General features: G+C 65.1%; 86 protein-coding genes, 1 tRNA gene, 1 rRNA gene and 1 pseudogene (1 of these 89 running past the window's edge). 54 read left to right on the top strand and 35 right to left on the bottom strand.

Translation table 11 applies throughout. From position 1 onward, the window contains the following. The 3 genes in view from U1H82_RS13580 to U1H82_RS13570 are tightly spaced (each overlapping or abutting the next) and all read left to right on the top strand, a layout consistent with a single transcriptional unit that may run on beyond the window. A protein-coding gene (locus tag U1H82_RS13580; protein ID WP_322965489.1) for a Z1 domain-containing protein crosses the window boundary here: on the top strand, positions 1–1,505 show its 3' portion. Its footprint begins 1,168 nt before the window's first position; 1,505 of the gene's 2,673 nt are visible here — the last part of the coding sequence; its start codon lies beyond the left edge, outside the window; its stop codon occupies positions 1,503–1,505. Continuing rightward, the gene (locus tag U1H82_RS13575) at positions 1,495–2,457 is read left to right on the top strand and encodes a PD-(D/E)XK motif protein (protein ID WP_322965641.1); all 963 of its coding nucleotides are present in this window, start codon (positions 1,495–1,497) and stop codon (positions 2,455–2,457) included. The genes U1H82_RS13580 and U1H82_RS13575 overlap by 11 nt, the downstream gene beginning before the upstream one ends. Next, complete coding sequence (locus tag U1H82_RS13570; RefSeq protein WP_322965488.1) at positions 2,454–4,526, top strand: AIPR family protein; 2,073 nt, start codon at positions 2,454–2,456, stop codon at positions 4,524–4,526. The genes U1H82_RS13575 and U1H82_RS13570 overlap by 4 nt, the downstream gene beginning before the upstream one ends. Before the next feature lie 22 nt (positions 4,527–4,548). Here the strand turns inward: U1H82_RS13570 and U1H82_RS13565 are convergent, their stop codons facing one another. Further along, on the bottom strand, positions 4,549–4,989 hold the full coding sequence (locus U1H82_RS13565) for a very short patch repair endonuclease (protein ID WP_322965487.1): 441 nt from the start codon (positions 4,987–4,989) through the stop codon (positions 4,549–4,551). 65 nt (positions 4,990–5,054) lie between these two features. Here U1H82_RS13565 and U1H82_RS13560 point away from each other — a divergent pair, with 65 nt between their 5' ends. Beyond that, on the top strand, positions 5,055–6,677 hold the full coding sequence (locus U1H82_RS13560; protein ID WP_322965486.1) for a DNA cytosine methyltransferase: 1,623 nt from the start codon (positions 5,055–5,057) through the stop codon (positions 6,675–6,677). Positions 6,678–7,176: 499 nt separating this feature from the next. Here the strand turns inward: U1H82_RS13560 and U1H82_RS13555 are convergent, their stop codons facing one another. Both U1H82_RS13555 and U1H82_RS13550 read right to left on the bottom strand, forming a co-directional pair. After that, complete coding sequence (locus tag U1H82_RS13555; RefSeq protein WP_322965485.1) at positions 7,177–7,755, bottom strand: hypothetical protein; 579 nt, start codon at positions 7,753–7,755, stop codon at positions 7,177–7,179. A 23-nt stretch (positions 7,756–7,778) separates the two neighbouring features. Beyond that, positions 7,779–9,851 carry a S8 family serine peptidase gene (locus U1H82_RS13550; protein WP_322965484.1) on the bottom strand — a complete coding sequence of 691 codons (2,073 nt, stop codon included), beginning with the start codon at positions 9,849–9,851 and terminating at the stop codon, positions 7,779–7,781. A gap of 1,401 nt (positions 9,852–11,252) precedes the next feature. Here U1H82_RS13550 and U1H82_RS13545 point away from each other — a divergent pair. From U1H82_RS13545 to U1H82_RS13510, 8 genes are all read left to right on the top strand, one after another. Further along, positions 11,253–11,771 (top strand): hypothetical protein, encoded by a 519-nt coding sequence (locus tag U1H82_RS13545; protein WP_322965483.1) that lies wholly within the window; start codon positions 11,253–11,255, stop codon positions 11,769–11,771. Between the two features lie 164 nt (positions 11,772–11,935). Then, positions 11,936–12,751, top strand: a complete 816-nt coding sequence (locus tag U1H82_RS13540; RefSeq protein ID WP_322965482.1) for a ribonuclease H-like domain-containing protein — start codon at positions 11,936–11,938, stop codon at positions 12,749–12,751. 84 nt (positions 12,752–12,835) lie between these two features. After that, complete coding sequence (locus tag U1H82_RS13535) at positions 12,836–13,450, top strand: hypothetical protein (protein WP_322965481.1); 615 nt, start codon at positions 12,836–12,838, stop codon at positions 13,448–13,450. Beyond that, complete coding sequence (locus tag U1H82_RS13530) at positions 13,450–14,385, top strand: AAA family ATPase (protein WP_322965640.1); 936 nt, start codon at positions 13,450–13,452, stop codon at positions 14,383–14,385. Before U1H82_RS13535 ends, U1H82_RS13530 begins: the two co-directional genes overlap by 1 nt. A gap of 90 nt (positions 14,386–14,475) precedes the next feature. Beyond that, a complete protein-coding gene (locus U1H82_RS13525; protein ID WP_322965480.1) occupies positions 14,476–15,012 on the top strand; it encodes a hypothetical protein in 537 nt (178 codons plus the stop codon). Positions 15,013–15,069: 57 nt separating this feature from the next. Next, the gene (locus U1H82_RS13520) at positions 15,070–15,948 is read left to right on the top strand and encodes a hypothetical protein (protein WP_322965479.1); all 879 of its coding nucleotides are present in this window, start codon (positions 15,070–15,072) and stop codon (positions 15,946–15,948) included. A gap of 142 nt (positions 15,949–16,090) precedes the next feature. Beyond that, a complete protein-coding gene (locus U1H82_RS13515) occupies positions 16,091–16,711 on the top strand; it encodes a hypothetical protein (RefSeq protein ID WP_322965478.1) in 621 nt (206 codons plus the stop codon). A 129-nt stretch (positions 16,712–16,840) separates the two neighbouring features. Next, the gene (locus U1H82_RS13510; RefSeq protein ID WP_322965477.1) at positions 16,841–17,308 is read left to right on the top strand and encodes a hypothetical protein; all 468 of its coding nucleotides are present in this window, start codon (positions 16,841–16,843) and stop codon (positions 17,306–17,308) included. Positions 17,309–17,359: 51 nt separating this feature from the next. Here the strand turns inward: U1H82_RS13510 and U1H82_RS13505 are convergent, their stop codons facing one another. Both U1H82_RS13505 and U1H82_RS13500 read right to left on the bottom strand, forming a co-directional pair. Further along, positions 17,360–18,166, bottom strand: a complete 807-nt coding sequence (locus U1H82_RS13505) for a coiled-coil domain-containing protein (RefSeq protein WP_322965476.1) — start codon at positions 18,164–18,166, stop codon at positions 17,360–17,362. A 166-nt stretch (positions 18,167–18,332) separates the two neighbouring features. Beyond that, positions 18,333–18,629: a hypothetical protein gene (locus U1H82_RS13500; protein ID WP_322965475.1), complete on the bottom strand. Its 297-nt coding sequence runs from the start codon at positions 18,627–18,629 to the stop codon at positions 18,333–18,335. Between the two features lie 155 nt (positions 18,630–18,784). Between U1H82_RS13500 and U1H82_RS13495 the strand changes: the two genes are divergently transcribed. From U1H82_RS13495 to arsH, 4 genes are read left to right on the top strand one after another with little or no spacing between them, the layout of a single operon-like run. After that, the gene (locus U1H82_RS13495; RefSeq protein WP_322965473.1) at positions 18,785–19,117 is read left to right on the top strand and encodes an ArsR/SmtB family transcription factor; all 333 of its coding nucleotides are present in this window, start codon (positions 18,785–18,787) and stop codon (positions 19,115–19,117) included. A gap of 11 nt (positions 19,118–19,128) precedes the next feature. Then, positions 19,129–19,557 carry an arsenate reductase (glutaredoxin) gene (gene arsC, locus U1H82_RS13490; protein WP_322965472.1) on the top strand — a complete coding sequence of 143 codons (429 nt, stop codon included), beginning with the start codon at positions 19,129–19,131 and terminating at the stop codon, positions 19,555–19,557. After that, positions 19,557–20,843: an arsenic transporter gene (locus tag U1H82_RS13485; protein ID WP_322965471.1), complete on the top strand. Its 1,287-nt coding sequence runs from the start codon at positions 19,557–19,559 to the stop codon at positions 20,841–20,843. The genes arsC and U1H82_RS13485 overlap by 1 nt, the downstream gene beginning before the upstream one ends. Then, a complete protein-coding gene (gene arsH / locus U1H82_RS13480) occupies positions 20,843–21,589 on the top strand; it encodes an arsenical resistance protein ArsH (RefSeq protein WP_322965470.1) in 747 nt (248 codons plus the stop codon). Before U1H82_RS13485 ends, arsH begins: the two co-directional genes overlap by 1 nt. A 37-nt stretch (positions 21,590–21,626) precedes the next feature. On the opposite strand, the gene U1H82_RS13475 is transcribed toward arsH, so the two are convergent. Further along, positions 21,627–22,496 (bottom strand): MBL fold metallo-hydrolase, encoded by an 870-nt coding sequence (locus U1H82_RS13475; RefSeq protein WP_322965469.1) that lies wholly within the window; start codon positions 22,494–22,496, stop codon positions 21,627–21,629. Between the two features lie 68 nt (positions 22,497–22,564). Here U1H82_RS13475 and U1H82_RS13470 point away from each other — a divergent pair, with 68 nt between their 5' ends. The 7 genes from U1H82_RS13470 to U1H82_RS13440 all read left to right on the top strand — a co-directional run bounded on the left by U1H82_RS13470 (position 22,565) and on the right by U1H82_RS13440 (position 29,150). Beyond that, positions 22,565–22,882 (top strand): ArsR/SmtB family transcription factor, encoded by a 318-nt coding sequence (locus tag U1H82_RS13470; protein ID WP_322965468.1) that lies wholly within the window; start codon positions 22,565–22,567, stop codon positions 22,880–22,882. Between the two features lie 4 nt (positions 22,883–22,886). Beyond that, positions 22,887–23,402, top strand: coding sequence for a rhodanese-like domain-containing protein (locus U1H82_RS13465; RefSeq protein ID WP_322965467.1), 516 nt, complete (start codon positions 22,887–22,889; stop codon positions 23,400–23,402). A 7-nt stretch (positions 23,403–23,409) separates the two neighbouring features. Continuing rightward, positions 23,410–24,186: a sulfite exporter TauE/SafE family protein gene (locus tag U1H82_RS13460; protein ID WP_322965466.1), complete on the top strand. Its 777-nt coding sequence runs from the start codon at positions 23,410–23,412 to the stop codon at positions 24,184–24,186. Between the two features lie 391 nt (positions 24,187–24,577). Then, positions 24,578–25,072, top strand: a complete 495-nt coding sequence (locus tag U1H82_RS13455) for a Csu type fimbrial protein (protein WP_322965465.1) — start codon at positions 24,578–24,580, stop codon at positions 25,070–25,072. Between the two features lie 64 nt (positions 25,073–25,136). Then, positions 25,137–25,826: a fimbrial biogenesis chaperone gene (locus U1H82_RS13450; protein WP_322965464.1), complete on the top strand. Its 690-nt coding sequence runs from the start codon at positions 25,137–25,139 to the stop codon at positions 25,824–25,826. Next, positions 25,804–28,203, top strand: coding sequence for a fimbria/pilus outer membrane usher protein (locus tag U1H82_RS13445; protein ID WP_322965463.1), 2,400 nt, complete (start codon positions 25,804–25,806; stop codon positions 28,201–28,203). Before U1H82_RS13450 ends, U1H82_RS13445 begins: the two co-directional genes overlap by 23 nt. Further along, positions 28,200–29,150, top strand: a complete 951-nt coding sequence (locus tag U1H82_RS13440; RefSeq protein WP_322965462.1) for a Csu type fimbrial protein — start codon at positions 28,200–28,202, stop codon at positions 29,148–29,150. The genes U1H82_RS13445 and U1H82_RS13440 overlap by 4 nt, the downstream gene beginning before the upstream one ends. A gap of 9 nt (positions 29,151–29,159) precedes the next feature. On the opposite strand, the gene U1H82_RS13435 is transcribed toward U1H82_RS13440, so the two are convergent. The 4 genes from U1H82_RS13435 to U1H82_RS13420 form a co-directional block, all read right to left on the bottom strand. Next, positions 29,160–30,278, bottom strand: coding sequence for an esterase-like activity of phytase family protein (locus U1H82_RS13435; protein WP_322965461.1), 1,119 nt, complete (start codon positions 30,276–30,278; stop codon positions 29,160–29,162). A gap of 74 nt (positions 30,279–30,352) precedes the next feature. Beyond that, complete coding sequence (locus U1H82_RS13430) at positions 30,353–32,890, bottom strand: TonB-dependent receptor (RefSeq protein WP_322965460.1); 2,538 nt, start codon at positions 32,888–32,890, stop codon at positions 30,353–30,355. Between the two features lie 115 nt (positions 32,891–33,005). Next, positions 33,006–33,992: an NAD-dependent epimerase/dehydratase family protein gene (locus U1H82_RS13425; RefSeq protein ID WP_322965458.1), complete on the bottom strand. Its 987-nt coding sequence runs from the start codon at positions 33,990–33,992 to the stop codon at positions 33,006–33,008. 114 nt (positions 33,993–34,106) lie between these two features. Beyond that, on the bottom strand, positions 34,107–34,877 hold the full coding sequence (locus U1H82_RS13420) for a competence/damage-inducible protein A (protein WP_322965457.1): 771 nt from the start codon (positions 34,875–34,877) through the stop codon (positions 34,107–34,109). A 50-nt stretch (positions 34,878–34,927) separates the two neighbouring features. Between U1H82_RS13420 and map the strand changes: the two genes are divergently transcribed. Beyond that, positions 34,928–35,755, top strand: coding sequence for a type I methionyl aminopeptidase (gene map, locus U1H82_RS13415; protein ID WP_322965456.1), 828 nt, complete (start codon positions 34,928–34,930; stop codon positions 35,753–35,755). A 4-nt stretch (positions 35,756–35,759) separates the two neighbouring features. Continuing rightward, positions 35,760–37,274: an ABC1 kinase family protein gene (locus tag U1H82_RS13410; RefSeq protein WP_322965455.1), complete on the top strand. Its 1,515-nt coding sequence runs from the start codon at positions 35,760–35,762 to the stop codon at positions 37,272–37,274. Here U1H82_RS13410 and U1H82_RS13405 read toward each other — a convergent pair. Next, positions 37,271–38,212, bottom strand: coding sequence for a hypothetical protein (locus U1H82_RS13405; RefSeq protein ID WP_322965454.1), 942 nt, complete (start codon positions 38,210–38,212; stop codon positions 37,271–37,273). The two genes, U1H82_RS13410 and U1H82_RS13405, sit on opposite strands and share 4 nt — an antisense overlap. A 99-nt stretch (positions 38,213–38,311) precedes the next feature. Between U1H82_RS13405 and purL the strand changes: the two genes are divergently transcribed. Next, positions 38,312–40,537 (top strand): phosphoribosylformylglycinamidine synthase subunit PurL, encoded by a 2,226-nt coding sequence (purL, locus tag U1H82_RS13400; protein ID WP_322965453.1) that lies wholly within the window; start codon positions 38,312–38,314, stop codon positions 40,535–40,537. Between the two features lie 10 nt (positions 40,538–40,547). On the opposite strand, the gene nhaA is transcribed toward purL, so the two are convergent. Further along, the gene (gene nhaA, locus U1H82_RS13395; RefSeq protein ID WP_322965452.1) at positions 40,548–41,954 is read right to left on the bottom strand and encodes a Na+/H+ antiporter NhaA; all 1,407 of its coding nucleotides are present in this window, start codon (positions 41,952–41,954) and stop codon (positions 40,548–40,550) included. Between the two features lie 83 nt (positions 41,955–42,037). Between nhaA and U1H82_RS13390 the strand changes: the two genes are divergently transcribed. Together U1H82_RS13390 and U1H82_RS13385 are read left to right on the top strand one after the other, a co-directional pair. Beyond that, positions 42,038–43,285 carry a DUF418 domain-containing protein gene (locus tag U1H82_RS13390; RefSeq protein ID WP_322965451.1) on the top strand — a complete coding sequence of 416 codons (1,248 nt, stop codon included), beginning with the start codon at positions 42,038–42,040 and terminating at the stop codon, positions 43,283–43,285. An 82-nt stretch (positions 43,286–43,367) separates the two neighbouring features. Next, positions 43,368–43,538, top strand: a complete 171-nt coding sequence (locus tag U1H82_RS13385) for a (2Fe-2S)-binding protein (protein WP_322965450.1) — start codon at positions 43,368–43,370, stop codon at positions 43,536–43,538. Between the two features lie 31 nt (positions 43,539–43,569). On the opposite strand, the gene U1H82_RS13380 is transcribed toward U1H82_RS13385, so the two are convergent. Next, complete coding sequence (locus U1H82_RS13380; protein WP_322965449.1) at positions 43,570–44,604, bottom strand: substrate-binding domain-containing protein; 1,035 nt, start codon at positions 44,602–44,604, stop codon at positions 43,570–43,572. Positions 44,605–44,717: 113 nt separating this feature from the next. Here U1H82_RS13380 and U1H82_RS13375 point away from each other — a divergent pair, with 113 nt between their 5' ends. The 6 genes from U1H82_RS13375 (at position 44,718) to U1H82_RS13350 (ending at position 55,437) form a co-directional block, all read left to right on the top strand. Then, positions 44,718–46,775, top strand: coding sequence for a glycoside hydrolase family 31 protein (locus tag U1H82_RS13375; RefSeq protein ID WP_322965448.1), 2,058 nt, complete (start codon positions 44,718–44,720; stop codon positions 46,773–46,775). Positions 46,776–46,832: 57 nt separating this feature from the next. Beyond that, positions 46,833–48,215, top strand: coding sequence for an MFS transporter (locus U1H82_RS13370; protein ID WP_322965447.1), 1,383 nt, complete (start codon positions 46,833–46,835; stop codon positions 48,213–48,215). Between the two features lie 23 nt (positions 48,216–48,238). After that, a complete protein-coding gene (locus tag U1H82_RS13365) occupies positions 48,239–50,866 on the top strand; it encodes a cellulosome protein (protein ID WP_322965446.1) in 2,628 nt (875 codons plus the stop codon). Positions 50,867–50,946: 80 nt separating this feature from the next. Then, on the top strand, positions 50,947–53,679 hold the full coding sequence (locus U1H82_RS13360) for a TonB-dependent receptor (protein WP_322965445.1): 2,733 nt from the start codon (positions 50,947–50,949) through the stop codon (positions 53,677–53,679). A gap of 62 nt (positions 53,680–53,741) precedes the next feature. Beyond that, positions 53,742–55,127, top strand: coding sequence for a glycoside hydrolase family 43 protein (locus tag U1H82_RS13355; RefSeq protein WP_322965444.1), 1,386 nt, complete (start codon positions 53,742–53,744; stop codon positions 55,125–55,127). A gap of 64 nt (positions 55,128–55,191) precedes the next feature. Then, positions 55,192–55,437 carry a hypothetical protein gene (locus tag U1H82_RS13350; protein WP_322965443.1) on the top strand — a complete coding sequence of 82 codons (246 nt, stop codon included), beginning with the start codon at positions 55,192–55,194 and terminating at the stop codon, positions 55,435–55,437. Between the two features lie 3 nt (positions 55,438–55,440). Here U1H82_RS13350 and U1H82_RS13345 read toward each other — a convergent pair whose 3' ends face one another. Beyond that, entirely contained in the window at positions 55,441–56,511 is a 1,071-nt protein-coding gene (locus U1H82_RS13345) for a PepSY-associated TM helix domain-containing protein (RefSeq protein ID WP_322965442.1), read from the bottom strand. Positions 56,512–56,513: 2 nt separating this feature from the next. Beyond that, positions 56,514–58,688, bottom strand: coding sequence for a TonB-dependent receptor (locus U1H82_RS13340; RefSeq protein WP_322965441.1), 2,175 nt, complete (start codon positions 58,686–58,688; stop codon positions 56,514–56,516). 147 nt (positions 58,689–58,835) lie between these two features. Between U1H82_RS13340 and U1H82_RS13335 the strand changes: the two genes are divergently transcribed. Continuing rightward, entirely contained in the window at positions 58,836–59,678 is an 843-nt protein-coding gene (locus tag U1H82_RS13335; RefSeq protein ID WP_322965440.1) for a type 1 glutamine amidotransferase, read from the top strand. Positions 59,679–59,699: 21 nt separating this feature from the next. Here U1H82_RS13335 and U1H82_RS13330 read toward each other — a convergent pair whose 3' ends face one another. From U1H82_RS13330 to manD, 3 genes are all read right to left on the bottom strand, one after another. Beyond that, a complete protein-coding gene (locus U1H82_RS13330) occupies positions 59,700–61,124 on the bottom strand; it encodes a L,D-transpeptidase family protein (RefSeq protein ID WP_322965439.1) in 1,425 nt (474 codons plus the stop codon). Positions 61,125–61,223: 99 nt separating this feature from the next. Beyond that, positions 61,224–62,573 carry an MFS transporter gene (locus U1H82_RS13325; protein WP_322965438.1) on the bottom strand — a complete coding sequence of 450 codons (1,350 nt, stop codon included), beginning with the start codon at positions 62,571–62,573 and terminating at the stop codon, positions 61,224–61,226. Position 62,574: 1 nt separating this feature from the next. Continuing rightward, positions 62,575–63,786 (bottom strand): D-mannonate dehydratase ManD, encoded by a 1,212-nt coding sequence (manD, locus tag U1H82_RS13320; RefSeq protein WP_322965437.1) that lies wholly within the window; start codon positions 63,784–63,786, stop codon positions 62,575–62,577. Positions 63,787–63,988: 202 nt separating this feature from the next. On the opposite strand from manD, the gene U1H82_RS13315 reads away from it, so the two are divergent. From U1H82_RS13315 to U1H82_RS13305, 3 genes are all read left to right on the top strand, one after another. Continuing rightward, complete coding sequence (locus tag U1H82_RS13315) at positions 63,989–66,082, top strand: alpha-glucuronidase family glycosyl hydrolase (RefSeq protein WP_322965436.1); 2,094 nt, start codon at positions 63,989–63,991, stop codon at positions 66,080–66,082. A 498-nt stretch (positions 66,083–66,580) separates the two neighbouring features. Continuing rightward, a complete protein-coding gene (locus tag U1H82_RS13310) occupies positions 66,581–69,727 on the top strand; it encodes a TonB-dependent receptor (protein WP_322965435.1) in 3,147 nt (1,048 codons plus the stop codon). A 133-nt stretch (positions 69,728–69,860) separates the two neighbouring features. Further along, positions 69,861–72,542 carry a GAF domain-containing hybrid sensor histidine kinase/response regulator gene (locus U1H82_RS13305; RefSeq protein WP_322965434.1) on the top strand — a complete coding sequence of 894 codons (2,682 nt, stop codon included), beginning with the start codon at positions 69,861–69,863 and terminating at the stop codon, positions 72,540–72,542. Positions 72,543–72,604: 62 nt separating this feature from the next. Here U1H82_RS13305 and U1H82_RS13300 read toward each other — a convergent pair whose 3' ends face one another. Both U1H82_RS13300 and U1H82_RS13295 read right to left on the bottom strand, forming a co-directional pair. Further along, on the bottom strand, positions 72,605–73,192 hold the full coding sequence (locus U1H82_RS13300) for a DUF2076 domain-containing protein (RefSeq protein ID WP_322965433.1): 588 nt from the start codon (positions 73,190–73,192) through the stop codon (positions 72,605–72,607). A 245-nt stretch (positions 73,193–73,437) separates the two neighbouring features. Next, a complete protein-coding gene (locus U1H82_RS13295; RefSeq protein ID WP_322965432.1) occupies positions 73,438–74,055 on the bottom strand; it encodes a Dps family protein in 618 nt (205 codons plus the stop codon). 145 nt (positions 74,056–74,200) lie between these two features. Here U1H82_RS13295 and U1H82_RS13290 point away from each other — a divergent pair, with 145 nt between their 5' ends. Then, the gene (locus U1H82_RS13290) at positions 74,201–75,553 is read left to right on the top strand and encodes an alpha/beta hydrolase (protein WP_322965431.1); all 1,353 of its coding nucleotides are present in this window, start codon (positions 74,201–74,203) and stop codon (positions 75,551–75,553) included. Beyond that, entirely contained in the window at positions 75,550–77,091 is a 1,542-nt protein-coding gene (locus U1H82_RS13285; protein WP_322965430.1) for a GMC family oxidoreductase, read from the top strand. Before U1H82_RS13290 ends, U1H82_RS13285 begins: the two co-directional genes overlap by 4 nt. A 48-nt stretch (positions 77,092–77,139) precedes the next feature. Here U1H82_RS13285 and U1H82_RS13280 read toward each other — a convergent pair whose 3' ends face one another. The 10 genes from U1H82_RS13280 to rhmD all read right to left on the bottom strand — a co-directional run bounded on the left by U1H82_RS13280 (position 77,140) and on the right by rhmD (position 87,705). Continuing rightward, positions 77,140–78,012, bottom strand: a complete 873-nt coding sequence (locus tag U1H82_RS13280) for a formylglycine-generating enzyme family protein (protein WP_322965429.1) — start codon at positions 78,010–78,012, stop codon at positions 77,140–77,142. Continuing rightward, positions 78,009–79,775, bottom strand: a complete 1,767-nt coding sequence (locus tag U1H82_RS13275; RefSeq protein WP_322965428.1) for an arylsulfatase — start codon at positions 79,773–79,775, stop codon at positions 78,009–78,011. The genes U1H82_RS13280 and U1H82_RS13275 overlap by 4 nt, the downstream gene beginning before the upstream one ends. A 160-nt stretch (positions 79,776–79,935) precedes the next feature. Further along, entirely contained in the window at positions 79,936–80,355 is a 420-nt protein-coding gene (locus U1H82_RS13270; protein ID WP_322965427.1) for a hypothetical protein, read from the bottom strand. Between the two features lie 47 nt (positions 80,356–80,402). Continuing rightward, positions 80,403–82,214: a rhamnogalacturonan lyase gene (locus tag U1H82_RS13265; RefSeq protein WP_322965426.1), complete on the bottom strand. Its 1,812-nt coding sequence runs from the start codon at positions 82,212–82,214 to the stop codon at positions 80,403–80,405. Positions 82,215–82,351: 137 nt separating this feature from the next. Next, positions 82,352–83,107, bottom strand: a complete 756-nt coding sequence (gene kduD, locus U1H82_RS13260) for a 2-dehydro-3-deoxy-D-gluconate 5-dehydrogenase KduD (protein WP_322965425.1) — start codon at positions 83,105–83,107, stop codon at positions 82,352–82,354. Between the two features lie 5 nt (positions 83,108–83,112). Beyond that, positions 83,113–83,955 carry a 5-dehydro-4-deoxy-D-glucuronate isomerase gene (gene kduI, locus U1H82_RS13255; protein WP_322965424.1) on the bottom strand — a complete coding sequence of 281 codons (843 nt, stop codon included), beginning with the start codon at positions 83,953–83,955 and terminating at the stop codon, positions 83,113–83,115. Between the two features lie 39 nt (positions 83,956–83,994). Continuing rightward, positions 83,995–84,897 (bottom strand): amidohydrolase family protein, encoded by a 903-nt coding sequence (locus U1H82_RS13250; RefSeq protein WP_322965423.1) that lies wholly within the window; start codon positions 84,895–84,897, stop codon positions 83,995–83,997. Then, entirely contained in the window at positions 84,897–85,646 is a 750-nt protein-coding gene (locus U1H82_RS13245) for an SDR family NAD(P)-dependent oxidoreductase (protein WP_322965422.1), read from the bottom strand. The genes U1H82_RS13250 and U1H82_RS13245 overlap by 1 nt, the downstream gene beginning before the upstream one ends. Continuing rightward, positions 85,643–86,506, bottom strand: a complete 864-nt coding sequence (locus tag U1H82_RS13240) for a 2,4-didehydro-3-deoxy-L-rhamnonate hydrolase (protein WP_322965421.1) — start codon at positions 86,504–86,506, stop codon at positions 85,643–85,645. Before U1H82_RS13240 ends, U1H82_RS13245 begins: the two co-directional genes overlap by 4 nt. An 11-nt stretch (positions 86,507–86,517) precedes the next feature. Beyond that, on the bottom strand, positions 86,518–87,705 hold the full coding sequence (gene rhmD / locus U1H82_RS13235; protein ID WP_322965420.1) for an L-rhamnonate dehydratase: 1,188 nt from the start codon (positions 87,703–87,705) through the stop codon (positions 86,518–86,520). A gap of 175 nt (positions 87,706–87,880) precedes the next feature. Between rhmD and lra1 the strand changes: the two genes are divergently transcribed. The 11 genes from lra1 to U1H82_RS13180 all read left to right on the top strand — a co-directional run bounded on the left by lra1 (position 87,881) and on the right by U1H82_RS13180 (position 101,335). Next, positions 87,881–88,645 carry an L-rhamnose 1-dehydrogenase Lra1 gene (gene lra1 / locus U1H82_RS13230; protein ID WP_322965639.1) on the top strand — a complete coding sequence of 255 codons (765 nt, stop codon included), beginning with the start codon at positions 87,881–87,883 and terminating at the stop codon, positions 88,643–88,645. Then, complete coding sequence (locus U1H82_RS13225; protein ID WP_322965419.1) at positions 88,642–89,955, top strand: oligogalacturonate lyase family protein; 1,314 nt, start codon at positions 88,642–88,644, stop codon at positions 89,953–89,955. The genes lra1 and U1H82_RS13225 overlap by 4 nt, the downstream gene beginning before the upstream one ends. A gap of 2 nt (positions 89,956–89,957) precedes the next feature. Then, on the top strand, positions 89,958–91,433 hold the full coding sequence (locus tag U1H82_RS13220) for a rhamnogalacturonidase (RefSeq protein WP_322965418.1): 1,476 nt from the start codon (positions 89,958–89,960) through the stop codon (positions 91,431–91,433). A 112-nt stretch (positions 91,434–91,545) separates the two neighbouring features. Next, positions 91,546–92,349 (top strand): IclR family transcriptional regulator, encoded by an 804-nt coding sequence (locus U1H82_RS13215; RefSeq protein WP_322965417.1) that lies wholly within the window; start codon positions 91,546–91,548, stop codon positions 92,347–92,349. A 107-nt stretch (positions 92,350–92,456) separates the two neighbouring features. Further along, positions 92,457–93,269 (top strand): rhamnogalacturonan acetylesterase, encoded by an 813-nt coding sequence (locus tag U1H82_RS13210; RefSeq protein WP_322965416.1) that lies wholly within the window; start codon positions 92,457–92,459, stop codon positions 93,267–93,269. Continuing rightward, a complete protein-coding gene (locus U1H82_RS13205) occupies positions 93,257–94,474 on the top strand; it encodes a rhamnogalacturonan acetylesterase (RefSeq protein WP_322965415.1) in 1,218 nt (405 codons plus the stop codon). The genes U1H82_RS13210 and U1H82_RS13205 overlap by 13 nt, the downstream gene beginning before the upstream one ends. Further along, entirely contained in the window at positions 94,474–95,445 is a 972-nt protein-coding gene (locus tag U1H82_RS13200) for an alpha/beta hydrolase (RefSeq protein ID WP_322965414.1), read from the top strand. Before U1H82_RS13205 ends, U1H82_RS13200 begins: the two co-directional genes overlap by 1 nt. Beyond that, entirely contained in the window at positions 95,442–95,759 is a 318-nt protein-coding gene (rhaM, locus tag U1H82_RS13195; protein WP_322965413.1) for an L-rhamnose mutarotase, read from the top strand. The genes U1H82_RS13200 and rhaM overlap by 4 nt, the downstream gene beginning before the upstream one ends. Beyond that, positions 95,756–98,701: a beta-galactosidase gene (locus U1H82_RS13190; protein WP_322965412.1), complete on the top strand. Its 2,946-nt coding sequence runs from the start codon at positions 95,756–95,758 to the stop codon at positions 98,699–98,701. Before rhaM ends, U1H82_RS13190 begins: the two co-directional genes overlap by 4 nt. Before the next feature lie 19 nt (positions 98,702–98,720). Beyond that, on the top strand, positions 98,721–99,833 hold the full coding sequence (bglB, locus tag U1H82_RS13185) for a beta-galactosidase BglB (RefSeq protein ID WP_322965411.1): 1,113 nt from the start codon (positions 98,721–98,723) through the stop codon (positions 99,831–99,833). After that, positions 99,833–101,335 (top strand): MFS transporter, encoded by a 1,503-nt coding sequence (locus U1H82_RS13180; RefSeq protein ID WP_322965410.1) that lies wholly within the window; start codon positions 99,833–99,835, stop codon positions 101,333–101,335. The genes bglB and U1H82_RS13180 overlap by 1 nt, the downstream gene beginning before the upstream one ends. Positions 101,336–101,353: 18 nt before the next feature. On the opposite strand, the gene U1H82_RS13175 is transcribed toward U1H82_RS13180, so the two are convergent. Then, on the bottom strand, positions 101,354–103,285 hold the full coding sequence (locus U1H82_RS13175) for a rhamnogalacturonan lyase (RefSeq protein ID WP_322965409.1): 1,932 nt from the start codon (positions 103,283–103,285) through the stop codon (positions 101,354–101,356). 203 nt (positions 103,286–103,488) lie between these two features. Between U1H82_RS13175 and U1H82_RS13170 the strand changes: the two genes are divergently transcribed. After that, complete coding sequence (locus U1H82_RS13170) at positions 103,489–106,641, top strand: TonB-dependent receptor (RefSeq protein ID WP_322965408.1); 3,153 nt, start codon at positions 103,489–103,491, stop codon at positions 106,639–106,641. 18 nt (positions 106,642–106,659) lie between these two features. On the opposite strand, the gene U1H82_RS13165 is transcribed toward U1H82_RS13170, so the two are convergent. Both U1H82_RS13165 and U1H82_RS13160 read right to left on the bottom strand, forming a co-directional pair. Then, positions 106,660–107,331: a DUF6250 domain-containing protein gene (locus tag U1H82_RS13165; protein ID WP_322965638.1), complete on the bottom strand. Its 672-nt coding sequence runs from the start codon at positions 107,329–107,331 to the stop codon at positions 106,660–106,662. A gap of 23 nt (positions 107,332–107,354) precedes the next feature. Then, complete coding sequence (locus U1H82_RS13160; RefSeq protein WP_322965407.1) at positions 107,355–110,090, bottom strand: exo-rhamnogalacturonan lyase family protein; 2,736 nt, start codon at positions 110,088–110,090, stop codon at positions 107,355–107,357. Between the two features lie 566 nt (positions 110,091–110,656). Between U1H82_RS13160 and U1H82_RS13155 the strand changes: the two genes are divergently transcribed. After that, complete coding sequence (locus tag U1H82_RS13155) at positions 110,657–114,328, top strand: TonB-dependent receptor (RefSeq protein ID WP_322965405.1); 3,672 nt, start codon at positions 110,657–110,659, stop codon at positions 114,326–114,328. 141 nt (positions 114,329–114,469) lie between these two features. Beyond that, positions 114,470–114,877: pseudogene (locus tag U1H82_RS13150) on the top strand (integrase core domain-containing protein); the annotation flags it as partial. Positions 114,878–115,076: 199 nt separating this feature from the next. Here U1H82_RS13150 and U1H82_RS13145 read toward each other — a convergent pair. After that, positions 115,077–115,153 (bottom strand) — tRNA-Met (locus tag U1H82_RS13145). Positions 115,154–115,212: 59 nt separating this feature from the next. Continuing rightward, a 5S ribosomal RNA gene (gene rrf, locus U1H82_RS13140) occupies positions 115,213–115,327 on the bottom strand. Positions 115,328–115,343 lie beyond the last annotated feature (16 nt).

Here is a 115,343-nt window from a genome sequence, read left to right as displayed (position 1 = left end):
TCTTCTGCCTGACGCGGGCAATCCGCATCCTGCGCGGCCAAGGCTGCAAGCACTGCTCGATGATGGTGAACGTCAGCCGCTTCAACGCCGTCCAGGACGCGGTGCACGGCCTGCTCTACGGATACCTGACGCAGGTCCGCGAGGCGATTACTGTGCACGCGGGCCTCGCCGGGGGTGGCGACGATCCGGTGATGCGCGACCTCCGTGACACCTTCGGGGAGGAGTTCGGTGGGCTCGACGTCGATTGGGACGACATGCTTCCGGTCCTGCTTGAGGCGGTGTCGAGCATCCAGACGCGGGTGGTGAACATGCGTGGCGGCGTCCTCGACTACTCCGCGCATCGCGAGCACGGCCTGCACGTGATCGCGGTCGGCGGACTGGCGCTCTCGCGCGGCCTGACGCTCGAGGGGCTGACGGTCTCGTACATCCTGCGCAACACCGCGGCGAGCGACACGCTCATGCAGATGGCGCGCTGGTTCGGCTACCGACCCGGCTACGAGGAGATCTGCCGGCTCTACCTGCCCAGGGTGTCGCTCGACCACTACGAGGACGTGGACGACGCGACCGAGGAGCTCCGCCTCGAGGTCAAGCGGATGGAGCGGCTGCGGATGACGCCGGCCGACTTCGGCCTCAAGGTGCGCCAGAGCCAGCTCGCGATCCGGGTCACGGCCGCGAACAAGATGCGCACCGCCACCGCCATGACGATCGCGCAGGACTACGGCGCTCGGCACGTCGAGGGACACGCGCTCATCAACAGTGCCGAGGTCAACGCCCGGAACGAGAGGGCGGCGGCGGCGCTGATCTCCACGCTCGGACCGCCAGAGGAGGTGACCGGAGGCCTGCTCTGGCGTGGGGTGCCCGCCGGTCCCGTGATGGATATGCTGCGGGCCTACGAGTGCTCGCCGGTGCAGACCGACCTTAGCCGGATTAGCGACACCTCGCTACTGGTCGACTACCTGTCCGATCGCGTCCGCGACGAGCTGGCGGTCTGGGACGTGGCGATCCCGCAGCTTCGAAACGGACCGGCCACCGAGGTGGCGGGTATCTCGGTCAGGCTGCGGCAGCGCGGCGCTGGCCAAGTCAGGGACGGCACCTACAGGGTGAACGGTCAGAAGAGCCGCGTTGCCGACAAGCCGGACGTGACCCTCGGCATGTCGGACGAGGAGAAGGCGTTCGTGCCCGGCATCGTCGCGACGGGCGAGATGGGTGTCGAACGCGCCAACTGCGCGGCGCGCTCCAAGCCGCTTCTGCTCCTGCACATGTTTAACGCCAGCCTGCCGACGCCTGGTCCGGGCGAGGAGTCCGATTCAGACGCCGGGCTTGAGATCGGGTCGCCGGTCGTCACGCTATCCGTGGCGCTCCCCGGTTCGAGCCGTCCCGCGCGCACGCGCGTCTATCAAGTCAACGCCGTATACCGCCGGCAGCTCGATCTATTTGCCGCCGAGGAGGAGGACGAGGAGGACGACGACGGAGAGCTGATCAACGGTGACGACGATGCTCAATGAGTGGGAGATGATCGCGCCGCCGCGCGACGCGACCGTGCTCAACGTGCTTCGGGCCGATCCGGCGCACCCGCTGGACTTCAGGATCGGGCGGGACGCTCGCGGGCGATTCGTCTTCCAGCTGGACGCATTGCGTGTGCCGCCGAAGGCGGGTTCGGTGGAGTCGCCCGCCGGCATGGACGTCGCGGTCGACGACGCCGGCGACGGCGTCGTCCGGTTAACGCTGCTGCTGCACGACGCAGAGGACTTCGCGATCTTCCGCGTCCTGTGCGGCGACCTACTTGAGGTGACGCGCCCGCTCGGCGCCGACGATGCCGGGCGTGCGATGGGCATGCTGCTCGGCCGGCTGGGCCACTGGCAGCAGGTGCTCGCGCGCCGGCGCTCGGGCCGGCTGTCCCGCCAAGAGGAGATGGGCCTGCTCGGCGAGCTGCTGTTCCTCCGCGACGTCCTCCCGCCCCGCATCGGCATGGCCGCGGGCGTCGCGTCGTGGCGAGGCCCTTACGGCGAAGAGCAGGACTTCGCGGTCGCCGGGTCGATCATCGAGGTGAAGACGCAGGGCGCCAGTTCCGACGCCCGCATAATGGTGTCTTCCGAGGACCAGCTGGACACCTCGCAGTGTCCCGTGCTGCTGTGTCGGCAGTGCATCATGGCCGCCGCCGGTGACGCAGGGGACAGCCTCGACGACGTCGTGGCCGGGCTGCTGGCCGCGACAGCTCAGGCGCCCGCTGCCAACGCTCGGCTCCGGGGCGGCCTTGACGCCGCCGGCTGGGCTGAGGGCGTCGGCTACGATGCGCGCTGGTCGCTCGTCGAGCGCTCTTGGTATCACGTGGGCGACGGATTTCCGCGGATCGTTCGGAGCGACCTGCTGCCGGGCGTGTCGCGCGTCCGCTACCAAGTCGCCGTGGCAGACTGCCTGCCGTTCCGGATCGACGAGGCCGAGGCGTTCGGATCGTGAGCGAGCTCGAGGACGCCTATGCGCACTTCCGCGACGAGCTGCTGCTCGAGGCCGACGCCTCCGGCGACCTGCAGGCGGACGCCTTTTTCAACCTCTACGCCGCCGTCGCGTCTGAGGTGGGCGAGGTCATCGACCTCGAACACACCCCGGCGAGGCGGGAGGGCGGTAGGAACCCGTGGCAGGTCGACGGCTTCGCGATCGATGTGGACCGCGGTACGCTCTACGTCGCGGTCTGCGACTTCCGGTCCGATCCCGCGCTGCAGACGCTGAACGCGGCGCAGATCGACGTCCTGCTGAAGCGGGTCCGCAACTTCGTCGATCAGGCGTCGGACCCGTCCTTCATCAACGAGCTCGAGGACACGGCGCCCGCCTTCCGCGTCGCGTATCCTATCTACAGCCAGCCGGCGGCCATCCGCCGCGTGCGCGTCGTGGTCTTCTCGAATGCCAGGATGTCGACCAAACGCCCTCCGCAGGCCGCCGAGGAGATCATGGGGCGGCCGGTCACCTACAGCGTCTTCGATTTCGGACGGTATGCCGAGGCGGTGTCGGCCCGCTCTGCGCCACAGCCGATAGAGGTCGTCTTCGAGGAGATCGGGGCCGAGCCGGTGCCCTGCCTGCTCGCGTCGGCCGGGGAAGACTACACCTCCTATCTGGTGGCGCTGCCGGGACCGCTGCTGGCCGACATCTACGGTCTCTACGGCGCCCGCCTGCTCGAGCAGAACGTCCGCACCTTCCTGCAGGCAAAGACCAAGGTGAACCGCGGCATCATCGACACGCTGCGCGAGAACCCGGGGATGTTCTTCGCCTACAACAACGGCCTGACCGCGACGGCCTCAGACGTCTCCACCGTCCGCCGGCCGGATGGGCAGCTCGCGATCGCCAGCGTGCGCGACCTGCAGATCGTGAACGGCGGGCAGACGACAGCGTCCATCCTCTACGCCAAGGACAGGTCCCGCGCCGACCTCGCCGGGGTCCACGTCCAGATGAAGCTGTCGGTCGTCGACCCTGCGCAGGTCGAGGAGCTGGTGCCCCGCATCTCCCGCTACGCGAACACGCAGAACCGGATCAGCGAGGCCGACTTCTTCTCCAGCCACCCGTTCCACCTCGCGATGGAGCAGATCTCCCGCCGGATCGGCGCGCCGCCGAAGCCCGGCGCTCTGTCCGGGTCGAAGTGGTTCTACGAGCGCGCGCGCGGACAGTATCGCGATGCGACCGCCTACGTGACGCCGGCCCAGAAGCGGAAGCACGAGCTGGAGTTCCCCCGCGCGCAGCTCATCGACAAGACCGACCTCGCCAAGTTCGAGACCACCTTCGAGCCGCGCCCGGACATCGTGTCGCGCGGCGCGCAGAAGTGCTTCATGCACTTCGCCGCGCGCACAGCTGAGCGGTGGCGGACCGCGCAGGCTGGCTTCAACGAGGTCTGGTACCGCAACGCCTGCTCGAAGGCGCTGGTGTTCCGCTGGACGGATCGGTCGATCGGCTCCTCCGAGTGGTATGCCGAGAACCGCGGTTACAAGTCGCAGACTGTCGCCTACACGCTTTCGTGGCTCGTCGACCGCGCGCTGCGTGCCGGCTGGGCCGGGCTTAACCTGCATTCGGTGTGGACGTCTCAGGACGTCCCGGAGGAGCTGGCGCGCACCATCGAGACGCTCGCGCCGCAAGTGGCCCGGGCGATCCGTGACGCTCCGACCAACACCCGCAACGTCGGCGAATACTGCAAGTCGGAGCTGTGCTGGGAACGCGTCGCCAAGATGGAGTTCGACATCCCGGAACTGCCGGACCACCTGCTGCTGGGTAGGGATGAGGCGCGCGAGGAGAGCAAGGCTGCGGCGGCGGTCCGGCGCATCGACTACGATGTCGGTTTCGACACGCTCTTGGTCCAGCTGGCGGGCAAGGCGGAGCTGATCCGCTCGATCGCGGCGAAGCGACAACTGCTCACGCCTAGGTCGAATGGCGCGCTGCAGAAGATCGCGCGGTCGCAGTTCGCAATCTCGCCGTCGGAACGCAAGGCGCTCCAGGATCTGTTCGCCCGCCTAGACGAGGCTGGTGTGCCGGTGTCCGGGCTTTGACCCGTTGGTCGGCCGACCCGGCTCAGCCGATCTCGAGCTCCTCGCCGTCGCCGCGTATCCAGTCCGCCAGCCTCTCCGCCGTGTCCGCAGCCTCGCCCCGAGCGAGGGCGCACTCCCATACCGTGGCCGTGCGCCAGCCTAGCGCGCGCAGCGCGGCGTGGTTGCGCGCGTCGCGCTCGACGTTGCTGGCGAACTTCGCGGTCCAGAACTCCGGCCGCGTCGCAGGGCTGGTCGCAAATTTACATCCGAGATGCCGGTGCCAAAAGCACCCATGGACCTGCACGACCGCCCGCCATCTGGGCAGCACTATGTCCGGCCTTCCCGGGAGCTCCTTCGCGTGCACGCGGAAGCGCAGTCCCGCGCGGTGCAGCGCGCGCCGGAGCGCAAGCTCGGGCGCGGTGTCCCTGCCCCTGATCCCGGCCATCATCCTGGATCGGGTGGCAGTGTCAACGACGTCGGCCATGCAAAGGCGCTTTCCTTGGCGACCCAGCCTGGTATTGGGTCTGTTATGAACTATGAATCGGACAGATGACGGGGCTTTTCAAGGTCCTCGACGTCTTCGCGGGCCCCGGCGGCCTCGCGGAGGGCTTCGCCGCGGTCAGGCGGGACGGCCGGCGCATCTTCGACGTCGCGCTGTCCGTCGAGAAGGATCCGGCTGCCTTCCGCACGCTGAGGCTTCGCAGCTTCGTCCGCCAGTTCGATAGGCGACCCGACGACTATTACGAACTTCTCGCTGGCCGCATCGACGTAGCCGAGCTAGCCCGTCGCCATCCGCGCGAGTGGGAAGCGGCGTGCGCCGAGACTCTGCATCTCGAACTCGCCTCCGTGGGTGCCGATGAGGTGATCGACCCGCTAGTGGACGACCTGCGCGCACGCGCCGACGATCATCTGGTCATGATCGGCGGACCGCCGTGCCAAGCCTATTCGCTGGCCGGCCGCGCCCGGAACAAGGGCATCGCGGACTACGTCGCGGGCGAGGACCACCGGCACTTCCTTTACCGCGAATACATTCGGCTGCTCGGCCGCCTGCGACCCGCCGCATTCGTCATGGAGAACGTGAAGGGGTTCCTATCGTCGAGCGTCGAGGGCGAGCGCATCTTCGAGCAGGTGCTCGCGGACCTCACGGGCGGCGAGGTCGACTACGTCGTGGTTCCGCTAGCGCCCGGCGACCGCCGTGGCGGCTCGCGCTTCGTCGTCCACGCGGAACGCTTCGGCATCCCCCAGCGAAGGCACCGGGTGATCCTCGTGGGATTCCGGCGGGATCTGGTGGAAGACGACGACGAACTCGCACGCGCGGTGTCCGCCGCGCTGGAGCCGGTCGATCCGCCGACCGTACGCCAGGCGATCGGCGCCATGCCCCGCCTCCGGAGCGGTGTCAGCGGAATGGCTGACGACGGTGCCGGGTGGCGCCGGGTCGTGTCTGACGAGCTGCGGAATGCGGCGGGCGCCGCCTTCGCCGAGGAGGACGAGGACCTGGACCGCGTCGCGGTGGCGCTCGGTGCGACCGCCGCGGTGGTGGACCGATCGACGGCGCCGCCCCGCTCCTCCGTGCAGGTCGCGAGCGTCGGCGATGCCGCCCTGTCGGAATGGATCGTCGATCCTCGGATGACCGTGCTCCCCAACCACGAGACGCGCGGTCACATGGCGTCGGACCTGTCGCGCTACGGGTTCGCGGCGTGCTTCGCCGCGACGTTCGATCGCACGCCCAAGGCGCGCGACTTCCCTGCGGCGCTGGCGCCGGCGCACGGCAGCTGGTCGACGGGCAAGTTCTCCGATCGCTTCAGGGTGCAGGTCTGGGGCGAGCCGGCCACCACGATCACCAGCCACATCTCCAAGGATGGCCACTACTTCATCCACCCCGACCCTGAGCAGTGCAGAAGCCTCACGGTCCGGGAGGCCGCCCGGCTCCAGACCTTCCCGGACGACTATCTTTTCCTCGGCAACCGCACCGAGCAGTATGTGCAGGTCGGCAACGCCGTGCCTCCACTCCTAGCCACCCGCATTGCCGAGGTGATCGCGACCATCCTAGGGGGAATGCGGGTTGCCGCCGGCGGTGCGGTCGGTCCCGTCTCTGAACGGCCCGCTCCATCGCGACCTGCGCAGGGCGCCCTGCCGCTCGACGAGTGCGCATTCGTGGAGGCGGGGGGATGAGCTGGTCAAGGGGGTGCTCGATGACGATCACGCTTTGCGACTCGGCGACACGATTGCCGTTGCTGGTCGGTCGGCTGCTCGACAGGGAGGCGAAGCTGAAGCGAGGACGGTTCCGCGAGCTCCGGCAGCGGTCGCGGCGTAACCCGGGACAGCGGCCCGAGGCGTCGGGGACGTAGGCGGTCGAAGGAGGGTATGGCACAACGGTCGGCGAGACGGGGCCGGAAGAACGAGGGAATGGCGGAGCGCTAGCCAAGCGCGGAAAGCTGATGTGGTTCCGGTCCGCGAACTCCCATACTGGCCCGCAGCCATGGCGCTGCTCATCGAGGCCGGACAGATGACAGCATCCGACTACGTGCCGATCTACCCCGATCTACTGCTTGCATCCGAAGGGGCGTCCACAGAGGCCATTCCGCTCTCCACCATTACGAGAAATTTAAAATGTCCGCCCCCCAATCAACCTGACGGTCACCGTCAGGTTGATCCGTGTGCCTATCTAGAATTAGCCCCAAACCATGCCGATCGTTTTCACCATCCATGCGCCCTCGGGCGTCCGCAGCAGTTCGAACGTCTGATGGTGCGCGGCCTGTGATTGCGGCGAGATGTAATAGACCGTGAAGGCCAGCGCGTTGGCGGCAGGCTTGCGGACGTCGCTGAGGCGCAGCACGTCCTGGCAGTAGCGCGGGTCATGGTACTGGTCTTCGCCCCGCGCGACATAGCCTTGCGACGGTCCGTAGTTCGATGAAGTCACCGCGTCGCGGTTTAGCGCCCTCCAGGCAGTGTCATTGACGCCGCAGGCGCTGGTCCGGATGAGGCGTTCGATCAGCGGGGCTGCCGCTGCCATGTCCTTGGCGATGTCCGGGTTGGCCTGCTTGGCCGCGACGGCGTCGTGAATGGCACGGGCCTGCTCGGCGCTCGGCTCGACCACGGCGATTGGGCGAACCGGTGTCGGTGAGGGCGCACCCTGCGCGTTGGGCACGGTGATCGCCTTCAGCACGCGGCCGAGGAGGCCATTCTGCGCGGGGGCGACGGCGGGCAGCGTGGCAACGATGACGGCGGCGGCGATTGGGAATGTCTTCATGGTCGTGTTCCTGTGTCCGGGGTTCAGAAGCGGGCCGCCCAGTGGGCGAGCATGGAGGGCGAGCCATCCGTCAGGTCCTGCATGACGCCGATCCGGACGGTGGAGCGGGGGCCGCCGGTCGAATAGCCGGCGGTCAATTGCACGCGGCGTTGACCGGCGAGACTGGCGCTGGTCGACTGATAGATCAGAGATTGAGTCGCCAGATCGTAGCCGCTGGCATAGGTCAGTCGCGCAGCGCCGGCTTCGATCATCAGCGGTTGTGCGACCCCAAGGCTGACGAGCCCGCCCAGCGCCGTGCCGGTCATCTGGAAGCCGAGGCGGCTGCCGACCAGCGGCGTCGTTCCGGTGACGAGGGACGCCGTGACCGGCTTCATGCGGCTCAGGCCGAGTGAGCCATAGCCCTCGATGCTCCAACCCGGCGCGACGCCGAACCCATGATGCGCTTCGATCATGACGGTGCGGGCGCCGCCGCCGAGACGCAACGCGCCTTCGCCCGTGGGCATGCCCATCAACGTGCCCGTCTCGTTGATGAAGGACAGCCGCATATCGGCTGCCCGTCCGGACCAGCCCAGCGTCACGGCGCTCGCCGCACTCTCCCGGGTGCGACCACTGGCAATGGTGATGCTCAGACGCCCGCCCACCAGGTACCGATCAACGCCGATGCTCGTGCCCGCCTGCGGTGCGTAGGCCAGCACCCCGTCAGCGAAGGGCGCAAGCCCCATCACGTCCGACTGAAGCGAGTCCGCCGCATTCCATGCAGCGCGTATGCCGACGCCATCGCTGACATAGCCGATGGTGCCGGCCGTCGCCTGAGTGACGACCTGGTCGCCGCCGGGGCCGACCCGCGCGCTGGCGAACCCCATCGCCCCGGTGAAGCCGCCGAAGGACAGCGCCGACTGGTGGCCCATCTGGGCGACGCGTCGCCAAATCCGATGATCGGCGCCGACCTGCGGCTTGACGATCAAACCGGCAAGCGAAGCGGCATAGTCCCGGCCAAACTGGTCGAAAATCGTGACGTTGGACAGCGCTGTCTGGATCGCTGCCGCGCCCATCGGCGTCGGGATCGCCATCACCGAGGATCGCACCGCTGTCTGCGTCGCGCCGTTCGACAGTGTCGGATTGACCGGCGACAGCGCGGCCTTGAAGTCGACCAATCCGTGGCCGAACACGTCGTCCACGCCTGGATCGCCGATGTCCTTCGCGGTCGTCAGGATCACCTGACCCGCCTGCTGCCCGGTCAATTGTGGCCATTTCGACAGGATGTCGGCCGCGAGTGCGGCGACCGTCGGCGTCGCCGAACTGGTGCCGCTGAACAGTCCGACGGTGCCGTTGACCAAGGTGGTCACGTTCGTGCCGACGGCCACCACATAGCGGTCCTTCATGGTCCCGGCGCGGTTCGAATAGGACTCGATGGTGTAGGCTTGGATGTTGGGGCTCAGCGCGCCGACGAAGATGATCGCGTTGACGTTGGATGCGTCGATGGCGGCGGCATCCGCAGGATTGGCCGCGGCGCTGTTGCCAGCGGAATTGACGATCAGGCCGCCGGTCGCGCCGAACCGGGTGACGGCTTGGCCCCAGGTGGTGCTGCCGCCCTGGTTCAGCGAACTGCTGACGATCTTGATCTTCTGCGCCGTCGCATAGTCGAGCGCCTCCACGGCGCGGAAGATCGCCTCGGTCTTCGTATCCTCATCCCAGTCCGAGACGCGAAGCACCGCGAGACTGGCGCCCGGTGCATAGCCGACCGCGCCTTGCCCGTTTGCGTTACCCGCGATGATGTTGGCGACCGCGGTTCCGTGATCGGACTGGTCGTCGCCCAAGACATCGCGCTTCGTCTCGACCCCGCCCTTGGTGACGTAGCCGAAGTCCTTCGACAGTGACGCGTCGATGCGGCCATCGAGTTCGCCGTTCACGTTGACGACGCCGTCGTCGATGACCGCGACGGTCACGCCGTGGCCATCATGGCCACTGTCCAGCGCATAGAGCGCGTTGACGAATTCATTCGCGCCGTAGTTGCGGCGGAACTCGGCCGTGTCCGCAGCCGATCTGGTCGGCTGCAGGTTGGACGGCGTGATGATGTAGCCAGCCGGCGGTGGCACTGGCGCCGAATATACGGGCGGTGTTGGTGTGGGCGTCGGCGTCGGACTGGGGGTTGGCGTAGGTGTTGGAGATGGTGTGGGCGTGGGCGTCGGTGAAGGCGTAGGCGTCGGTGACGGGGTAGGACTTGGCGACGGAGACGGCGTCGGGCTCGGCGTCGGCGCCGGCGTTGGGCTAGGCGTGGGCGTCGGTACCGGCACCGGCACGCTACCCGAACTGGCTATGCTGCCACCACCGCCGCAGGCCGCAATCATCAGTGTCAGCAGGCTCGCCGACGCTGCCTTGATCCCCCGTAATCTCGTCATGTCATCCCCCGATGGGGATGCGCGCCGGACAGCCGGCGGCACCCCGTTGAACCCAGGGTGCCGGCCTTCTGGAGACCGGAATGTTGGAAACCTGCTATTAGACAGGCGCGAACGCCTTTAAGCCGAGTGGCTCTGGACATAACGTCCGCCACCCGGTCACAGAACTAGGTTCTGTAAACCTTGGCCTTTCGGCCGGCTCTAATAGTCAGGGTTTCCACGCCCTGGCCCGCGAAGCTGAAAGTCTCGCAGGCCGCCTCAGCCTATAGCTGGGACGTTAACAAATTCCTAGTCGTCCAGATGGACGTGGTCTTACCCGACAGATGACCCCATTCGGCATACGCCTCTGCCGCGTCGTCCGAACTGGTACCAAACTGGGCTCTTGACCCAAAAATCGAGATTATCCGGGAAATAGCCTATTTTACGGGCAAGCCGCTTATCCGCAAAATACCCGATTTTTGGGGCAAGCCGATTTCGGGGCCTTTCGCCGTCGATCCTTGAGACCGCTCAAAAAGCGTCATTTTGAGAGCTATGCTGATTTTCGGGGCAAACTCGGCTTCGGCTGAGCCTCGCTCTGACATCGGACCATTCCGGTGGGCGGTCGACTACCGGCAGTCAACGGCCAAATTGCCGTTAACCAATTGATTTTACGTCTATCCGTAAAATGCGGTATTTTGGGTCAAACCAAAATACCGATTTTTGGGACAAGCCCAAAAATCTTGTCCCGAAAATCCCCTATTTTTGCAGAATAGGGCGAAAAGCCGCCTCCGCGGACACCATCCGGCATTTTCCGGATAACCAGATTGGTACAATTTCGCACCTGAGCCGCCGACCCCCATGGTCGGACGGGTGAAGGGGCAAATTCATGTCAGGCGCAATACCGCAAACGTGTGGCAGGCCATCACGTTTGCTGCGCCACCCCCGTGCTTCGGGGGCGGTTGGCTCGCATACGCTCGTTTGTGCTCGGCGCGGGGCGCCTCAGGTCGGACGCGCGGCGTCCTCGGGCGCCCCGATGCGGCTTCGACCGCATCGGGGCTGGGGCGTTCGTTTGTCGCAAACGCCTGACCAACATATAACCACCGACACTGTCGGGACATCGTCATGGACGAACTCTACGCCGCCTTTAAGCATCTAGCCCGCCGTTTCCATGGCCGCTGGAGCAGGCTCGACGACGCGCTCACCCTCATTCGATCGACCAGTGGCGCGAAAACTAGCGAAGGCGAACGCACCCGCCGGATGCTCCTCAACGCCTTTCGGGTGCAGACCTACCCGGACAGCATTCGCGAGACACTGCAGACCGACCGGCTAAACGCCATGCGGGCGCTGGGCGAACCGCTGAGCGAGGCGCTAGGGCATATTATCACGATCGAGTTCGCCGAGGAGATGCTTAGGGCGTTGGACGATGCGGAAGGCCAACGTAAGCGCGAAACTGCCGCTGCGAAGAAGATCGAAAAGACGGACCAGGTCTACGGTCCTTTCATCCGCGCCATGCACAACCATGGTATCGTGCGTGGCGATCATGAGGTCATGACCGAGCAGGATTGGGCCGTCGTCGCCAAATACATACGCCGCAGGGTCGCGGCCCGCCTGCGCAACGTCCCGCCCATTCGGACATACTAGGAAACCCTTACGCCGGATGGGCGGCTTCATCCGTTCTGGAACAGTTACCGCATGCCGGTTGATCAGGTGGATGGTGAGGAAAAGGTGGAAGGCACACCGGCCCCGCCGCCACGCTGATCGCGCCCGCGGGACATCGTCCCGCTTCCCACAGCATGAGGTGACCTATGCGCTCTTCACAGCGCCCGTCCAGCCACGCCCGCGTTCCGGGCTCCGTCGTGGCCTATGACATCGAGACGATCGCCCCGGCGACGCCGGATGGCGCTTTCCCGCCCTGGCCGCTGCACCGGCCGGTGGCGATCGGCTTTGCCGCCGCGTCCATATGGAATGGCGAATGGAGGTTCGACATCGAGGCGCTGGTCGCAACCGGCGATACCGACGAGGCCGATCTGATCCGCGCTGCCGACGAGCGCTTCTCCCAGGCGCAGGTCGTGACCGGCTACAACTCCACTCAATTCGATGCGCTGGTCCTGCGGCTGGCCGCACAGCGCTGCCGGTTGTGGAACTTGCCGGCGCTGGCCGATCACGCTGCTGCGCATCGCTATGGCGGCGAACATCTCGATCTCGCCGACCGCTATGCGAGCTTCGGTCGCAAGGTCGGGCTGGCAGCGCTGTGCGACCAGATCGGCATCCCCGTGAAGACCGATGTGGCGGGTGGCGATGTCGCCGCCTTGTGGGAGGCGGGCGAGCATGACCGCATCTGTCGCTATGTGATGGAGGATGCGGTCGCCACGCTCGTCCTGTGGTTCGCCTGGACGGCGGCGCGCCACGCTGACGAGGCGCTGGTGACGCGACCACTGGCAGCGCTTGCGAGACGGATCGAAGTGACGCCGGAGCTTCATCATCTCCAAGCCTTCGTCGACTGTCCGCTGATGCGCTGGTCGCGCCCACGGGCGCTCGCGGCCGATGTGGGTGCGGCGCTGGACCGTGTCACCGCGACGCTCCGCCGCGAAGCCGATGAGCGGGCCTTCACCGCCGCCTGACCACGACCATCATCAACGAGTCTCCCCGGACGGCCCGGCCATCAATGCGATGGCCGGGCCGCCGTCATTTGAAGGACCCCTGTCATGATCACCGACACCCTCGTTCTGTCCGTCGCCTGCATCCGCCAACCGGCCCTGGCGCAACGATCGGCCCGCACCCTGCTGATCGGCGCTGCGACGCTCGCGGTGCGCCGCAGCTTCGGCACCTATGGCTTCGATCTCGTTGCCGACAGCAGCACCGTTACCGATGATCCGGCCCAGACGATCGGCTGGCTGGCCGACCGCCTACGTCATCCGCCCGGAAGGCTGCTCCTATGGCGCGCCGAGGACATCGTCGTTCCCGCCCTGATCGAATGCGCCAGCACCGCGCGCAACGCGGTCGCCGCCGCCCGGATGTTGCGCGGACTGCATGCGGCACTGGAAGGCGGGATGGTCGACGTCGCCGACGCCTTTGGCGGTTCGGCCGCGACATCGTTCGACGCCATCGCCCACCGCGCCGGTCTGCCGTTCATGCCGATGTCGGCCACCGCGCTCGCCGACGCGCACCGGAACGGCAATCACGGTGATATCGAAGATCATCTTGCCGCCCGTGCCAAGGCCACATGGCGTCTGTGGCTGGACGGCCAGCCGGACACTGGCCCGGTCCGCGCCGCCGCCGAAGCCTGGCTCGCCACACCGGCGGCAGAGGTGCGGTCGTGATGATGGTCATCAATTGCAGGCCGCATGTCCGTCCGTGCCGCTCGATCCCGTCCGACGGTCTGGCGGACAACGAATGGAGCACCTCAATCCCCACGCTGTATGCGATGCTCACCCAGCCGCTGCCGCTCGCCGGCGGCGCAATGCTGGAGCGCGCAGGCAGCAGCGGCGAGGCACGGCTGGCGGCGGCGCTGCGCGCCGAGGCACCGTGGATGGCGGCATTCGCCGACCGGATCGCGGAACGCGCCGCGCTGAGCATCTGGGCGGGGCGGCCATGGCTGGCGTTGCGCCCCATGTTGCTTGTCGGACCGCCGGGGGCGGGCAAGACGTATCTGGCGCGCAGGTTGGGGGCCTTGTCGGGCTGCGGCGATGCGGTACTGTCCTTCGCCGGGGTCAACAGCAACGCGGTACTGGCGGGCAATCCGAGGGGCTTTCGGCATTCGCAGCCCAGCCTGCCTGCGATGATCATGCAGCGGACCAACACCGCCAATCCGGTGATCGTCATCGATGAAGTCGAGAAGGCGGTGGCGAGCGACCTCGGCGATGCGGTCGCGACGCTGGTCGGCATGCTGGAGGGAGGTGGTGCCAGCCGCTACTTCGACGGCTGCCTCGCCGCCGAGATCGACCTGTCGCACATCAACTGGGTGATGACGGCCAACCGCATCGACCGATTGCCCGCGGCCCTTCTGTCGCGGGTCGAGGTCATCCACGTGCCGGGGCCACGACCGGAAGATGCCGAACTGGTGCTGCCCGCCCTCTGGCGGGACGTCGCCCATCAGCTCGGCCTGCCGCCATCGGCACTGCCGCAGGTCGAACAGGCCGCCGAAAACGCGCTGCTGCGCCTGTTCCGACGGACGCGCTCCATACGCCGGCTGCGCCAAGCGATCGAGACGCTGGTCGCCGTGTCGGCACGCCACCGGCTCCGCGAAGTCCATTGATGATCATCGAAGGCGGTGCGGTGAGCACCGTCAGGAACGGGAAAAAATGCTCCGGCCGGGAAGCGGCCGTCACCAGAAAGGAATGTACCCATGGAAACGACTGTCCGCCACCAGAACTTCATGCTCGCGCTGCGTCAGCTGATGGGCTGGCCCACCTTCGCGCCGGTGAACAACGCGATCGCATTTACCTCGGGCCAGACGATGTCAGCGCCGGTTGGCGTTGAGCTTGGCCGTATCGCACAGGCGCTGAACAAGGACCTTGTCTATTCGGGATGGTCGACCATCACCGCCAGGGAACCGGATGGCTTCGCGGTGGCCTTTCGCGATCTGGTCACGGTCGACATCATCGATCGGCTTGTTCCCTTCGCTGCGGACGATCGCGCACGCGTGATCCTGGTCAGCACCTCCACCGACGAGCATTTCGCGATCGACACGCGGGGTTCGCTGATCCGCATGGCGGGTCGGCCGAAGGCCGTGCGCGACGGCCGTGCGCTGGCGATGTCGCGGATCAAGGCGGTGGCCGCCACCCGCAGCAGCGACTTGCTGCCGGATAACCAGTTTGTTGCCACCGGTGCCGCCGTTACCTGCCCGCAGCCCTTGCACGAGACGATCGTCCGCTTCGCCTGACTTACCCGGCGGCACCAGTTGGTGGCCGCTAATTCCTGATTGTTCTGGAGACCTTACATGCCCCTCGAAGCCACAACGCCTCGTCCACGACGCAGCTGGATCGTGCTCGATATCGAGTCCGCCGTTCTCGATCATACCGCCCACCAGCGCTACCAGCAGATGGAGCGCTGGACGCCGTCGCCGAACAAACCAATCCGCCGTGGCTACACCCGCAGCGAAGACCCGCTGACCTGTCCGCGATGGATTTTCCAGACGCTCTGCGTCGCGTCGATCATGGTGCTGGTCGAGGATGCTGAGGGCGGCTTTGATGTGCGAAGCTTCGAGACGTTGTCCGCCCCGGAATTGGATGAACGCGGTGTTGTGGCCGGCGTTCTTCGCGTGCTGGCCGACGCCCCGCCAGAGGCTGAACTCTGCACCTGGATGGGATTGGTCCATGACATCCCTGTGCTGATTGCGGCCGCGATGCGGCACGGTCTGTCGCTACCGAAATGCTGGGGCTGGCTATCGCATGGTGGTTTCCATCGCGACCGGCATATCGACCTGGCCCGCGCGCTGACCGCAGGCATGAAGATCAAGCCGATCCATCTGGCCGAGGTGCTCGCCGCGATGGACTTGCCGGGCAAGCTGACCTGCCCACCCTTCGCAGTCACCCGGCTGATCGAGGCGGGACGATGGGAAGAGGTGGCGTCCGCCTGCGAGGTCGACGTCATCTCGACCGCACTGCTACTGGCCCGCTGGCGGCGGCTGACGGACCCTCGCGCCGAAGCCGAGGTTGTCGAGGATCGCATCCTTCGCCGCGTCATCGAACAGCGACCGGATCGGCGATATATCGCAGCGTTGCAGGCGCATCGGGATCGGCGCTTCGCCGCACAATATGCGAAAGCCGCCAACGATGCCGCGATCTTGGCGCCGTGGCTGGATCAGGACGCCGCCTGACCCTTCACCCTTGCTTCACCAACCTGCGTTAGCCTCGCCGTCATGACAAGGCTGGTCCTACTCCCACATGCGCCATTACGGAAAAACGCGGACAGCCTGTCTGCAAATTCTCGGCGTGGCGCATGAGGAAGTAGGACCTGTCATGTCCAAGCCCTTCGTTCCTGCCGAGGACGCCCGCCAACTCACCCGCGACGAAATCAAGGCGGAGCTGGTCAGGATCGATATGGCGCCCGGCGCCGCAATGACGCGCTGCGCCGACCAATTCGCCGCCGATTATCCGGGTGAAGGGCGTGATCTCCTACAGACGGCAATCGTCGGTGCGCTGACAACGCGTACGTGTCGTGAAGGTGTGTCGGGCGAGCGGTTCCTGGCGGGCATCATGCGCAGCATCGCCTCGACCCATCGCCGCGCTCGTGAACGGCGCGGCGAGGACGTCGTGTCGCTGCCAGTCGAGGTCCTGGCCGAACAGATGGCGATGGGCGGCTATACCGTCATGGCGGCCGACGACGTCATCGAGATCGAACGCGTGCGGCTGATGTGCGAGCACATCCTCGACCAGCTCAGCGCTGCCTCACCACGTCAGGCCGCGCTGATCGACGGGATCGGCCTTGGGTTGCGCGGGCAGGCGCTTGCCGACCACCTTGGCCTGTCCATGCAGGATCTCGCCACCGTGCGTCGCGCGCTGAAGCGTCACGCACAACGTCTGTGGCTCGACGCTGACACGCAGATCTTCCGATCAGAGGCGTCAGCCGGCGCACAGTAAAACGATGGAGCCGCGCGGACTTCTATCCACCTTTCGCGCAATCTAGGGTGGCGCGGCACTGGCCGCGGACGAGATGGCAAAATCTGTTGTCAAGATGGTTGCACGTAAAAAATTGGCAAGGAGAGGTGAATGGAATATATTTCGCTAGCGGGCCTCGCGTGGCTGGCACGGTACGGCCTAAATATCGATTTGATGATGGATCGATGGAAAAATGGCCGTGGCGTCACACCTCGCCGCACATCATCCGACCAAAATCCAGATTGTAGAGATGAAGATTTTCCTGACGGCGGCATCATCTATCATGGTAGATATTGGCTAACGTATCAGATGTGTGATGGCGTTTCTTATGACGAGATGCGCAATCGGCGTGCTAAACTGGTTATTCGAGGGAATACCCTTTCCGAAGCTGCTATCGCCAAGCTCTACCAATCGGCCACACCGCTCAGAGATGTCGTGGAATTGCCCGAACATTGCATCGTCACCTTCGCCAATGCCAAGATAATCCGAGCAAGGAATTTGGAAAGGAATGCGGTGGAGTTCCTGTTGCGGGTAGATTGGATGACGACCACGCAGGCTTACAACCTCGAGCGGATGTGAGCATATGGAACCCGTACTGACGCCGCCGGCGGCAGTACGGGCGCTGTTGGGTCAGCTTTCCATGTTACCATGTTCGTCAGCGGTGCTGCCGCTCCAGATTTCACTCATCGGCATCGCATCGGGTTCAGCATCGCCCGCTGATACGGCTCCGCTACTCTGCGACCCTTCGATTGTCTCGGACTGTTCGTTGCCGATTTGAAGTTCGGTGTCGGTCTCAGCAACGGGTTCGCGATCGTCAGGGTCGCCGTCCGGCCTGTCATTCCCCTTGATCTCAGCCGAAGGCTGATCGCCCGCACCGAGTTCGACCCCGCCGACCTTGGTGATCGCAGGCTTATCCGATTGGATAGAAAGTTGCTCCAGCCGTCCGGTCAGTCGATCTTCCCTACGACGGGCATCATCGAGCTGAGCCTTGAGCTGGTCACTTTGGGATTGTGCGGCATCACGTTCCTGCTCAGCTTCGATCCAGCGATCCATCAGCATCTTTACCTCGGCTTCGCTCCTGTTCAGACGCTCCTCGGCCGTCGCGATGCGGAGCGAAGCGTCGCGATGTATCGTGTTGACCGTATCGCTGAAGGCGCCGAGCAGGGTTTTCGTCCCGTCCGCTGTAAAGCGATCGAACAGCCCCTGAAACGCCGCGCGGACTTCAGGCGGGACTTCGAGAGCCGGCGGAGCGGCCCTCTCGGCACCGGCCGCTAGCCAGAGCTTCACATTCCGGTAAAAGCCACCGTTGGGCTCGACGCCCAACAATACCGCTGCCTCGAAGATACTGTCACCCGGCTTCCACCGTCCGGATTTTACCAAGCCTTCCATCATCCCCGCCACGACATTGGGGCGGAGCCAATCCTTGCTCTTCTTCATGATATCACTCGCCATCTGCGAGCCAGACTGATCCTGCGAGACCTGCGAAACCTGCGATATCGCAGGTCTCGCAGGAGAAGGCATTCGACAGGTCAATCCGACTGGCACATTGTCATCTTGCGCCATGACCGTGTCGGTCAGGCGCGGGATTTTATGGCGACGGCGGTTATGGTGCGGCCCAATGTTGGGGCGGACGATTCAACGACCGTTGCAGCGCAAGTGGGTCGAACGCAGCGCTGATACGACGGATGCCCGATTGCAGACGCAGCCAAACCAGCATGCTGATCGAAAATAGCGTCACGATGATCGACTGCAGGCAACGATATACACCGGCGCCGCCGCGACGGCGGTCAGCCCTTGCACCGACGATGCGCGACACGGCGGCAAGCAGTGTTCCGATCGCGTCACACCGCTGGGCGCTCAAGGGCGCAGACAGGGTCTGAGAAGGGGCCGAACTGCTCATCGTCTGTCTTTATAGGCTGGCGCGTCCACGCCGCCAACTCGATGGCAATCGCATGAAGAAAGTCTGCTCCTAGCAGAATCTGACTTGGGTAAGATCGGGTAGGCCGAAGCAATCCATCAGTATGACAATAGCAAAGAATCCACTATGCTGGATATATGGAAACCGATTCGGCAATCGCTGCATTCGGCGCTCTCGCACAGGCAACGCGCCTAGATGTGTTCCGGCTGCTGGTGCGCTACGAACCCGCCGGGATGGCGGCTGGCGAAATCGCCCGCCAACTCAACGTCCCGCAGAACACCATGTCCGCGCACCTTGGTATTCTCGCCCGCGCGGGACTGGTCCGCTCCGAACGCCATAGCCGGTCGATCATCTACCGCGCCGACCTTGACGGCCTGCGGGCGCTGACGCTGTTCCTCGTCAAGGATTGCTGTGCGGGCAACGCGGAACTGTGCGCGCCGCTCATCGCCGAACTCGCCCCCTGCTGCTGAAAGGACGCCCCGTGGCTGTCGATATCGTCATCTATCACAATCCGGAATGCGGCACGTCGCGCAACGCCCTTGGGCTGATCCGCGATGCCGGCATCGAGCCGCATGTGGTCGAGTATCTGAAGACCCCACCCGCGCGTGCGCTGCTGGTCGCGCTGATCGACCGCGCCGGCATGACGCCCCGCGATCTGCTACGCGAGAAGGGGACGCCCTATGCGGAGCTGGGCTTGGGCGACACGTCGCTGTCCGATGAAGCGCTGATAGATGCGATGATGGCGCATCCCGTCCTCATCAACCGACCCCTGGTCGTCTCGCCGCTCGGCGTGAAGCTGTGCCGCCCTTCTCAAGCCGTCCTTGATCTGCTGCCGAGCGGCCAGCTTGCCGCGTTCGCAAAGGAGGACGGCGAAGAGGTGGTCGATGCGTCGGGCCATCGCGTCGCCTGATGCTTCTTGCCATCCTGATCTTCGTCGCGACGATCACGCTCGTCATCTGGCAGCCCAAAGGCCTTGGGATCGGCTGGAGCGCGATGGGCGGGGCCGTCGTGGCGCTGCTCGCGGGCGTCGTCACCCTGTCCGACGTGCCAGTGGTATGGGGCATCGTATGGAACGCGACCGCTGCGTTCGTCGCGATCATCCTCATCAGCCTGCTGCTCGATGAAGCCGGGTTCTTCGAGTGGGCGGCGCTGCACGTCGCCCGCTGGGGCGGGGGGAATGGTTGTCGGCTGTTCGTCCTGATCGTGCTGCTCGGCGCAGGCGTGTCCGCGCTGTTCGCCAATGACGGTGCGGCGCTGATCCTGACGCCGATCGTCATCGCCATGCTGCGGGCGCTGGGGTTCGAGGACAAGGCGACGCTGGCGTTCGTCATGGCGGCCGGGTTCATTGCCGACACCGCCAGCCTGCCGCTGGTCGTGTCGAACCTCGTCAACATCGTGTCGGCCGACTTTTTCCAAGTCGGGTTCGGTGACTATGCGTCCGTTATGGTGCCGGTCGACCTCGTGTCGATCGCTGCGACGCTGGCGGCGCTGCTGCTGTTCTTCTGGCGCGACATACCGACAGACTATGACGTGCGGGCGCTGCGCGCGCCGCGCGAGGCGATCCGCGATGCTGCAACGTTCCGCGCTGGATGGATCGTGCTCGCTTTGCTGCTCGCCGGCTTCTTCCTGCTCGAACCACTCGGCGTGCCGGTCAGCGCCGTGGCCGCTGCCGGCGCGATCCTGCTGCTGGTGATCGCAGGGAGGGGCCACGTTATCCCAACGGCCAAGGTGCTGAGCGGCGCCCCGTGGCAGGTCGTGATCTTCTCGCTCGGCATGTACCTGGTCGTCTATGGCCTACGGAACGCAGGGTTGACCAATCATTTGGCGGCGCTGCTCGATAGCAGCGCGCAAGGCGGCGTATGGGGCGCTGCGCTGGGCACGGGCATCATCGCAGCGGTCCTGTCGTCGGTGATGAACAACATGCCGACCGTGCTGGTGGGCGCGCTGTCGATCGACGCAACGCACGCGACCGGGGCCGTCAGGGAAGCGATGATCTACGCCAACGTGATCGGCTGCGACCTCGGCCCCAAGCTGACGCCGATCGGCTCGCTCGCGACGCTGCTGTGGCTGCACGTTCTGGGGCAGAAGGGCGTGCGCATCGGATGGGGCTATTACTTCCGGATCGGGGTCATGCTGACCGTGCCTGTCCTGCTCATCACGCTGGCGGCGCTCGCGCTGCGAATTGGGATCGCCTGATGCCTCTCCGCGACCTTGCCGACCCCGATCATCTGCCCGCGCTCGACCGGCGCTATGCGCTCGATCGCCCCGCTCTCGGGCTGGGCGCTGGCGATCCGCCGCCCCGCATCCTGTTGCTCTACGGGTCGCTTCGGGAGCGATCCTATTCGCGCCTGTGCATCGAGGAGGCGGCGCGACTGCTCCGTTTCTTCGGCTGCGAAACACGCATTTTCGACCCTTCTACCCTGCCGCTTCCCGACCAGCACGCGGGTGACGATCATCCCGCCGTCCATGAGCTGCGCGAACTATCGATGTGGTCGGAGGGTCAGGTGTGGTGCAGTCCCGAACGGCACGGCCAAATCACTGGCATCATGAAGCTGCAAATCGACCACCTGCCGCTCAGCATGGGCGGAATGCGCCCGACGCAGGGCCGCACGCTCGCAGTCATGCAGGTGTCGGCGGGATCGCAGTCGTTCAACAGCGTCAACAGCTTGCGCGTGCTTGGCCGCTGGATGCGGATGGTGACGATCCCCAACCAGTCGTCGGTCGCCAAGGCGTTCAACGAGTTCGATGATGCCGGGCGCATGAAACCTTCCAGTTACTATGACCGGATCGTGGACGTGATGGAGGAGCTGGTGCGGTTCACGGTTCTGCTACGCCCGCACGCAGCGCAACTGGTCGATCGCTATTCCGAACGAAAGGAAGCCGGGGTGCCGATCAACGCCGCCACGGACCTGTCGAGTATCGCGACCGCACCGCAATCCTGATCGCTTCCGAAGCCCGAATGCTCAAACGGATCAATTCTCACTCCGCCTTCCACTTCACCGGGATACGCAGGTAGGTGACTCCGTTCGCCGCCGCTTCGGCGAAGTGACCCGCGCGGATGTTGACCTGGATCGAGGGCAGCAGCAGCTTGGGCACGGATAGTCCGGCGTCGCGCTGCTCGCGCATGGCGACGAAATCGTCTTCACTCACGCCGTCATGAACGTGGACGCTCGACCGTCGTTGCTCACCCACTGTCGTTTCCCAGCGATAGTCGTCGCGGCCCGGTGCCTTGTAGTCGTGGCACAGGAACAGCCGCGTCGCGTCAGGCAGCGCCAGCAGGCGGCGGATCGAGCGGTAGAGCGTGCGCGCATCTCCGCCGGGAAAGTCGGCACGGGCGGTGCCATAGTCGGGCATGAACAGCGTATCGCCGACGAACGCCGCGTCGCCGATCCGATAGGCGACATCGGCAGGCGTGTGACCGGGGACGTGCAGCACCTCGACCTCCAGCGCGCCGATCGCAAAGCGCTCACCGTCCTCGAACAGGCGGTCGAAGTCCGATCCGTCCGTCTTCAGGTCGTCCATCGCGAACACGGGGCGGAAGATCTTCTGCACGTCGCGGATATGCGCGCCGATCCCGATCCAGGCGCCGGTATGCGCTTTGATGAAGGGCGCGGCCGACAGGTGATCGGCATGGGCATGCGTCTCCAGCACCATCGCGATGCGCCAGTCCTGCGCGCGGGCGAAGGCGACGATGCGTTCCGCCGAGCGCGTATCGGCGACGCCGCTCGCCAAGTCGAAGTCGAGCACCGGATCGATCACCGCCGCTGTCCGCGTGGCGGGATCGCCCACTAGGTAGCTGATCGTGTTCGTCGGCTCGTCGAAAAATGCCTCGATGAAGGGCTGGGTCATGATGTCCTCCGTTAGCGCTTGCTAATATATTAGAGGATGCTACATAAGCAATGCCTAATGGAGTAGCGATGATGCTCAAGCCGCCGATGGACTTGGCGACATTCGAGGTGAAGGCCGGTCAGGTTGCCGACACGCTGAAGGCGATCGGCAATGCCCGCCGGCTGATGCTGCTGTGCAAACTGGTCGAGCATGGCGAGGTGACGGTCGGCGAACTGGCCCGCGATGTCGGGCTGTCGCAATCGGCCTGCTCACAGCACTTGGCCAAGATGCGCGACGAAGGTCTCGTCACCTACCGGCGGGAGAGCCAGACGCTCTGGTACGCCATTGCCGACCCCCGCGTCGAAACGCTGCTCGCCACCCTCTACCAGCTCTATTGCAAGGATTGACGCGATGACGCTTGCGACCCTTTCCCCTGCCGACACCCGCGCTGCGATTGATGCCGGTGCGCGCCTGATCGACATTCGCGGTGCCGATGAACATGCGCGCGAGCGCATTCCCGATGCGGTGAACGTGCCGCTCGACCGGATCGGCGACCTGCCGCGTGACGGCCGCCCGATCGTCTTTCACTGCAAATCGGGGATGCGGACCGCCGCCAATGCGGCGCAGCTCGGCGCGGCAGCGGGTGGCGCGCCGGCCTATATCCTCGAAGGCGGCATCGAGGCGTGGCGACAGGCAGGACATCCGACCTTCGCCGATCGATCGCAGCCGCTGGAGATCATGCGGCAGGTGCAGATCACGGCCGGTGCGCTGGTGCTGACCGGCGTCCTGCTCGGCCTGTTCGTCGCCCGCGGTTTCTTCGGACTGTCGGCCTTCGTCGGCGCCGGGCTGATGTTCGCGGGTGTGACGGGATGGTGCGGTATGGCCAATCTGCTCCGCGTCATGCCGTGGAACCGGCGGGTGGCCTGAGGCGATCATGGACGCCACGATCTTCGCCGCGCTTGCATCCGGCGGTGTCATCGGCCTGATCCTCGGCCTGGTCGGCGGGGGCGGGTCGATCCTTGCCGTGCCGCTGCTGATCTATGTCGTCGGCGTCGGATCACCGCACGCCGCGATCGGAACCGCCGCCGTCGCCGTCACGGTCAACGCGCTCGCCAGCCTGATCGGCCATGCGCGGGCGGGCCGCGTAAAGTGGCGGTGCGCCGGCGTGTTCGCATTGTCGGGCATGATCGGTGCGGCATCGGGGGCGGAGCTGGGCAAGGCGTTCGACGGCAAGCGGCTGCTCGTTCTGTTCGGACTGCTGATGATCGGCGTGGGGCTGTCGATGCTGCGTAAGCGCCGCACGGCGGAAGCGCCTGACGTACGCCTGACCCGGCACAGCGCCGCTACGCTGCTGCCGCGCCTGGTCCCAATTGGCTTGGGCGTCGGGCTTGCCGCTGGGTTCTTCGGGATCGGCGGCGGTTTCCTGATCGTGCCTGGGTTGATCCTAGCGACCGCGATGCCGCTGCCGTTTGCGATCGGCACGTCGCTGGTTGTCGTCAGCGCACTGGGTCTGACCACGGCCACCTCCTACGCCCTGTCGGGACTGGTCGATTGGGGCGTGACCGCACTTCTCGTCGCGGGTGGCATCGTCGGGACGATTGGTGGCATCGCGATTGGCAAGGTTCTCGGCACCCGCAAGGGGTTGCTCGAACGCGGATTCGCCGCCGTGGTGATCGCGATTGGAATCTACATCACTGCATCGATGGCTTAAATCGCGCTCGGTCCAAGCAAATGGACCAGAGACGATTGGTCCGGTCACCTCGTCCTAGTTCGAGGAGCGCCGATAGCCAATCGCCGCCCGTCCCTCATCGATCGCCGTCAACGGCCAGACGGAGCGCTTGATGAGAGCGCCCCTCTCGATGCGTGGTACAGGCAAGGTGCATTGAACTGGGCACCAAACTGTAGCACATAGCCTTTCGGACGATCTAGAAACCGCAGTTTTCTGCGGGTTTCAGTGTGGCCAAATCTTGGAACGGAATCCCTTCACCCGCTCCATCCCGACATTCCCTGCACTGCCTTGAAATTGCTTCCGATTGTGAAGCGAAAGCAGCCCTTGCCGTCCATCGCGCTTTTTACGAAGCGTGATTTGGAGGCACGCCATCGTGAAAGCCTATTTCGCTCCCCTCGCTATCGCCGTGCTCGGTTGCGTCATGCTGCCCGAGCAGGCTGCCGCGCAGCAGAGCACGCAGTTCCAGGTGTCGATGACGATCCAGGCCGAATGCAGACTGACATCGGCAAGCGATCTTGCTTTCGGCAATACCGGCGTGATCCAGGCGGCGATCACCTCGACCAGCACGATCGGCGTCCAGTGCACGAACACGACGCCCTATAATATCGGCCTGAACGCGGGCGCGGGCGCCGGGGCGACGGTGGCCGCGCGGCGGATGACGTCGGGTTCGGGGGCGACGGTGGTCTATGAGCTGTTCCGCGACCCTGCGCGAGCGCAGATCTGGGGCAATACCGCAGGCACCGATACGCTGGCCGGGATCGGCAACGGCGCGGTTCAGACGCTGACGGTGTACGGGCGTGTTCCCGCACAGGCCACCCCGGCGGCGGGCAGCTACACCGATACCGTCCAGGTAACCGTCACCTATTGAGGCTGCTGCGAGAGGAACGCGGATGAAACGCGCCCCACTAACATGGGCCATCATGGCCGCGTCGATGATATCGATGATCCCGGCGGTCGGCCGAGCATCGGACATTCGGGTCGCCCCTGTCGCCATCGACCCGCTGCCGGGCGCGCGCACGACCGCGCTGACGCTCAGCAATGCCGAGCAACGCCCGGTGCGCGTCCAGGTCCGCGTCATGAAATGGACCTTGAAAGACGGGGCCGATGTCTTGACCCCCACCAACGACGTGGTCGCCAGCCCACCCTTCTCGACGCTGGCGCCGCAGCAGCAATATCTGATCCGCGTCGTCCGTACCGCCAAGGCGCCGCCGGTGGGCGAGGAAGCATATCGCGTGCTTGTCGACGAAGTGCCCGATGCCGCAAGGGCGCGGCCGGGGACCGTCAATCTGGTCGTGCGGCAATCGATCCCCGCCTTCTTCTCCGACATTCCGCGCCGGGCGCCCGATGTCGCGTGGCGGATCGACCGCTCGGGGGGCGCCGCGGCGCTGGTCGGGCGCAACAATGGCAATCGGCGGCTGCGCATCGCCGACCTTCAACTGATCGCGGGCAGTCAGCAGATCCTCGCGCGGTCGGGGCTCGTCGGCTATGTCCTGGCCGGTTCCGAGCTTCGCATCCCCTTGAGCCCCGGCACCGTCGTCGCAAATGGCACGGACCTGCGGATGCGCGCGGTCTCCGATGGTGGCCCGATCGAGGTCTCCCTTGCGACCCAGACGCGCCGGTGAGCTGGGATGCACGTTCCTGGCCATGCTGTGCGGCGCGTCGCAGGCCTGGGCGCAGGACAGCGACAGCCTTCGCGTCGGTGTCGAAGTGGACCCCAGCCGCCAGGAGCAGGCACTGCAACTGGAGGTCTATCTGAACGACCGGCCGACCGGCTATGTCGCGTCGTTCACGCAGCGTCCGGATGGCGGATTTACGGCGCGTACCGCCGAGCTTCGAACCATGGGCGTCATGCTCCCCAACGATGTCCAGACGGGCGACGTGCCACTCGAACGCATTGCCGGTCTGCGCTATCGTTATGAAGAGATGCGGCAGATCATGTGGCTGGTCGCCGGTCCGACTGCGCAGCGGCCGACCCTGATCGGGGGCGGGCCAAGCGATAGCGCCAGACCCATGCCCAACCGACCGCCGCTTGGCGCGGTACTCGACTATACGCTGTTCGCCAGTGGCGACAGGAGCGTGGTCGGCCCGCGCTTTACGGGGGCATCGGGTGCGTTCGGTACGCGGGTGTTCGGGCCGTTCGGGCTGATCGAGAACAGCGTCATCGGGCTTTGGTCGGACGGGCTGCGCGTTACCCGCCTGTCGACGACCTATAGCTATGAAGACCCCGGGCGGCTGGTGACATTGCGGGCGGGCGATACGATCAATGGCGGGCTGGCCTGGACCCGCCCGATCCGGATGGGCGGCCTTCAGATCCAGCGGACGTTCGGCATGCGGCCCGATCTCGTCACCATGCCGGTTCCCCGTCTGCTGGGAAGCGCAGCGGCCCCCTCCACCCTCGACCTGTTCATCGACCGGGTTCGGACCCTGTCGGCCGACGTACCCGAAGGCCCCTATGCCGTGATGCACCCGCCGGTCGTGCAAGGCGCGGGCGTCGCCACCGTCGTCGTCCGCGATGCGCTGGGCCGAGAGACGGTGTCGACCGCGCCCTTCTACGCCTCGCCGCAACTGCTGGCGGAGGGGCTGACCGACTTCAGCGCGGAGATCGGCTTTGCGCGACGCAGCTATGCAATCGTGTCGAACGACTATGATCGGCGCCTGATCGTGTCGGCGTCGGCACGCCGCGGCGTGTCCAGCCGGTCGACGCTTCAGGGGCATGCCGAGGCGGGGGCGGGCCTGATCCAGTTCGGCGCGGGCGGTGTGGTGACGTTGCGCGATCAGGCCTTGCTGTCGGTGGCGGGGGCGATGAGCCGGGCGGACGGTCGCACCGGCGGGCTTGTCGATATCGGCTTCGAATCGCGTCACCCCGGATTTTCGATATTGCTCCGTTCGATGCGGACGATCGGCAGCTATGCCGACCTGGCGTCACGCACCGCGTCCTTCGGCCCGGTGCTGGCGGGCGACCGTCGTATCTTCGGCGCGCCGCGTGAAGTCGACCAATTCTCGCTGTCGCTGCCCATCGCCACCACCTCGGCATCGCTGGGGATCAGCCTGGTCAATTCCAAAACGGCAGCGGGCGACCGGTATCGGCTCGCCAGTCTTTCCTCGACCGCCAATGTCGGGCGGCTGTCGCTGTTCGCCAATGCCGTGGCGGACCTCAGCGGCAATCGCAGCTTCGGCCTGTTCGTCGGAGCCAGCCTGCCGCTGGGACGACGGGCCTCGATCACGACCGGCGCGACCGTTTCCGATGGGCGCGTATCGGGTTATGCCGAGATGTCGCGTCAGGGCGCTCATGAGCCCGGCTCCTGGGGGTGGTCGGTGCGCGTGGCCGATGGTCGCGAACGGGCGGGCCATGCGATCCTGCGCCATACGACCGGGTTCGCCCAGTTCGAGGCGACCGGGCTCTATGCGGGCGGCACCGTCTCCGGGACCTTGCAGGCCGAGGGGGCGGTGGCGCTGATCGGCGGCGACCTGCACTTCGCGCGGCGGCTCGACCAGTCCTTCGCGGTGGCCGATGCCGGGGCGAGCGGCGTGCGGGTGTACCGCGAGAACCGGCTGGTCGGCACGACCGGCGCGTCGGGCAAGCTGCTGGTGCCCGACATCGCGCCGTTCGAGCCGAGCGCGATCTCGATCGATCCCTCCTCGCTGCCGGTCGATGCCCGCGTGGGTGCGACCCATGCCGAGGCGGTGGCCTTTACCCGCGTCCCCGCGCTCGTCGCCTTCGGCGTGGCGCGCGAGACCGACACGGCGCTGGTCGAATTTGTCGACGGCGCAGGTCAGTTGCTGCCGCTCGGCTCGGTCATCGCTCGGCCGGGGTTGCCCGAGGATGTGGTCGGTTATGACGGCGCCGCCTTTCTCGGCGCGCTCGGGGCCCGGAACGACGCCGTCGTCACCGATCCCGACGGCCGACGCTGCCGCGCCCATTTCGCCTTCGCCGCCCAGCCCGGCGAACAAGTCCGCATCCGCGCCGACTGCACGCCGATCGCGAGCACCGCACCATGAAGCATCTGATCCCTGCGCTTTTCGCCGCCTTCGTCCTCTTCGTGATGCCCGGTGCCGCTCGGGCGCAGACCTGCTCGGCCACGATCTCGACGATCGACTTCGGCAGCCCTTCGCTTCTGTCGAGCGGTCCCGTGGATGTGACCGGCACGATAACGGTCAGCTGCACCGGCATTCCGCTGCTCAGCGTGGTCAAGATCTGCCCCGGCATCGGTGCGGGCAGCGGCGGCACCGATGGATCGGGTCGATTGATGACGGGCACGGCGGGGTCGCTGCGCTATCAGCTTTATCAAGATACGGCGCGGTCGATGGCCTGGGGCGCGCTGGACAATCCGGTCTTGGGAAGCGTGCCGCCGATCATCATTTCCAACCTGCTCAACGGGGCCGGTTCGGCGACGCGAACCATCTATGCCCGGCTGTTCGGGGGCCAGGCGACGGCGGTGCCGGGCGCCTATCGCTCCAGTTTCATCGGCAATGCCACGCTGTTCAGCTATGGTGCGGAACTGCTCGGCACCAGCAGCAATTGCACGGGCTTTGCGGGCTCCGCCTCGATCCGGCCGACATTCGAGGTGATCGCATCCCCTGCCAAAGGCTGTAACGTCGCGGCCACCCCCCTCACCTTCCCGACGACCGGCGTCTTGTCCCGGTCGGTGACCGCACAGAGCGAACTGAGCCTGACCTGCACCAACCAGACGCCCTATGCCCTGCGCCTCGACACCGGCCGCAATGCCGATGCCTCGGGGACGCGGCGCATGCGCGGTCCTTCGGGAAGCTTCATCGCCTATAGCCTGTTTCGCGATGCAGCCCTGTCATCGACCTGGGATAGCGGTCTACAGGCGTCGGGCACCGGCACGGCGCGGGGACTCGCAATCTATGGCCGGGTAGCTGCCCAGCCAACGCCCGCGCCCGGCCTCTACACCGACACGGTCGTCGTCACGGTCACCTATTAGGCGCGAGAGCTATTGCGTCCAGGCAAAGGCGAGGAACTGCGACACCTCGTCCTTGCTGAAATTATCGTCAGCCTCGACGATCAAGGTCCGGCGGCCGTCCTTCAGCCGCGGCCCCCAGGCCATGCCTTCGAGATTGTCGATCGTCACACCGTCATAACGCCCCGGCAGGTCGAGCAATATCCGGCGGGTCATCGGGACGGCGGGACATGATGGCAGCGCCGTGCAGGATAGAACGTCGCTCGTGCGGTCGGTGATGCTCGACAACACGATGCGCGCCTGCACACCCTGCTTCGCATCGAAGGGCAGGACGCGTTCGATCGACAGGAAATGGCGATCGTCGACCGCCAGCAATTCAGACACGGAATAGCGTGCATCGGGCACGGCATAGACATATTGGCGAACCGGCCGCCCGGTCTTCGGATCGAAGCTGGTCAGCCGGTGCAGTGCAGGCGCGTCTACCGCGGTGACGGCCGGGCGGTCCTCATAAGCGGGGTCCTCGTTGACCGCATAGACCATGCCGTGCCGACCGACCGCCAGCCCCTCCAGCACGCCGTTGGACACCGCGCCGTGCGTTCGATTGTCATCGTAAAGATAGGCGGAGGGCAGCGAGAAGCTGCGCATAATCCGCCCTTTCGCGTCCCCCTCATAGAGGCCCGGCTGAATCCGCCGGGCCGGGTCGGCGTTCCAGGTCCCCTCCGACGACCAATAGACATGCCCCCCGGCGGCATAGCGAATAGCCTCGGGATCGACCACCGCATGATCGGTGGGGAACAGCACGCCCTGGGCGTCGCGCAGGAACACCTGCTTCTCGATGCGCACGTCCATCATATGGCGTGTGGGGTCGAGCGTGATCGCCAGTTCGTAATAGCGTGGCGGCCGCCCGTCCCCCTTGTCGTCCGAAATGGCGAGATACCGGCCATCCGGCAACCGATCGAGCCCCGATAGCCCGCCGACAGGAATCCCGTGGAAACGGGTGCCGCGCGGGATCGTCGTCGACGCGATCAACGCAAGAGCGGGCGGTGTTTCGGGTTCGGCCGGGATGGCCGCCGATGCCTGTGTCCAGAACAGTGCCAACGCACTGCCCAGCGCTCCGATCATCCCCATGCCCCGCAACACGCTCCCCATCATAGCTCGTCTCTTTTGCCCGTGGTCCAGAGCCGGTTCAGGGCGACGACAGACCTGCCATCGTCGCCCTGCGCCGATCAGAATTCGAAATGCACGCTCGCGATCAAGGTGCGCGGATTGCCGAAGTTGAAATAGCCGCCCTTGCTCGTCACCGTGCCCAGGTTCGAGAAATAGGCCTTGTTGAGCAGATTGACGACGTTGAACTGGACATAGGTCTTCTTCAGGCCGATCCACTCCATCCCGATCTGCGCATCCAGATCGACAAGGGTATAGCCCGCTGCCTTCACGTCATTGAGGTCGGTGACGAACCGGTCGCCGACATGCTTGGCCGACACGCCGACCACGCCGAAGGGCAGCGTCACCTGCGCCCGCCCGCCATATTGCCAGTCAGGCGTATCGACCACCGACTTGCCCTTGGTCGCAAGGACGACCGTGTCGCCGTTCATCACATCGTTCTTCAGCTTCGCGGTCATGTAGGAGGCGAAGCCATAGAGCGACAGCCAGCGGGTCGGGCTGAGCGAGAGCGAGGCGTCGATGCCCTTGCTGTCGACCGCGCCGACATTGCGGGCGGCGCTGATCGTGCCGCCGCCTTCCACCGGCGTCGTGGTCGTGACGATGCGGTTGCTGTACTGGATATACCAGCCCCCGAGCTGCGCTTGGGCGATGCCACGGATGTAGCGCAGGCCCAGATCATAGGAGTTGGTCCGCTCCGGCTGCACTTCGTCGCCGCCCAGCCGGATGACCTTGTCGTCATAGGCATAGACTTCGGTGTTCGGCGCCGAGAACCCCTTGGTATAGTTGCCGAACAAGCTGACCTCCGGCGTCATCTGCCAGGTCAGGCCGATATTGGGCAGCAGTGTGCGATATTCCTTGATCCGCCCGGTATAGGGCGGTGCGAAACCCTTGGTCCCGCTGTCCGCCTGAACCTGCGCCTGGGTCTGCGACGTGCAATAGGCTTCGCTGCCGCTGCCCGCGATGGTGTAGCAGGCATTGTTCATATTCCGCCGGAACAGCGCCGCGCGCAGCCCGACCGTGAAGGCCAGTCGGTCGTCGAAGGGCTTGCCGCGATATTCGCCCGACAACTGGTGCAGGATCGAATAGGTCAGCCGGTTGCGCTTGTTGAGCACATTCCCCGCGGCGTCGAGCATCGCATGGGGGTTGCTCGCATCACTGGTGCTGAAGGGCAGCCAGGGGGTGCCGTCGACCCGCAAATAGCTCGCCTCGCCGGTCTGGGCGGTGCGGGCGCGATCCCAGGTATAGGCCAGCCGCAGCATGTCGTTCGCATCGATGTCGTAGCGCAGGCCCGCAATCGCGATCAGGCGGTTGGTCTGGGTATTGGACGGATAATAGGCGCGGACATAATCCAGCATGTCGCCGTCACCGTTCAGATCGCGGCCCGACGCGACCCCGGCACCGACGCGGCCGAACTGATAACGATTGGCGTTCCTTGCCCCGGCATTGGCGTTACTCTCCGCGAACACGGTCGAGCCGCCGCCATTGGCATGGGTATAGCTATAGCCGCCATCCATCGACAGCGTCAGGCGGTCGGAAAGCGTGAACAGGCTGTTGAACCGGAGATTGCCGGTATCGACCGGATTGAGCGAGGTCTGGCGCGTGTTGGTGCAGCTTGACCGGTCGTCCTGCATCGTACCACCCGCGGCCTGCGCCTGCGACGGGAGGCTGCAGATCGGGCTTTTCAGAAAGCTGTTGCTCCGGTCGTCGAACAATTTGTCGAACTGGGCACGGGTCAGGTCGACGCGGATCGGTGCGGTGGATGAAGTGGGATAGGGATCGCCGAGCACAGTGTTGATGTTGGCGAGCGATGGCGTGCCATAGCCCGTGTTGCGATGCTGATAATAGAAACCGGCCAGCGACACGAAGTCCTTGCCGCCAAGCGGCTGGTAGATGCGCGCGTTATACTGGCTCTTGTGCACATCGGCGTAGCGGTAGAGGTTATAGCTCTGCGTGCTGGCCGACACCCAGGCACGCGTCCCGCTGGACGTCAGTTCGCCGGTGTTGATGAGGCCGAAGACCCGGTTCATGTTGCCGGTGCCATGCGAATAGACCGCCGTCGCGCTCAGCGTCTCGGTGGGCAGGATGGTGCGGTAATTGACCGTGCCGCCCGCCGCGCTGGCGGTCGGTGAGTCGACATCGGTCGAGCCGAAATTGACGTTGACCGACTGGACCAGTTCGGGATCGACCTGCTGCTGCGAATAGATGGCGTAATTGCCCGCATCGTTCAGCGGCAGGCCGTCGAAGGTGAAGGCGATGCGGCTTGCGTCGAAGCCGCGCATGCGGATGCCGCCACCATTGCCGCCATAAGGATCGCCCGCCGTGTAGTTGACGCCGGGCACCAGGTTGATTGCGTTGAAGATCGACTGGCCGGGGACGGTATGCTCGATATAGTCCTGGGTGACGATCGCACGGGCCTTGGGCGAATTGGGCAGCTCGATGACCACTGGCTTGCGCACCCGCTCGCCGGTGACGACGACATCGTCGCCAGCCTTGTCCTCGGCAGCGATCGTACCGGCGGTTTGCGCGGATGCCATATGCGGGGCGACGGCGCACAGGCACACGCCACCGATACCGGCAAGGCCGGTCCAGTTGTTCTTCACGTTTTCCTCCGTGGGAGATGGGGAGGAGGCCCCCGTAAATGGCATTTTTTTCATTACTGTGACGAAATTCAGATACGCAAAGTCGCGTATGACGTCGCAGTAAGGGCCGATCGCGTTAGCGGCCCCTGTAGAATTCGCGATACCAGGCGACGAAATGCCCCAGGCCTTCCGCCAGTCGCACCTTGGGCGCGTACCCCGTCAGGGCGTTCAGCTTCGACACATCGGCATAGGTGGCGGTCACGTCGCCGGGTTGCATCGGCTTCATGATCTTGATCGCCTCCCGCCCGAGCGCGGACTCGAGCGTCGAGATCATGTCCATCAGCCCGACCGGGTCGCTGTCGCCGATGTTGAGAATGCGGTGGCCGCCACGCTCGGGCGCATGGTCGAGCGCGCCGACGATACCGTCGACGATATCGTCGATATAGGTGAAGTCGCGCGCCATCCGCCCCTCGCCGAAAATCTCGATCGGGTCGCCGCCCAGGATTTTCTGCGTGAACGAGAAATAGGCCATGTCGGGCCGCCCCCAGGGCCCGTAGACCGTGAAGAAGCGAAGCCCCGTCTGCGGAAAGCCGTACAGCGTCGCATAGGACTGGCTCATCAATTCGCAGGCGCGCTTGGTCGCGGCATAGAGCGAGACAGGCGAGACGGCGGGTTCGTCCTCACTGAACCCCTGCCCACCCATCGGCTTGTCGCCATAGACCGAACTGGAGGAAGCATAGACGAGGTGGACGAAATCCGCCTGGTGGCGGCACGCCTCCATCACCGCCAGATGCCCGGCCACGTTGGAACGCTCATAGGCAAAGGGATGATCGATACTGTGGCGGACGCCCGCCTGCGCCGCCAGGTGAACGACGCGGGTGACGCCGTGCTGACGCATCAGGTCGGCAATCCCGCCTGCATCCGCCACGTCCATGCGGTGGAAGCAAAAATTCGCGATGCCGTCGAAGCTCGCCAGGCGCGCCTGCTTCAGGGCAGGGTCGTAATAGTCGTTGAGATTGTCGACCCCGATGACCGTCTCACCCCGCGCGAGCAGGCGATGCGCGGTCGCATGGCCGATAAAGCCCGCCACGCCGGTAACGAGAATGGGCGCCGCAACCCGCATCAGGAACCACTCCGCATCAGTCCACCTTGGGGGCTGGCACAAAGGCCTGCCCGCCAAGGCTCATAATTCGCCAGGTTTGAAGAAAGTCCAAAACGCCCACTACACCGGGCGAAGTCAGATACCGCCCTGGATCACCTCGCGACCGTCCGCCGTCAGCGCGGTGGTCAGGTCGTTCAGGCACGTCTCGACCTTGGCAGGATCGGGGCTGCGCACGACGAAATTGGCGCCGGTCCGCCCCTCACGGAAGAACGGATAGCTGCCGATCGCGACCCCCTCATGGGTCTTCTCGGCATTGCGCAGCAGTTCGGCGACCTCACTTTCACCCACCCAGCAGCCGATCGTCCCCGAAACCACGGGGCGACCGCCCTCCAGCGTGCCGGTCAGCGCGTCGAGCATGCCAGCGGTGATGTGCGGAACCCCCGCCATGATGAAGATATTGCCGACCCGGATGCCCGGCGCACCCGATACGCGGTTGGGGATCAGCGAGGCGCCCTCGGGCGTGCGGGCCATCCGCGCCCGCGCCGCACTGACTCCGCCGCGGGTCGCATAATAATGCTCCAGGATCGCCCGCGCCTCGGGATGTTCGATCACCGGCACGCCCAGCGCCTCGGCGATCGCGTCGACGGTGATGTCGTCATGCGTCGGCCCGATCCCGCCGGTCGTGAACAGATAGTCGTTGCGCGTCCGCAGGGTGTTGACCGCCTCCGCAATCGCCTCGGCCCGGTCGGCAACGACGCGGACCTCGGTCAGTCGGATGCCCTGGACGTTCAGCCAGGTCGCAAGCTGCGCGACGTTCCGATCCTGGGTGCGCCCCGACAGGATTTCGTCGCCGATGACGACCAGCGCGGCGGTCCAGATGCGGTCGGGTTTATTGGCGGATTCCATGCGCCCGACATAGCCTCGCAAAAGCGGCCGCGCCACGCTATATCGCCGTCATGACCGATTATGTGACCGTTTCCGCCGACGCGCCCCAGGGGCGGACCGGCGCGATCAAGCTCTGGGGCCGCGAGGCGTTCGACGGGATGCACAAGGCGGGCCGTCTGGCCGCCGAGACGCTGGACATGCTGGTGCCGCACATGGTGCCCGGCGTGACCACCGCCGAGATCGACCGCCTGATCCATCAGTTCATCGTCGACCGCGGCGGCGTGCCCGCGACGCTGGGCTATCGCGGCTATACCCATTCGACCTGCATCTCGATCAACCATGTCGTCTGCCACGGCATTCCGTCGGAGAAGACGCTGAAGTCGGGCGATATCGTCAATGTCGACGTGACCCCGATCGTCGATGGCTGGCACGGCGACACCAGCCGCATGTACCTGATCGGCGACGTACCGCTCAAGGCGCGCAAGCTGGTCGAGGTGACCTATGAATGCCTGATGCTGGGGATCGAGCAGGCCAAGCCCGGCAATCATATGGGCGATGTGGCGCATGCCATTCAGCATCATGCCGAAAAGCATCGCTACGGCGTGGTCCGCGATTTCTGCGGCCATGGTCTCGGCCTGCTGTTCCATGATGCGCCCGAGGTCGTCCATGTCGGCCGCCCCGGCACCGGTCCCGAACTGAAGCCCGGCATGATCTTCACCATCGAGCCGATGATCAACATCGGCCGCCCCGACGTGAAGCTGCTCGACGATGGCTGGACGGCGGTGACCCGCGACCGTTCCTTGTCGGCGCAGTTCGAGCATTCGATCGGCATCACCGAAGAGGGCTGCGAAATCTTCACGCTCAGCCCGGCGGGCTATACCCAGCCGCCCTATAGCTGAGCCGATGCTGCTGGGCGCGATCCGGGTGGCGGCACGCGACCGCGCCCGACTGGCCGATGTCATCGCCACGGCGTCGCGCTTCGGTCTGGACGTGCTGCTCGCCCGGCTGGGCCTCGATCCGGCGCGGCGTGATCCGGATGCCCTGCCCTTCGACCTGCCTGCCCGCACCCGGCAGGCGATGGAGGCGTTGGGTCCGGTCTGGGTCAAGCTGGGCCAGATCCTGGCGACCCGCGCCGACCTGCTCCCGCCCGAATGGATCACCGAACTCGAACAGCTGCACAGCGCCGCGCCGCGCCTGCCCTTCGACCAGTTGCGCGAGCAGGTCGAAGCGGCACTGGGCGAGCCGCCCGAAACCGCCTTTGTCCGATTCGACCCGGAACCCCTGGCCGCCGCCTCGATCGCGCAAGTCCACCGCGCGGCGCTGAGCGACGGCACCGACGTCGTGCTGAAGATTCGCCGCCCCGGCATCCGCCCGGTGATGGAGGCGGACCTGCGCCTGCTGACGCAACTGGCATCGATGATCGAGGCGACCAATGCCGAGGCGCGCCGCTATGGTGCCATGCGCATGGTGCGTGAACTCGGCCGCGATATCCTCGAAGAGCTCGACTTCACCAACGAAGGCCGCAACGCGGACCGGCTGCGCGCGGACTTCGCTGGCGACGCCCGCGTCGTCATCCCGACCATCCATTGGGCCCAGACCACCGAGACGCTGCTGGTCATGGACTTTGTCGATGGCGTGCCGCCCCGCAACGCCGCGCTGCTGCGTCAGGCGGGGATCGATCCCGCCGTCATCGCGGCGGTGGGCGCGGACATCGTGCTCGACATGACCCTTATCAACGGGCGTTTCCATGGCGATCCGCATCCGGGGAACCTGCTCTGCCTGCCGGGCAACCGCATCGCGCTGCTCGACCTCGGCCTGATTGGGCATGTATCCCCACGTCGGCGCGAGGAGGTGATAGCCTTCACCCAGTCGATCACCTATAGTGACCCGATCCTGCTGGCGGAAACGCTAAAGCAATGGTCGCAAACCGATGATATTCCATCCGAACGGTTCCAGGCCGTGGCCGATCGACTGGTCGCGCGGCATGGCGGCGGTGCGCTACGGCTGGCGGCGATCCTCGCCGATATCTTCCCGGTGCTGCGCGAAGAGCGGATCGTCCTGCAACCCGACATGCTGCTCCTGTTCAAGGCGCTCATCACCATCGACGGCGTCTTGAGTGGCATCCAGCCCGACTTCGACCTGTCCGCCGCACTTCGCCGGGCAAGCGCACGGATCGTGGAGGCACGCCTGTCGCCCCAGCGTTGGACGAAGCGGGCCACCGCGCTGGCCCTCGAACTCGACCGGCTGGGTGACGACCTGCCTCGCCTGATCCGGGCGACGACCCGCAAACTCGAAGGTGAGCAGGCCGCCGTTGCGACAGGCGGCATCGAAGCGGCGATCCGCACCGGGGCGGGCTGGATCGCGGGCGCGCTGGCGCTATCCGGCGTGGCGATCGCGGTGGCGATGCGGTTGGGCTAATCCAGCCGCTTCAACTGGTCGCCGAGCCCGAATGGATGACGGCGATACTCCGCGCGCCAGTTCACACCCGCTCGCTCCAGCATCTCGGCCTCTATCGCACCATAGACATAGAGAGCGGCGCGTTTCCATGTCTTGAAACCCTGCTCGCGAACCGCACGGAGGCTGGTCGCCAACCCCTTCAAGCGCGCAATTGCATCATCGCGCATTGCGGCATCCCCCTGACGCGCCAAGACCAGTTCGGTCCAGCGGGCCACGCCTTCCTGACCGACCTGAAATTCGTAATAGCGCCGATCCGCCGGACTGACCTTGGCCAGAGCGACGTCACGCGCGGCGACATAGGCTTTGGTCGCCGCGCGTCGTTCCTCCGGGGACTTGGCCTCCAAAAAGGCCAGACCAGCGTCCCCCATCAGCAAAAAGGCCGCCCCCACTTGCGGATCGGCATAGGGGAAGGGATAATTCAGCATCCAGCTGCCGTCGGTCGACCCACCCGCCAACCCCAGTGCCGCGACCATCTGGGCATAGCCCGGTATATGCGACTGATAGAGGTGGAAGCTCTCATGAAGCACCGTCGCTTTCCAATAGGCCGGGCTCATCTCCAAAGCCTTGGGATAACCGATCGCGATGGTCTCCCCGCCCGGAAAGAAATTAGCTGCGGCTGAAAGGTCGACTGCCAATTCGCGGGCACGAGTCTGCAACGAACATTTGGTCAGTGGGTCCCGCCCGGCGGGCGTAAAGCCTTTGGTCGCTGGATGGCAGAACAAAGTCTCCCTTTCCGGACCAATCAATACCAAATCGAGCGGCACCCGGTCGAACCCCGGCCACATGCGGTTTCCCGCGCCGCGATAGAGACGCTGCACGTCGGCCAGCATCGCCCGCTCCGGCTCGGGCGGCAGGTCCACGCCCGCCAATGCCGCGCCGATCATCATCGCCAGGATCATGGCATCGCCCCCCTCGTTTCCCGTCCCGTGTCGATCATGGCGCATCTTCGCGCATACCGATAGTGACGAAGCCGCGACACCGCGTTAAAGGCGCGGGCCATGACCGAGATCACGCCCCAGATCGTTGCCGACCACGGCCTGTCCGAAGACGAATATCAGCGCGTCCTGACCGCGCTGGGCCGCGCGCCCAATCTCGTGGAGCTTGGCATCTTTTCGGTGATGTGGTCGGAGCATTGCAGCTATAAGTCGAGCCGCATCCACCTGAAGAAGCTGCCCACGGAAGGGCCTCAGGTCATTTGCGGGCCCGGCGAGAATGCGGGCGTCATCGATATCGGCGACGGCCAGGCCGCCATCTTCAAGATGGAGAGCCACAACCACCCCTCGTACATCGAACCCTATCAGGGCGCGGCGACAGGCGTGGGCGGTATCCTGCGCGACGTGTTCACCATGGGTGCGCGACCGGTCGCGAACCTGAACGCGCTGCGCTTCGGGCGGCCGGATCATCCCAAGATGCGCCACCTGATCTCGGGCGTGGTCCATGGCATCGGCGGCTATGGCAATTGCGTCGGCGTGCCGACCGTGGGTGGCGAGGTGAACTTCCACCCGGCCTATGACGGCAACATCCTGGTCAACGCGATGACGGTGGGCGTCGCGGATCAGGACAAGATCTTCTATTCGGCGGCGAGCGGCGTCGGCAATCCGATCGTCTATGTCGGCTCCAAGACCGGCCGCGACGGCATCCACGGCGCGACCATGGCCTCGGCCGATTTCGGCGAGGATGCGGACGCCAAGCGCCCGACCGTTCAGGTCGGCGACCCGTTCACCGAAAAGCTGCTGATCGAGGCGTGCCTCGAACTCATGGCCTCGGACGCGATCGTCGCGATCCAGGACATGGGCGCGGCGGGCCTGACCTCCTCAAGCGTGGAGATGGCGTCCAAGGGCGGCGTCGGCATCGAACTCATCATGGACGACGTGCCCCAGCGCGAAGAGGGCATGACGGCGTATGAAATGATGCTCTCGGAGAGCCAGGAGCGGATGCTCATGGTGCTGAAGCCCGGCCGCGAGGCGTTCGCCGAGGCGATCTTCCGTAAGTGGGAGCTCGACTTCGCGGTCATCGGCCACGTCACCGAAACCGGCCGCATGGTCCTGCGCCACAAGGGCGAGATCGTGTGCGACGTCCCGCTCGGTCCGCTCGCCGACGATGCGCCGCTTTACGATCGCCCGCATGTGCCCACGCAGGTTCCGGCCGCGATCACCTCGCCGGGTTGCCAGGACCCGGCGGCGGACCTGCTCAAGCTGATGGGCTCGCCCGACATCGCCTCGCGTCGGTGGATCTGGGAGCAGTATGACCATATGGTCGGCGGTGACACGGTGCAGCGGCCGGGCGGCGACGCCGCCGTGGTCCGCGTCCATGGCACGCAAAAGGGGCTCGCGATGAGCACCGACTGCACGCCGCGCTATTGCTATGCCGATCCGGTGACGGGCGGCATGCAGGCAGTGGTCGAGACGTGGCGGAACATCACGGCGGTCGGCGCCAAGCCGCTTGCCATCACCAACTGCCTCAACTTTGCCAACCCGCAGCGGCCCGAAATCATGGGCCAGATCGTCGGCTGCCTGGAGGGCATGAGCCAGGCCTGCCGTGCGCTCGACTATCCGATCGTGTCGGGCAACGTCTCGCTCTACAACGAGTCGAAAGCGACCGGCGGTGGCTCGGCGATCCTGCCGACGCCGGCGATCGGCGGTGTCGGTCTGATGGCGGACTGGTCCAAGTCGGCGACCATCGCCTTCAAGGGCACCGGCGACGTCATCGTCCTGATCGGAAGCCCCAAGGGCGAGATCGGTCAGTCGCTGTGGCTGCGGGAAGTCCATGGGATCGAAGGCCGCGACGCCGGGCCGCCTCCGTCGATCGACCTCGACGCGGAACGCCGCACCGGCGATCTGGTCCGCGAATCGATCACCGCTGGGCATCTGACGGCCGTGCACGACGTGTCGGACGGCGGCATCGCGGTGACGGTCGCCGAAATGGCGCTGGCGGGCAATATCGGTGCGCTGATCCAGTTCCCGGAGACGGGCGAAGCCTGTCGCCAGCTCTTCGCCGAGGATCAGGGCCTGTATATCGCCACGGTCGAGGACACCGCGTTGATCGACTTCCTGGCAAACGCTCATCAGGCAGGCGTCGAGGTCGAGCGTATCGGTCGCACGGCTGGCACCCGCCTGATCTTCGAGCGTGAGGACGGCGACTTCGTCGTGGCACTCGACGATCTGCGCCGCGCGCATGAGGGCTTTTTCCCGGCCCTGATGGGCGACGACGCCGCCCTCGCCTAACGCCCCACGCCTAACGTTCTGTCGGAGCCTCGGCCGTGTGCCGGGGCTCCGCAGAGACGTGCAGGATCGCATATCCGATCGCGGCGGCCAGCACCGAGGCGATCAACACGCCGAACGACGCCGCTTCCCGCATCTCGCCATCGCCAAAGGCGAGTCCGGCGATGAATAGCGAGATGGTGAAGCCGATCCCCGCCAGCGCGCCCACGCCCACCACCATCGGCCATGTCACCCGATCAGGACGCTTGGCCAGCCCCACCGCACTTGCGGCCCAGGTAAAGGCCAGGAAGCCCAACGGCTTGCCGACCGCCAGTCCCAAGACCACACCGATGACGAGCGGGCTACCGATCATCGCCAGCAAATCCGTCGAGATATGGATGCGCACGTTCGACAGCGCGAAGAGCGGCAGCACCACATAATTCACCCAGGGCGTCAGGATTTCGATCAAGCGGCTGCTCGCTTCGCGGGTCGCGGATGCCATTTCGTGGAGATAGCCCAGCCGGTCCTCGGCGCGTTCGCGAAGCAGCTGCTGCTCTTCGTCATCGTTCGTCCGCTCGGCCGCGTCGTGGGCGTCTCGAAATTCATCGACCCGCCCCTGCACCCGCTCCGCGAAATCCTGCTGTTCCAGGCGCGGCTGTACCGGCACGGTCAGGCCGATCAGCACCCCCGCGATCGTCGCATGGACGCCCGATTCGAGCACCCCGCCCCAGATGACTAGGGCAAGCAGGACATAGGGCACCGACGATACCCAACCGATCCGGCGCAGCCCGACAATGCCCGTCAGCGCGATACCGGCCGCAATCAGCCCCCAGGGATCGAGCGACCCGCTATAGGCAAAGGCGATCACCAACAGCCCGCCGACATCATCGACCGCCGCAAAGGCCAGCATCAGCGCCCGCAACCCCGCTGGCAATCGGGTCGCGAACACGGCGATCAAGGCCAGGCCAAAGGCCGTGTCGGTGGTGATGACGCTTCCCCAACCCGGCTGCGCCGGCGTTCCGGCGGCCACCGCCAGATACAGCCCCACCGGCACCAGCATTCCACCCACGGCGCCGGCGAGCGGAAAGGCGGCGGTGCGCCAATGGGCGAGCGGTCCCATGACCATCTCGCGCTTCACATCGGCACCGACGATCACGAAGAACAGCGGCAACAGCGCGTGATCGATCCACTCGGCCAGTCGGTGCGATACCTCGGACGCGCCGAAGCCGATGATGACGGGGGTATCCCAGAACCCCTCGAAGGTGCGGGCCCAGGGACTGTTGGTCAGCACCAGTGCCAGGATCGTCGCCAGCAACAGCGGCCCGCCCGTCACCTCGCGCCCGGCGAAAAAGGGTTCGACCTTGCGCAGAAAAGCCGATGCGGCGGGCGAGTGATGCGCGCGGGCGCTGGCGCGGCCGGTCAGGCGTGGCGATAATCCCATCGCATGGCAATGCACCGGCCCGGCCCCCGGTTGCATCGCCAGCGATGCAGGTTAAGCCCCTGGGCATTCCATGGAGCTTTCCCTTGACCGATGGCCCAGCCGCCGCCTCGTATTGTGCAACGCCTGATCCTCACGAACGCCTGCTGACGCTCGACGGCCTGCGCGGTGTTGCGGTGATGGCGATCCTGCTCGCCAACCTCCCCGGCTTCGCACTGCCCGATCCCGCCTATTCCAACCCCATGGCCTGGGGCGGCAAGCGGCCGATCGACATCGCGGTCTGGTTCCTGACCGAGACGTTCGTCAGCGGCCGGATGCGGGGCCTGTTCTCGCTGCTGTTCGGTGCCTCGACCCTGTTGGTGATCGACCGGGCCGATGCGGCCGGGTTGAACGGCGCCTCGGTTCATCTTCGGCGCATGGCGGTGCTGTTCCTACTGGGCCTGATCCATCTGACCTTCATCTGGACCGGCGATATCCTTACTCATTACGCGTTGGTCGGGGTGGTGGCGCTGGCCTTCGTCGGCCTGACGCCCAGGACGCTTTGCTGGACGGCGGCAGGTTTGGCGGGCCTGTCGATGCTGCTGGGCGGATTGGAATGCTTCGGCTTGATGATGGCTGCTACGCGCGACACGCCACAAATGGCCGCGTTATGGGACAGCTATCAGGCGGCGTTCGGCACACCCCCCGCCGCCCGCCTCGCGCCTGAGATTGCGGCGATGCGCGGCCCTTGGTCAGTTGCCACGGGCTTTCGGCTAGAGAATAACGGCAATCCGTTGCTCGACCTGATCCAGATCGGGCCGGACACGCTCAGCGTCATGCTGCTCGGCATGGCGGCGCTCAAATCGGGGTTTCTGACGGGCAGTTGGTCGCGCCAGGCCTATCGCCGATGGGCGGTGTTCGGGCTCGGCCTGACTATTCCCGTCTATGCCGCCACGGCCGGGGCGGTGATGGCCAGCGGTTATGACGTCCGGACCGTGTCGCTGGTCGCGCTGTTTCTCAACGTCCCGTTCCGCCTGATCGGGACGATGGGGTATGCCGCGCTGATCCTCTTGCTGCTGCGATCCGGTGGATGGTGGACGATCCGAATCGCTGCCGCCGGGCGCATGGCCTTCACCAACTATATCGCGACCAGCATCGTGATGACCGCCATCTTCTATGGCCATGGGCTGGGCCAGTTTGCCCGTTGGAACCGGGCCGATCTTTACCTGCTCGCGCCCGCCATGTGGGCGCTCATGCTCCTCTGGTCGAAGCCCTGGCTCGATCGGTTCGGTCAAGGTCCATTGGAGCGTGTGTGGCGCCTGGCGAGCCGTGGCTTGGCGGGGCGGATCACCTGATTTTTTCTGCAAACGCCTCGCAACAGCCTTGCGACCCACTCTCATTAGCGCTACAGACAAGACGCTATTGATGGAGAGCGCCTTGGTTGTCTGCGTATGCAATGCCATCCGGGAATCCCAGGTCCGCGACGCGGCACGCGCCGGATCGATGACTCCGTGCCAGATGTATCAGGCGCTGGGTCGCCAGCCCAAATGCGGGCAATGCGCCGTCCTTGCACGGGCCATCATCGACGAGGAACGCACCGCAGCCTGAGCGCCATCATGGCGTGCGGCATGGGGACGGCTCAAGCCTTTACCATTTCAGCCCGGTGGCTCTGCCCCAGACGAAGCGCCATCCGCCATAGCGTCTGCACAGGCGGCTCATCGGCGGACTGGGCATCGGGCAAACGGGCGACCAGCCCTTGCGCCAGAGCGAGACCCAGTTCGCCGAGTTCCAGCGTGAAGCAGGTCAGATCGGGCGATAAGGCGCGACAGGCGGGGTTGTCGCGCAACCCGATCACCGCAACGTCCCGCCCCGGCTCCAGCCCCAGCGCCCGCAACGCGCGATAGGCGCCGACCGGGGCCGTTTCCCCCATCAACAGCAGCGCGGTCGGGCGGTCGTCCAGCGCCATCAATTCGCGGGCGCTTTCCTCGCCGTCGCTTTCGTCGGTCTCGCCATGATGGACCAGCGCGGCGTCGAACGGTACGCCAGCGCTTGCCAGTGCGGTGCGATAGCGGTCGACCACGATATGGCTGTTGTTGATCGACGCGGGCGGCGCGATCAGGCCGATGCGCCGATGCCCCCCTTCGATCAGCAGCGCCATGGCCTCGGCCACCACACCTTCGAAATCCAGATCGATCCACGCATAGTCGCGCTGGCTTGCGGTGCGCCCCAAGGTAACGAAGGGAATCCGGCGTTCGAGCAGGAAGGCGATCCGTGGATCGTCATGTTGCGTGCCCGACAGGACCCAGCCATCGACGGTCCCCCGCGACACATGCCGTCGCAGGAAGGTCAGCCCATCCTCCCCCTTCCGGGCGAGCAGGACCACCAAATCGAGGTCATGTTCGCTGAGCCCGTTTTGCACGCCCTCCAGCAGCGCCATGAAGAACGGGTCGCCATGCATCGCGCTGTCATGCTCCAGCGTCAGCATGAAGCCGACCGTCCCCGTCCGCCCGCTGCGCAGCGTCCGCCCGGACTGGTTCGGGATATAGCCATACATCTGCGCCGCCTCGACGACCCGCTGGCGGGTGACGGGGCTGACATCCTTGCGATCGTTCAGCGCGCGCGAGACGGTGCCGATCGACAGTCCCAGATGATTGGCGAGTGCCCGAATATCCATGCCGCCTTGATCGCGGGCCTATGCCGTTCGCACAAGGGGTATTGACAAGAGGCACGCTTTCCACAACAAATCCGTAAACGTTTACGGCCATCACAAGATGGCGGACAGAGAGGATGGCCGGTTTGGACACGCTGCGTCTGGAATCCGATGCGATTGCCTGGTCCTATAATGGCGATTGGCTTCGCATCGAAGCGCATGGGCCGGACGGGCTGCGGCTGCGCGCGTCCTGCTTTCCGGCGCAGGCGGCACGGCCGGGCGCGCTGCTCGATGACGTGCCCGTCAGCCAGCCCGTCGTCAGCCGCGACGGTGCGACGGCCCGAATCACCAATGGCCGGATCATCGCCGAAATCGACCTTCAGGGCCGGGTCCGTTTCCTGAATGCAGAAGGTCGCGTGCTGCTGGAGGAAAAGTGGCGGCAGCGCGATACGACCAGCAAATTCTGGACGGTGGGCACCGACGAAGTGCGGATGATCAGCGCGCTCGGCCTGTCGGGGCGCGAGTTCAAGTCGCTTCCCGGTGAGGTCGCGCGGATCACCGTGCGGTTCGAGGCGAAGGCGGGCGAACGCCTTTATGGCATGGGCCAATATCAGCAGCCGCATCTCAACCTGGCCGGTTGCACCCTGGAACTGGCCCAACGCAATTCGCAGGCGAGCGTGCCCTTCGTCGTGTCGAGCGACGGCTATGGCCTGCTGTGGAACATGCCCTCGGTTGGTGAGGCGCATTTTGCCGCCAATGGTGCGATCTGGTCCGCACAGGCCGCGCGCGAGATCGATTACTGGATCACCGCCGCCGACACCCCTGCCGAGATCGTGCGCAACTATGCCAGCGTCACCGGCACCGTGCCGGTGATGCCCGACTATGCACTGGGCCTGTGGCAGAGCAAGCTGCGCTACCGAACCCAGGAGGAGTTGCTGGCGGTCGCGCGCGACTATCATCGGCGTGGCATCCCGCTGGCGGTGATCGTGGCCGATTTCTTTCACTGGCCGGTGCAGGGCGACTGGCGCTTCGATCCGCGCGAATGGCCGGACCCGGCCGCGATGACCGCCGCGTTGAAGGCGATGGGCACCGAACTGCTCGTCTCGATCTGGCCGACCGTCGACCACCGATCGGAAAACTATGCCGAGATGGCGGAGAAGGGCTATCTGGTCCGGGCGACACGCGGGCTGGACGTGCAGCAGGAATTCCTGGGCAATACGCGCTTCATCGACACCACCCATCCGGGGGCGCGCGCATTCCTGTGGGAACGGGCGAAGCGCAACTATCGCGACAAGGGCGTAAAGCTGTTCTGGCTGGACGAGGCGGAGCCCGAATATAGCGCCTATGATTTTGACAATTATCGATATCATGCCGGTTCGGTGCTGGAGGTCGGCAATGCCTATCCCCTCCATTATGCACAGGCTTTCCACGAAGGCCTGAGCGCGGAGGGCGAGACGGAGATCGTCAGCCTGATCCGCTGCGCCTGGGCGGGCAGCCAGCGTTACGGGGCATTGGTCTGGTCGGGCGACATCCATTCCTCGTTCGAGGCAATGCGCAATCAGTTGAGTGCCGGGCTCAACATGGGAATGGCGGGCATTCCATGGTGGACCACCGATATCGGGGGCTTCCATGGCGGTCATGTCGACGATCCGGCCTTTCACGAGCTGATGATCCGCTGGTTCCAATGGGCGGTGTTCACACCGGTCCTGCGGATGCACGGCCACCGCGATCCGATCACCCCGCCCGCCGAACCGTTCCGGGATGGCGTGGCCCAGTGCGATACCGGTGCGGGCAACGAACTCTGGAGCTTCGGCGAGCCGGTCTTTACCATCCTGCGGGATTACGCCGCCTTGCGCGAGCGTCTGCGCCCCTATGTCGCCGGGCTGATGCGGCAGGCCCATGAACAGGGCGATCCGTTGATGCGTCCGATGTTCTACGACTATCCGGACGATCCGCGCTGCTGGGAGGTGGACGATCAATATATGTTCGGCCCCGATCTGCTCGTCGCGCCGGTAACGGCCGCAGGCATCGGCAAGCGCGACGTCTATCTGCCGCACGGCAGCTGGCGCGATGCCTGGACCGGCGAGCGGTTCGAGGGGGGACATAAAGTCACCTGCGCCGCGCCGGTCGAGCGCATACCCGTCTTCATACGGGACGGCGCGGCCGTGGCGGATGCCTTCGACACGAACGGATAAGGACGGGATCGTCAAAAGGCGGACCGGGAAACAAGGGATAGGATCATGGCGGCATCAGTGGCAGACCACGACCTGGGAGGGGGCATAGCGCAGTCGGGCGAGGCATCGACCACGCACATCCCGTTCGTCGAGAAGGTCTGTTACGGCCTGGGCGATGCGGGTGGCACGATCGTCACCGGGCTGATCGCCAATTTCCTGACCTTCTACTATACCGATGTCTTCGGGCTTGCGCCGGGGATCGTCGGCATCCTGTTCCTGTCGCTACGTATCTTTGACGCAATCTCCGATCCGTTGATCGGCATCATGGCCGATCGGACCTCCACGCGCTGGGGTCGGTTCCGGCCCTATCTGTTATGGACCGCGATCCCGGTCGGGCTCAGCTGCTTCCTGACCTTTCAGTCGCCGGACCTGGGCTATGACGGCAAAGTCGTCTATGCCGCCGTGACCTATTTCCTGCTCGCCTTCTCCTATTCGCTGAACAACGTGCCCTATTGCGCGCTCATCACCCGTATGACCGACAGCGCGCGGGAGGGCGTGTCGTGCCAGTCGGTGCGTTTCGCGATGGTCGCCATCGCGTCCTTCTGCGTCTCGGTCGGTTTGCCGATCATGGTCCGGTATCTGGGCGGCGCGGACGTCGCGCGCGGCTATCGCGACGGGGTGGCGATCCTGGCGCTGGCGGCGGTCGTCATGTTCCTGATCTGCTTCCTGGTCGTGCGCGAGCGGGTGGTCGCCGCCGACACCGCCGAGGTGCCGCTGAAAGTCGCGATCGCCACCACGCTGAAGAACGACCAGCTTCGCCTGACCTTCGTCATGACACTGCTGCTGATCGGGATCTTCAATACCAAGGGTGGCGCGGCACTCTATTTCATCACCTATGTCTTGGGCGGCGACACCACCTATCAGGCGCTGTTCTTCGGCACCGCCACGGCGGGCGGTTTTCTGGGGTCCGTGATCGTTCCCTTCTTCACCCGCCGGTTCGATGTGAAGACGGTGTATGTGTGGGTGAACCTGATCCTGGTCGCCGGGCATTTCGCCGCCTTCTTCGTTCCTGGCGGTTATCCGATGCTGTGGCTGGTTCTGGTCGGCCTGTGCTGCGTGGTGTTGGGCTGCACCTTGCCGCTGCACTTCACACTGATCCAGCTGGCCGACCAATATGGCGAGTGGAAGCTGGGGATGCGGTCCTCGGGCATGAGCTTTGCCTTCAACCAGTTCTTCGTGAAGCTCGCCTGGGCGCTGGCGGGCGTACTGATCAGCGGCGTATTGGTCGTCGTATCCTATAAAGCCGGTGCGGGGAACCAGACGCCCCTCTCGCTAACCGGCATCCGCATGCTGTCGACCATCATCCCCGGTCTGATGCATCTGGCGCTGGCCGCCACCGCCGCCCGCCTGATCCTGAACCGCGCGACGATCGACCGCATGACCGCGGAGCGTCGCGCATGACCCCTTCAACGAAAGCCAGCTTTATGCCCTCCCCCCTTCGCCTGATGCTGGCCGCGCTGCTCGGCTCCACCGCGATCGCCGCATCCGCGCAGGAACGGCTGGAGGTCGATCTGGGGAGCGATACCGGCGCCTTTCATGGCGGTGCGTCGGGCACGCTCTACGGGCTCTATGACGCGCGGCTGCCGCATCCCAATCTGGTCGAGGGCATCGGCCTTCGCACCGTGTCGACCAAGGCGCAGGACGGACCGCAGCATCCCGGCGCCGACGCGCTGGAGGTGTCGACGCTGCTGACCGATGCCTCGGGCGGCGACACCTATATCTACATGACCGACATCAACCGCGAATTCCCCTATAATTGGAAGACCGGCGACTGCGCCCAGTCGGTCGCCCATTATATCGAGCAGTTGCGTGCTCAGGTCCGCCAGGTGAAGGCCATGGCACCGCGCTATCGCGACCGGATCGTCTTCGTCCCCTTCAACGAACCCGATGGCAACATGTTCGCCGACGGACCGAAGAGCTGCAACGGGATCAAGTGGCAGAAGGACCCGACCGCCTTCAACGACGCCTGGGACCGGGCGGTGCGGATGATCCGCCAGGAACTGCCCGGCGCACGGATCGCCGGGCCCAATACCAGCATCCTCTTTCCCGAGGTCGAGGGCTTCATGCGCCACGCCATCGCCGCCGATACGGTGCCCGATGTCGTCACCTGGCACGAGCTGAGCAATCCGGCGGCGGTGCGGACCAGCGTGCGCAAATATCGCGAATGGGAGGATCGGCTGTTCGCGGGGACCAAGTGGCAGGGCCGCCACCTGCCCATCAACATCAACGAATATGCCTATAACTACCACACCTCGGTCCCCGGCCAGATGGTGCAGTGGGTCGCGGCGATCGAGGATTCCAAGGTCGATGCCGATATCGCCTATTGGAATATCGACGGCAATTTGAGCGACTCCGCGGTGCAGGCCAATCGTGGCAATGGTCAGTGGTGGCTGCTCAACGCCTATGCGACGATGAGCGGGCATACGCTGGCGGTCAGACCGCCGCATCCCGATGAAAGCTATACGCTTCAGGGCGTAGCGACGCTCGATCCCGCGCGGCGGCAGGCACGGGTGCTGTTTGGCGGCAAGAGCGGGCCCGCGACGATCGCACTCGACCATGTCCCCGCCTGGTTCGGCCCCGACGTGCGCGTCCGGGTGCGCGAGATCGCCTGGACCGGGCAGCTGGGCGACGCCACCCCGCCCGCCGTCATTGCCGATCGGGTGATGCCGGTGACCGACGGCCGCATCGCGCTGACCTTCGGTGAGGGCGCCATGCCCGCCCTGCGCGAGGAGGCGGCCTATGAACTCGTCCTGTCGCCGGGCCGGGACGTGCACCCGGCCGCCGTGTCGGTCCCCTGGCGGCAGGATTATGAGGCGGAGCAGGCGACCCGGCGCGGCACCGGCCTCGCTATTCATGGGCCCGAGGGCTCGCCGAAGAATGTCGATCGCTTCCACACCTCGGGCGGCTATTCGGTCGAGGGGTTCAAGACCGGCGCCGACGCCGCGCTCGACTTTGCCGTCGATGTGCCCCGCACCGGCCGCTATGACGTGCGCGTCCTGGCCAGCACCTTCAACAAGGACCCGCTGGCCGCGGCGCAGGGGCCGACCAACGTGTTCCTGCGCATCGACGGCAAGGCGGCGGGCGAAACCGAGCTGTTGCTGCCGCTGGGTTATAAGCCCTCGGTCCTCGACCATGTCGACACGGTCGTCTCGCTGCCGCAGGGACGCCATGTTCTGACGCTCGCGACCCGCAGCCTGGACGGGAAACGCCAGACCCAGGGCAACGCGCTGGTCGACCGGATCACCCTGACCGCCGCCGATCCGGCGGTTACCAGCACGACCTATGACGTGCAGGACGCCATGCTGAAGGGCACCACGCCCGCCAGCGGTGATGCGGTCGCCCTGTCGCCCGGTGGCAGCGCGACCTTCTGGGTGTATGGCGCACAGGATGGCCTGGCGCGATTGACGGCCGAGGCGAGCGGTCCGGTACGGATGACCGTCAACGGTCGGGCCATGGCCCGCAACGACGCCTTCCTGCTGGGCGGCATCAACAAGGTGGTCGTCACCGGGGCAAATGGCACCCGCCTTCGCGGCGTTCGCGTCACGCCCCAGCCCGGCCCGGCCCCGCGCCTGTATGAAGCGGAAGCCGCGCAGGTGGCCGGGACCGCGCGGATCGGCAGCGCATCGCTGGCCAGTGGCGGCCGCGCCGTGTTCGACATCGGCGGCGCGCCGGGCAATGGCAACACGCTGACCTTCCCGAAGGTCATGGCGGACAAGCCGGGCCTTTACGCGCTGACCATCCGTTTTTCGAATGACGAACAGTCCAAGGCGACGCATTATAACCCCGATCCGCTCGCCCGGATCGCCCGCATCTCGGTCAACGGTGCCAAGCCGGTACTGGCGACCTTCCCCAACAGCTTCCATGCCAATAACTGGTGGGAGATGACCGTGCCCGTGACCCTGCGCGCCGGGGCGAACACGATCCGCATCTCCGGCGAGGAACAGCCCGATTGGGACGGCCGCAGCTATGCCTCGCAGACCTGGCCCGGCGTACTGCTCCGATCGCGCTTCGCCCCCAATATCGATCGGATCGCGATCACACCCATGCCCTGACCCTGTCCGGTGGCAAGCCGCCATGAAGAGCGGCTCACCAGCCCTACGACCGTAAACGTTTTCAATAAAAGGAGGGGACTATGACGAAGATTTCCATGAGCCGCCTAATGGCATCCGTTTCCACGTTGATGGCGGTCGCGCTTGCGGCACCAGCCCACGCCCAGGAACAGACGCCGCAGCAGCAACCGACGACGGACACAGCGCAGCCCACCAGCGCCGACATCGTCGTCACCGGCATCCGCCAGAGCCTGAGCAACGCGCAGAACATCAAACGCAATTCAGACGCGATCGTCGATGCACTGGTCGCCGAGGATATCGGCAAATTCCCCGACAACAACGCCGCCGAGGCGATCGCGCGCGTCACCGGCGTCCAGGTCACGCGCTATGCCGACGAAGCGAACGGCGTGCTGATCCGTGGCCTGCCCAATGTCCAGACGACGGTACAGGGCCGCGAAATCTTCACCGCCGACGGTCGATCGGTGTCGATCCAGGACTTCCCCGCCCAGGCGCTGTCGCGGGTCGAGGTCTACAAGGCGACGACCGCCGACAATCTGGAGGGCGGCATTGCGGGTCTGATCGATGTCGGCCTGCGCCGGCCCTTCGACTTCAAGGGCTTCCAGATCGCAGGCGCGGCGCGGGGCGTCTATAATACGGAATCGCGCAAGCTCGATCCGATCGGCAGCCTGCTCGTCAGCGACCGATGGAAGACCGGGATCGGCGAGATCGGCGCGCTCATCAACGTGTCCTTCACCCAGACCCGTTATCTCAATTCGATCCGCTATCAGGGCTTCCAGGACAATGTTCCGGCCAACCAGCAGATCCTGCCCGCCTCGGTCGGTCGCAACTTCACCTTCCCGCAGGATATCGGCCTCTATTATCGGCGCGGCAACCGCCAGCGTCCCTCGGTCAACGGCTCGCTGCAGTGGAAGCCCGCCGACAATCTGATGATCTATGTCGATGGCCTGTATCAGGGCTATCGCGACCGCGTCGCCAACGACTTTTTCGGCATCCCGATCCAGTCCAACCCCAATGGCGGCAACCCGCCGACGATCCGCAATGCGGTACTGACGCAGGATGGCACGACGCTCCAGTCGTTCGACGTCGATCTGGGGCTGGTCAACGGGCCGTCCAAGGAGTTCGGCACCAGCCGCACCGACACTTATCAGGGCGCGTTGGGTGCGAAGTGGGACATTGGCAACGCGGTCTTCACCACCGACCTTGCCTATACCAAGTCGATCGCCAGCGGAAATTGGGGCCAGTTCCAGACGCAGGTGGCCACCCCCCTGTCGCTGGCGGTCAAGCTGAACGATCAGGGCAGCGTCGACTTCACGCCCAGCGGCGTCGATTTCAGCAACCCCAAAAGCTTCTACATGCGCGGCCTGATCGAAAATCGCAGCCGGTCGGCGGGCGATCAGTGGCAGTGGCAGGGCAATCTGGTGTTGGACACAGGCTCGTCCTTGTTCCCGAAATTCATGTTCGGGCTGCGCTATGGCGATCGCAGCGCCAGCTCGGTCTATGGCGACCGTTATGCCTCGCTCGTCAGCCTGAAGGACACGATCGACAAGGTGCCGACCGTATCGCAGGGCGGCATGATCCAGCCGGGCTTCCAGGGCGATGACGTGCAGCAGTTCCGCAGCTGGTTCGCGCCCAATGCCTTCCTGTTCAACGACCGGCTGAACGATGTGCGCGACTATATCCGCCAGGCGCTGGTCCGCGCGGGTGCCGATGCCGGAACGCAGGCTGCCTGGGCGCCAGAGCTTCCCAACCTCAATCCGCTCAACGCCTTCCAGGCGCGCGAGCAGGTCTATACCACCTATGCGCAGGTCAATTACGCCTTCAACATCGGCATTCCCGTCGACGGCGCGATCGGCGCGCGCGTGATCCTGACGCGCAACCGGCTGAACGGCACCAACCAGTTGCCGACCTCCGCGGGCGGCACGGTGCTGGTCCCGATCAACTCCTCGACCCAATATACCGATATCCTGCCCAATATCAGCGCGCAGTTGCACTTCACCGACCAGCTGAAGCTACGCCTGTCGCGCACCCAGGCCTTGTCGCGGCCGGGCTTCAACCAGATCAACCCGACGCTGACCGTGTCGCAGGGCACGGTCGGGGGCAACATCTCCTACACGGGCAATGGCGGCAACCCGAACCTGCAACCGATCCGGTCGGACAATTACGACGCGTCGCTGGAATATTATTTCTCGCGAACCGGATCGGTGTCGGTTGCGGGCTTCTATCGCAAGATCAACGGCTTCATCAATTCGCTGCCGCAGATCGTCAACGTGCAGCCCTTCGGCGACATCCTGGTCTATCGTCCGTCCAATGCCGGGTCGGGCACGATCAAGGGCATCGAGGTGGCGGGCACCACCTTCTTCGACTTCCTGCCCGGCGCGCTGCGGGGCCTGGGGGCGCAGGCCAACTTCACCTATATCGATGGCGAGCAGATCGTACCCGCCGCCGCCAACTTCGCCGGTGGCCGACAGACCCTGCCCGGTGTGTCGAAGTATAGCTTCAACGTCATCGGCCTGTACGAACTAGGGCCGACGAGCGTTCGCCTGGCCTATAATTACCGCAGTTCCAACGTCGACGGCTTCGGCGCGCCGGGCGTGTTCACCACCGTCTATTCGGGGGCGGTCGGGCGGCTCGACTTGTCGGCCAGCTATAACGTGAACGACAATGTGACGCTGACGGTGGACGCGACCAATCTGCTGCGCACCCCCTACCACAGCTATGTGAAGGACCCGCGCTATCCGCGTGATATTCGTTGGGAGGCGAGCCTGCTTTCGGCGGGTGTCCGCTTCCGGTTCTGAGGGATCGGCGGGCGGGGCATAACCGCGTGCCCCGCCCAGTTTTCAGGAGCAAGGGGGATAGGATGGGTAAATGGCGAGCGGTTTTGGGCATGGTCGTCGGGCTGGCCACGGCCCTGATGCCCATCGGTGCGGGTGCGGACAATCCGATCGTCCAGACACGCTTCACCGCCGATCCTGCGCCGCTGGTCCATGACGGGGTCGTCTATCTCTACACCGGCCATGACGAGGATGATGCGGAGGGGTTCCGGATGCTCGACTGGCGGCTCTACAGTTCGACCGACATGGTCAACTGGACCGACCGTGGCTCGCCCGCCTCGCTCAAGACCTTTGCCTGGGCGCAGCAGGACAATGGTGCCTGGGCGCCACAGGTCATCGCGCGTGACGGCAAATTCTATCTCTATGCCCCCATCCGCGTGGCCGGGAACCCCGATACGGCCATTGGGGTCGCGGTCGCCGACCGGCCCGAGGGGCCGTTTCGCGACGTGCTGGGCAAGCCGCTGATCGCCGCGCGCTTCGGCGCGATCGATCCGACCGTGGCCATCGACGATGACGGCCAAGCCTATCTCTACTGGGGCAATCCGGACCTGTGGTACGTCAAGCTGAACCGCGACATGATGTCCGTCTCCGGCGAGGTCGTAAAGGTCGCCAAGCCGATCGATTATCAGGAGGGCCCCTGGTTCTACAAACGCGGCCCCCATTACTACATGGCCTATGCCTCGACCTGCTGCCCGGAGGGGATCGGTTACGCGATGAGCGACAGGGCGACTGGCCCTTGGGTGCACAAGGGGCCGATCATGGACCCCAGCGCCAAATCGACCGGCAATCATCCGGGCATCATCGACTATAAGGGGCATTCCTATCTGTTCGGCTTTCACTACGAACTGAATTTCGCTCTTACGCCCATCCATCACGAGCGCCGGTCGGTCACGCTGCGCGAGTTCCAGTATAAGCCCGACGGCACCATCCCCCGCCTGCCCTGGTGGGACGACGAAGGTGTTTCGCAAATCGCACCGCTCGATCCCTATCGCTGGGTTCAGGCGGAAACGATCGCCTGGACCTCCCGCATCCCGCGCGACCGGGATCGCCCCTATCGCTGGGCGCCCGGCGTAACCACGGCACAAGCTGGCAGCGACATGGTCTATGTCACGCGTATTGCGGACCGCAGCTATATCAAGATCGGCGGTGTCGATTTCGGACGCGGTGCGGCCAGCTTCGCCGCCGACGTCGCGCAAGTGCGCCGCGATGCCAGTATCTCGCTGCACCTCGACCGGGTCGACGGACCTCAGATCGGCACGCTGGCCCTGAAACCCCGTCCGGGCGATGGCTGGGCCACGCAGACGACACCCGTCAGCAACGCGACCGGGGTGCACGACCTGTTCCTGGTCTTCCATGGCGGCGGCGACGCATTGTTCGATTTCGATCGCTGGCGGTTCAGCCGACAGCCGTGACGGGCTGGCGCATCGCCTGCGACGATCCGCGTCGGTCTGCGTTCAAGGGCTTTGGAGAGAAGGCATGAGCGACCGAACGACAATGCAGATCGGCGTCCGCCGAGCCGCGGAGATGGCGGCGGTCTTCATGATCGGCGACGGGATGCTCGGCCTGTTCCAGCCGAGGCGGCATGTCGATCTCTGGCGATCGGATATCGCGGCGGTGGCCATTCTCGTCCGCCCCTTTGCCGACCGGCCCCTGCGGCGTCGGGCTTATGGCTTGCTCCAGCTTGGGGCCGGGCTGACCCTCGCCGCGATGCTCCGGCGATAAGAGCTATCGGCGGCCGCGCTTGGGCGAAACGCGCGGCCGCTTGAACCAGAAGCTCCACACCGCCAACGACCCCAGCAGCGTCATCGCCAATCCGGTTGCGGTCATCAGCAGTTTCCAGACGATGCCGCCCACTCGCCCGGCATGAAGGGGATAGAGCGTGTTGAAGACCATCGCACCTCGGGGCATCGCCAGGGCGTCGGTGGTCGAGAGCAGGCGGCCGGTCGCGGCATCGAAGGTCAGGGTGCTTCGGCCATTGGGCAGCCATTCCCCTGCCCTGCGCATCCGCAGGACGATCGGATCGCCTTCATGGCGCGGCAGCGACAGGATACGGGCCGTCGCATCCGGAAAGCGCTGAGCCGCGATCGTCAGCATCGTCTGCCAGGGCGGGTTGGCGGCCAGCGGCCCGCCATGCACCTTGCCCGGCCGCACCGCCGCCAGCGCCGCACCGGGCGAGCCGAACGGCGCGATGACGATCATCGCCACCGGACGAAAGACCATCGCCGCCCCCGTGATCGTCGACAAGAGCAGCAGCGGCGCGACGATGATCCCCAGATCGCGGTGATGGGTAACGATCGCGGGACGGCTCAACCGCTTGGGCAGGAGGCGCCAGCGGAAGGTCCGCCGCGTCCGCCACCACAGGATGCTCCCCGTCACGACGAAGAACAGGCCGCATAGGCCGGCGATGCCGATCACCGTCTCCCCGACATCGCCGGTGAACAGGTGATGATGCAGATCGAACAGCCACAGCTCGGGCCGTTGCCACTGGCTCGCCCAGCGCGTGACGATATGCCCGCCCTGATCGGCATACGCGCCCGCACCGCCGGGCAGCCGCACCTGAAGCAGCGCAAAGCCCTTATCGGCAAAGACGATGCTTTCGCCACCGCTGGGCGTGGGCAGAAGCCGCTGGACCGTCGACGCGATCGCCGCCGGATCGCGGACCAGCGGCGCGCCCTTGTCCGGAAGCCCGATCCAGGCGGTCTTCCAGACAAGAAGACACCCCGTTAGCCCGAGCAGCGCCAGGATGATCCCGATGACGCCGCCCGTCCAGCGATGGAGAAGATCGAGCCAGCGCATCGTCAGAATCGGACGTCCCAACCCAGCGTCAATGTCCGCCCACGCCCGGCGAAATAGCTGAAATTGTCATTGGGCAGCCGCGTGTCGCTCGAATAATCGATATAGAAATGGTCCAGCAGGTTCTGCGCCGCCAGATAGATGGTTCCCGCGCCGGTATTATAGGCGATGGTGCCGTCCACGACCGTATAGCCGCCAAAATCGTTGCGCGGATCACGTATCCGCCCCTTGAAGGTGCGCGACAGGTAGAACTGGCTCTGCACCCGCGCCGACCAACGCCCACGATCATAGCTGGCCGCCAGGTTGAGGCGGTCGGGCGAGATATTGGTCCCGTCGAGATCGGTGTCGACAATGCCGTCCGGCGGCCTGTTGCTGTCATAGCGACCCGACAGATGCGCATAGCCGATCGAAACGCGGGTGCCGGGCAGCGGCATTCGCATACCCAGGTTGATCTCCAGCCCCTGGATTTCGGTGCGCAGACGCTGCACGTTGAAGATGCCGCCGGCATTGGCGATCAGCAGCTGGCCCTTGTTGCTCGATGACCAGAAATAGGCGGTGCTGGCATCGAGGGGGCCGCGCTTCACCTCGACGCCGATCTCGCGATTGTTCGAGACGATCGGCGCGATGTCGAGGAACTTGTCGATCTCGACCCCCGGCTCCTCGACCGAACGGGTGATACGGCCGACATCGGGCACGGTGAAGCCCTCGGCAAAGCTGGCATAGGCCCGCACGCCGTGGATCGGCTCGACGATCACCCCGCCGTTGAACAGCGCATCCTGAAAGGTCGGCGTACCTCCCTTGACCGAGGTGCGGTTCGCGGTGGCAAGCGTCGTGTAATCGGGGATGCGGATGCGGACATTCTCCCACCGCACCCCGCCGGACAGCCGCAGAACCTTGTCGAACAAGGCGAGGTTCAGCTGGCCGAACGGCGCCAGGCTGCGGAACTCGGCGGGCGGCACCCAGACGCGGTTGGTCAGGATCAGCCGCTGTTCGGTCTTGTCCCAAAGCGCGTCGAAGCCGACGATCGCGGTCAGCGCCTCGAAACCGGGGATCGCCCGTTCATAGCTGATCTTGCCGCCGATCTTGCGGCTGCGGTTCTGCGACTGGTCGATCAACGTGCCGACCGGTGCGATCAGCGGGTCCTGGAAGGTCGCGATCGGGTTGAGCTCGGCTCCGAAGGTGTCACGGGTGCGGTTCCAGAAAATCTGGCTGACGAAATTGCCCGAACCCAGATTGGGGTCGGTCAGCGACAGCGCGACACTTTCGGTCCGGCTGGCGGCACTGTGCCCGGGCGGGTTGCCGCGCGTGGCGCTGGTCGGCAGGCCGGTGAGGCGGTTGCCCGCGACCGCGACATAATTGCCGTCGCCCTTCAGCTCGAAACGGCTGGCGATCAGGTCGAGCCGCATCGTGTCGGTCACCGCATAGCCCGCCCGCGCGAACAGGGAGGTCGTGCGCGAATCCTGCGTTTCGCCCTGGGTCAGGTTCAGGCCGACCCGACGCCCCTCTCCGTCATAGAAGACGCCGCGCTTGTCATAGGCCGCACCGGCGCTGATATCGAAGCGTCCGGCCTTGTACTGAAGCAGGCCTGCGACCTTGCCGCCCAGCCCTTCGCCGTGGAAGTCGGTATCGGCCGTACCCTGGACCAACGCACGGCCGCTAAATCCTTCGCGACGCGGCGCGCCGACCGTCACCTGATTGACGATGCCGCCGGTGCCACCCACCCCTTGCAGCGCGTTGGAGCCATAGATCAGCTCGACCCGGTCGATGAAAAAGCCATCGATCGTATAGCCGTCGCGGCTGCCGTCGCGCAGCGGCGTCGTCTGCGGAATGCCGTTGATCGCATAGAGCGGCGACCGGCCGCGCAGCGTCTCACCCGCGCCCGACAGCTTCTGCCGCGTCGGCGAGAAGGACGGGGTGAGCGCCGAGACGGCATCCACCACCGAACCGGAGATGGCAAGCTGCTGATCGAGCGCCTGCTTGTCGATGATGTCGATGGTCATCGGCAGAGCATTGGGAGGCAGGACGGAGCGCGACGCGCTGACGACGATGTCCTTTGACGGGTCCGAATTCTGCTCGGTCGACCGCGTGGCGTCGACACCGGGTTGCCCCTGCTGCGCCCAGGCCGCCGCCGGATAGAGTGCGACCGTCGTCAGCGCCAGCAACCGCCAATTCCTGTTCATTTTCGTCAACCCCCTTGTTGCCGGGGGCCGTTAGAGCATCCATCATGCAAATGCAACTCTGTCGCATTAGCTACATGATATCAGGCTGATTGTCGGGGACTATCCGGTCATCGGCGCGTTATCGCGGTTCACCATCGAAAGCACAGCGTGCCGCATTATCTGATAGCGCAAAGCGAATTGCCCGAAGAGCGTGAGGCCCGCCGTCGTCGCGCAGGCAAGAGTTCCGGCGAAACCTATGCCGCGACGCTGAAACAGATGCAGCCGGGCATCGACATCACGCTCCTGTCGCCCGCCGATGCAGACGCCATAACGCTGTCGGCGGAGGATCTGGGGCGGTTCGATGCCGTGTTCCTGACGGGCTCACCAATGCATGTCTATGACGACAGCCCCGAGGTCCGACGCCAGCTGGACTTCATGCGGCGGGTGTTCGCCTCGGGCGTGCCGTCGTTCGGCTCCTGCGCCGGATTGCAGATCGCTGTGGCCGCGGCGGGCGGACGGGTGCGCAAGATGCCCGAGCGCATGGAAGCAGGCATCGCCCGCCGGATCAGCGCCACCGAGGCCGGGCGGTCGCACCCGCTGCTGGCGGGCCGTCCGGCCAGTTGGGACGCCCCGGCGGTGCATGGCGACGAAGTACTGGAGCTGCCACCCGGTGCGACCCTGCTCGCCAGCAACGCGGTGACCAAAATCCAGGCGGCCGAAATTCGCTTCGATCGGGGGATTTTCTGGGGCGTACAGTATCACCCGGAACTCGCATTGCGCGAGATCGCGCTGGCGATCGGCGCGCAAGCTGGTGATCTGGTCGAGGCCGGGCTTGCAGAGGCGGAAAGCGACGTGGCGGCCCGCGCCGCCGAACTGGACGCCCTGCACGACGATCCCGACAGCCGCCCGTTACGCTGGCAACTGGGGATCGACGGCGAATTCGCCGAGGAACGGCTGCGACGGCGCGAGATCGCCAATTTCCTCGCCAATCTTCGGGCATTGAGGGGCTGATACCAGCCCCTCACCGCGCTCTTACGGGCCGACGTCCGCCGCGCCGGTCTGAACACGCAACGCCTTGCCTGCCTTGAAGCCGAGCGCTGCACCGACGCGGTCGTCCCAGCCATAGGGATCGTTGCGCACGATCGGCTCACCATCAGCATCGAACAGGACGGTCTGGTAGAGCAGCCGAACCGGGATCTGGCGGGGCAGCTTGACGAAGCTCTCCTTGCCCGTCTCCCGCGCGCGGTGCCATTCGTCCAACACGCCTTCGTCCTTCGCCAGCATCTCGGCAAAGCCCAGCGCATCGTCGACGCGGACGCAACCATGGCTGCGCTGGCGCTGGACCATGTTGAACAGCGCCTTGGCGGGCGTATCGTGCAAATAGATGGCATGGTCGTTCAGCATGTCGAACTTGACCAGACCGAGCGAATTCTTGGGTCCGGGCTGCTGCACGATCCAGCCGTCCTTCCAGATCATGTTGTTCGCCTTCAGATAAGCCGCGCCCTTCTTGGCCAGATCCTTTTCCTGGATCGAGCGGGGGACGGTCCAGGTCGGATTGGCGACCAGGCGATAGATGGGCGAACCAAGCTGCGGCGTCTCGGTATCCGGTTCGCCGACGACGACCTTGCGGGTGTCGACGATCTTGCCGTCTCGCCAATAGCTCAGCCGCGCGGCCGCGATATTGACGTCGATACGCGTCGCAGGCGGCGTACGCTCCAACCAGCGCAACCGCTCCATCGCCACTGCGACCGCACGGGCGCGATCGGCATTGGACATGTTGAGGATCGCCAGTGCCTCGCTGCCGATAATGCCGTCGGGCTTCATCCCGTAATCCGCCTGCATCCGGCGCACGGCATCGACGACGGTCGGGGTGTAGACATCCCCCTGTGCCGTATTCGGGGCCAGATAGTCGAGCACGACCAACTCATGCAGGATCGCGGGCAGGCGCGGATCGGTATCACCTGGTTTGATCGGCTCGCCGGTCCCGGCGATCTTCGTATCGGCATCCTGCGGCTGTTGCTTCAGCTTCAGATAAGCATCGGACAGCCGCTTGTAATTGCCGTCCTGCGGGGCAAGGCCGTTCAGCCATTTCGTCAGGTCCCCGGCGCGCAGGGCAGCGGCCAACCCGGCCTTCAGGTCAGGAGACGGCCGGGGCACGGTATAGACCTCGTACAGCTTGGTCGGATCGGTCGCGCCGCGCGCCAGCGCCGAGGCGAAACGCAGCGCCTCCCGGTTCAGTGCCGCGTCGTCGCCCGAGGGGACCGCGAAATTCATATGGTCCAGCCCATGGGCCGCGCGGCCATCGATCGCCTGGCGAAGCTGCGTTCGCGTCTGGTCGTTCCATTGCGCGGGCCTGGCCGCCTGATCCGCCGTCGCGGTCGCATTCTGATCGGAGACCGCTTGACCGCCGCAACCCGACAGCAGCAACCCCAGTACCAATACCGTCCCCGTTCGCATAACCGCTTGTCGCTCCCTCATTTGCAAAGGCAAACGCACCGAAACGACCACGGCTCCCGAGCAGGACGGTAATAACGCGACGCCCGTCTATGGCGGCCGCTAAACCAGCGACGATTTGTCGGATTGGCGCGTATCCGCCGCGATCCGCACATTGCGATAGCGCGGGTTGAGCAGGTGGAAGACGAGCAGCGCCACCAGATAGGCGACACCGCACGCGATGAAGAAGGGCTGATAGCTCCCCACCCGGTCAAGCAAGGCGCCCAACGCCTTCGACGCGATGAACCCACCCGTCGCGCCCGCAAAGCCGCCCAGCCCGATCAACGTTCCTTGCGCATAGCGGGGGAACTGGTCACCCGGCAGCGCGAAGAGGTTGGTCGAGAAACCCTGATGCGCCGCGCACGCCAGGCCGATCATCGCCACCGCGATCCAGATGCTGCTCGCCTGTGCGGCGAACATGACCGGCAGGGCAAAGAGCGCACAGGCGAACATCGCCCGCTTGCGCGCCCGCCCCGTCTCCACCCCGTGCTTGAGCAGTCGCGACGAATACCAACCGCCGACGATCGCGCCGACATCGGCCAGGATATAGATGGCGACCAGCGGCGGACCGAAATTCTTCAGATCATAACCATAGCGGCTGTGGAAGAAGTCGGGCAGCCAGAACAGGAAGGTCCACCAGACCGGATCGATCAGGAACCGTCCAGTCATATAGGACCAGCTCTCGCGGTGACGCAGTACGGTCAGGAAGCCCGCACGGCCGCTCGTCTCGACCGGCTCCGCCTCGATCCAGGCGCGCTCTTCGGCCGTGATGCGCGGATGGCTGTGCGGCGGGTGATAGAGCCGCCACCATGCCGTCAGCCAGACGAGGTTGAACAGCCCGGTGATGATGAAAGCCCAGCGCCAGTCGAGTACCAGATCGGCGATCAGGAACCCGATCAGCAACGGCGTCACCACCGCCCCGACATTGGCCCCGGCATTGAAGATGCCGATCGCCATCGCGCGTTCCTTCTTCGGGAACCATTGCGACGCGGCCGCCAGCGCGGAGGGGAAAGTTCCCGCCTCGCCCAGTGCGAGTGGAATGCGAGCGAGCGCAAAGCCGGTGGTCGAGGTGACCAGCGTCTGCGCGAAATGCCCGACCGTCCACGCGCCCATCGCCAGCAAATAGCCCGCGCGCGGCCCGATCCGGTCGATCAGCCAGCCGAACAGCAGGAAGCCCAACCCATAGGCGACCTGGAAATAGCCGGTGATGTCGCCATAGCCGCTATTGGTCCAGCCATAGAGTGCGGTGAGCTGCGGCTTGAGCACCCCCAGCACCAGCCGGTCGATATAACTCAGCACGACGGCGGCGAAGAGCAGGCCGCAAATGATCCAACGCACCCGCCCGCGCGGTGGCGGCACGGCATGGGCGGCGGTATCGGGCGCGGTCGCGGCGGCCTGGGTCAGGTCGCTCATCTCACCAGCTCCAAAGCGTCCCGTCCTCCAGGCGGTTCACCGGCAGATAGGCGCGCTTGTAGGGATAGGTTTCGGCAAGCGCTTCGTCGATCGCGACGCCCAGGCCCGGTGCGTCGCCGGGATGCATCATGCCGTCCTCGAACCGATAATGGTGCGGGAAGACCGCGTCGGTCTCATTGGTGTGCGGCATATGTTCCTGAATGCCGAAATTGGGGATCGACAGCCCGAAATGCAGCGCCGCCGCCATGGTGACGGGCGACAGGTCGGTCGCACCATGGCATCCCGTGCGCACCTGATAAAGGTCGGCAAGCGACGCGATCTGCCGCAAATGGGTCAGGCCGCCTGCATGGACGACGGTGGCACGAACATAATCGATCAACCGGTTCTCGATCAGATGCTTGGCATCCCAGATCGAGTTGAAAATCTCGCCCACCGCCAGCGGGGTCGTCGTATGCTGGCGGATCAGGCGGAACGCCTCCTGATCCTCGGCCGGGGTCGCATCCTCGATCCAGAACGGGCGATAAGGTTCCAAATCCTTGCCCAGCCGCGCCGCCTCGATCGGGGTCAGACGGTGATGGACATCGTGCAGCAGATGCACATCCCACCCCAGCGCCTCGCGCGCGGCGGCGAAGAGCTCAGGTACGACGCGGAGATATTTCTCGGTCGACCAGACGCTTTCGCTCGGCAGATCGGCATCGGCCGGTTCATAGCGCTGCCCCGCCTTGGCGACGCCGTAAGTCGAGGCCAGCCCCGGCACGCCGCATTGCAGGCGGATCGCGCGATAACCCTCGTCCCGGTGCGCCAGGGCGGTGGCGATGGTATCCGCGATCGTCGTACCATTGGCATGACAATACACGAGACAGCCTTCCCGCGCCGCGCCGCCCAGCAGCTGATACACCGGCAGCCCCGCGACCTTCCCCTTGATGTCCCAAAGCGCCATGTCGACCGCCGCGATCGCAGTCATCGTCACCGGCCCACGCCGCCAATAGGCCCCCTTGTAGAGATAATGCCAGATATCCTCGATCCGGTGCGCCTCACGTCCGATCAGGCAGGGGATGACGTGATCCTGAAGATAGCTGGCAACCGCCAGTTCGCGGCCGTTGAGCGTGGCGTCGCCCAGGCCGGTGGTGCCGTCGTCGCATTCGATTTTCAACGTGACGAAATTACGCCCCGGCGACGTGACGATCAGGCGGGCGGAAACGATCTTCGGCATTAATGGCGTCCTTCAGGCGAACAAGGGCACGACAGAAGGACGACCGCGCAAAGCGGCATGGCGTGTGAGATGTTGCCAGCGGCGCATCAAAGCCTCTCCTGTCAGGCAGCCGGTTCAACCCGACTTGCCAATTGGTCTGATAGCGGTAACGTGCGGGCCAAGCGTCGGCTTGTCAATCGCCGACAGTTCGGGAGAGTATGGCATGAAACGGAATCGCGCATGGGCTGTCGCGCTGTCGCTATCCTTGGTCGCCTTGCCGTTTCCGGCGGCGGCCGACGACGGCTATACGCTATGGCTGCGCATGGCCGCGCCATCGGTCGGACAGGTGAGCGTCAGGCTGTTAGGTGCGTCGCCGACGCTCGATCTGGCGGGTGCCGAACTGCGCCGTGCCCTGCCCACCGGTACGCCGCCGGTGGTGGTGGCGACGGCATTGGCCCCTTCCCTTGGCGCGCTGCGCTTGCCGTTCGATGGGTTGGGCGAGGAAGGCTATCTGGTCCGTTCGGTAACCATGAATGGGCAGCACGTCCTGCTGGTCGCGGGCAACACCGATCGTGGTGCACTGTACGGCGCCTTCGCGCTGATCCGCCATCTCGCCACCGGCGGCAAGGCCGATGCCGTTGCGCTGCGCTCCGCACCCAAGGTAAAGCTGCGCGTCCTCAACCATTGGGACAATCTCGATGAGTCGGTGGAGCGCGGCTATGCGGGGCAGTCGATCTGGGACTGGTGGACGCTCCCCGATTTCCATGATCCACGCTATACCGACTATGCCCGCGCCAATGCCTCGATCGGAATCAACGGCACCGTTCTGAACAATGTGAATGCCAAGGCCGACAGCCTGACCGCGCCCTATATCGCCAAGGCGGCCGCACTTGCGGATATCTTCCGCCCCTGGGGCATCAAGGTCTATCTCTCGGTCCGCTTTTCCGCCCCGATCGAACTGGGTGGCCTGAAGAGTGCCGATCCGCGCGACCCCGCCGTCGCGGCCTGGTGGAAGGCCAAGGCGGACGAAATCTATCGTGCCATCCCGGATTTCGGCGGCTTTCTGGTCAAGGCCAATAGCGAGGGTCAGCCAGGCCCGCGCGATTACGGTGCCAGCCATGCCGATGGCGCAAACATGCTCGCCGCAGCCGTGAAGCCCCATGGCGGCATCGTGATGTGGCGCGCCTTCGTCTATGCCGAGACCGATCCCGAGGACCGCGCGAAACAGGCCTATACCGAGTTCAAGCCGCTCGACGGCAAGTTTGCCGACAACGTCCTGGTGCAGGTGAAGAACGGCGCGATCGACTTCCAACCGCGCGAGCCCTTCCACCCGCTATTCGGCGCGATGCCGCACACGCCGCTGATGATCGAGTTCCAGATCACCAAGGAATATCTCGGCTTTGCGACCCATCTCGCTTATCTCGGCCCGCTATTTACCGAGGTGCTGGATGCCAAGACCGGTTGGAAGCCGGGCGAGACGGTCGCCGATGTCGTCGACGGCGAAGCGGAGCATCACAAATTGTCCGGCATGGCAGGCGTCGCCAATATCGGCCGCGACCGCGACTGGAGCGGGTCGACCTTCAACCAGGCCAATTGGTACGCCTTCGGCCGACTGGCCTGGGACCCGGATATGTCGGCTGAGGCGATCGCCCGTGCCTGGGCGGCGCAGACCTTCGGCACCGATCCGCAGGTGATCGATACCGTCACGAAGATGATGATGGGCTCGCGCGAGGCGGTCGTGGATTATACCGGCGCGCTGGGGCTGGCCCATCTGATGGCGACGGGCCATCATTATGGACCGGGACCATGGGTGTCCGATCTGGCACGCCCCGAATGGAACCCGACCTATTACCACCGCGCCGACGCCGCCGGGATCGGCTTCGACCGAACCGCCACGGGCAGCAATGCCGTCGGCCAATATGCCGGGCCGGTCGCCAAGGCCTTTGCCAGGCCCGAGACGACGCCGGAATCGATGCTGCTCTGGTTCCATCACGTCCCCTGGGACCGTCGCATGGCCAGCGGCCGCAATCTGTGGGACGAACTGGTCGCCCATTATGATCGCGGCGTCGACTATGTCGCGCAGATGCGCCGCGAATGGGACAGCCTGCGTGGCAGGATCGATGCGGAGCGGTGGCAGAAGACCGCGACCTACCTCGCCATCCAGGAGCGCGAAGCCCGCTGGTGGCGCGATGCCAGCCTGGCCTATTGGATGTCGATCAACCACCGCCCGCTGCCCGCCGGGGTCCGCCCGCCCGAGCATGATCTGGCCTGGTACAAGGCGCAGCACTTCCCCTATGCGCCGGGTCAGGCGCATTGAACGAGCGGCGTTAACCCGTTGTCGGCGGTCGGAGTGCAGGGCACCGAGGCCGCCGACCCATCCCAGCATCGGCAAAACCAGAAGCCTGCACTTTGGTCGGGCCGGTTCGGTTGCACTTTGCCGCATCACCAATCGATTGCGCCAAGTCCATCTGTTTTCTTGCCGCCTACAACTGGTGCAAGTACCGACGGTCTAACGACGCAATCCTGTTGCAGAACAGCCATAGTTCGTCACGTTCGCGCTGCGGCCTAACCAATTTGCATTGACTTGTGGACCAATAGCGCAGATCGATAGCGCTATCAGCATGAAGCCGCATAAGACGGTCGGAGGGGATAAGATGGTTAACGGCATCGTTATGGCCGACATACCGGCCGACCGTGTGAAGCGCGCGTCGGGCTATCGCCCTGCCCCTTCCGTCCGCTGAACCGCCACCACCGATCATCGAGACCAATCCGCATGTCGCAACGAACGACAGCGGGCCGCAAGAGAGGACCTGACATGAACGCCGTGCCCCCTATCCGCCTGAGCCGTATCACCCTGCTATGCGCCACGGCACTCGGCGCGATGACCGCCTCCACCGCCTGGGCCCAGGCGGTTCCGGCACCGCAGCAGCAGATCCTCAACGACGGGCAGGACAATGGCCCGTCCACGCCCCCAGCGCCCCAGACCGTCGACAGCCAGGGCACGGCCGCCCAGGACATCGTCGTCACCGGCTATCGGTCCAGCCTCGCCAAATCGACCAATGCCAAGCGCGCCTCGACCGGCTTCACGGACTCGATCTTCGCCGAGGATATCGGCAAGTTTCCCGACACCAATATCGCGGAATCGTTCAACCGTATTCCGGGCGTGACCATCACCCGCGACGTGACCGGCGAAGGCACAAACGTCGCCATTCGCGGCTTGGGATCGAACTTCACCAACGTCACGCTGAACGGCGCGCCGATCGCGGTCGCCTCGTCGGGCGCGACCGATGCACAGGGCACCGACCGCTCGGTCGACCTCAGTTTCTTCCCGACCGACCTGTTCACCAAGCTGACCGTGAACAAGAGCTATACCGCTGACCTGCTGGAAGGCGGCGCGGCAGGTAATATCGACCTGCGCTCGGCGCGGCCGTTCGACCGTAACACCTCGTTCGTCGCCTATAATATCCAGGGATCGAAGCAGACACCCGAAGACCGGATCGGTGCGCGCGGCTCGCTGATCGGCAGCTGGCGCAACGATACGTTCGGCGTGCTGGCGGGCGTCTCGGCGCAGCGCCTGTTCACCGACACGCGCGGTTTCGAGACCATCGGCTATACCAACCCGGCGCTGACCGCCGCGCAGTGCGGCGCGACCAGCGGCTGCAACAGCACCGGCGGTGGCAACTGGACGATCCCGTCCACGGTTCCGAACGGCGCTGGTGCGGGCCTGATCCCCGGCACGGTGATCGACCGCAACTTCCTGCTCGCCAACAATCCGGGCGCGACCATCCAGCAGATCGACAACGGCCTGCTGCCGCGCCTGGGTCGCGTCACCAGCATTCGCGGCCCGCGTGACCGCATCAACGCGATCGTCAGCGCCGAATATCGCCCGACCGACGAGCTGCATTTCTATGTCGACGGTCTGTACGGCTTCAAGAAGAACGAACTGATCCGCGAGAACATGGCCTGGATCGTCCGCAACGGCGCGATCATCCCGACCAACCTGACCTTCGACAAGTCGGATTGCAGCGCGGGCTGTACCGTCACTGGCGGCACCTTCGCCAATGCGCAATTCTTCAACGAATTCCGCCCCTATACCGAGACGACACGCCTCTGGAGCGTCAATCCCGGCGCCGAGTGGCAGATCAATGACAAGCTGAAGCTGAACTTCCAGGGCAATTATGCCCGGTCGACCTTCCATCGCGAAAGCCCGACCGTCGGCATGACCACGCCACTGGGCGTCGGCAACACCGTCACCTATTCCAACACCGGCGGCATTCCGACGATCACCAGCGGGCTCGACCTGAACGACCCGAAGAATTTCGGCTGGTATGCGGGCAGCCGCGTCAACCTGCAGGACGAGCGTCGCCTGAACATCAACAAGGGGCTTCGCGGCGACCTGACCTGGGGTGACACGTCGCTGAACCTGAAGATCGGTGGTGCCTATGACGACACGTCGCGCCGTATTCGTGGCTTCGACAACAGCCAGTATTGGCAGAACGCGGTCTGCGGCAACAATCCCAATGTGGCCGTCCCCTCGCCCAACTCGCAGCCGCCATGCGAAGGCCTGAACGCGCCGGGTGCAGCGCCTGCGGGCTATCCGACCTATCCGGGCTATGGCACCGGCTTCAGCTCGGGGCTTAGCGGCCCGGTCAGCTATGGCGGATCGCTGATCCCCAACAGCGCGGCGCCCAGCTATCTGATGCCGGGACCCGCCGGTTTCGTGACGGTCAACTGGCCCGCCTTCGCCAAGGCCAGCAACTACCAGTTCTTCCACGACAATGCGCCGGAGAATGGCGGCGCCAACACCGGTGCCAGCGCGGGCTTCATCCGTGAGGTCGTGAAGTCGGCCTTTGCGACGGTCAACGGCGCGCAGGAATTGGGTGGCAACACGCTGCGCTTCAATGTCGGCCTCCGCTACGTCAACACGATCCAGACGATCTCGGGCCGCGTCTCGCTCCCCGATCCGCGCAATACGACCGCCAGCGGCGCGTCGCTGCCCGATGGCAGCCGCTATCCGAGCATCATCAACATCGCCGAGACGCGCAACGTCTATTCGGAATGGCTGCCCGCCGCGACCTTCGCCTATGACATTGGCGAGCATGCGGTGGTCCGCGTCGCGGGTTCGCGCACCATGACCCGGCCCGATCCCTCAGCGCAGTTGCCGGGCATCAACTTCGGTGCGCCCTCGGCCGACCAGGCATCGATCGGCAACCCGGCACTCGCGCCCTATCTGTCCACCAACCTCGACCTGGGCTTCGAATATTATACCGGCCGCGAGGGCGTGATCAGCTTCAACGCGTTCCGCAAGTCGCTGGAAGGGTTCACCACCACCGCGATCTCGACGGTGCCCTTCTCGAACCTGGCGCAATACGGCATCACCTATGACACGCTGAACCCGACGCAGCAGATCGCGATCAATTCGCGTGGCGGCCCGAGCCAGGCGCAGGTGCAGGTGACCTCGCAGGTCAACGTGCCCAACAAGCTGACCATCAACGGCCTGGAATTCCAGTGGGTTCAGCCGCTCGACTTCCTGACGCGTTCGCTCGGCATCACCGGCTTCGGCTTCAATGCCAACGCCACGATCGTCGACCAGCGCAGCGACGGCCCCGCCATCGCGTTCGGTGTCGCCCCCTTCACCTACAACATCACGGGCTATTACGAGAAGAACGGCGTGATGCTGCGCGTCGCCACGACCTCGCGGCAGGGTGCGCAGAATAGCGGCGCGGCCCAGAACGGCATTCCGGCCGCCGCGCTGTTCGGCACCGACTATACCACCTACGACTTCTCGTCGGCATTCGACCTGGACAAGATCTTCGGTATTCCGGGCGCGCCGCAGCTGACCATCAACGTCGCCAATTTCACCAATGCGACGCTGCGGTCCTACTTCCAGTTCGAGAACGCGACCTTCACCCAGTACAAGCCGGGTCGTCAGTTCCTGATCGGTCTGCGCGGCAGTTTCTGATCCCCTCCCGCCACGATCGGATCGAGGCCCCGGCGCAAGTCGGGGCCTTTTTTTGTTGCGATCACGCCGGGGGCATCCGGCCCGATCGCAATGATCGTTTCCAGCTTTCCCGATTATCGGCTACCCTATCAGCGTGACCAGCGCCCGAACACCGACGACCGAGCAGGACGACGGAGCCGTTTCCATCGCGACGATGGCCGGACCTGCACCCTGCCCCGACCTGCCCGCCTTCCTGCGTGGTGGGGGACGTTGTGGCGACGCGATCGGTCGGATCGACTGGTCGCCTTCGTCCTTGGGGTCGCTGGAGAACTGGCCCTTCCCCCTTACCGCGGCGCTGGCGATGGTCTTGCGATCGACCGTGCCGCTCCTGCTGCTATGGAGCGACGAGGGGGTGATGCTCTACAACGACGCCTATGCGGCGTTCGTTGGCGATGGCCATCCTGCCCTTCTGGGCGCGACGGTCCGCGATGCCCTGCCCGACGATGTCGCGTTCAATGCCCATATCCTGAAGGTCGGACTGGCGGGCGGTACGCTCCAATATCGCGATGCGCCGCTGACGCTGCATCGGGATGGCCGGGTCGAGCAGGTCTGGGCCCATCTCGACACGTCGCCCGTGGTGGATGAACGGGGGGAGCCGGTCGGCGTACTCTGCGTCATCACCGAGACGACCGAACACGTCATCGCCGAACGCCGCGCCGCGTTCCTGCTGACCCTGGTGGATGATCTTCGCACGCTGGAACAGCCGGGCGATATCATGGCGCTGGCGGCCAGGCGGCTGGGCGAGGAAATGGACGCCAGCCGCGTCTTTTATGCCGAGATCACGACGCGCGGCTGGATGACGGTCGAGCATGACTATGCCCGCGGCGTCTCCTCCATCGTCGGCCGCCATTCGCTGGAGAGCTTCGGGCCGGACCTGCTCGCCGCCTATCGCGACGGCGCCCCGGTCGTCGTCCGCAATGTCGGTGCCGACGATCGGCTGAGCGAAGGCGCGCGGTCGGGGCTCCAGGCCCGCGAGGTCGGCGCCTTTATCGATGTGGTCCTGTTCCAGGAAGAGGAATGGGTCGGCCTGTTGGCGGTACAGAGCGCCACCCCGCGAACATGGACCCAGGCGGAAGAAGACCTGGTCCAGAATGTCGGCGAGCGGGTAAAGGTGGCGGTCGAGCGGGCCCGTGCCCAGCTTGCCCTGCGTGACCTGAAGGACACGCTGGAACAACAGGTCATCGACCGGACCGCCGAACTGCGCCGCTATCACGAGATTGTCGAGGCGACGGCGTCACCGATCTGCGCCTTCGACAGCGACTATCGGCTGATCGCGTTCAACCGGGCGCATAATGACGAGTTTCGGCGGGTCAACGGCTTCGACACGAAGGTCGGCGACGTCTTCCCTGATCTCTTCCTTGCGGAACAGGCCGCGACGATACGCGGGTTCATGGGCCGCGCGCTGAGCGGCGAACGTTTCACCGTGACCGAGGCTTTTGGCCGCCCCGAATTCGGCACCCCGATCTGGGAAATCAGCTACACCCCGTTGCGGAACAGTGCGGGCCGGGTCATCGCCGCCTTTCATCAGGCGAACGACATTTCCGCCCGATTGCTGGCCGAGGCCGAATTGGAGGCCGCCCAGGACGCACTGCGTCAGAGCCAGAAGGTCGAGGCGATGGGCAGCCTGACCGGCGGGGTCGCGCATGACTTCAACAATCTTCTGACGCCGATCATCGGTTCGCTCGACATGCTGATGCGTAAAGGTTCGGGCAATGCGCGGGAGAAGCGGCTGATCGACGGCGCGCTGCAATCCGCCGAGCGCGCCAAGACGCTGGTCCAGCGGCTACTCGCCTTCGCGCGCCGCCAGCCGCTGCAACCGACGGCGGTTGATCTGGGGCCACTGGTCGACGGGATGGCGGACCTGATCGAGGCGACCGTCGGCCCGACGATCGCGCTGCATGTCGAGGTCGCCGCCGACCTGCCGCCTGCTCGGGCGGATGCCAATCAGGTGGAGATGGCGCTGCTGAACCTGTCGGTGAACGCCCGTGACGCCATGCCGACGGGCGGTGCCCTGTCGATCGCCGTCAAGCGCTGTGCGGTCGAGCCCCATCAATGCGCCGATGTGCCGGTCGGCGACTATATCTGCCTCAGCGTCGGGGACACCGGCATGGGTATGGACGAGGCCACCCGCCAGCGCGCGATCGAGCCCTTCTTCTCGACCAAGGGCGTCGGCAAGGGGACGGGCCTCGGCCTTTCCATGGTGCATGGACTGGCCGCACAGCTTGGCGGCGGCTTGACGATCGACAGCGCGCCGGGCCGGGGAACGAACATTACGCTGTGGCTGCCGCTCAGCGATACCCAGATGACCGCGATTGCCGCCGCTCGGCGGGGCCCGACAACGGTGGAGGGTGTGGGCACCGTGCTGCTGGTGGACGACGAAGAACTGGTCCGGTTGAGCACCGCCGATATGTTGGTCGACCTGGGCTATGGCGTCGTCGAGGCGTCTTCGGGATCACAGGCGCTGGAACTGGTGCAGGCCGGATTGCGCCCCGATCTTCTGGTGACCGACCATCTGATGCCGGGCATGAGCGGTGCGGAACTGGCGCGCACCCTCACGGAAAAATTGCCGGACCTGCGTGCGCTGATCGTATCCGGCTATGCCGAAATCGAGGGTCTCGACATCGAGACGGCGCGGTTGAACAAACCCTTCCGTAGCGAGGAACTGGCGGCCAGCCTCGCCGCGATCGGAGCCTCGGCGGCGCCGGTCCTGTTGATGCCCGAAGAGGTGTCGATCATGGCCTCGAAAGTTGAGCCCAAGGTGGCGGACGGAGACTGACGCCCGCTTTCGATGACAAACCGGCACCCCATCGCCGGGGTGCCGGTCAGGCTATATAATGGTCAGTAATCGTCCGACGGGTCATAGTCGGCATTGCCGCCATCGTCGAAACTGCCGCCATCATTGTCGCCGAAATTGTTGATCGTGATGTTTTCCGGCTGCCCCATAAAGCCCTGGCCGCCGCCGAACAGGCCGCCGCCGCCGCCACGATGGCCGAACATGTCGGACAGCCCCGAGAACAGCATCTCGCCGCCGACCACCCCGGCCGCCGTGGTCCCCGCGCTGCGCAGGAAGCTGCCCAGTCCGCCACCGCCGGAGAACACGCCCGGCGGCGCCTCGGGCGGGGGCGGCGAATAGCTATCCTGCGGACGTGCGCCCCATGGCCCACCAGAACCCTGGGGAAGGAAACTGCTGCTCGCTTGGGCGGGTGCCGCCTGTTGCTGGCGCTCCAGTTCGGCGATGCGCTGCTGCGCGGCGTGGAGCGACTGGTCGGCGACGATGGCGTGCTGGACCAGCAGATAGGCCGCGTCGGGATTGGACGACAGGGTGCGGGCGATCATCGCATCCGCCTCACCGTCCTTGGCGCCGGTCCGGGCGACGGCCAGTTCATCGAGAAAGCGGGTGAGAAGCGTGCGTTCTTCGGCGTTCATAGGGACACTCCAATGATGCGTCCCGAAGATCGTGGAAGCCCATCCCAAATCAAGATCGGGGAATGTGCATGACCGATAATTCACTCGGTCGGCACCCCGTCTCCAGAATGCAGAAGGGGTAAAGGCATCGCCCTGTCAGCGTTAGCCCTGCCACGTCGGCCAATACGCTGCGCTTTCCGCACTGCGGACGCGGCGATGGCTGTGAGCTCAGCCATCGTCACGCCCTCTTCCAATGTATCGCGGCTTCAGTCAGCCCGTTGCAGCGCCGTCGCGGCGAGATGCTCGCCGATGAACCAGACCTGCGGTTCGTTCGAACGGATGATGTCGCTGACCAGCAGATCGTTGGTGCCGTCATCGCCGGACTCGTCGGCGGTCTTGGCCCCCTCATGCGCCTGTTCGAGTACGATCTTATGCGCCTCGAGCAGCCGCGCCAGCATCGTCGGCACGTCTTCGCGACCGCGCGGCGGGCGCGGGATACGGGTCATTTCGGCGACGTCGTGTGGCGTGGCGATGCTGATCCCGCCCAGCGCCTGGATACGCTCGGCAACCATGTCGACCAGTTCGGCCTGCTTTTCATAATGGGTGTCGAGCAGCAGATGCAGTTGATAGAAGGTCGCACCCGACATCTGCCAATGATGCTTCTTGTACAGATCACGCAACATCATCGTGTCGGCCAGCACCTGGTTCAGGATCGACACGCTCTGTTTGCGGGCATTATCAGACAGGCCGAGCGGTAAGTCCTTCAATGTACCGAACGGTTGGATTTCACGATAGTCAATCTTGTATTGCGGCTGTGCCTGGTCGGTATCGGCCACGACGTAACTCCAATCATGGATGCGGATGGTGCCGAAGCGTTTGCCCACGCAGACGGTTCCATGAATTTTCGATGACGTTCCAAAGCTCCGCAATTACCACCGATGATCCAGATTAATTTCGAATCTGTGGCTTTTCGTCGGAACGGACCCCGTCATGCGGCGTCCAGCATGGGCTTTCAAAGGACCCGGCCGCATGACCCAACCGACATTCGTCTTTCTCCACGCCCTGGGGTCCAGCCATCGGGAATGGGATCTGGTCAGCCGCTATCTCCCGGATGCAGATTGCGTCGCGCTGGACCTTCCGGGCTTTGGCGACCGGGCGGAGGAAGGCTATGCCGATGTCGTAGCCATGGCGGATGACCTGGCCGACCAAATCCGCCGCCGACGCCTGACGGCCGTCATCCTCGTCGGTCACAGCATGGGGGGCAAGATCGCGAGCATCGTCGCCGCTTGGGCTGCGGCCGGAGAGATCGGGCTGGCGGGCGTCATCGGGATCGTACTGGTCACCGCCTCCCCGCCCGAACCCGAACCGATGGACGAGGATCGCCGCGCACGGATGATCGGCTGGGTAGCCCATGGTGCGATCAGTCAGGCGGATGCCGAAACCTTCGTCGATGCGAACACCGCCAAGCCCTTGCCTGCGCCTTTGCGCGAGCGAGCCATGGCCGACGTCCGCCGATCGAGCCCAGAGGCATGGCTCGGCTGGCTGGAGCGTGGCAGCCGGGAGGATTGGGGCGCGCAGGTCGGCCACCTCTCCATTCCCGCGCTGATCGTCGCGGGGGCGGCGGATGGCGACCTGGACGAGGCGGCGCAGCGACGACTGAACCAGCCGCATTACCGCCATGCCGATATCCGGGTGATCGCGGGGGCGGCGCATCTGATCCCCTATGAACAGCCCGAAGCGCTGGCAAAGCTGATCGCCGACCATGCCGCCTCGCTCAAGCCGTCCATCCTGCCCGAGGGGTTCGTCACCATCCTGGGCTCCGACCGGGTGAGCCGCCGGACGCGCGCCGCCATGCTAGAGCGCACGCGGCCGGTCGCTGGTGATGCGCTCGGCTGGTCGCAAGCGGAGCGGGCCATCGCGAGTGCGCTGATCTCGCACATCCTGCCCGATGATGAGCCCATTCCGGACCTGGCCCTGCGCGTCGAGGCCGCCATTCTGCATGGGCCGGGTGATGGGTGGCGCTTTGCCACCCTGCCGCCCGATGCGGACGCATGGAGGCAGGGCTTCGCCACGCTGGAACGGCTCACCGGCGGTTTCGCGACGCTGGATCACGAAGCGCAGGCCGATTGGCTGGAACGGATCGCGGCAGGGTCTGGCGGCGCGACGGAGGATGGTCTTTTGTCGCCGGAGCAGATGGCGCTGTGGTTCCAGGATGTCCGCGCCGAAATCGTCCGGCAATGGGCGTCGCTGCCCGCCACCATGGCGGCGATCGGCTATGACGGATTTGCGGTCGGCGGCGATGGCCCGCGCAAACAGGGCTATGCCCGGACCGCTGCCGACGATGTCGAAGCCTGGCAACGGCCACGGGAGGCGACGGCATGAGCCGCGCATCCTATGCCGATCAGGACATGGTGGATGCCGTGGTCATCGGGACCGGCGCTGGCGGCGCACCGCTGACCGCACGGCTGGCCAAGGCGGGCCTGTCCGTCGTCGCGCTGGAAGCCGGTCGCTCCTTTGCCCCCAACGATCATGTCGCCGACGAACTGGCCGCCGACATCTATTGGATGGACGAGCGGTTGAGCGGCGGCGCCGATCCCACGGCGTTCGGTTCCAACAACTCCGGCATGGGAGTCGGCGGATCGACGCTGCACTGGGGCGCTTTCTGCCCCCGGCCCGATCCACGCGATCTGCAGCTCAAGACGCTGACCGGACAAGGCGCGGACTGGCCGATCCCGCACGCCGAACTGATCGCCTATATCGAGGAGGTGGAGCGGTTCACCGGCGTCTCGGGGCCCGCCGATTATCCTTGGGACGCCAGCCGTCGCTACACCTATCCTCCCGTCGCACGCAATGCGTCGGCCGACGCGATGGCGCGCGGTTGCGCCGCGCTCGGCATCACCGCAACCGATGCGCCCGCCGCCTTGGTCTCGCGCGACCATGCGCAACCACATTGGGGGCAGCGACAGGCCTGTGTGAACTGCGGAACCTGTCATCAGGGATGCCGCAACGCCGCCAAGACCAGCATGGACACGAGCTATCTGCCCTATGCGGCGGCCCATGGCGCGGAAATCCGGCCGAACGCCCGGATGCTGTCCTTCGAACTGGATCATGCCGGGCGGATCAGTGGCGTAGTCTATCGGCAGGGGAACGAGGAACGCCGCCAGCGCTGCCGCGCCGTCTTCCTGTGCGCGGGCGGGGTCGAGAGTCCCCGTCTGTTGCTCAACCTGGGGCTGGCCAATTCCAGTGGCCAAGTCGGCCGGAACTTCATGGCGCATGTCGCGACCCAGGTCTGGGGCCGCTTCGATGCCGAGATGCGGATGAACCGGGGTTATCCTTCCTCACTCATCAGCGAGGATATGATGCGCCCGGCCGATGCGGGCTGTATCGGCGGCTATCTGATGCAGAGCCTGGGGGTGCTGCCGGTCAATCTCGCCACCGGACTAGCGCGCGGTGCGGGCATGTGGGGATCACGCCTCCAGACCATCTTGCGCCAATATAATCACATGGCCGGGATCGGGATCAACGGCGAGTGCCTGCCCCACCCCGATAATCGCCTGACCCTGTCGGACGAGGTCGACGCCTTTGGCCAGCGCAAGGCCAGGATCGACTTCAGCTATCAGGCGAACGAACGCGCAATCGACCGCCATGCCCGGCGCGTCATGACCGACATCTGGAAGGCCGCGGGGGCGAAGGATATCTTCGCCATCGACCGCTCCGCCCATACCATCGGGACCTGCCGCATGGGCAAGGATGGCGACCAGGCCGTGGTCGATCCGGACGGACGCAGCTTCGACATCGCCAATCTATGGATCTGCGACAATTCGATCTTTCCCAGCGCGCTGGCGGCCAACCCGGCGCTGACCATCATGGCCCTGTCGCTGCGCACCGCCGATCGGTTCCTGTCATCGTCGCGGTCGTGAGTGCATCGACAAGAGGAGTCTGGCGATCATGAAATACGGCGCGCGTCTTCAAAGCGAAGGCCGCGTCGTTCGAGCCGCCAAGGGATAAGCAACACGGAACCCGATATGCGAGGTCGGCAGGTCATGCTCCTGCGCCTGATAGGCGGCGGGACGGAAATTGGCGCAATAGTTCATCGCGCACAAATAGCTCCCGCCCTTGACCAGGCCGACTTCCCCCTCGCCCGCCACCCATTCCCAGACATTGCCGACCATGTCGTACAGACCCAGATCATTGGCCTCGAAGCAGCCGACCGGTGCGATCCCGGCATAGCCGTCATCGGCGGTGTCGCGGATCGGGAAGACGCCTTCCCACACATTGGCGCGCGGCTTGCCATGGTCGAACGCCCAGTCGCTCGGGTCGCGGGTGGCGTTCTGGTTGCCGCGCGCCGCACGCTCCCATTGCTCGGTCGTAGGAAGCGCCCCGCCCGCCCATCGCGCATAGGCCGCCGCGTCGTCGCGATCGACATGGACCACCGGCTCGTCCGCTCGTCCGCTCAGATCGCTGCCGGGTCCCTTGGGGTGACGCCAATCGGCCCCCTTGATCCAGCGCCACCAGCGCGAAGCATCGTCGAGCGACACGGGCTCGATCGGCGAGACGAACACGGCCGAAGCGCCGTCGCGTTCGGCCCGCGTGCGATAGCCGGTCGCCGCGACGAAAGCGGCGAACTGGCGATTGGTCACCTCATGCGCGTCGATGCGGAAGCCCGCTACTCGCACCGGTCGCCCCGGCCTCTCGGCGCCATCCTCGCCCAGCAAAACGGTTCCGGCCGGGACCGTTACGATAGCATCCTGCGCGAGGCAGCCATGCCCCGGCGGTGCGCCGCTCGCGCCGAGTGTGGCGGTCGCGGCCACCGCCAGAAACAGTGCCGCCCGCCGCCTCACGGTCGCGCCGCCGGGGCCGGTGCGCCCTCGGCCCCGGCAGGCAGCGGCACCACCCCTTTCGCCTTCGCATAACGGTCATAGGCGGCGACCAATTCGGCCAGCCGTTTGGGTTTGGCCGCCGAAAGGTCTTTCGTCTCGCCCGGATCGGCGGCGACGTTGAACAACTGCCACCGCCCGGTGCTGATGCCGCCGCGCGTGTAGCGGTTGGTCGGTGCGGGGAGATAGACGACCTTCCAATCGCCCTTACGCAAGGCCCGCCGAAAAAACAGCTCATACCCCAGCGTCTCGTCCGCACTGCGGACACCGGCAGCACCCTGGCTCAACACGGCGCGCAGGCTATGCCCTTCAAAGGGCAGGATCGGGTGGCCCGCAAAAGTGCGCGGCTGGGCCAACCCGGCATAGTCGAGCAATGTCGGCGCGACATCGCGAACATCCAGATTGGCGTTCGCGATCCGCCCGCCGCCCTTGACCCCGCGCCCCGCTGCAAACGCGCTGACCCGGATGCCGCCCTCGGTCGTATAGCCTTTGACCAGCCAGGACGGGACGGAATTGGCCTGCGCCCAGCCTGGGCCATAGCCGACATAGCTGGTACTCTTGCCGATATTGGACAGGCTGTTGTCGATGCCCAGCGCCCCCGCCGGGGGCAGAGCGGCATCGGGCGAGCTGACCTTGAAACGCGGGCTCGGCGCGTGGATGTCATTGCCCTCAGGACCATTGTCGGCGAAGAACAGGATGATCGTGTTATCATATCGCCCTTCCGCCTTCAGTGCGGCGATGACGCGGCCGACATTCTGGTCCATCCGGTCGACCATCGCGGCATAGACCTCCATCTTGCGCGCCTCCACCGCACGCTCCTCCGGGGTCAACGCGGCCCAGGGACGGGCCAATTCGAGGCTATGCGGAGCCGCGTCGGCGGGGACGAGCCCCAACGCCTTTTGTCGTGCCAGCCGCTCGGCCCGCAACGCCTCATAACCCGCGTCATAGCGGCCCTTATATTTGGCGATCGTCTCGGCCGGAGCCTGGAGCGGCCAATGCGGCGTGGTAAAGGGCAGATAGGCAAAGAAGGGACGCCGATCCCCCGACTTGGCCGCAGCATCGAGATAACCGATCAGCCGATCGGCGAAATAATCGGCGGAATAAGCGCCTTTGGGCAGGACGGCGGGCTTGCCGTCGTCGCGGTAGCTGGGGGCGAGACCCGCCCTGGCCCAAATGTTATTCTGATCCTCACCGAAATGGTTGGACAGTCCCTGAAGGAGCGCGAAGCTATGCTCGAACCCGCGCGCAGCAGGCTCGCGATCGGGGGTCAGGCCGAGATGCCATTTGCCCGCCATCAGCGTCGCATAGCCGCCTGCGCGCAGCAGTTCGGCGATCGAGGCGACCCGGTCGTTGAGATAACCCTCATAGCCCGGCTGTCCCCGCGTGGCGGGCCCCAGCAGTTCGGCCATGGTGCCCAACCCCGCCTCGTGATTGTCGACCCCACTCATCAGCATCGATCGCGTCGGCGAACAGGTGGGCGCGGTGTGAAAGCCGGTGAAGCGCACGCCAGAAAGCGCCAGCGCATCCAGATTGGGCGTCGCGATCTCCCCCCCGAACGCCCCCAGATCGGACCAGCCCAGATCGTCGGCGACGATGACCAGGAAGTTGGGTGCGTCCTTCGGTGCCTGTTGCGGTTCATCCGCAACCGCGACCGGCTGGGCCGCCAAGGCCGGAGTCGCCACGATCAGGGCCAAGGCAGCCGCCGCCATGAATCTTACGCCGATCATATCTGCTCCCTTTATGCCGACCACCTGCACGGCCGAACACCCGGCATAAAGGTTGCCCCCGTCACGACAATGATATTTTTCCCACCGTTCCGATAGGAATTATTTCATCCGGCAATTGTCCGGCCTCGTTGCGCAACGCCTCCAACAAACCCATGGCATGTCAAAGGCGACAGAAGCGCATGCCGGTGCCGAGATAGAGACACGGGGAATGGCTGGCCGTCTGAAGCCAATCGCCGTCAATTCCCCGCGCAAAATGGATATGTCCGTCCTTCAAAACGCCGTCATAGCGCTCCTCCCCCAACGCAATGTCGTACCGCGCATGGTCGTGCATGTTGACGACAAGCAACTGGCCATCGTCCGCACGCCAGCGGCCGATGAATGCGTCAGGTGCGGCCGGCATGGCATCGGGGAGCACCGGTGGCGCCGGTGGTTCCAGTCGCTTTTCCTTCGAAGCCGTCGCGACGACGACGGGCGCCGCGGTCGATCGTGACGACGGCACCGTCACCACCGCACCATCCTCGGCTTTAGGATGCTCCCCCCTGCCAAGGCTCCACCATGTTGCGACCGCGACCAGCACCATGGCCGACGCCAAGCTTGCCCGAAAACGCCACGTGAGCGACTTGGCCGTCACCGGTCCGTCAGGTCCGCGCCGTCCCCCAGGAAATAGCTCGTGTGCGGGGGCTGGTTATACGCCGTATTCTGCCATGCCACACCAAGCCGATAGACCGGGTCGTGCATCAGTGTCTTCAACCGATAGCTGGTCGAATAGGGCGTAGCATAGATGCGGAGCGCCGTGTTGTCCGTCGTCGGCAGGATCAGTTCCTCGCGCCAGTCGCCCAGGATATCGGCGCTGAGCGACGGGGTGGCCTTGGTTCCGTTCACGCTGGTCGCACCCGATGGCGTCAGTAGTCGCGTCGTGGTGGCGTTGCTCCAGTTCCACTTGTCGATATTGCCGCGATCGAGCAGTTCGCGCAGCAAGTCGCCATCCCACCAGATGCCGAAATTGGCCGAGGGCGGCTTGGTGCCGATCACGCTACCGGTCGCGCTATAAAGATTGCCGTTGTTCGACGCCCAGGCTTCTGCCCCAGCCAAGCGGGGATCGATGTCCATCGCGACACCCCGGCCCGTGTCCGAACTGGCGCTGGTCGTCCAGATTCGCGCGCCTGTCCGCGCGTCCAGCATCGCCGAGCCGATACCGCCGTTCGATCCCACCGCTTCCTGCACGCCGAACTTTTCCAGACCCGGGCGTGAGGGGATCAGGTCCGACACATGCATGGCATCGCCATGGCCCAGGCCGCTGGTCCATAGCGCGGTGCCATTGTCATCCAGAGCCATCGCGCCATAGATGATCTCGTCACGCCCGTCCTGGTCCACATCGGCGATCGCCAGATTGTGATTGCCCTGGCCACGATACTGGCTGCCCGCGACATCACTGTCGAAGAACCAGCGCTGCGTCAGTTGCCCATTGCGCCAGTCGACCGCCCATAGGGTCGTACGGGTATAATAGCCCCGCGCGAACACCGCCGAGGGGCGGCGGCCATCAAGATAGGCGACCGCACCCAGAAACCGATCAACCCGGTTGCCATAGCCATCGCCCCATATGGCATTGAGCTGCGCCGAGGTCGGCGACTGGGTAGTCGGGTGGCGCGGCGGATTATAGTCGATGGTCGCCATCGCCGCCCCCGTCTGACCATTGAAAATGGTGAGATATTCGGGGCCTGAGAGAATATAGCCATTGGTATTGCGGTAATCGGCGGAGGCGTTCCCGATCACCGTACCGCGACCGTCGCGGACGCCGTCGGCGGTCTTCATCATGACCTCCGCCCGGCCATCACCGTCAAAGTCATAGACCATGAACTGCGTATAATGGGCGCCCGCGCGGATGTTGCGGCCCAGATTGATCCGCCACAGGCGCGTCCCATCGAGCTTATAGGCGTCGAGGATCACCGGGCCGGTATAGCCGCTCTGCGAATTGTCCTTGGCGTTGGTCGGCTCCCATTTCATCACGATCTCATATCGGCCGTCGCCGTCGAGGTCGCCGACACTCGCGTCATTAGCGGTATAGCTATAGTCCGATTGGCCGACCGTGCCGCCAGCGGGCTGCTGGATCGGCACCGAAAGATAGCCCGCGCTCCACACAGCCGCGGCCGGTGTTGCCGCACCGATCGTGCCGTTGGTCACGGGCCGGATCGTGTAGCTCGAACCGGACGAGCCACCGGCATCGACAAAGTTGGTCCGGTCGGTGATCGGCGTACCGTTGAGTTGGGTGCCGCCGCGATAGACGTTGAAGCCGATATTGGCCGGGTCTGCGGCGGTCATGCGCCAACTGACGAGATTGCCGCCGCCGGTCGCGGGCACCACGACGAGGCCACGATCCAGCGCCTCCATCTGACGCTGCCCCGAAGCGGGTGGCGCGAGCGCCACCGTTACCATTCCCATGAAGGCAAACGCCGCCCTTCGCGCCAGGCTCTTCCGCCGGTTGCGCATAGACCTCTCCCGATATTCGACACCCTGACGAGTCGATATATGGGATGATGATCCACATTCAGGGATATCGCAACATGGTTTTGGGGAACTCAGCGCGCTAGCCAGCCTCCATCGACCGCCAGGATATGCCCCTGGACATAGGCCGCGGCATCCGACGCCAGGAAGACCGCCGCCCCGCCCAGATCGGCCGGATTGCCCCACCGCCCCGCCGGAATGCGATCGAGGATCGCCGTGTTGCGCGCCGTATCGGCCTGCAGCGCGGCGGTGTTGTTGGTGGCGATATAGCCCGGCGCGATCGCATTGACCGTCACGCCATGCTCCGCCCATTCATTGGCCAGCAGCTTGGTGAGACCACCGATGCCCGACTTTGACGCGGTATAGCTCGGCACGCGGATGCCGCCCTGGAACGTCAGCATCGAGGCGATGTTGATGATCCGCCCGCGGCCTTGTGCGATCATGTGCCGCCCGGCGGCCTGACACAGGAAGAAGACCGACTTCAGATTGGTATCCACCACCGCGTCCCAGTCCGCCTCGGTGAAGTCCACCGCATCCGCGCGACGGATGATCCCCGCATTGTTGACCAGGATATCGAGGCGGCCAAGCCGGTCGAGCGTTTCCGCGACGATGCGGTCCACCGGCTCGATCGACGACAGATCCGCAGAGATGATCTCCGCCCGGCGGCCGAGGCCCCGGATCGTCTCAACCGTCTCTTGCGCAGCTGTGCGCCCGACACAGGCGACATCGGCCCCCGCCGCCGCCAGCGCGACCGCGATCGCCTGTCCGATGCCGGTATTGGCGCCGGTGACGACCGCGACCCGGCCCGAAAGATCGAAGGGGTTGGCCATCGCGCTCACGCCAGCTGACAGATGTCGAGTACGTTCATGTCGGTATAGTCCTGGTTCTCGCCCGCCATCGCCCAGATAAAGGCATAGGCCTTGGTCCCAGCACCCATATGGATCGACCAGGGCGGCGAGATCACCGCTTCTTCGTTCTGCACCACCAGATGCCGGGTCGCCTCGCCCTCGCCCATGAAGTGCATGACGCGGTCACTCTCGAGATTGTCGAGTTCGAAATAGAAATAGATTTCGCTGCGACGCTCATGGATGTGCGGGGGCATCGTGTTCCAGACGCTGCCCGGCTTCAAGACGGTCAGCCCCATGACCAGCTGCGCGCTGTCGCATACGCCCGGAATGACGAGTTGATAGATGGTGCGCTCGTTCGATTCCTCCAGGCTACCACGCTCCAGCGCATTGGCGTCGGCGATGCCCAGCTTGCGGGTCTGGAACGCCTTATGCGCCGGGCACGAGGCGAGGTAAAAGCGCGCGCCCTGCCCGTCGAACAGAACTTCCCGAGCGCCCATCGTCACATAGAGGCAATCCTTGTTCCCCAGCGTGAAGACCTCGCCGTCCACCGTCACCCGACCCTCGACGGTGCCGACATTGACGATCGCCAGTTCGCGGCGTTCGAGGAAGGGATGCCCCGCCGCCGACTTCGGCTCGGTCTGATCCGGCAGCTTGACGGGGGCGTCCCCGACCGCAACGCCGCCGATCACGAAACGCTCGGCATGGGTGTAGTTCAACACGCATTCGCCGGTGCGGAACAGACCAGGGATCAGATAGCGGTCGCGCAGCTCGTCATTGGAGACGCATTCCATCATGTCCGGATGGGTGGCGTAATAGGTGCGGTCGTACATGCGATACTCTCCCAAATCCTGTGTTTTCAGCGGGTGCGGTCAGCAGCCCAGCCCTAATCGATAGATGCGGTCGGCATTGCGACCAAACAGCGCGCGGCGCTCCTCTTCGCTGAAATCGGCGACGGCGGCATGACACGCCTCCATCTGCACGTCGATGCCGCCGAACAGCCGGTCGGTCGGCAGGTCGCTGGCGAACATCGCGCGGTCGGTGCCGAAAAGGTCGATGACGGTGCGCACCGTGTCGCGCACGAAAGCAGCGGTCCAGTCGCGCCGGGCGAAACCGAAGCCCGACAGCTTGACCGAGACGTGGCGGTGTGCGGCCAGCGCGGCCAGTCCTTGATGCCATTCGGTCGCCCCGTCGGGATCGCTCAGCACCGCCATGCCCGCGTGATTGACGATGACCGGAACGTCCGGATGGCGTGCGATCAATTCGGCCAGTGCGGGCATCTGCCTCGGATAGCATTGCAGGTCGAAGGACAGGCCATGCTTCGCCAGCCGGGCGAAACCGTTCTGCCACGCCGCGTCCCGTGTCACGTCGCGCGGGGTGTAGCTGCGCTGCGGATCGCCATGCCAGCTTACGATATGCCGGATGCCCCGCACGCGGGGATGCCGGGCATGGGCGGCCAGCGTCGCATCGATATCGGGATCGTCGAGGGCCGCAAACGCAACGATGGCGGTCGGCATCCCATCCACCTCGGCCCATCCCTCCAGCCACTCGGTCTCGGCCAGCGCGTCGTCCGGGTGTGCACCCGCATCGACATGCACCGCACCGATAACATTCCACCGCGCCATCTCCGCCCGGTAATCGGCGGGCAGATAGGTGTGCGCGATCGCCTGGACCGAGCCGTTCGGCCCGTCATCGGCAAAGGGCGGGGTCAGCCACGGATAGCGCAGCCGCTCCAAGTCCCACAGATGGATATGCGCGTCGACAAACGGGATCATCAGTAGGTCGTCCGCCCCCCGGACGTATCGAAGGTCGATGCCGTGGTGAAGCTGCACTCCTCCGACGCCATGAAGCAGACCATCGCCGCCGTCTCGCGCACCTCGCCCAGCCGTCCCATCGGGATCTTGCTGCGCATGTAATCGACCTGGCTTTGCGGCAGTTGCGCGAGGATCGGACTTTCGAAGGTCGCGGGCGTGATCGCATTGGCGATGACCCCCTTGCCCGCCAGTTCCTTGCCCAGCGACTTGGTGAAGCCGATCACCCCCGCCTTGGTCGCCGAATAGGCGCTCGCATTGGGGTTCCCCTCCTTGCCCGCGACCGAGGCGACGTTGACGATCCGACCGTAACCGTTCGCCAGCAAGTGGGGGACGACCGAGCGGCAGCAATAGAAGACGCCGTTCAGATTGATCTCCACGACCCGCTGCCAGCTGTCGACCGGATAGTCCTGCACGCTCGCCGTAGCGCCGGTGATCCCGGCCGAGCAGATCAGAATGTCGACCTTGCCCAGCGCGGCGACACTGGCCGCGGTCGCGCGCTCAACCGCATCGAGATCGGAAATGTCGAAGGCTTGGTGATGGACAGCGTCAATCGCCTCGGCCGCCATTTCGAGCTTGTCACCATCCACGTCCCAGAGCGCGACCGCCCCCCCCTCTGCGACGATGCGCTGCGCGACCTCGCAGCCCAGCCCCGAGGCCGCCCCGGTCACGATCGCGGACCGCCCCGCAAAGCGCCCCCCAAAGACGGTCACCGGGGTAGTTCCAGCGCGAAGGGAATGCAGGTCTGGCGCTGCGCACCCAGCTTGGCGATGCCCAGATGCATGGTGTCGCCCGCCTTCAGAAAGATCTTGTCGGGCTTCTGCCCCTCACCCACGCCGGGCGGCGTCCCGGTGATGAGCAGGTCGCCAGGATGCAGGGTGATGAAGCGGCTGACATAGGCGATGCACTCGGCAACCGTGAAGATCATCGTCCGGGTGTTGCCGGTCTGCATCCGCCGCCCATTGACATCAAGGAACATGTCCAGTTCCTGGCAGTCGCCCACCTCGTCCGGCGTTACGAGCCAGGGGCCGACCGGACCGAAAGTGTCGCAGCCCTTGCCCTTGTCCCACTGGCTGCCCAGTTCCTTCTGGAAAGCGCGCTCAGACACATCGTTGGCGAGCACATAGCCCGCGACATGATCCAGCGCGTCGGCCTGCTCGACATAGCGACAGGTCCTGCCGATCACGACGCCCAGCTCGACCTCCCAGTCGGTCTTCTCCGCGTCCTTGGGGATCATCACCGGATCATTGGGGCCGGTCAGGCACGAAATCGCCTTGGTGAAGAAGATCGGCTCGGGCGGCACCGGCAGCCCGGACTCCGCCGCATGATCGGCATAGTTGAGGCCGATCGCGATAAACTTGCCGATGCCCGCGACAGGCACGCCGTAACGCGGCTCGCCCTCTACCAGCGGGAGGGTTTCGGAATCGATGCTCCGCAGGCGATCGAGCGCCTCGGGCGTGACGGTGGCAGGCGTGACGTCGTCGATCACGCCGGACAGGTCGCGAATGCGCCCCTGGGCATCGACCAGACCGGGCTTTTCTGCGCCCTTTTGTCCATAACGGCAGAGTTTCATTCCGAAATTCCTCAGTGGGTATAGGGGCGGTGAAGCGGCACGTCGGCGTTCAGTTCGACCCCGAAACCGGGCTTGTCGAGCGCGCTGGCGCGGATGCGGCCATTCTGCGGCACCGGCTCGCCCAGCAGCTGCGGCGCGAACATCGGCACGACCTCGGTCGGGCCGGGGTGCATCATCAGGAACTCGGCGAAGGGCGAGTTGTGCCGGGTGATGACGAAGTGATAGCTGTAGACCGACGATCCGTGCGGGATCATCATCACGCCGCGGCTGTCGGCATAATTGGCGATCTTGATGAGTTCGGTGACGCCACCACACCAGCCGACATCCGGCTGGATGATGTCGCAGCAGCCCATGTCGATCAGCATGCGGAAGCCCCAGCGGGTCGCCTCATGCTCGCCGGTCGTGACCAGCAGGCCAGGCGGCGCCTTCTTGCGCAGTTCGGCATAGGCCCAGTAATCGTCGGGGCTGAGCGCTTCCTCGATCCACTTCAACCCGCATTCGTTCCAGGCGCGGTGCGCGAGCCGGGTGGCGTAGTCGAGGTCGAGCGCCATCCAGCAATCGTACATCAGCCAGAAATCGTCGCCGCACTTGGCGCGCATGTCGGCGAGCAGCGCGATGTTCTTCTCCATCCCCTCCAGCCCCTCGGCCGGACCGTGATGGAGCGGCAGCTTGCCGCCGATGAAGCCGAGTTCCTTGGCGACATCGGGTCGCGCGCCGGTGGCGTAGAATTGCAGCTCGTCGCGCACCGCGCCGCCGAGCATGTGATAGACCGGCTCACCCCGCAGCTTGCCGAGCAGATCCCACAGCGCCAGGTCGACGCCGGAAATGGCGTTCACCACCAGCCCCTTGCGGCCATAATATTGGGTCGAGAAATACATCTGGTCCCAGATCTTCTCGACCTCGACCGGCGAGCGCCCTTCGAGGAAGCGGGCAAGGTGCTTCTCGACGATATAGGCGGCGGGCTCACCCCCGGTCGTCACTGCGAAGCCGATCGTACCGTCCTCCGCCTCGATCTCGACGACCAGCGTGCCCAGCACGTTGATGCCGAAGCTCTGCCGCGATTGGCGATATTCGGGATAGCGCGCCATCGGCGTGGCGATGTGATCGTCGATCCAGTGGCCTGCGCCCTGGTCGTGATAATCCGCGCCCGCGCCACGCGCGACGAAGGCGCGGACATGCTTGATTCGCGACAGACTCATCGCCCGCCCTCGCTGGTCCGCGTCCCCTGGCAACCGCCCCGCATCCGTTCCTCCCGACTTTACTTTCTCACTTTATGGAATAGGATGCTAATTGTTGAGACTCTGAAGGTCAATCGGTTGTTTTGCAAAAACCGGTCGGCCAAGTGAGCAGAGAGACAGGATGAGGAGCAAGGCCGTGAAGCTGCTGGAAGGAAAAACCGTCGTGGTCACCGGTGCGTCGACGGGTATCGGCCGGGCGATCGCGATCGGCGCGGCCGAGCATGGCGCGGATGTCGCGATCAACTATGCCCGCGATTCGGACGGCGCGGCGCAGTGCATCGCGGGGATCGAGGCGCATGGTCGCCGCGCGGTCGCCATCCAGGGCGACGTCGCCGACCCTGCCACCGCGACCGACTTCATCGCGCGCGCGGTCGAAGCGTTCGGCAAGGTCGATGTGATGGTGTCCAATGCGGGCATCTGCCCCTTCCACAGTTTCCTCGACATGCCGGTCGAGACGTTCGAGCGGACGATGCGGGTGAACCTGCATGGCGGCTATTATATGTGCCAGGCGGCGGCGCGGCAGATGGTCGAACAGGGCCATGGCGGGTCGATCATCGCCGTCTCCTCCATCTCGGCGCTCGTCGGCGGCGAGTATCAGACGCATTATACCCCGACCAAGGCGGGACTGCATTCGCTGATGCAGTCGGCCGCCATCGCGCTCGGTCGCCATAATATCCGCTGCAACTCGCTGCTGCCCGGCACCATCCTGACCGAGATCAACAAGGACGACTTGGCCGACGAGGCCAAGCGCAAGTATATGGAGGGCCGCGTGCCACTGGGACGGTTGGGCGTGCCGGAGGATATGGCGGGCCCTGCCGTCTTCCTCGCCTCCGACATGGCACGCTATGTCACCGGTGCGGCGCTGCTGGTCGATGGCGGCGCGTATGTGAACCTGCAATGATGTGGCACGCTGCCGTGCTGCTGCTGGCCCTTCCGTCCCTCGCCATGGCGGCGGATCGGGTGCCACCGCGCGAGTGGATCGATCCCGATACCGGCCACCGTGTCGTTCGCCTGTCGGACGAGCCGGGCAGCGCCAGCCTCTATTTCAACTATAACGGCTATACGCCGCAGGGCGACAAGCTGCTGATCTCGACGCCCAGGGGGATCGCGTCGGTCGACCTGAAAACGCGGGCCCTGAAGTCGATCGTGCCGATCACAGGGCCGTTCCGCCTGCTGTTCACCGGCCACCGGACCCGAACCGTCTATTACCAGACGCAAGCCGCGGACGGACAAGGGGCCAAGACCATCTGGGCCGCCAATATCGACAGCGGCAAGACCCGCAAGGTGGCGACCATCGATCATGGCGACATCCAGACGATCAATGCCGACGAGACGCTGCTGGGGGGCGTGGAAACCGATCCCCATGCCGCGTCGGATACATTGGCGCTCTTTGCAAAGAAGGACTCGCGTTACGACCAGGCCGATTACCGCGCGACCGGATCGGACGGCAAACCGCTGACTCATGCCGAGGCTAAGGAAGTGCGGATGAACGAGCGGCTGGACGCGCGCATCCCGATGGCGATGTTCGTCATCGATACCCGCACAGGGCAGAAGCGCATCGTCCACCGCGCGACCGACTGGCTGAACCATCTGCAATTCTCGCCGACCGATCCCGGCCTGCTGATGTTCTGTCATGAAGGGCCATGGCACAAGGTCGATCGGCTCTGGCTGATGCGCGTCGACCGGCCCGACGGCAGCCCACGCAAAATCCACACCCGGACCATGAACATGGAGATTGCCGGGCATGAATGGTTCAGCCACGACGGGCGGACCGTCTGGTATGATCTGCAAACCCCGCGCGGCGAGGATTTCTGGGTTGCGGGCTATGACGTCGCGACGGGCAAGCGGACCCGATACCATCTGAACCGCAACGAATGGTCGGTGCATTTCAACAGTTCGCCCGATGGCAAACTGTTCTCCGGCGATGGCGGTGACCGGGAGATGGTCGCCCATGCGCCCGACGGCAAATGGCTCTATCTCTTCCGCCCGCGCGCCATTCCCGATGTCGCGGGCATCCGCGCGCCCGATGCCGATACGCTGATTCGACCCGGCGTGTTCGAGGCGGAAAAGCTCGTCAACATGGCCGCCCAGGATTACCGGCTGGAGCCGAACGCCAACTTCACGCCGGACCGCAAATGGTTGGTCTTCCGCTCCAACATGCAGGGCGGGCAGCAGGTCTATGCGGTCGAGATCGCGAAGGCCCGGCCCTGACCATGCGCTTCGCCGCGCCGGTCCATGCTCGGCAATGGCTCGACGTTACGCAAGTCGGCGCGCGCGGCGATGGGCGAACGCTGGACCACGACGCGATCAACCGCGCCATCGCCCAGGTCGCGTATAGTGGCGGGGGCACCGTGGCCCTGCCTGCCGGGCGCTATCTGTGCTTCTCGATCCGGCTGGCGAGCGGCGTCGCGCTGTGGCTGGCCGGCGGGGCGGTGATCGAGGCTGCCGATCCGGGGCGCCATGGCGACCGCTATGACGATCCCGAACCGCGCGGGGAGCAACTCTATCAGGATTTCGGGCACAGCCATTGGCATAACAGCCTGATCTGGGGCGATGGGCTGCACGACATCGCCATTGCCGGGCCGGGCCGGATCGAAGGACGCGGCCTGACCCGCAACGGCCCCGGTTCGCGCTGGCGCTCGCAACGCGGCGAACGTCCGTTATCGATGCGGGACATGAGCACCGCCGCCATTGCCGCGCTGGAACCCGAGTTCGACGCGATGCGCGGGCAAGGCAACAAGGCGATCGGTCTGCGGGACTGCCACGGCGTTACGATCGAGGGCCTGACCATCGATCGCGGCGGGCATATCGCGGTTCTGCTTACCGGCTGCACGCGCGTCTCACTCGATCGGCTGACCATCGATGCCGAGCGCGACGGGATCGACCTGGACGGCGTGCGTCATGCGACCGTTACGCACTGCCGGGTCAACACGCCCAATGACGATGCCATCGTCATCAAGAGCAGTCTTGCCATGGGGCACCCCATGCCCGTCAAGGATATCGTTATCCGCGACTGTGCCGTCTCGGGCTATGATCGCGGCACGATGCTCGACGGCCGGTTCGGCACCGCCCAGTTGCTGGCACCTGATCGGGATGGCCCCACCGGGCGGATCAAGATTGGGACGGAGAGCAATGGTGGCTTTCGCGACATCCTGATCGAGGATTGCCGCTTCGACCATAGCCGGGGCCTGGCGCTGGAAACGGTGGATGGCGGCGTGATGGAGAATGTCACGGCGCGGCGCCTGACCATGCATGATGTGACCAGCGCGCCGGTCTTCCTGCGTCTCGGAAACCGCGGACGGGGCCCCGAGGGCACAGGCATCGGTTCGATGCGTGGCATCACGCTGGCCGACGTCGTGGCGTCAGACATCGACTATCGCTATCCCGCGATCATCGCAGGGTCGAAGGACCGGCCTGTTCGTGACGTCACGATTGCCCGAATGTCCCTTCATTATCGCGGCGGCGGAACGGCCGGTGATGGCGAGCAACGGCCGGGGGAGCTCCCCGATGCCTATCCCGAACCGAGTATGTTCGGCACGCTGCCCGCCTGGGGACTCTGGGCACGACATGTCGAAGGATTGGAGGTCGAGCAGCTGTCGCTGTCGCATGACGGCAAGGAGGGCCGTCGTCCGATCCTGCTCGACCAGGTGAGGCAGACGGTTGTGCGACATACACCATTATGGCCATAATCCCGGTGGTGCCTCGCTCTTTGCCCTCGACAGCGAGATCGCACACGGGCAAATACTCCCAATATATGGTACGCGCTGACAGAATTTGTGGCGCAACAGGAGATTTGTTCCGATGGCCGCATCTGCCAAGCCGCCCAAGTCCGAGACCAGCGAAACCAAGGGCCCGACCGGCAGCCAGACGCTGCTTCGCGGTCTCGATCTGATCGACGAGGTTGCCTATGGTCCGATCGCCTTGACCGAGCTCGCCGAGCGGCTGGGCCTGACGCGTAGCACCACACACCGGCTGGCGAGCGCCCTGATCGACCGGTGCTTCCTGACCTTCACGCCGCGCCAGGGCTATCGCCTCGGACCCAAGCTGCTGGAATTGGGCTTCCTGGCACAGCAACAGGCCGACGTGGTCCAGATTGGTCGTGACCATATCGAAGCGCTGGCCGCCGCGTCCGAGGATACGGTCCATCTGGGCGTGCGCGACGGCGACAAGGCCCTCTATCTCGACAAGATTCCCGGCCGCCGCCGGGTCGATATCTCCAGCCGGGTGGGGGACCGTCAGCCGATGACGTCGACCGGGCTGGGCAAGGCGCTGATGCTGGACGATGACGCGCGGGTCTGGAGCCAGCGTTTCGAGGAGGAACGTGGCGGCGATCCCAACGCCCCCGATTATGCCCTCTGGGTGGAGCGGATGCGCGGCTATGTCGGCCTGGGCTGCGCCTATGACCTGGAGGAGAATGAGGATCAGATACGCTGTGTCGCGGCACCCATCCGCGATGCCAGTGGCCGAATCGTCGCGGCGATCAGCGTGTCGAGCGCGGCGCAATATATGTCGGACGATCGCATGACCGCGCTGACCGGCGACGTGCTGGGCACCGCCCACGCCATCAGCCGCGATCTCGGCTGGAGAGAATCCGAGCGCCGATAAACGCATCCCAAATGACAAACTGCTCTTGCACAATATGGAACATGCGCGCATAGTCTGAGAAAGCGGGGCACCAATAGGCCTGCATCATAAGACAAGGGAGCGGGTGCATGGCGAAGCGTCATCGGGCAGCTGTCGGACTGTTGGTGGCCTGTGTACCGCTGCTGGTCGGCTCGGCGCCCGGCAACCTGCCCCCCGCCCGCGTCTTCATCGCCAGCGATTCGACCGCGCAGGATTACAAGCCGGACAAATATCCGCTGTCGGGCTGGGGCTCGATGATCCGCTGCGCATTCGGGTCCGAGGTCACGGTTATCAATCGCGCGATTGGCGGGCGCAGCACCAAGAGCTTCATGGCGGAGGGGCGGCTCGACGCCATCGCTCGTGACCTGAAGCCGGGTGACACGCTGCTCATCCAGTTCGGCCACAACGATGCCAATCAGGCCAAGTCCGAACGCTATACTCCGATCCCGGACTATGAAGCCAATCTCAAGCGCTTCATCGCGGTCGCCCGCGCAGCCAAGGCCAAGCCGGTGCTGCTGACCCCGGTGACCCGGCGCGCCTTCAAGGACGGGCATGTCGTGCCCAGCTTCCCGACCTATTCCGACGCTGCCAAGCGCGTGGCGGAGCAGCAGCACGTGCCGCTGATCGACCTGGCGACCCTGTCGGAGCATTGGATCGACGGTATCGGCCTGGATGGCTCGCGCGGCTATTATCTTCATTATGCCAAGGGTGAGGGGCTGCCCGGCTATACCGAGGCTGTCGATGACGACACGCATTTCAGCGAACTGGGCGCGCGGCGGATCGCCGATCTGATCGCGGGCGGCTTGGCCCGAACCCATCTCCCGATCGCCCGTTATGTTCTGAAGGACCGCCCCGCGCTGAGCCGTACGACGCCCGCAGGCGGGCCATCATGCGCTGGGTGATCGCGGTGGCGGCGCTGTCGATGACGATGGCCGCCCAGGCCCAGGCCCAGGCCCAAACCCAGCCCGCGACACGCGACTTCGACCTGACGCAGCTGGCGGGACATGGCTTTGACGGGGATCATGGGTTCGAAGGCGGTCCGAACCTGTTTTCGGTCGCGGTGCCTCCGAGCAATTACGCCGTCACGGTGACGCTGGGCGACCCCGCTCGCGCCACCGTGACCACGATCAAGGCCGAAAGCCGTCGGCTGATGCTCGACGCGGTGCGCACCCGACCGGGTGAGATCGTGATGCGGCGTTTCATCGTGAATGTGCGCACGCCCGCCCTCACTCCCCCGCCCGCCAACGCGCCGGGGGGAAGTGCGGTGCGGCTGAAACCCCGCGAGGTCGGCTCGCGAGACTGGGACGACCGGCTGACGCTCGAAATCCTTGGCCCCGCCCCTGCCCTGCGCCACGTCACGGTTTCCCCCGTCGAGGTGCCGACGTTGTTCCTTCTGGGCGACTCCACGGTAACCGACCAGCCCGCCGAACCGGCGGCCAGCTGGGGCCAAATGCTGCCCGTCTTCCTGTCCCCGACCGTCGCGGTCGCCAATCATGCGGAATCTGGCGAGACGCTGAAATCCTTCCTGACCGAGCTGCGGCTGGACAAGGTGCTTGCCAGCGCAAAGCCCGGCGATATCGCGATGATCCAGTTCGGTCATAACGACCAGAAGGCGCAGTGGCCGCAAACCTATGTCGAGGCGGCGACGACCTTTCGCGCTTACCTGCGCACCTATATCGCCGAGCTGCGGCGGCGCGGGGTGACGCCGATCCTGGTCACCTCGCCCGAGCGGCGGCAATGGACGGCCGACGGGCATATCCGGCCGACGCTGGGCGACTATCCCGCCGCCGTCCGCGCGGTCGGGGCTGAAGAGCATGTGCCGGTCATCGACCTGAACGCCGACTCGATCCGCTTCTACGAGGCGCTGGGGCAGGCTCGCGCGCCGCTGGCCTTTAACGATGGCGGACGCGACGCGACGCATCATGACAATTACGGCGCCTGGGTGCTGGCCCGCGACATCGCCGAGCGGATGCGGACGGTGCCGTCACTCGCACGCTTCGTACGCAGCGACCTGCCCCCCTTCGATCCGGCCCGGCCGCCCGCGCCGGAGCGTTTCCGATTGGCGGCGAGCACGATGCACAGCACCGAACGACCGGCGGGGAACTGATGATGACGCTCGACCGACGCACCCTGATCGCCGCTGGCCTGTCGCTCGCCGCGACGCCGCGCCTTGCCATGGCCGCCCCTGCAGCCAGCCGTTTTCCGATCTGGCCCGCCACGCCGCCGGGTATGCCGAGCCCGCCGGTGACGGACGCTTTCGTGCTGCGCTCGCCCGACGGACCGGCCGACAATATCGCCTGGCCGCATGTCGCGACGCCGATGCTCACCGTCTGCCCGGCCGCCAAGCCGACCGGGGCGGCGATACTGCTGATCCCCGGCGGCGGCTATGCACGGGTCGCGGTGGGGCGAGAGCCGTCCCCGGTCGCGCGCTGGTTCGCAAGCCTGGGTGTCACCGCCTTCGATCTGCTCTACCGATTGCCACATGACGGATGGGCGGCAGGCCCCGACGCGCCGTTGCAGGATGCCCAGCGCGCGCTACGTGTGATCCGGGCACGGGCTGCGGAATGGGGTATCGACCCGACCAACGTCGCGGCGATGGGCTTTTCGGCCGGGGGGCATCTGGCAGCGCGGCTCGCCGCCCGCTCGGCGCTTAAGACCTATGAGCCGGTGGACGCGGCGGACCGCCAGCCCATAACGCTCAAGACGGTCGGCCTGCTCTTCCCGGTTATCACCATGACGCAGAGCTTCGCGCACGGCCAGTCGAAGCGCGAACTGCTCGGCCGCAATGCCGATGCCGCACGCGCTGCCCGCTATTCGGCCGAACTGAACCTGCCCGCCGACATGCCGCCGACCTTCCTCGGCCATGCCGCCGACGACCCGGTGGTGCCCGTCGCCAACAGCATCGCGATGTTCCAGGCGGTCCACGCTCTGCCGCGTCCGGCCGAATTGCACATCGTCGAAAGCGGCGGTCACGGCCCCCGCCTGATCGAGGCGGACGGCCGCCCCCATCCCTGGCTCGCCCGCTTCGCAACCTTTGCCCATCGCCACGGCCTGAACATCCCCGGAGACGACGCATGACCCAGCCCATCGCCTTTCGCATGATGCTGAAGCCCGGCATGGCAGCGGAATATCGCCGCCGCCACGACGCCATCTGGCCCGAGTTGGCAGAGGCACTGCGCGAGGCTGGCATCTACGATTATTCGATCTTCCTCGACGAAGAAACGAATGCATTGTTCGCCGTCCTGCGTCTCCACCCCGACGACAAGCGTGAAGACCTGCCCGGCAAGCCGGTCATGCAGCGCTGGTGGGATTACATGGCCGACCTGATGGAGGTGCAGCCCGGCAATCGTCCGGTCGAGGCGCCGCTGACGCCGATGTTCCACTTCGCATGAGCCTTGCCGCCGCCCTGTTGCTGGCGAATGCGGCGACGGTGCAGGTCGCGCCGCCGCCGCAACGCGTCACCTTCGACCGCTACTCGCTGCGCATCGACGGCAAGCCGACTTTGATCTGGTCGAGCGAGTTCCACCCGTTCCGCCTGCCCTCGCCCGATCTGTGGCGCGACATCCTGCAGAAGATGAAGGCGAGCGGCTTCAACACCGTCGCCATCTATATCGACTGGGGCTTCCACAGCCCGAAAAAGGGCGTGTACGATTTCAGCGGCATCCGCGACATCGACCGGCTGCTGACCATGGCGCAGGAGGAAGGGCTTTACGTCATCACCCGCGCCGGGCCCTATGTGAATGCGGAGCTGTCGCGCGGCGGCTTTCCAGGGTGGCTGGTCAATCAACCGGGCAAGGCGCGCACCGACGATCCCGAATATCTCGCCGCAGCGGACGAATGGCTCGACCGGATCAACCCGATCATCGCGCGCCATCAACTGGGGCGCGGCGGCAGCGTCATCCTCCACCAGATCGAGAACGAACTGGCACTGACCACGCCTGCCCAGAGCCGCTACATGCAGCATCTGTACGACAAGGCCCGCGCCGACGGCATCACCGTGCCGATGTTCCACAACGATCAGGGCCGCAACGGGTACTGGGTGCCGAAGAGTTCGAACGTCCCGCTGACCGTACCGGGGCCGCAGCAACTCTACGCGTTCGACGGCTATCCCGGCGGCGTCTGCGGCGTGGACAACAAGCCGACCAAGGGCGCCCCCGCCCCCGATTGGGGCCTGTACGGGCCGGGCGGGGCGAAAGGCGGCGCCAGCGCCTCTCCGCATACGCCCGGCTTCATCGCGGAGTTCGGCGGCGGCTGGTTCGACTATTGGGGGTCGAACGGCATGTATCCGTGCAACGCGATCCAGCGCGGCAGCGGATATCAGCGCGTCTTCTACGGCACCAACATCGCCAACGGCATCGCCATCCAGAGCATCTATATGGGCTATGGCGGCACCAGCTGGGGCTGGTTGCCCGCGCCCGTCGTCTACACCTCCTATGATTATGGCTCGGCGATCGACGAGGCACGTAATTTGCGGCCCAAGGCGCTGGAGCTGAAGCAGATCGGCCAGTTCCTCGCCGCCGTGCCCGACCTCGCCCGCCTGGAGAAAGCCCCGCCCGTCGCCATCACCGGCAGCGACGCGGTGCAGGTCTATCACGACCGCAATCCCGATACCGATGCGCGCCTGCTGTTCGTCGCACCCAAACCGTCCAACGCGACCGGCGACGCACGCTTCACCATCGCCGCCGACCTGCCCGACGGGCGCTACAGCTTCGCCAGCGAACTGCACGGTCGCGATGCCAAGCTGCTGGTCGCGGGAGTGAACCTCGAACGCCAGCGGCTGGTTTATTCCACGTCCGAACTCCAGACGACGATCCGTCACGGCGCGGAGGACATCGCGCTGTTCTACGGCCGCGAAAGCGAGCCGGGCGAAACGGTGCTTCGCTATACGAGCGCACCCAAGGTGACGGTGATCGATGGCCAGGTCGCGAGCGCGTTCGATGCAGCCAAAGGCGACCTGCGTCTGACCTACACGCATCAGGGCCTCGCCCGCGTACGGATCGAGGGCGGTGGGCGTGCGCCGCTGCTGCTCCTGATCGGCGACGTGGCGGCGGGGCAAAGCTTCTTCCGGCAGGACGGCCTGCTGGAGCGCGGCCCCGCGCTCGTTCGTCACGCGACGGTACGCGGCGCCACGCTCGACCTGACCGGCGATACCGAAACCGCAGCGCCGCTCGAAGTCTGGGGCCCAGTGCGCGCGATCCGCTGGAACGGACAGGCGATCCCGGTCATCCGTTCGGCCAGCGACAGCCTGATCGCCAAGCGCGCCCTACCCGCGCCGCAAGCCCTGACCCTGCCGGACCTGAATGCCGCGACATGGCGCTATGCCGAGGGATCGCCCGAGGCCTGGCCCGACTTCGACGATTCCGCCTGGGCCGTCGCAGGCTCGGCGCGCAACGTCGCCACCATCCGCCCGCCGACCGGCCAGCCCAATCTCGGCGCGGATGCTTATGGCTTCCACGACGGCGACGTCTGGTATCGCGGCCGCTTCTCCGGCTCTGCGGAAGCGCAGACGGTGACCGTCCACTATGGCGCGGGCGGCGCCGGGATGCTACAACTCTTCCTCGACGGAAAGCTGGTCGGCCAGCATGAGCTGGCGGGCGGCCTGCCGCGTCCGATCACCACCGGCGTCGCCGAGTTCGCGCTGCCGCCGGAGGCACGGTCGGGCAATCACGTCCTCGCCGCGATGGTGCGGGTGAATGGGCACAATTGGGACCTCGACGTCGACGATGCGCATAAGGAGCCACGCGGACTGATCTCCGTCTCGCTGGCGCGGCCCGGCGGCGACAGCTTTGCCGTGCCGATCGCGTGGAAGATCCAGGGACGCGCGGGCGGCGAAGACCTGAAGGACATGGCACGCGGCCCGAGCAACAATGGCGGCCTGTATGGCGAGCGCATGGGTTGGACCCTGCCGGGCTTCGCCGACAGCGGGTGGCAAGCTGTAAAGCTGGCGAACGCGAAGCCCTATACCGGCTCCAGCTGGTATCGCACCACCTTCGACCTATCCGTACCCAAGGGCGAAGACGCGACGATCGGCCTCCAGATCGGCGATGCGAAAACCCCGCGCTCGCCCGGCCGTTACCGCGTGCTGATCTTCGTCAACGGCTGGAACATGGGCCAGTTCGTCGCCAATGTCGGGCCGCAGCGCGTGTTTCCGATTCCCGAGGGCATCCTGCACCATCGCGGCCGCAACACGCTGGCGCTGGCCGTCACCAGCGACGGCGCGCCGGGCAACGCCATCGAGCCGGTCCGGCTCGTCCCCCTCCATCATGCGCGCGGCGGCGTCGCGGTTACCGACGTGGCCGCCCCCGCCTATCGCGACCTCTATCCCACCCCTTGATCCTTCGGAGACGTTTCCCGTGGCAGCCCTCAATCACGACATTCCCCGCGCCGAGGTGACGGCGCAGATCGCCAAGCTGATCGACAACCTCGTCAACATCAAGGACGAGACCGGCGAGTTCCTGCTCCGGCTGGAGGACGGCCGGGTGATCGACACCAAGGGGTGGAACGACTGGGAATGGACCCACGGCATCGGCCTGTTCGGCCTCTACCGCTATTGGGAACAGACCGGCGACCAGGCCGCCTGGGACGTGATGCTCAAATGGTTCGAGGACCGCTTCGCCGCGGGCACGCCGACCAAGAACATCAACACCATGTCGCCCTTCCTGACGCTCGCCAACCTGTACGAACATACCGGCGACCAGACCTATCTGCCCTATCTCGACATCTGGGCCGAATGGCTGATGGCCGATGATGGCCTGCCCAAGACCGAGGAAGGCGGCTTCCAGCACATCGTCTTCAACGACGAGAACCCGCAGGAGATGTGGGACGACACGCTGATGATGAGCGTGTTGCCGCTCGCCCGCATCGGCCAGATCCTGGGTCGCCCGCATTATATCGAGGAGGCCAAGCGCCAGTTCCTCATTCACATCAAATATCTGTTCGATCGGCAGACCGGGCTTTGGTATCACGGCTGGACCTTTGACGGCCGCCACAATTTCGCCGGGGCGCTGTGGGCGCGCGGCAATTGCTGGGTCACGATCGCGATCCCCGAGATCATCGAGATGCTCGACCTTCCGCCGGGCGACGCCTTCCGCACCTTCCTGATCGATACGCTGGCCGCGCAGGTGAAGACGCTGGCCGAGCATCAGGACGAAAGCGGCTTGTGGCACACGCTGATCGTCGATCCGACCAGCTATCTGGAAGCGTCGGCTACGGCGGGCTTCGCCTATGGCATCCTGAAGGCGGTCCGGAAGGGCTATCTGCCGCGCCATTACGAGGCGGTCGGGATCAAGGCGATCCGCGCCGTGCTGGCCAATATCGATGACGCGGGCGAGCTGAAGCAGGTCAGTTTCGGCACCGCGATGGGCGACACGATGCAGTTTTACAAGGACATCGCGCTCACCTCGATGCCCTATGGCCAGAGCCTGGCGATCTGCGCGCTCGGCGAATTCCTGCGGACCTATATCTGATGAGCAGCCCCGCCATCGCCCCCGCCCGTCCGGTCCGCTGGTACAATTTCGCCGCCTATGGATCGAACGACATCCTCGGCGCCGGGTCGATGGCGGTCATCAGCACCTGGGTACTGTTCTTCTATACGACCTTTTGCGGCCTGTCGGCGGCGCAGGCGACGCTGATCTTCGGCATCGCCCGCGTGCTGGACGCGGTGGCCAGCCCGACCATCGGCTATATCTCCGATCGCTTCGGCAACACTTGGGCCGGGCGCAAGTTCGGGCGGCGGCGGGCCTTCGTGCTGGCCGCCATTCCGCTCCTGCCCTCCTTCGCGATCATGTGGGTCGCGGGCCAGAGCTTCTGGTATTATCTCGTAACCTATGTCCTGTTCGAGCTGGTCTATGCGCTCGAGATCATCCCGTTCGAGACGCTCGCCGCCGAAATGGCGAGCGATTACCGGACCAAGGCCAAGTTCGCCGGGTGGCGGATCATGTGCGGCCAGATTTCGGCGATCCTCGCCGCGATCCTGCCCGGCCGCCTGATCGAGCATCTCGGCAAGGACTCGCCCGACACCTACCTGTACATGGGTATATTGTTCTCGGCGCTGTTCATGCTCTCGGCGACGATGCTGTATCTGTTCAGCTGGGAACGCCCGCGTTCGGCTGAAAGCATGGCGCTGGCGCGCGAGCAGATGACACCGCTGGCCGCAATCCGCGACCTCTATCGCAACCTGTTCTCGACGCTGCGCATCCGCGCGTTCCGACTGCATCTGGGCATGTATCTGGGCGGTTATATCAGCCAGGACATCTTCAACGCGGCCTTCGCCTATTTCGTGGTCTTCGCGCTCGGCGGCACCACGCTGGCGGTGTCGAACCTGGCGGGGCTGACCTATGCGGTACAGACGGTGGCCGTACTGCTGGCGATCAACTTCGCGCTGCGCGCCTCGCCCGCCCGCGCCTATCGGATCGCGGTCGGCAGCTTTGCGCTCGGCGTGCTGCTGTTCCTCGGCCTGTGGTGGAGCGGACATGGGGCGAACGGCTGGATTTTCGCGCTGCCCGTGGCGTTTGCCGGACTGGGGCGCGGCGCCCTCAACTACATCCCCTGGGCGACCTATAACTACATGGCCGATGTCGACGAGATCGTCACCGGCCGCCGCCGCGAAGGGGCCTTTGCCGGGGTCATGACCTTCGTGCGCAAGATGTCGCAGGCCGCGGCCCTCATCATGGTCGGCCAGATCCTGCAGGCGTCAGGCTTCGTCACCGGTGCCGCCAGCCAGTCGCCGCAGACCATCCATGCGATCGTCATCGTCATGGTCGGCGGAACGCTGGCGCTGCTCGCCTTCGGCCTATGGGTGTCGCTGCGCTTCCGACTCGATCCCGCGTCCCATGCCGTGCTGATGGACGAGATCGAGCGTCTGCGTGCGGGGGAACGCGAACCCGCCAGCCCCCAGACGCGCGCGGTGGTCGAGGATTTGTCGGGCTGGCGCTACGACCAGCTGTGGGGCCGTAACCCGGTCCTCTGACCGGGTTACGTCACGAACCTATTCCGCCTGATCGGACGGCTTGGTCATGCCGAGGTAAAAGCCGGTGTGCGGCGGTTGATTATAGGCGGTGTTCTGCCATGCGATGCCCGCGCGATAGACCGGGTCCTGCAACAGCGTCGTGATACGATGCGTCGTCGGCCAGGGCGTGGTGTAGATGCGCAACTCGCGATTATCGGCGCTGCGCCATACCACCTCCTCGCGCCAGTCGCCGATCAGGTCGGCCTGAAGTGCCGGAGTCGCCTTCGTCCCATTGTTCGACGACGCCCCCTCCGCCACCAGCAGCGGTTCGACCTGGCCCGTCTTCCAGTTCCATTTCGAGATGGTCGTGCCGTCGAGCAGTTCGCGCAGGAGATCGCCGTCCCACCAGATGGCGAAGTTGGTCTGCTTCGGATGCGGTCCGATCGCCTTGCCGTGCACATCGTACAGATCGGGCTGGTTCGCGCCCCATATCTCTTCACCGACATGGCGCGGGTCGATATCGGCCGACAGACCGCGCCCGGTGTCATGCGTCGCAGGCTTGGTCCACAGGATTTCGCCGGTCCGCGCATCAAGCAGGGCCGCGCCGATACCGCCATTATGCGCGATCTGCTCATGCACCCCGAACTTCTCGAGACCCGGCCGCGATGGATCGAGGTCGCCGACATGCATCGCATCGCCGTGATAGAGCGGCTGCGTCCATAGCCCCTTGCCGTCCGCGCTGACCGCCATCGAGCCATAGATCACCTCGTCGCGCCCATCGCCGTTCACATCAGCGATGCTGAGCTGGTGATTGCCTCGATCCACATAGTCCTGGTTTCCCGGCTGATCTGTGTCGAACAGCCAGCGCTCGGTCAGCTTGCCGTTCCGATAGTCCCAGGCGGCAATCGCGGTGCGCGCATAATAGCCGCGCCCGAAGATCATACTCGGATGCCGCCCGTCGAGATAGGCGACGCCCGCCAGGAAGCGGTCGACCCGGTTGCCATAGGCATCACCCCACAGCTTCGCCATCTGTGCAAAGCCCGGATCATTGCGGGGCCCGCGCGGCGGATCATAGGGTGCGGTCGCCAGCGCGCGGCCGGACAAACCGTCGAACACCGTCAGATATTCCGGCCCGGTCAGGATACGCCCGGCCAGTTTGGCGACCATCCGCCCATCGGCGGTCACATGCGCGCCGGTCTTATCGGCCTGCGGCACCTCTCCGCCATGTTCGCGCCAGTCCGCCTTCGCATCACCGATGACCTGGCCGGTGCCGTCGACCGTGCCATCGGCGGTCTTCATCGCCACCTCAGCGCGCCCGTCGCCATCGAAATCCTGCACGAGGAACTGGGTATAATGCGCACCGGCGCGAATATTGCGTCCCAGGTCGATCCGCCACAACCGCTTACCCGCTAGCGTATAACCATCGATATAGACCGGCCCGGTATAGCCGCCCTGGCTGTTGTCATGCGCGTTCGTCGGCTCCCATTTCAACACCAAGTCGGGCTGGCCATCACCATCCAGGTCGCCCATGCTCGCATCATTCGCCGTATAGCTGTAAGGCTCGCCATCCGGGGTGACCCCGCCCGGTGGCGGATCGAGCGGAATCGACAGATAGCCCTTGGCCCATACCGGCACGGCCGGTGTCATCGCGCCATCGGCACCCGGCACGGTCATGCGCACCGCATAACGACTGGCGATCGTACCCGCCCGGTCATGGAAATTCGTCGACCCCGTCACCGGGGCGGTCGTGATCCGACGCCCGTCGCGATAGACCTCGAACCCGACGCCCTTGGGATCGGAGGACAGGGAGCGCCAGTCGATCAAGACTCCGCCGCCCTCTGCCGGAACCGCGACAACGCCGCGATTGAGCCGCTCCACCTGCCGGATCGGATCAGGTGCGGCGGCCCCGGCAATACTCGCACTCGCCAGTGCCCATATTGCGACGCCACCCGGCCATGTCCGTCGTCTCATCGCATCCTCTCCCGATCGATCCCGCATATCCGTCATCCGCCTGAGCCGAGCGGTGCTGTGACAAGCATAGCAATGTTCAAAGAAATTCCAATTTATATGATTGCATTCCACATTATGGTTTAATATCCTGCCAGCAAATAAGAGGTTCCGTCGCCGTCGATCCTTGAGGACAGGACGAGCAGGGAACCGTCAGGGAGGATGTCATGATGGTTTTTGCTGCTTTCACAGCTCCGCAATCCGGCGCGCGCGCCATCTTGCGCACCTCCGCCTGGAGCGTTCTGGCGCTCGGATTGATCGCAGGCAGTCCCGTCCAGGCGCAGCAGGCGCCGTCATCGCCCAAAGCGACGCCAGAGACGACCGGGCAGGACATCGACGACAAGCTGGCGCAGGATATCGTGGTCGTCGGAACCCGTGCCTCGCTGCAATCCGCGATCGCCCGCAAGCGCGCCGCGAACACGGTCGTCGACTCCATCGTGGCCGACGATATCGCCAGCTTCCCCGACAAGAATGTCGGCGACTCGCTCTCGCGCATTACCGGCGTGCAGTTGACCCGCGACTTCGGCGAGGGGACGCAGGTGTCGATCCGCGGCGTCGAACCCGACCTGAACCGCGTCGAAATCAATGGCCTCAGCCAGGCATCGGCGACCGGCGCCCGCGCGGGCGACTTCCGCGAATTGGCGACCGAACTGGTCAAGTCCATCGACGTCTACAAGGGCTATGCCGTCAATCTGACCGAGGGCGGCCTGGGCGGCACCGTGCTGATCGAAACGCGCAAGCCGCTGGAACTCAAGCAGCCGCTGGCAACCCTCGTAGCCTCCGCACAGCATCTCGACCTGACGCGGGACTGGCGGCCACGCGGGACCGTGGTCCTCGGCACGCCCAAATTCCTGATCGATGGGCTCGGCGTGCTGCTCAACGTCACCTATGACGATAAGACGACGCGTCAGGACTATGCCAGCAATACGGGTTGGAGCCGGCTGGCGGATTTCGATCATTCCGATCAGAAGACGGTCGCCGATCCGCTCTATTCGAACTTCAACAGCTATGCGAGCTGTGCGGGCGTCGGCGGAACGAACGCCAGCAATGCCACTGCGCGTCGCCTGGCATGCGAAACCCAATTCTTCGACTGGGCGCCGAATGGTCCGCGCTATCGCAACCTCGTCCGTCGCGACAAGCGCATTTCCGGCGACCTGACGGTACAATATGAAGTCGCGCACAACTTCCGCGTCTATGCGGAGGCCAATATCAACACGCGCGACCAGCGGCTGTTCGACACCAACTATTCGCTGGACCTCGGCCGGTTCCAGCGGTTCCAGCTCGACCCGCAATTGCCCGCCGGTCTGAACGGCGGCACGTCGCGGCAACAGGTGTTACAGAGCAGCGCGACCGTCGACGCAAATCACGTCGTCACCAGTTACACGACCGCGCTAAACCCGTTGAACCTCGGCACGGCCACCGCACCGACCTATAGCGGCTCCACCAACATCCTGGGCGTCCAGCGGCGCGACTTTCAGTATAATCAGCAATCGCAATATTATGTCGGCGGCTTTGAATGGAATGTCGACCGCGTCAAGGTGAAGGGTCTCATCTCCCACTCCACCGCCAATACGAACGGCGAAACGAACCTTGTCGCGCTCTCGACGGGGATCGCCGGCGTCACGGTGGATACCCGCAATGCCCTTGGCATCCCGGTCTTCAGCTATCCCGGCGGGCTTAATCCCGGCGATCCCAGCATCTATACCAACTTCACCCGTCCGGGTAACTCGCTGGGCATCGCGGGGCCGTCGGTGCAATATCGTCCGACCTATACCGGCAATAGCGAAGACCAGCTCAAGCTCGATGTCGACTGGTTGGTCGAGCAGGGGCCGTTGAAGAGCATCCAATATGGCGGTCAGTTCCGCAGCCAAGACTATATCCTGTACAACGGCGGAGGATCGCGCATCCTGTCGGGCGGCGGTACGGCCAACCCGGTCTATCAGACCGCCGCCAATGTTTCCTACACCACCAACATCGTTCCGACGGTGACGGCACGGTCGACGCCGACCGGAAACGGAACGTACACCAATCAAATGACCGCTGCGGAATATGCGGCATTGCTAAACGCGCTGGGCACGACCAGCGGCGGCGCGCCCCTGTTCACCGGGCTGCGGGGCGCGCCCGCCAATATCCCGAGCCGCCTTGCCTTCGCCAACTTCAATTCGTCGCTCCTCGGCCAATATTATGACCTGTCCGGGTTCGATCACGATCTGCTGTTCGCGGCCAACGGCTTGCCCCAGATCCCGCAGGCCAAGATTTCAGAGACGATCGCCTCGGGCTATCTGATGGGCAACCTCGACACGCAGGTGTTCGGCATGCACCTGACCGGCAATGCCGGTGTTCGCTACACCTATACGCGCGATACCGGGACCGGGACGAACATCAGCCGCGTGACGCGGAACAAGGCGGGGGGCGGAACGGAGACGGTGACGCTGGCCGCGCAACAGCTGTCGCTGAGCAACAGTTACCACGACATCCTGCCCGCCTTCAACGCAGCGCTGGAAATCACGCCCGATCTGGTGTTCCGCGCCAACTGGGCCAAGAACCTGGCGCGGCCCAAGCCGCTCGATCTCGTGCCCAACATCAATTGCCTGGATGATGCGACGATCGCCTCGGCCAACGATGTCTGTTCGGCGGGCAATCCGAACCTGGTGCCCTATCGCGCCGATGCGTGGGAGGTGAACCTGGCCTGGTATCCCAATCGCGACACGCTGGTCAGCATCGGTTACTATAAGAAGTACGAGAAGAGCTTCGTGGTTCCCAACGTGACGCGAAGCAATGTCGACCTGTTCCGGGACGGTGTCCTCTACACCGTGCGTCAGCCGATCAACGGCTTTGGCGCGTTGCTCGACGGAATCGAGGTGAATGCGCAGACCGCCCTCACCTTCCTGCCCAAGCCGTTCGACGGCCTCGGCATTTCGGGCAATGCGACCTTCGCCCGCGCGATCCGTACCAACCTGACGAACACCGCCACCGGCCAGCCGCTCGACGAATATCCTGGCCTGTCCAAATGGACGTACAATGCCAGCATCTTCTACGACAAGGATTGGCTGAACGCCCGCCTCAGCTACAATTACCGATCGGACTGGCTGGTGACGGTGGCCGATTCCACCAATGGCAACAACCCGGTCTATCGCCAGGGCGAAGGCTATCTCGACGGAAAGATCACCTTCCGCTTTCCACAGTGGCATTACAGCCTGTTCATGGAAATGCAGAACATCAACAAGGCCTATTCCCGCAGCTACATCAAGAACATCGGCACCTTGGAAGTATATTATCCCGGTCAGCGTTTCTTCGCCGGGTTCCAGCTCAAATTCTGATGAAGGGGGCCGGATCGGCTATGATCCGGCCCTGTTTCCAGGCTGTAGGCGGGTAAACCGCAGGTTCCGGACGCGCAGATGGCTCCGCGTCGTGCGCAGGCCGAACCAGCCGCTTCGATAGGGTGCCGCATCGTCGAGCGTGAAGAGCCGGTGCCCATCGCGTTCGACCGCGATCTCCCGCCCACGCGCGATCAGGCGGATATGGGTCCAGCGATTGGGCACCAGCATCGCCGCCGGATCGCTTCGGTCATGCTGGGGCAAGAGCGGCCGGTCGCCTGCGCGACCGACATAACGGCGCATTCGCGTGGTCGTGTTCCGGTTGCCGCCGATCCCGACATAATAGGTCTGTAGCATGTCATAGCTGGCAAAGGCGCCGTCCCGCGGCCGGGCCAGTACCGACCCGTCGGCGACCAGGGGATCGCGCGCCATCCAGAAGGCGTTGACATCGCTGACCGCATCATACGCCCCGCCCGCCTGCACGGCCATCACATCATAGTCGATCGCAACCGGCCCGTTCAGCGGACGTCGATACCACAGGGTCACGCCATCGGCCGCGTCGATATCGAGGACGCCTTTCCGCGCGGTGATCTGCGCACCGGGTTCCGCCTCGATCTGCCAGCGGGACAGGTCGTCATGCCGAAACGCATCCGCCCGCCACGACGCTGACGAAGGCGCGGGCGCCGCCAGCATCGCAAGCGCCAGCGCGACACGGATCACGCCCCCTCACCATCCAGCAGCGGCGCGAGCAGCACCAGATTGGCGGTCATCGCCAGGCCCCATTGCGCCGCAGCGTTGGTCGAGATGTCCGGCAATTCGTCGACGGGCTTCAGCACCGCGGGCGGCAGGATCTTGCGACCGCTGTCGCGACGATAGGCTCCGGGTCGATCGTCCGGCCCGATAAACTCGGCCCAGGCGCGTTTGGCGAGGGCCGGATCGTGGCGCTGGACGGCGGCATAGGCGGTGAAGCGCGAATGCGCCTGGGTCAGCCCACGCCCCCTGCCCGCATCGCCCGTCTTGGCACGGAAGGCAGCTTGGGGTGCGTTGTAAAAGGCGCAATAGTCCAGCCACGTCTCCCGGTAGGCGGGTACGTTCACCAGATCGAGCAGTTCGGCCATCGTCTCGAATATGCCGAACACCCCGTTCAGATGGCTCACGCTGACCCGGTCGCCTTGCCCAACGAACCGACCGGAGGCGAGATCGAACGGCGCGCCGCCCGCGAACCATTGTTTCGGCAAGGCCGCCAGCGACTCCATCCCCGCCACGATCCGGTCGCGCCAATGGGTATCGCGCGTGCGCTCCCACTCGGTCATCCAGGCCGCGACCAGCGGCCCCCAGACCGTTCCGAACTGGACGAAGACCTGCCCCGGCGGCAACGGCTTGTCGGCAAGGACCGCCCCGGTCCCGCCGGGCGGCGCAGCACCGCCTATGCGTGCCGTGACCTTGCGCCCGATCTCGACGTTACGCAGCGTCTGATCGCAGTCGATCAGCGCATGCATCAGGTCGCCGCACCGCTCGTCGGCCGCGATATAATAGAAGATACGCTTGAACGCCGCATTCGAGATGCGCGGCTGCTTGGAACTGTCCCCCCAATGCTGCACCCCATGGCGCGTGCCGAAGCCCTTGAAGCGACCGAGATGATAGACATCGACCTCGCTCGTATGGCGGGTCATGGCCTCCGCCATACGGAATATATCGCCACGGCCGGTGCGCAGATAGGCGTACCAGAGCCACAAATCGGTCGACAATTCGCTATTGTCCCAGGCGAAGCCGCCAATGTCGTAGCGCCAGACATGCCGATCCTCGTCATAACTGTGCATGACGTCGCCATAGTTCCAGAAGCCGTACCAGCGACGCTGATCGACCTGGCCCAGATAGAAGTCCAGCTCGCGCGTCGCCCGCGCCTCGACCGATCCGCGCAGACCAGGGCCAGCGGGTGCGGCAGGCCCCCAGATGCCGAATATCCCGGCGGCATGGATGGCGGCATTGGCGGGGACGATACGGGGCGGCGCGACGACCTGCTCCGCCATCTGGACCAGTCGTTCGCGCGGCGGTGTCGCCGGCAGGGCCCAGAGCCGAAACTCGGTCGTGCGGGCGATCCCGGTCGCCTCGCCCCAACCCGGCTCGAAATCCTCATAGGTGATATCGAGGCCGAGATTCTGATGGGCGTAATCCGCCATGCCCATGGTGCTGTGATAGAAGCGCAAATCCATCGCCGGGGCATCGGGCGCATGATACCACAGGCTGAAGCGCGCCGTCTCGCCGGTCGCCCCGGCGACGTCGAGGCCGACCGGGCAACGCTGCCAGAAATCCTGCATGGCGAAGGCGACACCCCCGCTCACGCCACCGATATAGCCCAAGCCCGCCGCACGCCCGCCGCCATCGACGTCGATCCAGCCATGGCCCGACCCTGTCCGTTTGGTGATCGCAAAGCCATCGGCATTGGGCTGGCGCAGGCGGAAATCGCCCCATGCGGGGATATAGCTCAGCTTGTCCCGCACGGCGGGCGCCATGGCGTCCAGCGGCGGCACCGCAACGCCATCGATCTGCGCCTGGCGGAACGCCTTGCCGGGATCACGGCGCAGGCCGGTCAGCGGCCGGACGGCCTCCGCCCATAGCCCCCCATTCTGCCCGACGAAGCGCACATGCCGGTCCAGCAGGCTATCCTGCATCGGCACATCACCCTGCAGTCCCAATCCGCGAATGAAGCGGTGTGCCGGATCGCCGTCGAACACCAGGCTGTGCACGATACGGACCGATGCCGATCCCGCGTGGAAATAGAGGCGAAGTGAAAAGGGCAGCCATTGCTCCCCTTCCCCCTCATGCCCGCCCTCGACCCGGACGACGGCGCGGATCGGCCCGCTCTGTTCGACGGTCACGCGCTCGATCCGTCCGGCATAGCGAAGCAAGCGGGTCGGGTCCGTGGCGTCGGCATCGTCCTCCGAACGATCGAGCGCCGTCGCGACCAGCCCGACATCGCGCAGGACGGCCCTTCCCCCCGTCACCGCCTGGCGGATGATGGCCGATCCCTGCCGCCCGATCGTCCAGACGGTATCGCCGGCCGTGACGGTGATCGCATCGGGCGCTTCGCGGACCTGTACGACACCGGCGGGCGGCATGCCGCGCCCGGCCTCGACCGCCAGTTCGGACGCCAGCCCCCCATTAGCGGGCACGGCATGGCCGGTCCATTTGACAGACCCATCCGGCCACCAAGCGAGTGGCCAGCTCTGAACCGCCTGCGCCGCGCCGCCGCCGCTCAGGCGATACTCGCGCGCCATCCGCGTGCCCCGCGGCCAGGGCTGGCCCCATGTCATCCCTTCATGGTGTTGGGGCGGCATGTCATCGAGCCAATGCGCCGTTCCCGGTGGTGCCGATTGGCGCGCTGCCGCCATGCCCGACGAGGCGGCCCCGGCTGTTCGCGACGGCATCAGCATCGCGGCCGAACTCGACATCAGGAATGTCCTGCGGCTCCAAACAGACATCCGCGTCACCTCCGCATTATGGAATATTAATTCACAATATGAGAGTTGCGCCAATGGGTCAAAGCCTTCCGAGACCCTTGAGCAGGGGTCTTGGGTTTTCAGTGATTGGGTAGGATCAGAACGAGGCTTTGGTCGATCAAGGCACTTGGACGGGCCGGTTGCGCAATGTCTCGGGGCGTATCAGCCGATATCGGTGTCCCGGCCACCCATCAATCTTCCGACCGAATCGGCTTTTTCAACTATGCCTCGTGAGCAATTCCGGGAAAACATGTCAAGAATTGATAGCGATATCATCTCTGCTATCGATACGATCTGGAAGCGCATCGACGAATATTTACACGCGCCCCCAAGGCGCATTCATGACGATTTTGTCATATATTCAACGCGATAAATGAAATTCCATATTTTGGAATATTTCACCGCATATTGACACGAATGTCACTTGCCATTTTAGAGTTGTCCCAGGCTTTCGGGAGCTGCCCATAGGCACCCCAAAGCCAATGTCGGGGGGACCGACGAAACAGGGAGGGGATAGCATGGCGATTCATCGTCGTGGCGGAGCTTTGTCCGCTGGCACGCTCGCACTTTTGATCTCGACAAATCTTACGAGCATCGCAGCGGCGCAGTCCGTTCCGGGCGCATCTGCCGATGCCAACGCCAAGAAGGTTTCGGTCAAGGACAGGAACGATCGAGATACCGAACTCCAGAATGCCGAGATTATCGTCACGGGGTCGCGGGCCAGCCAACAGACCGCCAACCAGCGGAAGAAGAACGCCAAGACGGCCACCGACTCGCTGGTCGCCGACGATATCGGCTCCTTCCCCGACCGCAACGTCAACGAGGCCATCTCCCGCCTGCCTGGCGTCGCGCTGGACCGCAACGATTTCGGTGAAGGCGAAAGCATCGCCATTCGCGGCAACGGCCCCGATCTGACCCGCGTCGAACTGGATGGCATCGGCGTCCAGGGCTCCGGTGGTTTGGGCGCCAGTCGCGGCGCGGACATGCGCGAATTGCCCGCCGAACTCATCAAGAGCGTCGACGTGGTCAAGGGGTCGACCGCCGACATGACCGAAGGGTCACTAGGCGGCGGCGTTCAGATCAAGACGCGCTCGGGCCTCGATTTCAAGAAACCCTATTTCACGCTGCGCGGCGGCGCGCAGATGAACTCGATCGGGAAGACATGGACGCCGGACGTCAGCGGCGTCGCCGGTGGCCGGTTCCTGGACGGCCGGATCGGCGCGATCGTCAGTGGCTCCTATACCGATGTCCAGAATATCGGCCACACCCAGGAAAACACGGTCAGTTCCAACCGCAACTATGCGCGTCTATACGATTTCGACCAGTCGCCGGAAAAGACGTTCACCTATAACCCTGCCACGCTGAGCGGCGACCTGACGGACATTCCGTTTTCAAACAGCCTGGAAACGCCGCGCAGCCTGATTACGAAATCGGCCGGGGCCCAGTCCAAGGCCGAGTGTCTGACGTTGTTCCCGTACAATCCGACGGCCAACCGCAATCAACGATCGCAGCGCATATTGGAACAGCAGAGCTGTCTCAACCAGTGGAACGACGCCACGCCCAGCCTCATTCGCAACATCATGAAGACGCAGCGGGAGAAGCGCTTCGCGTTCGATGCCCGGCTGGACTTCAGGATCAACGACCGGCTGACATTCTATACCAAGGGGACCGTCGCCAACCGCACCGTCCATGACCAGTTCCGCACCCGGAGCCCGTTGACGCTGTTCTTCGCCAACCCGACGGGGAGTTTCGTCGACACGACCACCGGCTATCCTCGGCAGCGCACTTTGTCGTCGAACGCACCGGCGGGTTTTGCCCTGTTCGATCCGCAATATGGCCTGAACAATATCAATGGCAATGCGACGGTCGGCAACGTCTTGAACGTCGTGCCGGACAGCGTCGTCGTCGACGACAAGCACAACGTCACCAAGATGACGCTGACCAACAATTCGGTGAACATCGATCAGATCGAGAACACGATCGATGTGAAGACCAAATATTTCCAGGCCGGGACCGAATTCCGCGGCGAACTGGTCGATATCGACGCGATGGCCGGTCTGACCACGACCAGCAGCAGCCGGACCAACCTACGCACCTCGCGCGCCTATACCTATGGCGATGCGACGATCGCCCTGCAGCCCAACGGGCTATGGGATATCCAGTTGCCCGCCGATTACGACGACAGCGACCCGAACAATTTCGTCCAGCTCAGCGCGCCGCGCTGCATCGGCTCGGGCCGGGCGCCCAGTTGCATCGGCCAGAACGCCGTCGCAGCATCGATCAACGGACCGGCGACGCCCGCCTATACCGTCGGACAGATGCCGCTGACCACGCCGAGCTTCGGGATGACCTTCCGCCCCAGCCTCAGCGAAGCGGAAGAGCGGATCGGCAAGATCGACATTACCTACCGCATCGACAGCTTCATGTCGTTCATCACGCGCGTCAAATATGGCGCGATGTACCGCAACAACCGGATCGATTTCTGGGGCGGCGGCGGATATTCTCCGGTGGGTGCCAAGGGCACCTTCGGGCAGCCGGACTATGATCCGGGCGTGGTCGTACCGACCGCCAATGTCACCAGCCTGTTGCGGGCATGCCAACCGACGACGGGATCGCAGGCCGCAGGCGGATTGTCCTGCAGCTATGGCTATGTTCCCTATACCAATCCGGCAAACGTCCGCTCGGGTATCGAGACCGTCACGCCCGACCAGCTCCGCGCGCTGTTCGCCAGTTCGGTTGAGCAGCCGGACTCCCAGTATTTCGGCAGCATGCCCAATCGGGGCAATCTGCCCTCGTCCTGGCGCGGCATCCTCAGCGACAAGCTGATCCGTGCCACCGGCGCCGGGCAGTTCGCCAATTTCGACTGCCTGAAACAGTGCGAAGGCAGCGACGGCAAGATGTACGACCAGCCGGTCACGCGTACCAACGAAACGATCATCAACCTGTACGGCATGTTCGACTATGCGCAGAAGCTGCCATGGGGCTTCGAGGTCGACGGCAATGTCGGCCTGCGCAGCATCTATGCGCGGGTCAAGGGATCGGGCTTGCTGACGCTGAACGTCATTCGCATAACGCCGTCCTTCAACCCGGCCGATCCCAACGCCTCGGCAGGCATCACGACACAGGTGTTTCAGCAGAACACGACCGCCAAGGCATCGACCTGGGACTGGTTGCCGACCGGCAATATCAACCTGTGGGCTTTCAACCGGACCCTGGTGCTGCGCGCCTATGTCGGCAAGACGGTCGCGCGTCCCCGGCCTGACCAGCTGCTGGCGGCGGGCACCTGCACCATCGACGAACGCGTGACGCTGGACCTTGACGGAGATGGTGACGATCCCTTTGGCTGCCCCGGCCGCGTGGGCAATCCGGGGCTGGCGTCGTTCACGGCCTGGAACCACAATTACAGCGTGGAATGGTATCCGAACCGCGACACCGTTCTGGCGGCCACCTATGGCAAGCTCGACGTCAAGATCGGCGGTGGCATCGGTGTCAACCGCACCGGACGTCCCTTTACAGGCAGCACACAGGTCGATCCGGTCACCGGCAAGCCGATCGCCGACCTCGATTTCAACTATCCCACCTGGCAGAACGGCCCTGGGTTCAAGCGCGGCATCTGGGAATTCTCGGCCAAGACCGCCTTCACTTTCCTGCCCTGGTTCCTGCGGTACACCGGCGCCGATGCCAACCTGTCGCTATTGTCATCCAGCGACTCCGGAACGCAGGACCCAACGACCGGCGATTACATGCCACCCCTCAACGAGTCGCGCTACTATATCAACTCGTCGCTATGGTATGACGACGGCAAGCTCAACATGCGCATCGCCTATCAAAAGCGCAGCTCGGTCTTCCGCTGCATCACGCCGTGCGGAGGGAACACCGGCGACATCAACTATCCCGGCGACAACTGGACCAATGTCCGCCTGGTCAGCCCCGGCTATAACCCCGGCTTGCCCCAGTTCAAGGACCAGACCCAGTTCATCGACGTCAAGGTCGCCTACAACTTCACCCGTGGGTTCCAGCTCTATGCCGAAGGCCGCAACATGACGGGTGAGGTCCAGACGCTTTCAACCGGGCAGTACCAGACCTTCGGAGACGGCAGGCCCAAGATCATGCAGCTCGCCTATGGCGGTCGCCGCTTCCTGATCGGCGGGCGGCTCTTACTGGGCCAGGGCGGGCGGCGCGCACGATAATCGTGCAGGGACGTGCCGCACCTGCCTTCACCAAGAGGCAACGGCACGCCCTTTCATTTGAAGCGGACGAGCTGCCTAGATGTCTGGTCCCGGCGATTGATGGCGCATTATCGGCTCCGGCCTGGAAGGATGCGCTATGGGACCGATCTGATTGCCGAGCGTGGCAAGCCGAAGATGATCGTCAGCGACAACGGGACCGAACTGACGTCCAACGCGGCGCTCGCCTGCTCCGGCGATGCCGGCATCGAGTGGCATTACATCGCGCCGGGGAAGCCGACGCAGAACGGGTTTGTCGAAAGCTTCGACGGTCGCATGCGCGACGAACTTCTAAACGAGACGCTGTTTTTCACGGTTCGCCAGGCCCGCTCGATCCTGGCGCGCTGGGTCGACGACTACAACACCGAGCGGCCACACTCCTCGCCCGGCTACGCTACGCCGGCCGCATTCGCTGCCGGGTTCGAACAGCAACGGGCGGGGTTAACCCCGCCCGTTGCTTCACCTGCGCTTATGCGCGACCACACCGGTCGGTCTCTCGTTGTCGCTCGATGAAAGACCGGGGTCACGTCAGACCGAGCGGTACGCGGGCAGGCCGCATCGATCCTGTCACGGCTACCGAGAGCGTGACGATCTATCCGGATGAGCGGGATTGCCCTGCGGCGGAGGTGATGGCCAGCGTGGTGGCTTTGGTGGGGCATGCCACAAACGGCAACGCCGCCCGTTGGGGCGGCGTGAGCGGTTTCGATAGGAATGGTTGCGGGGGCAGGATTTGAACCTGCGGCCTTCAGGTTATGAGCCTGACGAGCTACCGGGCTGCTCCACCCCGCGCCAAGAAGGTAAGGTGGTGGACAAGTGAATGGGTTTTTGTTGTGTTCGCGGACTGTAATGCCTGGCGACGCCCTACTCTTCCACTGCTTGAGCAGTAGTACCATTGGCGCAGTCGGGTTTCACGGCCGAGTTCGGGATGGGATCGGGTGGGACACCGACGCTATGGCCACCAGGCAATAGAGTCCGCGAA

This window comes from Sphingomonas fuzhouensis, from assembly GCF_034659795.1.
GTDB lineage: Bacteria > Pseudomonadota > Alphaproteobacteria > Sphingomonadales > Sphingomonadaceae > Sphingomonas > Sphingomonas fuzhouensis.
The sequence above is the reverse complement of the archived record's forward strand: the minus strand, read 5'-3'. Positions and strand labels throughout refer to the sequence as shown.

Excerpts from the sequence above, each read along its gene's own strand:
- U1H82_RS13575 (WP_322965641.1), top strand. The coding sequence starts at position 1,495 with ATGCTCAATGAGTGGGAGATGATCGCGCCGCCGCGCGACGCGACCGTG.
- U1H82_RS13565 (WP_322965487.1), bottom strand. The coding sequence starts at position 4,989 with ATGGCCGACGTCGTTGACACTGCCACCCGATCCAGGATGATGGCCGGG.
- U1H82_RS13560 (WP_322965486.1), top strand. The coding sequence starts at position 5,055 with ATGACGGGGCTTTTCAAGGTCCTCGACGTCTTCGCGGGCCCCGGCGGC.
- U1H82_RS13555 (WP_322965485.1), bottom strand. The coding sequence starts at position 7,755 with ATGAAGACATTCCCAATCGCCGCCGCCGTCATCGTTGCCACGCTGCCC.
- U1H82_RS13545 (WP_322965483.1), top strand. The coding sequence starts at position 11,253 with ATGGACGAACTCTACGCCGCCTTTAAGCATCTAGCCCGCCGTTTCCAT.
- U1H82_RS13540 (WP_322965482.1), top strand. The coding sequence starts at position 11,936 with ATGCGCTCTTCACAGCGCCCGTCCAGCCACGCCCGCGTTCCGGGCTCC.
- U1H82_RS13535 (WP_322965481.1), top strand. The coding sequence starts at position 12,836 with ATGATCACCGACACCCTCGTTCTGTCCGTCGCCTGCATCCGCCAACCG.
- U1H82_RS13530 (WP_322965640.1), top strand. The coding sequence starts at position 13,450 with ATGATGGTCATCAATTGCAGGCCGCATGTCCGTCCGTGCCGCTCGATC.
- U1H82_RS13525 (WP_322965480.1), top strand. The coding sequence starts at position 14,476 with ATGGAAACGACTGTCCGCCACCAGAACTTCATGCTCGCGCTGCGTCAG.
- U1H82_RS13520 (WP_322965479.1), top strand. The coding sequence starts at position 15,070 with ATGCCCCTCGAAGCCACAACGCCTCGTCCACGACGCAGCTGGATCGTG.
- U1H82_RS13515 (WP_322965478.1), top strand. The coding sequence starts at position 16,091 with ATGTCCAAGCCCTTCGTTCCTGCCGAGGACGCCCGCCAACTCACCCGC.
- U1H82_RS13510 (WP_322965477.1), top strand. The coding sequence starts at position 16,841 with ATGGAATATATTTCGCTAGCGGGCCTCGCGTGGCTGGCACGGTACGGC.
- U1H82_RS13505 (WP_322965476.1), bottom strand. The coding sequence starts at position 18,166 with ATGAAGAAGAGCAAGGATTGGCTCCGCCCCAATGTCGTGGCGGGGATG.
- U1H82_RS13500 (WP_322965475.1), bottom strand. The coding sequence starts at position 18,629 with ATGAGCAGTTCGGCCCCTTCTCAGACCCTGTCTGCGCCCTTGAGCGCC.
- U1H82_RS13495 (WP_322965473.1), top strand. The coding sequence starts at position 18,785 with ATGGAAACCGATTCGGCAATCGCTGCATTCGGCGCTCTCGCACAGGCA.
- U1H82_RS13485 (WP_322965471.1), top strand. The coding sequence starts at position 19,557 with ATGCTTCTTGCCATCCTGATCTTCGTCGCGACGATCACGCTCGTCATC.
- arsH (WP_322965470.1), top strand. The coding sequence starts at position 20,843 with ATGCCTCTCCGCGACCTTGCCGACCCCGATCATCTGCCCGCGCTCGAC.
- U1H82_RS13475 (WP_322965469.1), bottom strand. The coding sequence starts at position 22,496 with ATGACCCAGCCCTTCATCGAGGCATTTTTCGACGAGCCGACGAACACG.
- U1H82_RS13470 (WP_322965468.1), top strand. The coding sequence starts at position 22,565 with ATGATGCTCAAGCCGCCGATGGACTTGGCGACATTCGAGGTGAAGGCC.
- U1H82_RS13465 (WP_322965467.1), top strand. The coding sequence starts at position 22,887 with ATGACGCTTGCGACCCTTTCCCCTGCCGACACCCGCGCTGCGATTGAT.
- U1H82_RS13460 (WP_322965466.1), top strand. The coding sequence starts at position 23,410 with ATGGACGCCACGATCTTCGCCGCGCTTGCATCCGGCGGTGTCATCGGC.
- U1H82_RS13450 (WP_322965464.1), top strand. The coding sequence starts at position 25,137 with ATGATATCGATGATCCCGGCGGTCGGCCGAGCATCGGACATTCGGGTC.
- U1H82_RS13440 (WP_322965462.1), top strand. The coding sequence starts at position 28,200 with ATGAAGCATCTGATCCCTGCGCTTTTCGCCGCCTTCGTCCTCTTCGTG.
- U1H82_RS13435 (WP_322965461.1), bottom strand. The coding sequence starts at position 30,278 with ATGATGGGGAGCGTGTTGCGGGGCATGGGGATGATCGGAGCGCTGGGC.
- U1H82_RS13425 (WP_322965458.1), bottom strand. The coding sequence starts at position 33,992 with ATGCGGGTTGCGGCGCCCATTCTCGTTACCGGCGTGGCGGGCTTTATC.
- U1H82_RS13420 (WP_322965457.1), bottom strand. The coding sequence starts at position 34,877 with ATGGAATCCGCCAATAAACCCGACCGCATCTGGACCGCCGCGCTGGTC.
- map (WP_322965456.1), top strand. The coding sequence starts at position 34,928 with ATGACCGATTATGTGACCGTTTCCGCCGACGCGCCCCAGGGGCGGACC.
- U1H82_RS13410 (WP_322965455.1), top strand. The coding sequence starts at position 35,760 with ATGCTGCTGGGCGCGATCCGGGTGGCGGCACGCGACCGCGCCCGACTG.
- U1H82_RS13405 (WP_322965454.1), bottom strand. The coding sequence starts at position 38,212 with ATGATCCTGGCGATGATGATCGGCGCGGCATTGGCGGGCGTGGACCTG.
- purL (WP_322965453.1), top strand. The coding sequence starts at position 38,312 with ATGACCGAGATCACGCCCCAGATCGTTGCCGACCACGGCCTGTCCGAA.
- nhaA (WP_322965452.1), bottom strand. The coding sequence starts at position 41,954 with ATGGGATTATCGCCACGCCTGACCGGCCGCGCCAGCGCCCGCGCGCAT.
- U1H82_RS13380 (WP_322965449.1), bottom strand. The coding sequence starts at position 44,604 with ATGGATATTCGGGCACTCGCCAATCATCTGGGACTGTCGATCGGCACC.
- U1H82_RS13375 (WP_322965448.1), top strand. The coding sequence starts at position 44,718 with ATGGCCGGTTTGGACACGCTGCGTCTGGAATCCGATGCGATTGCCTGG.
- U1H82_RS13365 (WP_322965446.1), top strand. The coding sequence starts at position 48,239 with ATGCCCTCCCCCCTTCGCCTGATGCTGGCCGCGCTGCTCGGCTCCACC.
- U1H82_RS13360 (WP_322965445.1), top strand. The coding sequence starts at position 50,947 with ATGACGAAGATTTCCATGAGCCGCCTAATGGCATCCGTTTCCACGTTG.
- U1H82_RS13355 (WP_322965444.1), top strand. The coding sequence starts at position 53,742 with ATGGGTAAATGGCGAGCGGTTTTGGGCATGGTCGTCGGGCTGGCCACG.
- U1H82_RS13350 (WP_322965443.1), top strand. The coding sequence starts at position 55,192 with ATGAGCGACCGAACGACAATGCAGATCGGCGTCCGCCGAGCCGCGGAG.
- U1H82_RS13345 (WP_322965442.1), bottom strand. The coding sequence starts at position 56,511 with ATGCGCTGGCTCGATCTTCTCCATCGCTGGACGGGCGGCGTCATCGGG.
- U1H82_RS13340 (WP_322965441.1), bottom strand. The coding sequence starts at position 58,688 with ATGAACAGGAATTGGCGGTTGCTGGCGCTGACGACGGTCGCACTCTAT.
- U1H82_RS13330 (WP_322965439.1), bottom strand. The coding sequence starts at position 61,124 with ATGCGAACGGGGACGGTATTGGTACTGGGGTTGCTGCTGTCGGGTTGC.
- U1H82_RS13325 (WP_322965438.1), bottom strand. The coding sequence starts at position 62,573 with ATGAGCGACCTGACCCAGGCCGCCGCGACCGCGCCCGATACCGCCGCC.
- manD (WP_322965437.1), bottom strand. The coding sequence starts at position 63,786 with ATGCCGAAGATCGTTTCCGCCCGCCTGATCGTCACGTCGCCGGGGCGT.
- U1H82_RS13315 (WP_322965436.1), top strand. The coding sequence starts at position 63,989 with ATGAAACGGAATCGCGCATGGGCTGTCGCGCTGTCGCTATCCTTGGTC.
- U1H82_RS13310 (WP_322965435.1), top strand. The coding sequence starts at position 66,581 with ATGAACGCCGTGCCCCCTATCCGCCTGAGCCGTATCACCCTGCTATGC.
- U1H82_RS13300 (WP_322965433.1), bottom strand. The coding sequence starts at position 73,192 with ATGAACGCCGAAGAACGCACGCTTCTCACCCGCTTTCTCGATGAACTG.
- U1H82_RS13290 (WP_322965431.1), top strand. The coding sequence starts at position 74,201 with ATGACCCAACCGACATTCGTCTTTCTCCACGCCCTGGGGTCCAGCCAT.
- U1H82_RS13285 (WP_322965430.1), top strand. The coding sequence starts at position 75,550 with ATGAGCCGCGCATCCTATGCCGATCAGGACATGGTGGATGCCGTGGTC.
- U1H82_RS13275 (WP_322965428.1), bottom strand. The coding sequence starts at position 79,775 with ATGATCGGCGTAAGATTCATGGCGGCGGCTGCCTTGGCCCTGATCGTG.
- U1H82_RS13270 (WP_322965427.1), bottom strand. The coding sequence starts at position 80,355 with ATGGTGCTGGTCGCGGTCGCAACATGGTGGAGCCTTGGCAGGGGGGAG.
- U1H82_RS13265 (WP_322965426.1), bottom strand. The coding sequence starts at position 82,214 with ATGGGAATGGTAACGGTGGCGCTCGCGCCACCCGCTTCGGGGCAGCGT.
- kduD (WP_322965425.1), bottom strand. The coding sequence starts at position 83,107 with ATGGCCAACCCCTTCGATCTTTCGGGCCGGGTCGCGGTCGTCACCGGC.
- kduI (WP_322965424.1), bottom strand. The coding sequence starts at position 83,955 with ATGTACGACCGCACCTATTACGCCACCCATCCGGACATGATGGAATGC.
- U1H82_RS13250 (WP_322965423.1), bottom strand. The coding sequence starts at position 84,897 with ATGATCCCGTTTGTCGACGCGCATATCCATCTGTGGGACTTGGAGCGG.
- U1H82_RS13240 (WP_322965421.1), bottom strand. The coding sequence starts at position 86,506 with ATGAAACTCTGCCGTTATGGACAAAAGGGCGCAGAAAAGCCCGGTCTG.
- rhmD (WP_322965420.1), bottom strand. The coding sequence starts at position 87,705 with ATGAGTCTGTCGCGAATCAAGCATGTCCGCGCCTTCGTCGCGCGTGGC.
- U1H82_RS13225 (WP_322965419.1), top strand. The coding sequence starts at position 88,642 with ATGATGTGGCACGCTGCCGTGCTGCTGCTGGCCCTTCCGTCCCTCGCC.
- U1H82_RS13220 (WP_322965418.1), top strand. The coding sequence starts at position 89,958 with ATGCGCTTCGCCGCGCCGGTCCATGCTCGGCAATGGCTCGACGTTACG.
- U1H82_RS13215 (WP_322965417.1), top strand. The coding sequence starts at position 91,546 with ATGGCCGCATCTGCCAAGCCGCCCAAGTCCGAGACCAGCGAAACCAAG.
- U1H82_RS13210 (WP_322965416.1), top strand. The coding sequence starts at position 92,457 with ATGGCGAAGCGTCATCGGGCAGCTGTCGGACTGTTGGTGGCCTGTGTA.
- U1H82_RS13205 (WP_322965415.1), top strand. The coding sequence starts at position 93,257 with ATGCGCTGGGTGATCGCGGTGGCGGCGCTGTCGATGACGATGGCCGCC.
- U1H82_RS13200 (WP_322965414.1), top strand. The coding sequence starts at position 94,474 with ATGATGACGCTCGACCGACGCACCCTGATCGCCGCTGGCCTGTCGCTC.
- rhaM (WP_322965413.1), top strand. The coding sequence starts at position 95,442 with ATGACCCAGCCCATCGCCTTTCGCATGATGCTGAAGCCCGGCATGGCA.
- U1H82_RS13190 (WP_322965412.1), top strand. The coding sequence starts at position 95,756 with ATGAGCCTTGCCGCCGCCCTGTTGCTGGCGAATGCGGCGACGGTGCAG.
- U1H82_RS13180 (WP_322965410.1), top strand. The coding sequence starts at position 99,833 with ATGAGCAGCCCCGCCATCGCCCCCGCCCGTCCGGTCCGCTGGTACAAT.
- U1H82_RS13175 (WP_322965409.1), bottom strand. The coding sequence starts at position 103,285 with ATGAGACGACGGACATGGCCGGGTGGCGTCGCAATATGGGCACTGGCG.
- U1H82_RS13170 (WP_322965408.1), top strand. The coding sequence starts at position 103,489 with ATGATGGTTTTTGCTGCTTTCACAGCTCCGCAATCCGGCGCGCGCGCC.
- U1H82_RS13165 (WP_322965638.1), bottom strand. The coding sequence starts at position 107,331 with ATGCTGGCGGCGCCCGCGCCTTCGTCAGCGTCGTGGCGGGCGGATGCG.
- U1H82_RS13160 (WP_322965407.1), bottom strand. The coding sequence starts at position 110,090 with ATGTCGAGTTCGGCCGCGATGCTGATGCCGTCGCGAACAGCCGGGGCC.
- U1H82_RS13155 (WP_322965405.1), top strand. The coding sequence starts at position 110,657 with ATGGCGATTCATCGTCGTGGCGGAGCTTTGTCCGCTGGCACGCTCGCA.